Annotated in this window: 102 protein-coding genes, 1 tRNA gene and 1 pseudogene (1 of these 104 running past the window's edge); 71 read left to right on the top strand and 33 right to left on the bottom strand. The window is 72.4% G+C overall.

Going from position 1 to position 113858, the window contains the following annotated elements; genetic code table 11:
* The 5 genes in view from AOM00_RS08395 to AOM00_RS08375 are tightly spaced (at most 36 nt apart) and all read left to right on the top strand, a layout consistent with a single transcriptional unit that may run on beyond the window.
* Positions 1–322: the 3' portion of a YceD family protein gene (locus AOM00_RS08395; protein ID WP_369345429.1), read on the top strand. Its footprint begins 83 nt before the window's first position; only the last 322 of its 405 coding nucleotides appear in the window; the start codon falls outside the window, past its left edge; it ends in the stop codon at positions 320–322.
* A gap of 2 nt (positions 323–324) precedes the next feature.
* A complete protein-coding gene (gene rpmF / locus AOM00_RS08390) occupies positions 325–519 on the top strand; it encodes a 50S ribosomal protein L32 (RefSeq protein WP_062288819.1) in 195 nt (64 codons plus the stop codon).
* Between the two features lie 30 nt (positions 520–549).
* Positions 550–1248, top strand: a complete 699-nt coding sequence (gene rnc, locus AOM00_RS08385) for a ribonuclease III (RefSeq protein ID WP_062517366.1) — start codon at positions 550–552, stop codon at positions 1246–1248.
* Between the two features lie 36 nt (positions 1249–1284).
* Complete coding sequence (gene mutM, locus AOM00_RS08380) at positions 1285–2214, top strand: bifunctional DNA-formamidopyrimidine glycosylase/DNA-(apurinic or apyrimidinic site) lyase (protein ID WP_062517365.1); 930 nt, start codon at positions 1285–1287, stop codon at positions 2212–2214.
* Positions 2215–2235: 21 nt separating this feature from the next.
* Positions 2236–2853, top strand: a complete 618-nt coding sequence (locus AOM00_RS08375) for a response regulator (protein ID WP_062299823.1) — start codon at positions 2236–2238, stop codon at positions 2851–2853.
* Between the two features lie 109 nt (positions 2854–2962).
* Here AOM00_RS08375 and AOM00_RS08370 read toward each other — a convergent pair whose 3' ends face one another.
* From AOM00_RS08370 to AOM00_RS08350, 5 genes are read right to left on the bottom strand one after another with little or no spacing between them, the layout of a single operon-like run.
* Positions 2963–4558: a GAF domain-containing sensor histidine kinase gene (locus AOM00_RS08370; protein ID WP_169746830.1), complete on the bottom strand. Its 1596-nt coding sequence runs from the start codon at positions 4556–4558 to the stop codon at positions 2963–2965.
* A gap of 25 nt (positions 4559–4583) precedes the next feature.
* Complete coding sequence (gene cydC, locus AOM00_RS08365) at positions 4584–6239, bottom strand: thiol reductant ABC exporter subunit CydC (protein WP_062517363.1); 1656 nt, start codon at positions 6237–6239, stop codon at positions 4584–4586.
* Positions 6236–7828, bottom strand: a complete 1593-nt coding sequence (locus tag AOM00_RS08360; protein ID WP_062517362.1) for an ABC transporter ATP-binding protein/permease — start codon at positions 7826–7828, stop codon at positions 6236–6238. The genes cydC and AOM00_RS08360 overlap by 4 nt, the downstream gene beginning before the upstream one ends.
* On the bottom strand, positions 7829–8866 hold the full coding sequence (cydB, locus tag AOM00_RS08355) for a cytochrome d ubiquinol oxidase subunit II (protein WP_062517361.1): 1038 nt from the start codon (positions 8864–8866) through the stop codon (positions 7829–7831).
* 13 nt (positions 8867–8879) lie between these two features.
* Positions 8880–10352, bottom strand: a complete 1473-nt coding sequence (locus AOM00_RS08350) for a cytochrome ubiquinol oxidase subunit I (protein ID WP_062517360.1) — start codon at positions 10350–10352, stop codon at positions 8880–8882.
* A gap of 449 nt (positions 10353–10801) precedes the next feature.
* Here AOM00_RS08350 and AOM00_RS08345 point away from each other — a divergent pair.
* The 15 genes and pseudogenes from AOM00_RS08345 to AOM00_RS08280 form a co-directional block, all read left to right on the top strand.
* Positions 10802–13207, top strand: a pseudogene (locus AOM00_RS08345) (Rne/Rng family ribonuclease); the annotation flags it as partial.
* Positions 13208–13567: 360 nt separating this feature from the next.
* Positions 13568–13876, top strand: a complete 309-nt coding sequence (gene rplU, locus AOM00_RS08340; protein ID WP_062299802.1) for a 50S ribosomal protein L21 — start codon at positions 13568–13570, stop codon at positions 13874–13876.
* A 14-nt stretch (positions 13877–13890) separates the two neighbouring features.
* Entirely contained in the window at positions 13891–14142 is a 252-nt protein-coding gene (rpmA, locus tag AOM00_RS08335; RefSeq protein ID WP_062303964.1) for a 50S ribosomal protein L27, read from the top strand.
* Positions 14143–14272: 130 nt separating this feature from the next.
* Positions 14273–15799 carry a GTPase ObgE gene (gene obgE / locus AOM00_RS08330; protein WP_062517358.1) on the top strand — a complete coding sequence of 509 codons (1527 nt, stop codon included), beginning with the start codon at positions 14273–14275 and terminating at the stop codon, positions 15797–15799.
* A gap of 34 nt (positions 15800–15833) precedes the next feature.
* Positions 15834–16949, top strand: coding sequence for a glutamate 5-kinase (gene proB, locus AOM00_RS08325; RefSeq protein ID WP_062517357.1), 1116 nt, complete (start codon positions 15834–15836; stop codon positions 16947–16949).
* 185 nt (positions 16950–17134) lie between these two features.
* Complete coding sequence (locus tag AOM00_RS08320) at positions 17135–18418, top strand: glutamate-5-semialdehyde dehydrogenase (protein WP_062517356.1); 1284 nt, start codon at positions 17135–17137, stop codon at positions 18416–18418.
* A gap of 67 nt (positions 18419–18485) precedes the next feature.
* Positions 18486–18632 (top strand): hypothetical protein, encoded by a 147-nt coding sequence (locus tag AOM00_RS15610; protein WP_169746829.1) that lies wholly within the window; start codon positions 18486–18488, stop codon positions 18630–18632.
* Between the two features lies 1 nt (position 18633).
* The gene (nadD, locus tag AOM00_RS08315; RefSeq protein WP_062517355.1) at positions 18634–19230 is read left to right on the top strand and encodes a nicotinate-nucleotide adenylyltransferase; all 597 of its coding nucleotides are present in this window, start codon (positions 18634–18636) and stop codon (positions 19228–19230) included.
* A complete protein-coding gene (locus tag AOM00_RS15790) occupies positions 19223–20839 on the top strand; it encodes a hypothetical protein (protein WP_228373449.1) in 1617 nt (538 codons plus the stop codon). Before nadD ends, AOM00_RS15790 begins: the two co-directional genes overlap by 8 nt.
* Positions 20836–21198, top strand: a complete 363-nt coding sequence (gene rsfS, locus AOM00_RS08305) for a ribosome silencing factor (RefSeq protein WP_062517353.1) — start codon at positions 20836–20838, stop codon at positions 21196–21198. The genes AOM00_RS15790 and rsfS overlap by 4 nt, the downstream gene beginning before the upstream one ends.
* Complete coding sequence (locus AOM00_RS08300; protein WP_062517352.1) at positions 21195–21815, top strand: histidine phosphatase family protein; 621 nt, start codon at positions 21195–21197, stop codon at positions 21813–21815. The genes rsfS and AOM00_RS08300 overlap by 4 nt, the downstream gene beginning before the upstream one ends.
* Entirely contained in the window at positions 21812–22441 is a 630-nt protein-coding gene (locus AOM00_RS08295) for a histidine phosphatase family protein (protein WP_062517351.1), read from the top strand. Before AOM00_RS08300 ends, AOM00_RS08295 begins: the two co-directional genes overlap by 4 nt.
* A gap of 66 nt (positions 22442–22507) precedes the next feature.
* Positions 22508–22580: transfer RNA gene (locus AOM00_RS08290), tRNA-Ala, on the top strand.
* Between the two features lie 144 nt (positions 22581–22724).
* The gene (locus AOM00_RS08285) at positions 22725–23723 is read left to right on the top strand and encodes a DUF1648 domain-containing protein (protein WP_062517350.1); all 999 of its coding nucleotides are present in this window, start codon (positions 22725–22727) and stop codon (positions 23721–23723) included.
* Complete coding sequence (locus tag AOM00_RS08280; RefSeq protein ID WP_062517349.1) at positions 23707–24063, top strand: GntR family transcriptional regulator; 357 nt, start codon at positions 23707–23709, stop codon at positions 24061–24063. The genes AOM00_RS08285 and AOM00_RS08280 overlap by 17 nt, the downstream gene beginning before the upstream one ends.
* A 54-nt stretch (positions 24064–24117) precedes the next feature.
* On the opposite strand, the gene AOM00_RS08275 is transcribed toward AOM00_RS08280, so the two are convergent.
* Both AOM00_RS08275 and AOM00_RS08270 read right to left on the bottom strand, forming a co-directional pair.
* Entirely contained in the window at positions 24118–27267 is a 3150-nt protein-coding gene (locus AOM00_RS08275; protein ID WP_062517348.1) for a LamG-like jellyroll fold domain-containing protein, read from the bottom strand.
* A 214-nt stretch (positions 27268–27481) separates the two neighbouring features.
* Positions 27482–28315, bottom strand: coding sequence for an HAD hydrolase family protein (locus AOM00_RS08270; protein ID WP_062517347.1), 834 nt, complete (start codon positions 28313–28315; stop codon positions 27482–27484).
* A 184-nt stretch (positions 28316–28499) separates the two neighbouring features.
* Here AOM00_RS08270 and AOM00_RS08265 point away from each other — a divergent pair, with 184 nt between their 5' ends.
* The 6 genes from AOM00_RS08265 to AOM00_RS08240 all read left to right on the top strand — a co-directional run bounded on the left by AOM00_RS08265 (position 28500) and on the right by AOM00_RS08240 (position 39637).
* Positions 28500–29528 carry a LacI family DNA-binding transcriptional regulator gene (locus AOM00_RS08265; RefSeq protein WP_062517346.1) on the top strand — a complete coding sequence of 343 codons (1029 nt, stop codon included), beginning with the start codon at positions 28500–28502 and terminating at the stop codon, positions 29526–29528.
* Positions 29529–29569: 41 nt separating this feature from the next.
* The gene (locus AOM00_RS08260) at positions 29570–30835 is read left to right on the top strand and encodes a sugar ABC transporter substrate-binding protein (protein ID WP_062517345.1); all 1266 of its coding nucleotides are present in this window, start codon (positions 29570–29572) and stop codon (positions 30833–30835) included.
* A gap of 49 nt (positions 30836–30884) precedes the next feature.
* The gene (locus AOM00_RS08255; RefSeq protein WP_228373448.1) at positions 30885–31868 is read left to right on the top strand and encodes a carbohydrate ABC transporter permease; all 984 of its coding nucleotides are present in this window, start codon (positions 30885–30887) and stop codon (positions 31866–31868) included.
* Entirely contained in the window at positions 31865–32683 is an 819-nt protein-coding gene (locus AOM00_RS08250) for a carbohydrate ABC transporter permease (RefSeq protein ID WP_062517344.1), read from the top strand. Before AOM00_RS08255 ends, AOM00_RS08250 begins: the two co-directional genes overlap by 4 nt.
* Positions 32684–32686: 3 nt before the next feature.
* Positions 32687–34633, top strand: a complete 1947-nt coding sequence (locus AOM00_RS08245; protein ID WP_062517343.1) for a glycoside hydrolase family 127 protein — start codon at positions 32687–32689, stop codon at positions 34631–34633.
* A gap of 90 nt (positions 34634–34723) precedes the next feature.
* Complete coding sequence (locus AOM00_RS08240; protein ID WP_082096789.1) at positions 34724–39637, top strand: LamG-like jellyroll fold domain-containing protein; 4914 nt, start codon at positions 34724–34726, stop codon at positions 39635–39637.
* 58 nt (positions 39638–39695) lie between these two features.
* On the opposite strand, the gene AOM00_RS08235 is transcribed toward AOM00_RS08240, so the two are convergent.
* Complete coding sequence (locus tag AOM00_RS08235) at positions 39696–41162, bottom strand: glycoside hydrolase family 43 protein (protein WP_228373447.1); 1467 nt, start codon at positions 41160–41162, stop codon at positions 39696–39698.
* 216 nt (positions 41163–41378) lie between these two features.
* Positions 41379–43772 (bottom strand): LamG-like jellyroll fold domain-containing protein, encoded by a 2394-nt coding sequence (locus tag AOM00_RS08230; RefSeq protein WP_228373446.1) that lies wholly within the window; start codon positions 43770–43772, stop codon positions 41379–41381.
* A gap of 206 nt (positions 43773–43978) precedes the next feature.
* Here AOM00_RS08230 and AOM00_RS08225 point away from each other — a divergent pair, with 206 nt between their 5' ends.
* The 5 genes from AOM00_RS08225 to AOM00_RS08205 all read left to right on the top strand — a co-directional run bounded on the left by AOM00_RS08225 (position 43979) and on the right by AOM00_RS08205 (position 48688).
* Positions 43979–44962, top strand: a complete 984-nt coding sequence (locus AOM00_RS08225) for a zinc-binding alcohol dehydrogenase family protein (RefSeq protein ID WP_062517340.1) — start codon at positions 43979–43981, stop codon at positions 44960–44962.
* Between the two features lie 127 nt (positions 44963–45089).
* The gene (locus AOM00_RS08220; protein WP_062517339.1) at positions 45090–46790 is read left to right on the top strand and encodes an FAD-binding protein; all 1701 of its coding nucleotides are present in this window, start codon (positions 45090–45092) and stop codon (positions 46788–46790) included.
* Positions 46791–46857: 67 nt separating this feature from the next.
* Positions 46858–47622: an SGNH/GDSL hydrolase family protein gene (locus tag AOM00_RS08215; RefSeq protein ID WP_228373445.1), complete on the top strand. Its 765-nt coding sequence runs from the start codon at positions 46858–46860 to the stop codon at positions 47620–47622.
* A 23-nt stretch (positions 47623–47645) separates the two neighbouring features.
* Entirely contained in the window at positions 47646–48134 is a 489-nt protein-coding gene (locus tag AOM00_RS08210; RefSeq protein WP_062517338.1) for an NUDIX hydrolase, read from the top strand.
* A 65-nt stretch (positions 48135–48199) separates the two neighbouring features.
* Positions 48200–48688 (top strand): NUDIX hydrolase, encoded by a 489-nt coding sequence (locus AOM00_RS08205; RefSeq protein WP_062517337.1) that lies wholly within the window; start codon positions 48200–48202, stop codon positions 48686–48688.
* Between the two features lie 18 nt (positions 48689–48706).
* Here the strand turns inward: AOM00_RS08205 and AOM00_RS08200 are convergent, their stop codons facing one another.
* The gene (locus AOM00_RS08200; protein WP_062517336.1) at positions 48707–50188 is read right to left on the bottom strand and encodes a DHA2 family efflux MFS transporter permease subunit; all 1482 of its coding nucleotides are present in this window, start codon (positions 50186–50188) and stop codon (positions 48707–48709) included.
* Between the two features lie 109 nt (positions 50189–50297).
* Here AOM00_RS08200 and AOM00_RS08195 point away from each other — a divergent pair, with 109 nt between their 5' ends.
* The 6 genes from AOM00_RS08195 (at position 50298) to AOM00_RS08170 (ending at position 57787) form a co-directional block, all read left to right on the top strand.
* On the top strand, positions 50298–51299 hold the full coding sequence (locus AOM00_RS08195; RefSeq protein ID WP_062517335.1) for a class I SAM-dependent methyltransferase: 1002 nt from the start codon (positions 50298–50300) through the stop codon (positions 51297–51299).
* A gap of 48 nt (positions 51300–51347) precedes the next feature.
* Entirely contained in the window at positions 51348–52007 is a 660-nt protein-coding gene (locus AOM00_RS08190) for an NADPH-dependent F420 reductase (protein ID WP_062517334.1), read from the top strand.
* 2 nt (positions 52008–52009) lie between these two features.
* Positions 52010–53026, top strand: coding sequence for a glycerate kinase family protein (locus tag AOM00_RS08185; protein ID WP_062517333.1), 1017 nt, complete (start codon positions 52010–52012; stop codon positions 53024–53026).
* 53 nt (positions 53027–53079) lie between these two features.
* Positions 53080–54963 carry a family 43 glycosylhydrolase gene (locus tag AOM00_RS08180; RefSeq protein WP_062517332.1) on the top strand — a complete coding sequence of 628 codons (1884 nt, stop codon included), beginning with the start codon at positions 53080–53082 and terminating at the stop codon, positions 54961–54963.
* Positions 54960–56270, top strand: a complete 1311-nt coding sequence (locus tag AOM00_RS08175) for an Ig-like domain-containing protein (RefSeq protein ID WP_228373444.1) — start codon at positions 54960–54962, stop codon at positions 56268–56270. Before AOM00_RS08180 ends, AOM00_RS08175 begins: the two co-directional genes overlap by 4 nt.
* A gap of 383 nt (positions 56271–56653) precedes the next feature.
* A complete protein-coding gene (locus tag AOM00_RS08170; protein ID WP_169746828.1) occupies positions 56654–57787 on the top strand; it encodes an HNH endonuclease in 1134 nt (377 codons plus the stop codon).
* A 47-nt stretch (positions 57788–57834) separates the two neighbouring features.
* On the opposite strand, the gene AOM00_RS15445 is transcribed toward AOM00_RS08170, so the two are convergent.
* Genes AOM00_RS15445 through AOM00_RS08140 form a run of 6 tightly spaced genes read right to left on the bottom strand, consistent with a single transcriptional unit; the run spans position 57835 to position 61926 of the window.
* Positions 57835–58815 carry a pirin family protein gene (locus AOM00_RS15445; protein WP_169746827.1) on the bottom strand — a complete coding sequence of 327 codons (981 nt, stop codon included), beginning with the start codon at positions 58813–58815 and terminating at the stop codon, positions 57835–57837.
* The gene (locus AOM00_RS15440) at positions 58812–59108 is read right to left on the bottom strand and encodes a GNAT family N-acetyltransferase (RefSeq protein ID WP_156159094.1); all 297 of its coding nucleotides are present in this window, start codon (positions 59106–59108) and stop codon (positions 58812–58814) included. Before AOM00_RS15440 ends, AOM00_RS15445 begins: the two co-directional genes overlap by 4 nt.
* A complete protein-coding gene (locus AOM00_RS08155) occupies positions 59105–59479 on the bottom strand; it encodes a SpoIIAA family protein (protein ID WP_062517330.1) in 375 nt (124 codons plus the stop codon). Before AOM00_RS08155 ends, AOM00_RS15440 begins: the two co-directional genes overlap by 4 nt.
* A 46-nt stretch (positions 59480–59525) precedes the next feature.
* Positions 59526–60230: a CE1759 family FMN reductase gene (locus tag AOM00_RS08150; RefSeq protein ID WP_062517329.1), complete on the bottom strand. Its 705-nt coding sequence runs from the start codon at positions 60228–60230 to the stop codon at positions 59526–59528.
* Positions 60227–60730 carry a MarR family winged helix-turn-helix transcriptional regulator gene (locus AOM00_RS08145; RefSeq protein ID WP_062517328.1) on the bottom strand — a complete coding sequence of 168 codons (504 nt, stop codon included), beginning with the start codon at positions 60728–60730 and terminating at the stop codon, positions 60227–60229. Before AOM00_RS08145 ends, AOM00_RS08150 begins: the two co-directional genes overlap by 4 nt.
* Positions 60731–60738: 8 nt before the next feature.
* Positions 60739–61926 (bottom strand): CE1758 family FMN-dependent luciferase-like monooxygenase, encoded by a 1188-nt coding sequence (locus tag AOM00_RS08140; RefSeq protein ID WP_062517327.1) that lies wholly within the window; start codon positions 61924–61926, stop codon positions 60739–60741.
* A 143-nt stretch (positions 61927–62069) separates the two neighbouring features.
* On the opposite strand from AOM00_RS08140, the gene AOM00_RS08135 reads away from it, so the two are divergent.
* The 3 genes from AOM00_RS08135 (at position 62070) to AOM00_RS08125 (ending at position 64785) form a co-directional block, all read left to right on the top strand.
* Positions 62070–62714, top strand: coding sequence for an MBL fold metallo-hydrolase (locus AOM00_RS08135; protein ID WP_062517326.1), 645 nt, complete (start codon positions 62070–62072; stop codon positions 62712–62714).
* A gap of 83 nt (positions 62715–62797) precedes the next feature.
* Complete coding sequence (locus AOM00_RS08130; RefSeq protein WP_062517325.1) at positions 62798–63133, top strand: ArsR/SmtB family transcription factor; 336 nt, start codon at positions 62798–62800, stop codon at positions 63131–63133.
* Complete coding sequence (locus tag AOM00_RS08125; RefSeq protein ID WP_062517324.1) at positions 63130–64785, top strand: SulP family inorganic anion transporter; 1656 nt, start codon at positions 63130–63132, stop codon at positions 64783–64785. Before AOM00_RS08130 ends, AOM00_RS08125 begins: the two co-directional genes overlap by 4 nt.
* On the opposite strand, the gene AOM00_RS08120 is transcribed toward AOM00_RS08125, so the two are convergent.
* The 3 genes from AOM00_RS08120 to AOM00_RS08110 are packed head-to-tail and all read right to left on the bottom strand — an operon-like array spanning position 64755 to position 69022.
* Complete coding sequence (locus AOM00_RS08120; protein WP_062517323.1) at positions 64755–65519, bottom strand: fructosamine kinase family protein; 765 nt, start codon at positions 65517–65519, stop codon at positions 64755–64757. The two genes, AOM00_RS08125 and AOM00_RS08120, sit on opposite strands and share 31 nt — an antisense overlap.
* Before the next feature lie 25 nt (positions 65520–65544).
* Entirely contained in the window at positions 65545–66780 is a 1236-nt protein-coding gene (locus AOM00_RS08115) for an MFS transporter (protein ID WP_062517322.1), read from the bottom strand.
* 4 nt (positions 66781–66784) lie between these two features.
* Positions 66785–69022 (bottom strand): exo-beta-d-1,3/1,6-glucosidase, encoded by a 2238-nt coding sequence (locus tag AOM00_RS08110; RefSeq protein WP_062517321.1) that lies wholly within the window; start codon positions 69020–69022, stop codon positions 66785–66787.
* Positions 69023–69117: 95 nt separating this feature from the next.
* Here AOM00_RS08110 and AOM00_RS08105 point away from each other — a divergent pair, with 95 nt between their 5' ends.
* From AOM00_RS08105 to AOM00_RS08095, 3 genes are all read left to right on the top strand, one after another.
* Positions 69118–69696 carry a TetR/AcrR family transcriptional regulator gene (locus AOM00_RS08105; RefSeq protein WP_062517320.1) on the top strand — a complete coding sequence of 193 codons (579 nt, stop codon included), beginning with the start codon at positions 69118–69120 and terminating at the stop codon, positions 69694–69696.
* Positions 69697–69831: 135 nt separating this feature from the next.
* Positions 69832–70413 carry a hypothetical protein gene (locus AOM00_RS08100; RefSeq protein WP_062517319.1) on the top strand — a complete coding sequence of 194 codons (582 nt, stop codon included), beginning with the start codon at positions 69832–69834 and terminating at the stop codon, positions 70411–70413.
* Positions 70414–70645: 232 nt separating this feature from the next.
* The gene (locus AOM00_RS08095; protein WP_062517318.1) at positions 70646–71149 is read left to right on the top strand and encodes a hypothetical protein; all 504 of its coding nucleotides are present in this window, start codon (positions 70646–70648) and stop codon (positions 71147–71149) included.
* Positions 71150–71206: 57 nt separating this feature from the next.
* Here the strand turns inward: AOM00_RS08095 and AOM00_RS08090 are convergent, their stop codons facing one another.
* Genes AOM00_RS08090 through AOM00_RS08080 form a run of 3 tightly spaced genes read right to left on the bottom strand, consistent with a single transcriptional unit; the run spans position 71207 to position 74219 of the window.
* Complete coding sequence (locus AOM00_RS08090; protein WP_062517317.1) at positions 71207–71980, bottom strand: SGNH/GDSL hydrolase family protein; 774 nt, start codon at positions 71978–71980, stop codon at positions 71207–71209.
* Positions 71977–73101 (bottom strand): glycosyltransferase, encoded by a 1125-nt coding sequence (locus AOM00_RS08085; protein WP_082096785.1) that lies wholly within the window; start codon positions 73099–73101, stop codon positions 71977–71979. Before AOM00_RS08085 ends, AOM00_RS08090 begins: the two co-directional genes overlap by 4 nt.
* Positions 73098–74219: a glycosyltransferase family 4 protein gene (locus AOM00_RS08080; protein WP_062517316.1), complete on the bottom strand. Its 1122-nt coding sequence runs from the start codon at positions 74217–74219 to the stop codon at positions 73098–73100. Before AOM00_RS08080 ends, AOM00_RS08085 begins: the two co-directional genes overlap by 4 nt.
* Positions 74220–74333: 114 nt before the next feature.
* On the opposite strand from AOM00_RS08080, the gene AOM00_RS08075 reads away from it, so the two are divergent.
* The 21 genes from AOM00_RS08075 (at position 74334) to AOM00_RS07975 (ending at position 95689) form a co-directional block, all read left to right on the top strand.
* Entirely contained in the window at positions 74334–74933 is a 600-nt protein-coding gene (locus AOM00_RS08075; RefSeq protein WP_062517315.1) for a copper resistance CopC family protein, read from the top strand.
* 4 nt (positions 74934–74937) lie between these two features.
* Positions 74938–75609, top strand: coding sequence for a metal-dependent transcriptional regulator (locus AOM00_RS08070; RefSeq protein ID WP_062517314.1), 672 nt, complete (start codon positions 74938–74940; stop codon positions 75607–75609).
* Positions 75609–76823, top strand: coding sequence for an MFS transporter (locus AOM00_RS08065; RefSeq protein ID WP_062517313.1), 1215 nt, complete (start codon positions 75609–75611; stop codon positions 76821–76823). Before AOM00_RS08070 ends, AOM00_RS08065 begins: the two co-directional genes overlap by 1 nt.
* A 40-nt stretch (positions 76824–76863) precedes the next feature.
* Complete coding sequence (gene hemC, locus AOM00_RS08060; RefSeq protein WP_062517312.1) at positions 76864–77781, top strand: hydroxymethylbilane synthase; 918 nt, start codon at positions 76864–76866, stop codon at positions 77779–77781.
* Positions 77778–78554 (top strand): uroporphyrinogen-III synthase, encoded by a 777-nt coding sequence (locus tag AOM00_RS08055; RefSeq protein WP_062517311.1) that lies wholly within the window; start codon positions 77778–77780, stop codon positions 78552–78554. The genes hemC and AOM00_RS08055 overlap by 4 nt, the downstream gene beginning before the upstream one ends.
* An 11-nt stretch (positions 78555–78565) precedes the next feature.
* Positions 78566–79540 (top strand): porphobilinogen synthase, encoded by a 975-nt coding sequence (gene hemB, locus AOM00_RS08050; RefSeq protein ID WP_062517310.1) that lies wholly within the window; start codon positions 78566–78568, stop codon positions 79538–79540.
* A complete protein-coding gene (hemL, locus tag AOM00_RS08045) occupies positions 79541–80854 on the top strand; it encodes a glutamate-1-semialdehyde 2,1-aminomutase (protein ID WP_062517309.1) in 1314 nt (437 codons plus the stop codon). It abuts the gene before it with no gap.
* Between the two features lie 301 nt (positions 80855–81155).
* Positions 81156–82553: an MFS transporter gene (locus AOM00_RS08040; RefSeq protein WP_062517308.1), complete on the top strand. Its 1398-nt coding sequence runs from the start codon at positions 81156–81158 to the stop codon at positions 82551–82553.
* Between the two features lies 1 nt (position 82554).
* Entirely contained in the window at positions 82555–84753 is a 2199-nt protein-coding gene (locus AOM00_RS08035; RefSeq protein WP_062517307.1) for a molybdopterin oxidoreductase family protein, read from the top strand.
* Positions 84750–86225 carry an FAD-dependent oxidoreductase gene (locus AOM00_RS08030; protein ID WP_062517306.1) on the top strand — a complete coding sequence of 492 codons (1476 nt, stop codon included), beginning with the start codon at positions 84750–84752 and terminating at the stop codon, positions 86223–86225. Before AOM00_RS08035 ends, AOM00_RS08030 begins: the two co-directional genes overlap by 4 nt.
* Positions 86225–88795: a nitrite reductase large subunit NirB gene (gene nirB, locus AOM00_RS08025; protein WP_062517305.1), complete on the top strand. Its 2571-nt coding sequence runs from the start codon at positions 86225–86227 to the stop codon at positions 88793–88795. Before AOM00_RS08030 ends, nirB begins: the two co-directional genes overlap by 1 nt.
* Positions 88792–89175 carry a nitrite reductase small subunit NirD gene (gene nirD / locus AOM00_RS08020; RefSeq protein WP_062517304.1) on the top strand — a complete coding sequence of 128 codons (384 nt, stop codon included), beginning with the start codon at positions 88792–88794 and terminating at the stop codon, positions 89173–89175. Before nirB ends, nirD begins: the two co-directional genes overlap by 4 nt.
* Positions 89172–90398, top strand: coding sequence for a uroporphyrinogen-III C-methyltransferase (cobA, locus tag AOM00_RS08015; RefSeq protein WP_062517303.1), 1227 nt, complete (start codon positions 89172–89174; stop codon positions 90396–90398). Before nirD ends, cobA begins: the two co-directional genes overlap by 4 nt.
* Positions 90399–90410: 12 nt before the next feature.
* Complete coding sequence (locus tag AOM00_RS08010) at positions 90411–91526, top strand: uroporphyrinogen-III synthase (protein WP_369345427.1); 1116 nt, start codon at positions 90411–90413, stop codon at positions 91524–91526.
* Entirely contained in the window at positions 91523–92209 is a 687-nt protein-coding gene (locus tag AOM00_RS08005) for a sirohydrochlorin chelatase (protein WP_062517302.1), read from the top strand. Before AOM00_RS08010 ends, AOM00_RS08005 begins: the two co-directional genes overlap by 4 nt.
* Positions 92199–92921: a HesA/MoeB/ThiF family protein gene (locus AOM00_RS08000; protein ID WP_169746826.1), complete on the top strand. Its 723-nt coding sequence runs from the start codon at positions 92199–92201 to the stop codon at positions 92919–92921. Before AOM00_RS08005 ends, AOM00_RS08000 begins: the two co-directional genes overlap by 11 nt.
* The gene (locus AOM00_RS07995) at positions 92914–94101 is read left to right on the top strand and encodes a molybdopterin molybdotransferase MoeA (RefSeq protein ID WP_082096815.1); all 1188 of its coding nucleotides are present in this window, start codon (positions 92914–92916) and stop codon (positions 94099–94101) included. The genes AOM00_RS08000 and AOM00_RS07995 overlap by 8 nt, the downstream gene beginning before the upstream one ends.
* Positions 94098–94607 carry a cyclic pyranopterin monophosphate synthase MoaC gene (gene moaC, locus AOM00_RS07990; protein WP_062517299.1) on the top strand — a complete coding sequence of 170 codons (510 nt, stop codon included), beginning with the start codon at positions 94098–94100 and terminating at the stop codon, positions 94605–94607. Before AOM00_RS07995 ends, moaC begins: the two co-directional genes overlap by 4 nt.
* A gap of 7 nt (positions 94608–94614) precedes the next feature.
* Positions 94615–95202, top strand: a complete 588-nt coding sequence (locus AOM00_RS07985) for an NTP transferase domain-containing protein (protein WP_062517298.1) — start codon at positions 94615–94617, stop codon at positions 95200–95202.
* Positions 95199–95450 (top strand): DUF6457 domain-containing protein, encoded by a 252-nt coding sequence (locus AOM00_RS15705; protein ID WP_062517297.1) that lies wholly within the window; start codon positions 95199–95201, stop codon positions 95448–95450. Before AOM00_RS07985 ends, AOM00_RS15705 begins: the two co-directional genes overlap by 4 nt.
* Positions 95447–95689: a MoaD/ThiS family protein gene (locus AOM00_RS07975; protein ID WP_156159092.1), complete on the top strand. Its 243-nt coding sequence runs from the start codon at positions 95447–95449 to the stop codon at positions 95687–95689. Before AOM00_RS15705 ends, AOM00_RS07975 begins: the two co-directional genes overlap by 4 nt.
* A gap of 105 nt (positions 95690–95794) precedes the next feature.
* Here AOM00_RS07975 and AOM00_RS07970 read toward each other — a convergent pair whose 3' ends face one another.
* Complete coding sequence (locus AOM00_RS07970; RefSeq protein ID WP_062517296.1) at positions 95795–97114, bottom strand: HNH endonuclease signature motif containing protein; 1320 nt, start codon at positions 97112–97114, stop codon at positions 95795–95797.
* Between the two features lie 328 nt (positions 97115–97442).
* Here AOM00_RS07970 and AOM00_RS07965 point away from each other — a divergent pair, with 328 nt between their 5' ends.
* A complete protein-coding gene (locus tag AOM00_RS07965) occupies positions 97443–98060 on the top strand; it encodes a GyrI-like domain-containing protein (protein WP_062517295.1) in 618 nt (205 codons plus the stop codon).
* Positions 98061–98066: 6 nt separating this feature from the next.
* Here AOM00_RS07965 and moaA read toward each other — a convergent pair whose 3' ends face one another.
* The 8 genes from moaA to AOM00_RS07925 form a co-directional block, all read right to left on the bottom strand.
* A complete protein-coding gene (gene moaA / locus AOM00_RS07960) occupies positions 98067–99077 on the bottom strand; it encodes a GTP 3',8-cyclase MoaA (RefSeq protein WP_062517294.1) in 1011 nt (336 codons plus the stop codon).
* Entirely contained in the window at positions 99074–99493 is a 420-nt protein-coding gene (locus AOM00_RS07955; protein ID WP_062517293.1) for a molybdenum cofactor biosynthesis protein MoaE, read from the bottom strand. Before AOM00_RS07955 ends, moaA begins: the two co-directional genes overlap by 4 nt.
* Positions 99493–99990: a MogA/MoaB family molybdenum cofactor biosynthesis protein gene (locus AOM00_RS07950; protein ID WP_062517292.1), complete on the bottom strand. Its 498-nt coding sequence runs from the start codon at positions 99988–99990 to the stop codon at positions 99493–99495. The genes AOM00_RS07955 and AOM00_RS07950 overlap by 1 nt, the downstream gene beginning before the upstream one ends.
* 81 nt (positions 99991–100071) lie before the next feature.
* Positions 100072–101094 carry an ABC transporter ATP-binding protein gene (locus AOM00_RS07945; RefSeq protein WP_062517291.1) on the bottom strand — a complete coding sequence of 341 codons (1023 nt, stop codon included), beginning with the start codon at positions 101092–101094 and terminating at the stop codon, positions 100072–100074.
* Positions 101091–101870, bottom strand: coding sequence for an ABC transporter permease (locus AOM00_RS15435; protein WP_062517290.1), 780 nt, complete (start codon positions 101868–101870; stop codon positions 101091–101093). The genes AOM00_RS07945 and AOM00_RS15435 overlap by 4 nt, the downstream gene beginning before the upstream one ends.
* Positions 101867–102628: a molybdate ABC transporter substrate-binding protein gene (gene modA / locus AOM00_RS15430; RefSeq protein ID WP_062517289.1), complete on the bottom strand. Its 762-nt coding sequence runs from the start codon at positions 102626–102628 to the stop codon at positions 101867–101869. The genes AOM00_RS15435 and modA overlap by 4 nt, the downstream gene beginning before the upstream one ends.
* On the bottom strand, positions 102625–103026 hold the full coding sequence (locus AOM00_RS07930) for a TOBE domain-containing protein (protein ID WP_062517288.1): 402 nt from the start codon (positions 103024–103026) through the stop codon (positions 102625–102627). Before AOM00_RS07930 ends, modA begins: the two co-directional genes overlap by 4 nt.
* A gap of 40 nt (positions 103027–103066) precedes the next feature.
* Positions 103067–103600: a PH domain-containing protein gene (locus AOM00_RS07925; protein ID WP_062517287.1), complete on the bottom strand. Its 534-nt coding sequence runs from the start codon at positions 103598–103600 to the stop codon at positions 103067–103069.
* A gap of 103 nt (positions 103601–103703) precedes the next feature.
* On the opposite strand from AOM00_RS07925, the gene AOM00_RS07920 reads away from it, so the two are divergent.
* From AOM00_RS07920 to AOM00_RS07910, 3 genes are read left to right on the top strand one after another with little or no spacing between them, the layout of a single operon-like run.
* Positions 103704–105308 (top strand): circularly permuted type 2 ATP-grasp protein, encoded by a 1605-nt coding sequence (locus tag AOM00_RS07920; protein ID WP_062517286.1) that lies wholly within the window; start codon positions 103704–103706, stop codon positions 105306–105308.
* Positions 105302–106225, top strand: a complete 924-nt coding sequence (locus AOM00_RS07915) for an alpha-E domain-containing protein (RefSeq protein ID WP_062517285.1) — start codon at positions 105302–105304, stop codon at positions 106223–106225. The genes AOM00_RS07920 and AOM00_RS07915 overlap by 7 nt, the downstream gene beginning before the upstream one ends.
* Positions 106222–107058, top strand: a complete 837-nt coding sequence (locus tag AOM00_RS07910) for a transglutaminase family protein (protein ID WP_062517284.1) — start codon at positions 106222–106224, stop codon at positions 107056–107058. The genes AOM00_RS07915 and AOM00_RS07910 overlap by 4 nt, the downstream gene beginning before the upstream one ends.
* Positions 107059–107061: 3 nt before the next feature.
* Here AOM00_RS07910 and AOM00_RS07905 read toward each other — a convergent pair whose 3' ends face one another.
* Both AOM00_RS07905 and AOM00_RS07900 read right to left on the bottom strand, forming a co-directional pair.
* The gene (locus AOM00_RS07905; RefSeq protein WP_062517283.1) at positions 107062–108906 is read right to left on the bottom strand and encodes a D-alanyl-D-alanine carboxypeptidase family protein; all 1845 of its coding nucleotides are present in this window, start codon (positions 108904–108906) and stop codon (positions 107062–107064) included.
* A 96-nt stretch (positions 108907–109002) separates the two neighbouring features.
* Positions 109003–109782 (bottom strand): CAP domain-containing protein, encoded by a 780-nt coding sequence (locus AOM00_RS07900; protein ID WP_062517282.1) that lies wholly within the window; start codon positions 109780–109782, stop codon positions 109003–109005.
* A gap of 218 nt (positions 109783–110000) precedes the next feature.
* Here AOM00_RS07900 and leuS point away from each other — a divergent pair, with 218 nt between their 5' ends.
* The 3 genes from leuS to AOM00_RS07885 all read left to right on the top strand — a co-directional run.
* On the top strand, positions 110001–112502 hold the full coding sequence (gene leuS / locus AOM00_RS07895; RefSeq protein ID WP_062517281.1) for a leucine--tRNA ligase: 2502 nt from the start codon (positions 110001–110003) through the stop codon (positions 112500–112502).
* A 34-nt stretch (positions 112503–112536) separates the two neighbouring features.
* Positions 112537–113385: a DegV family protein gene (locus AOM00_RS07890; protein ID WP_062517280.1), complete on the top strand. Its 849-nt coding sequence runs from the start codon at positions 112537–112539 to the stop codon at positions 113383–113385.
* A 133-nt stretch (positions 113386–113518) separates the two neighbouring features.
* A partial coding sequence (locus AOM00_RS07885) for a hypothetical protein (RefSeq protein ID WP_439644919.1) occupies positions 113519–113858 on the top strand: 340 nt, incomplete at its 3' end.

Here is a 113858-nt window from a genome sequence, read left to right as displayed (position 1 = left end):
CGGACGATGCCTGGACGAGGTGCGGCAAGAGATTGCGGCGTCGGTCCAGGGACTGTTCGAGTACCCCGACTCGCGCACCGCGGGCGAGGACGAGGCTTCAGAGGACGTGTTCGAGTTCGATGGTGAGAACCTCGAGCTCGAGCAGGTGGTGAGGGACGCGGTGGTGACGAGCCTCCCGTTCACGCCGCTGTGTGACCCGGCTTGCCCGGGGCTGTGCGACCAGTGTGGCGCGCGGCTCGCGGACGACCCCGATCACGCGCACGAGGTGCTGGACCCGAGGTGGGCCGCACTCCAGAGTTTTACCGACGAGAAAGAGAGTTAGCCGTGGCTGTTCCGAAGCGCAAGATGTCGCGCAGCAACACGCGTGCACGTCGCTCGCAGTGGAAGACGACCGCTGCCGACCTTTCGACGTGCCCCCAGTGCAAGGCCGACAAGCTGCAGCACACCGCGTGCCCGTCGTGCGGTGCCTACAACGGGCGCCAGTACGTCGAGGCGCTGCGCACCGAGCACGCGGGCTGAGCCCCGCGCGCGGTGGCGTGACGCGAGCGTATGAGCATTCCAGGGCAGCAGTCAGCTGACGCCCTGATCAGCAGGTTGGGTGTCCTCGTGGACCCCGACCTGCTGGTGCTCGCGCTCACCCACCGTTCGTTCGCGTACGAGGCCGGCGGCCTCCCGACGAACGAGCGGCTGGAGTTCCTGGGCGACTCCGTCCTCGGGGTGGTCGTCACCGACCGCCTCTACCACGCCCACCCCGATCTGCCCGAGGGCGAGCTCGCGAAGATGCGAGCCGCATGCGTCTCGCAGCGTGCCCTCGCGGTCGTGGCCCGCGAGATCGGCCTGGGCCCGTGCATCCTGCTGGGCAAGGGCGAGCGCGCCACCGGCGGGAACGACAAGGACTCGATCCTCTGCGACGCCTTCGAGGCGATCCTGGGCGCGATCTACCTCACGCACGGCATCGACGTGACCCGTGAGGCCATCCTGCGCCTGCTGGGCCCCAGCCTCGAGGCCGCCGCCACGTCCGGCGTCGCGCTCGACTGGAAGACCTCCCTCCAGGAGGCCTGCGCCGAGCGAGGGCTCGGGAGCCCCGTCTACAGCGTCACGGGCGAGGGCCCGGACCACGCGCGCCGCTTCACCGCCACCGTCCTCATCGCGGGGGAGCCGAAGGGCTCCGGCACCGGCACCGCCAAGAAGCATGCCGAGCAGGACGCCGCCGCCGAGGCGTACGCGGCCATCACCACCGTCGACTGACGCGCACCGTCCAGCACCCTCCGCCTGAGCCGCACGATGCCTGAGCTTCCCGAGGTCGAGGTCGTCCGCCGGGGGCTCGCCTCGCTCGTCGCGGGGGCACGCGTCGCCGCCGTCGACATCTACCGCGACTCATGCGTGCGCCTCCTTCCGGGCGGCCCGGCAGAGTTCTCCGCGGAGGTCGTGGGCCTGACCCTGTCGCGCATCGTGCGCCGCGGGAAGTTCCTGTGGTGCGAGCTCGCACCCGAGCCCGGTGACGATGCGCCGCTCCTCGCGTTGTCGGCGCACCTGGGGATGTCGGGGCAGTTCCGCGTCCACACGGACGCGCCGCCGCCGCACCGTCATTGCCGCGCGCGGCTCACGCTCGCCGCGCCCGCGCTCGTGCTCGACTTCCTCGACCAGCGCACGTTCGGCTACCTGCATGTCGAGCCGCTCGTGCCCACGCCCGACGGCGGCCCCGGGGGCGAGGGCACGCCCCTGCCGCTGCTGCCGGCGTCCGTCGCGCACATCGGTCGCGATGCGCTCGACCCGGCGCTGGACGATGCCGCCGCCTCCCGCGCGCTCCGACGCGGGTCTCGCGGCATCAAGCAGGTGCTGCTCGACCAGACGGTGGTGAGCGGGATCGGCAACATCTACGCCGATGAGGCGCTGTGGCTCGCGCGCGTGCATCCCGAGCGGTCCGCGCACGCGGTCACGCCGGCGCAGTCCCGCGAGATCCTCGCCGCGGCCCGCGAGGTCATGGGCCGCGCGCTCGCGCAGGGCGGCACCAGCTTCGACGCCCTCTACGTCAACGTCAACGGGGAGTCGGGGTACTTCTCGCGCTCGCTCGAGGCGTATGGGAGGGCAGGGGAGCCCTGCTCGCGATGCGGGTCCCTGCTCCGCCGGGAGAGCATCGGCGGCCGGTCCACGCATTGGTGCGCGCGGTGCCAGCGCCGATGGTCTGCGCGTCGCTCAGGTCCTGGGTCCTAGGACCGCAGTATCATTTGCCCTATGTCTGACATCACGGTGCTGGTGCTCGACGACCACGAGGTCGTCCGACGCGGAATCTGCGACATCCTCGAGCGCGCCGACGGCATCGCCGTCGTCGCGGAGGCCTCGACCGTGGCGCAGGCCGTGCGCCGCGCCGAGGCGGTGCGTCCGCAGGTGATCCTCTCCGACCTCCGCCTCCCGGACGGGACGGGGCTCGACGTCATCAACCATGTGCGCGCGAAGCTGCCCGAGACCCACATCGTGGTGCTGACCTCGTACGACGACGACGAGGCACGTGCCGCCGCGCGCAACGCGGGCGCCGACGTGTTCCTCGCGAAGACGGCGGACTCGCACGAGGTCCTCAAGGCGGTGCGCGACGCCGCCTCGGGCCGCGAGCACGGACAGCACATCTCGGTCCACGAGGACGATGTGGTCGCTCGCCTCACCCCGATGGAGCGCCGCGTGCTCGACCTGGTCGGTGCGGGGCTCGCCAACCGCGAGATCGCGGAGAAGCTGGGCATCGCCGAGAAGACCGTGAAGAACCACGTCACGAGCGTGCTCGCGAAGATGGGCCTGCAGCGCCGTACGCAGGTGGTCGCGTGGGCCACCGCGAAGCGCGCGCACTCGTTCCGCGGCTAGCCTCCGGCATCACGCTCGTCCACACCGATCGAGCGCGGATCCACACGAACCCCCGGGGCTGATCATCCTGATGATCGGCCCCGGGGGTTCGGCGTCTGAAAGGTGCGGATCAGCGTCCGGCGGCCTCGACGTTCCACTCGGCCACGGTGCCGGGTCGTACCGCGCCCGGTCGGGACGGCGCGAGCGTGAAGGTGCCGTTGCGCCGCAGCGCGCGGTTGGCGAGGTTCGACGTGCCGGAGTGTCGGTTGGTGGCGCCGCCGGGTCCGATGCCGTCGTCGGAGACCGTGACGGAGACACGCCCGTCCGCACCCGACAGCGCCATGTAGACCTCGGAGGCCTCGGAGTGGCGCGCGACGTTGGACAGCAGCTCGCGGACCACCGCGACCACGTCGTCGGACAGCGACGGATCGCCCGCGATCGCGTGGGAGAGCTGCGCCCAGTCGACCTGCACGCGCGGGGCGAAGCCGAGCGAGTCCGTCCCCATCACGATCTCGCGCCGGATGCGCTCGGAGATGGGCTCGGACGTGCGGTGGCCGGCCAGGGAGCTCATGACGCCGCGGACCTCGCGCTGCGCGCGCTTGACGTGGTCGAGCGTGCGCAGCAGGCGCGCTGACAGCGAGCCCTCGACATCGGAGGCGATCGACTCGATCTGCATCGCGGTCGCGAAGAGCTCCTGCGACACGAAGTCGTGGAGGTCGTCCGCGAGGCGCTGCCGCTCCTCGAGGAGCGTGGTCATGTTCTTCACATGCGACAGCTCCGCGACGGACAGCGCCATGGCGGCCTGGGTCGCGAAGCGTTGCGCGATCTCGAGGTCCTCGAACGTGAACGACGGCATCCCCCGGTCGCGCCACAGCATGAGCAGGCCTACCGGCTTGTGCTCGGCGGACAGCGGCGCGTACATGGTGGGCCCGAACTCCTGCACGGCCTCGAGCACGATCGACCCCGGCGGCTCCGTCGCGATGACGCCCTCGCCCGAGCGGATCGCCTCGATCGCGCGCCCCTGCGCCGGCAGCTCGAGGCCCAGCAGATCCTGGGCGCGCGGGCCCGCGGTGATCTCCATGGTCCAGGTCTCGTCGACGCCGGGCAGCACCAGGGCGACGTTGACCGCCCCCGCGAGGTCCTTCGCGGACCGGACGATGGTCTCGAAGACCTCCTCGTCGCCCGGGTCCGCGAGCAGCGCCGTGGTGATGTCCTGCGACGCGGTGAGCCAGCGCTCGCGCGCAAGGGCCTTCTCGTACAGCACCGCGTTGTCGATCGCGACGGACGCGGCGGCCGCGAGGGCCTCGACCGCGGCCTCGTCCTCGGGGGTGAACTCGCCCGGCTTGCTCGCGAGGTAGAGGTAGCCGAACACGCTGCCGCGCACCCGGAGCGCGGTGCCCAGGAACGAGCCCATCGGCGGGTGGTGCTTGGGCATGCCCTGGAACGCGGGGTGCTGCATCAGGTCGGCGAGGACCAGGGTGCCCTCGTCGGGGATCTGGCCGAGCACACCGACGGCGTTCGGCGCACGCCTGATGTGCTCCCACACCCCCTCCGGCATGCCCTTGTAGTGGAAGTCCACGCTGATGCCCTCGTCGTCCAGCACGTTGATCGCCGCGAACTTCGCGCCCGTCTGGTCGACGAGCGCCGTGAGGAGCATGTCGAGCGTGTGATCGAGGTCGAGCTCGAGGTTGAGCGACACGATCGCATCGGTCATGGCGTCCGACAAGCGGGACTCCTTCTGGGGGGACGGGTCAGTCATCGAGGGTCACCACCGAATCCGCAAGGTCGAGGAGCGAGAGGTCGTGGGTGACGAGGACAACCGTACGGCCCTCGCCGCGCATCCGTGTCACCATCGCGCGCAGCGCGTCCGCGCCCGCGTCGTCCAGGTGCTCCGCCGGCTCGTCGATCAGCACCACGGGAGCAGGAACCAGGCTGGTCCGCGCGAGCAGGAGCCGACGGCGCTCGCCGCCCGACACGGTGCGCCCGCCGGCGCCGAGCTCGGTGCCGATGCCGTCGGGGAGGCTCCGGACCCATCCGTCGAGGCCGACGAGCGTGAGCGCGTCCCACGCCTCCGCCTCGTCCACGTCGCCACGGGCCACACGCAGGTTCTCGAGCACCGTGGTGCCGAACACGTGCGCATCCTCGGCGGTCATCGCGACCACGGAGCCCGTGAGCGCGGGGGAGGCGTCGGTGCCGCCGATCCGCACGGACCCGGCCGCCGGCGGAAGCGCGCCCGCGATGGTGGCGAGCATCGTCGTCTTGCCCACACCCGAGCGTCCCACGACGGCGAGGACCTCGCCTGGAGCGACCGTGGCGGTCACGGGCGGCGTCGGGGTCATACCCGGCCACGCGACGCTCAGCCCGTCGAGCGCGAGCGACGCGGCGTCCGGCGTGGAGGCCTCGGAGGTGGCCGACGCCTGCCCGGCGGCGTCCGCGTCGTCCGTGAGCTCCGCGAGACGGCGCGCCGCGGCCGCCGAGCGGAAGTACTGCTGCACCGCCGGCGGAACAGCGCCGACGGCCTCGAAGGCGGCCAGCGGGAGCAGCGCGACCACGGCTGCGAGCGGACCGTCGAGGTCGCCCGCGTGGACGGCCATGACGCCCATGGCGACCAGGGCCACGAGCGCGATACCCGAGAAGAGAGCCTGGGAGCCGGCGGCCCAGGCCGCGGGTCGCGCAGCGAGCTCGTGCGAGCGCTCGGACTCGACGTCGGCACGGGCGAGCGCCTCCGCGGCCTCGCCGCGGGTGCCCCAGACCCGATGCTCGGTCGCCCCGTCCATCGCGGACAGCGCCGCGGCGGAGACCTCCGCGCGAGCGCGCGTGCCTACGACGGCGGCGATGCGCGCCGAGCGCGCCGTGAGCACCGCGGGCACCGCGCCCGCGAGCACCAGGCATACCGCGAGCACCGCACCGGCGAGGGGCAGGATCGCGGCGACGATCCCGACGGAGATCGCGGACACCGTCACCGCGACCGCGACGGGGATGACGGCCCTCACGAGCACGTCCCCGATCGCGTCGAGGTCCGCGCCCATGCGGGCGACGATGTCACCGCGGCGGAGCCCGAGGATCCGGTGCGCATCGGACCCCGCGAGCCGGCTGTACGCGCGTTCGCGCAGGGTGACGACTCCTCGCAGCGCGGCGTCGTGGCTCGCGAGGCGCTCGAGGTAGCGGAACAGGCCCCGCGAGATGCCGAAGAAGCGCACGATGGTGGCCGCGAGGGCGATGTCGGCGGGGGACGGCATCTGAGCGGCCTTCGCGATGAGCCACGCGGCGACGGCAGCGAGCCCGACCGCGGAGCCCAACGCCATGGTGCCGGCGAGCACGGCGCGGACCACGGCCCAGCGGGACACGCCGGTCTCGCGGATCGCCTCGCGGAGCACGTCCAGGTCGGAGCGGGACGCGGCGCTCATGAGGGCGTCCCGGTCCGTGCGGCGGTGACCTCGACCACCGCGTCGGCCGCCGCGAGGACCTCGTCCTCGTGGGTCGCCACGATCACGGTCGCGCCCGCGTCGGCGAGCGCGCGCATGCGGGCGATGACGTCGCCGCGCGAGGCGCGGTCGAGGTGCGCGGTGGGCTCGTCGAGGAGCACCACGGGTCGGCCCGAGTCGAACGCGCGCGCGAGCGCCTCGCGCTGGCGCTGGCCGAGCGACAGGGTCCGTCCCGCGGGACCGAGGTCGGGACGCTGGGGCACCCACGCGAGATGGGCGAGCCACGAGGCCTCGTCGACGGCCTCCTGCGCCGTGAGGACCGGCACGCCTCCCACGGCCACCGCGCCGGCATCGGGCGTGAGGAGGCCGGTGAGCGCCAGCAGGGCGGTCGACTTGCCCTCGCCGTTGGGCCCGCGCAGCGCCGTGAGCGCGCCCGGCGCGGCGGAGAAGGAGAGGTCGGCGGGGGCGAGGCGGGCGCCGCCCGGCGTCGCGACCGACAGCCCGGCGACGTCGATCGCACGACCGCGCGGGTGGGGAGCGTCGCCGAGCGACGCGCGTGCCGGAGCGGCGTCCGGCTCGTCGAGAAGCGTGAACGCCGCGTCGGCGGCCGCGAGGCCGTCCGCGGACGCGTGGAAGTGCATGCCGACGTTGCGCAGCGGCAGGTACGCCTCGGGGGCGAGCACGAGCACCGCGAGCGCGGTCTCGATGCCGATGCCTCCGGCGACCAGCCGGAAGCCCATGGTCACCGCGACGATCGCGACGGCGAGGGTGGTGAGCAGCTCGAGCACCATGCCCGACAGGAACGCCACCCGGAGCGATCCCATGGTGGCGCGCCGCTGCGCGTCGCCGAGCTCGCGCACGCGCGCGGCCGGTCCATGCTCACGGCCGAGCGCCTTGAGCGTGGGGAGGCCCTCGATGAGATCCAGGGTGCGCGCGCCGAGGCGCTGCATCGCGGCGAGATGACGCGCGGAGCGCTCCTGCGTGACGAGCCCGACGAGGATCATGAAGATCGGCACGAGCGGCAGCGTGGCGACCACGATCACGGCGGACAGCCAGTCGAGGCCGAGGATCACCACGATCATCACGGGGGTCACCGTGAGCGCGAGCGCGAGCTGCGGCAGGTAGCGCACGAAGTACGGGAGGAGGTCGTCGAGCCCGCGGGTCACGAGCGTGGCGACCTGTGCGGTGCGCCCTCCGGTGTCCCAGCGTGGGCCCCGGGATGCGACATGCGCGACGACCCGCTCGCGCAGCTCCGAGATCACGCGCACGCCGGCGCGGTGCGCGAGGCGCTCCTGGAGCCAGGCGAGCGCGGTTCGGGTGAGCACGACGAGCGCCAGGAGGCTCAGCCCGGTCGCGAGGGTGCGGGCGCCCTCCGGCACCAGACGCCCCCACCAGTGCAGCCCGTCGTCCGTGAGGTCGGTGGGGGAGAGGACCGGCGCGAGCAGCCGCGCGACGAGCAGCGCCTGGGCGAGGATCAGCAGGGCCGTCAGAAAGCCCAAGCCCGCCGTCACGAGGATGTAACGGCGGGCCGGGCCGATCCGACGGATGAGCCTCGGATCGATGGGCTTCATCTAGGCGTTGGTCTTCCGCTTCGGGAAGAAGGTGAGCTCGTTGTGCTCGGGGATGTGCTCCATCGACAGGCGCTTGCGGAACACCCAGTAGGTCCACGCCTGGTAGGCCAGCACCACGGGCGTCATCACGACCGCGACCCAGGTCATCACCGTGAGCGTGTAGTCGGTCGACGACGCGTTGTCGACCGTGAGCGAGTTCGCCTCGTCGAGCGCCGGCATGACGTTGGGGAACATCGCGCCGAAGATCAGCACCACCGCGCCCACGATCGCGATCGCGTTGGACACGAACGCCCAGCCGAAGCGGCCCTTGACGGTCGAGAACCACGCACCCACCAGGGCGACCGCGGCGAGCGCGACGGCGGCCCAGGTCCACGTGTTGCGGGAGTACGCGAGCTGCGCCCACACGGCCCACACACCGGCCACCACGATCGCGACGAGCGACGCCTTGCGGGCGAACGCCTCCGAGCGCTCACGGATCTCGCCGTCGGTCTTGAGCGACAGGAAGATCGCGCCGTGGGACAGGAAGATCGCGAGCGTCACCAGGCCGCCGAGCAGGGCGAACGGGTTGAGCAGGTCGAAGAAGTTGCCCGCGTACTGGTGGTCGGCGTCGAGGTTGACACCGCGGACCAGGTTCGCGAACGCGACGCCCCACAGGATCGAGGGCACCCACGCGGATCCGATGATCACGTAGTCCCAGCGGGTGCGCCAGGTCTGGTCGTTGATCTTGCCGCGGTACTCGATCGCGACCGCGCGGACGATGAGCGCGACCAGGATGAGCAGCAGCGGCAGGTAGAAGCCGGAGAACAGGGTCGCGTACCACTCCGGGAAGGCGGCGAAGGTCGCGCCGCCAGCGGTGAGGAGCCACACCTCGTTGCCGTCCCACACGGGGCCGATGGTGTTGAGCACCACGCGGCGGCCCTTGTTGGATCGGCCGATGATCGGCATGAGCATGCCGACGCCGAAGTCGAAGCCCTCGAGGACCAGGTAGCCCGTCCACAGGACGGCGATCAGGATGAACCAGAACTCAGGAAGAGACATGAGCGGGGACTCCTCAGTACGCGAACGACAGCGGGGTCGCGTCGTCGTCGGATCGGACGGTGGGCTCCTCGACCCGCGGTGCGCCCTCGACGGCGTACCGCTGCATGAGGCGGAACCAGAACACGGCGAGCACGGCGTACACCACGGTGAACGTGATCATCGACGTGAGGATCTCGCCGGCGCTGACCGACGAGGAGACGCCGAACTGCGTCATGAGCATCACCTGGTCGGATCCGGTCGGGTTGGGCGCCACGACGAACGGCTGGCGCCCCATCTCCGTGAAGATCCAGCCGAAGCTGGCCGCGGCGAACGGCATCGGGAGCGACACGAGCGCGAGCGTGCTCATCCACTTGGGCAGCGCGGCGCCCTTCTTCCGGGTGAACCAGAAGATGCCCAGCGCGAGTGCGGCGGAGAACGCCGCGAGCCCGATCATGAGGCGGAACGACCAGTACGTCACCGCGAGGTTGGGCTGGTAGGTGATCTCCTCGCCGTCGGCGGTCGTCGCGCCGTAGCGCTCGGCGTACTGCTCCTGGAGCTCGTCGAGGCCCGTGACCTCCGCGTTCCAGTCGCCCGTGGCCATGTAGGACAGCAGGCCCGGGATGGTGATGATGTGGTTGACGGACTCGCAGTCGTCGCCCGCGAGGTTGCCGATCGTGAGGATCGAGAACGCGGCCGGCTGCTCCGACTCGCACAGGCCCTCGGCGGCGGCCATCTTGATGGGCTGCTGCTTGAACATCAGCTTCGCCTGCAGGTCGCCGGTGATGATGACCGCGATGCCCGACAGGATCATGACCAGCGCGCCGAAGCGCGCGGCCGTGCGGTACATCGGGAGGTCGGCGTGGTCCGCGTCCTGGCGCTGACGGCGGAACATCCAGTAGACGGCGATGCCGGCGACGAACGTGCCTGCCACCAGGAACGCCGTGGCGATCACGTGCGGGAACGCGACCAGCGTCGTGTTGTTCGTGAGCACGGCGCCGATGTCGGTCATCTCGGCGCGGCCCGTCTCGGGGTTGTACTCGGCGCCGACGGGGTGCTGCATCCACGAGTTGGCGGCGATGATGAAGTAGGCCGAGAGCGTCGAGCCGATCGCGAAGGCCCACACGGTGAGCAGATGCAGCTTCTTGGGCAGCCGGTCCCAGCCGAAGATCCACAGCCCCAGGAAGGTCGACTCGAGGAAGAACGCGAGCAGCGCCTCCATCGCGAGCGGGGCGCCGAACACGTCGCCGACGAAGCGCGAGTACTCGGACCAGCTCATGCCGAACTGGAACTCCTGGACGATGCCGGTGGCGATGCCCAGCGAGAAGTTGATGAGCAGCAGCTTCCCGTAGAACTTGGTCAGGCGCAGCCACTTCTCGTTGCCGGTGCGGACCCAGGCCGTCTGCATGATCGCGACGAGGACCGACAGTCCGATGGTGAGGGGCACCAGGACGAAGTGGTAGACCGTCGTGATGCCGAACTGCCAGCGCGCGAGTTCAAGCGCTTCCATGGGCGGGGACCTCCTTGGTTACTTAAGCAGAGAAACTAGTGCGCAGGGACCTTCGTCGCATCGGGACGATGGTCCCGCCCGTCCTGCCGACACCAGCATCGTCGCCTACGGCTCGCCTCGTGTCAGGGATCACGGCGTTGTGCCGAGCAGGAAATTGCGGCGCGCGGACCCGCGGATGCCCGGGATGCGAGCCGCCTGTGACACAATGGCGGGCAGGTCAGACGTCCAGCCACACCGGGCGTCAACCGCGCGACAGACGCAGCAAGGACGCAGCAGCCAGTCTCGACCGATCTCGCCGGCCTACAGGCCGCAGGTGGGAAATCGGGGATAGGCGCTCACCATCGCCGCTGTCCGCCGCGACCAGCAGACTTCCGTGGTCACCATCCGTGAGCCGCGAACGACGATGATGTCGAGACCGCGTGTGGGCGGTCTCGATTCGAGGTACCCGCGTGAGCGAGGAAAACACCACCCCCGAAAGCCCCGTGGCTGCGCCGCTGTTCCAGGCGCCGGAGCCCACCCGTTCGCGCCGAGCGTCGGCGCCCGCCGGACCGCCTGCCGCGGTGACGCCGCCCGCGGCGTCGCCGTTCTCGGCTCCCGAGCCCGCGGCGCCCGCCGCATCGGCCGGCGGTGACAGCGGCGAGGACAAGCCCAAGCGGAAGCGCTCGACCGCGAAGAAGAAGCCCAAGGCGGACAAGCCCGCCGAGGCCGAGGGCGAGCAGCCCACCGAGAAGCCCGAGGGCTCCGACAAGGCGGCGGACAAGCCCGCCGACAAGCCTGCGGCGAAGGCGTCCGAGAAGGCCGCCGACGCATCCGAGGCCCCGTCCCAGGGCGACGACGGCTCCGACGACGACTCCGAGGGCGCGGCGCGCCGTCGCCGTCGCCGTGGCGGTCGCGGCCGTGGCAAGAAGAAGCCCGGCGAGGGCGGCGAGGCCACCGAGGGCGGCGAGGACGCTTCCGTCGAGCCCGCCGAGTCCGACAAGGCCGCAGAGCAGGCCGAGGGCGACCAGGCCGACGCCCCGGGCGAGGGCGACGGCGAGGGTGAGGGCGGCTCGCGTCGCCGTCGCCGCCGCAGCCGCGGCTCGCGTTCCGGCTCGGGCTCCGGCTCCTCCGGGGGCTCCTCGTCCTCGAGCGACGACCAGCTCCAGGGCTCGACCCGTCTCCAGGCCAAGCGCCAGCGTCGTCGCGACTCCCGCGACGGCCAGCGCCGCCGGCCCGTGATCTCCGAGGCCGAGTTCCTCGCGCGTCGCGAGTCCGTCAAGCGCTCGATGGTGGTGCGCGAGAAGGACGGCCGCGTCCAGATCGCCGTGCTCGAGGACGATGTCCTGGTCGAGCACTACGTGTCCCACCAGGCGCAGCAGTCGATGGCGGGCAACGTCTACCTGGGCCGCATCCAGAACGTGCTGCCCGGTATGGAGGCCGCGTTCGTCGACATCGGCCGCGGCCGCAACGCCGTGCTCTACGCCGGCGAGGTCAACTGGGACGCCGCGGGCCTCGAGGGCAAGGCCAAGCGCATCGAGCTCGCGCTCAAGCCCGGCGACACGGTCATGGTGCAGGTCACCAAGGACCCGATCGGCCACAAGGGCGCCCGCGTCACTTCGCAGATCTCGCTCGCGGGCCGCTTCCTGGTCTACGTGCCCGGCGGCGGTGTCACCGGCATCTCCCGCAAGCTCCCCGACACCGAGCGCAACCGCCTCAAGAAGCTGCTGCGCGAGGTCATCCCGTCCGACGCGGGCGTGATCGTGCGCACCGCGGCCGAGGGCGCCTCGGAGGAGGAGCTCCGCGCGGACGTCGAGCGCCTCAAGCGCCAGTGGCAGACCATCCTCGACGAGTCGAAGCCCGGCACCAAGGCGCCGAAGCTGCTGCGCGGCGAGCCCGACATGGCCATCCGCGTGGTGCGCGACATCTTCAACGAGGACTTCGACTCGCTCACCATCCAGGGCGACGACACGTGGAACTCGCTGTCCATGTACGTCGGCCAGGTCGCGCCGGACCTCATGCCGCGCCTGCACAAGTTCACGGGCGACCGCGACGTGTTCGCGGAGTCCCGCATCGACGAGCAGCTCGCCAAGGGCATGGACCGCAAGGTCTGGCTGCCCTCGGGCGGCTCGCTGGTCATCGACCGCACCGAGGCGATGACGGTCATCGACGTCAACACGGGCAAGTTCGTCGGCAAGGGCGGCACGCTCGAGGAGACGATGACGCTCAACAACCTCGAGGCGGCCGAGGAGATCGTCCGCCAGCTGCGTCTGCGCGACATCGGCGGCATCATCGTCATCGACTTCGTCGACATGCTGCTCGAGGCCAACCGCGACCGTGTGCTGCGCCGCCTCATCGAATGCCTGGGCCGTGACCGCACCAAGCACCAGGTGGCCGAGGTCACCTCGCTGGGCCTGGTGCAGATGACGCGCAAGCGCGTGGGCCAGGGCCTGGTCGAGGCGTTCTCCGAGACCTGCGAGCACTGCAAGGGCCGCGGCTTCCTGGTCCACGGCGAGCCCGTGGCCGAGGCGAGCGAGAAGCAGCCCGAGGCGCGCCGTTCGCGCGGCTCGCGTGGCGGGCAGCAGAACAGGGGTCAGAGCCAGGGCCAGCAGGGCGGGCAGCAGCAGAAGCAGCCGCAGCCTGAGCCCAAGCAACCCGAGCCCGAGGTCCACCACGGTCCCGTGCAGGGGGAGACCCACGCGCTCGACGACCGCGAGGAGGCCCGTGCCGCCGTCAAGGCGACCCTCGCCTCGATCGCCGCGGCCGCCGAGAAGGCGCACCACCACGACGAGGTCGTGACGGACGCGGGCGACGCGGACAAGGTCATCGACGTGCCCATCGTGCTGCCTGAGCCCGACGTGCAGGAGGACGGCCGGTAGGCCCGTCCCGCTGCATCGTGAACGAGGCGCGTCCCGCGAGGGACGCGCCTCGTCGCATCTCCGGGCCCAGGAGCGCGGCGAGGCGCTTCCGGGGCCAGGCGGGCCCTGCGGGCCCGGTAGGATGGTCCCCGGACGTGCCGGCGACGGCATGTCGCAACGAGCTCCTCGGAGGCCGTCAACGCGGCCGGGGTGGCGACTCGCCGATCATGGCTCTCGGTTTGACCGAGCCGTGGTGAAGCGGGTACATTTGTACGTCGGCGCGCCGAGCGCTGAGGCCCTGCCTGCGCCCTCTGGGGAGCGGCTGCGGCAGGAAATCTGACCCCGTCTGGGGTTCATCAACGAGTTTCACGAGGAAAAATCATGGTGTACGCGATTGTGAAGGCCGGTGGCCGCCAGGAGAAGGTCTCCGTGGGCGACATCGTCGTGGTCGACCGTCTGAAGGCAGACGCCGGTTCGACCGTCGAGCTCGCTCCGGTGCTGCTCGTCGACGGTGACAAGGTCACCGCCGACGCGAAGGCGCTCTCCAAGGTGAAGGTGACCGCTGAGGTGGTGCGCGACGAGCGCGGCCCGAAGATCACCATCCTCAAGTACAAGAACAAGACTGGTTACCGCAAGCGCATTGGTCACCGCCAGGACCTCACGCGCCTCAAGGTCACCGGCATCAAGTAAGCGAGGAGACACTCATGGCACACAAGAAGGGCGCGAGCTCCTCGCGCAACGGTCGTGACTCGAACGCCCAGTACCTGGGCGTGAAGCGCTTCGGTGGTCAGGTCGTCAACGCCGGCGAGATCATCGTCCGCCAGCGTGGCACCCACTTCCACCCCGGCCTCAACGTCGGTCGTGGCAAGGATGACACCTTGTTCGCGCTGACCGCCGGTGCGGTGCAGTTCGGTCAGCGTCGTGGCCGCAAGGTCATCGACATCGTCGAGGCGTAAGCACTCGATCACAGAGCTTTACCAGTCAGGGGCGGCGCCGCGAGGCGACGCCCCTGACTCATATCTAGGCTGAGGACGATGCGGCGCCCGCTCGAGCGCGCACCGTCCGGCCACGTCTCAGGAGGCACCCATGGCATCGTTCGTCGACCGCGTGACGCTTCACGTCACGGCGGGCAACGGTGGCCACGGCGTCGCCTCCGTGCACCGCGAGAAGTTCAAGCCGCTCGGCGGCCCCGACGGCGGCAACGGCGGCCGCGGCGGCTCCGTCATCCTCGTGGTCGACCCGCAGGTCACCACGCTGCTCGACTATCACCACGCCCCGCACCGCACCGCGGAGAACGGCAAGCAGGGCGCCGGCGACATGCGCCACGGCGCGAACGCCGCCGACCTGCGCCTGGGCGTGCCGAGCGGCACCATCGTCAAGACCAAGGACGGCGAGGTCCTCGCGGACCTGGTCGGCGAAGGCGCCGAGCACGTGCTCGCGCAGGGCGGCCGCGGCGGCCTGGGCAACGCGGCCCTGGCCACGCAGAAGCGCAAGGCCCCCGGCTTCGCGCTGCTGGGCGAGCCGGGCGAGGAGGCGACCGCCGTCCTCGAGCTCAAGTCCATCGCCGACGTCGCGCTCGTGGGCTTCCCGAGCGCGGGCAAGTCGTCGATCATCGCCGCGATGAGCCGCGTGCGCCCCAAGATCGCGGACTACCCGTTCACCACGCTGGTGCCCAACCTGGGCGTCGTGGAGTCGGGCGGGACCAAGTACACGATCGCGGACGTGCCCGGCCTCATCGAGGGTGCCTCCGAGGGCAAGGGCCTGGGACACGACTTCCTGCGCCACATCGAGCGCTGCTCGGTGATCGCGCATGTGCTCGACACCGCGACCCTCGAGACCGAGCGCGACCCGCTGCGCGACCTCGACATCATCTCGAAGGAGCTGCGCGCGTACTCGGGCGACGAGGCGATCAGCGGCGTGCCGCTCGCCGAGCGTCCGCAGATCATCATCCTCAACAAGATCGACATCCCCGACGGCAAGGACCTCGCCGAGATCGTGCGGCCCGAGCTCGAGGAGCGCGGGATGCCCATCTTCGAGGTCAGCGCCGTGAGCCACGAGGGCCTACGCGAGCTGGGCTTCGCGCTCGCCGCGATGGTCGCCGAGGAGCGCGCGAAGGTGCCCGTCCTCGAGAAGGCGCCCATCGTCATCCGGCCCAAGGCCGTCGACGAGTCCGGCTTCACCGTCACGCATGTGCGCGACGGCGCCGAGGACTACTACCAGGTGCGCGGCGCCAAGGTCGAGCGCTGGGTCAAGCAGACCAACTTCGCCAACGACGAGGCCGTGGGCTACCTGGCCGACCGCCTCGCCAAGGCGGGCGTCGAGGAGCGGCTGTTCAAGGCGGGCGCGACCCCCGGCTGCGAGGTCGTCATCGGTCCGCGCCAGGGCGGCATCATGTTCGACTGGGAGCCGACCATGATGGCCGGCGCCGAGCTGCTGGGCCAGCGCGGCTCCGACCTTCGCATCGAGCAGCACGAGCGTCACCACCGTGCGACGCGTGCTGAGAAGCGCCAGGAGCACAAGGAGACCATGGACGCGCGCGCCGCGGCTCGCAAGGAGCTGTGGACCGAGCGCGACGCGGGCCACTGGACCGATCCGTCCCAGGACGACGAGTAGCCTTCTCGCAGGTATCCGTCCCCCGGGAGGTCACGTGAGCGAGGCGCGCACCGCTGTGGCGCAGGCACGGCGCATCGTCGTCAAGGTCGGGTCGTCGTCGCTCACCGGGCCGGGGGGACAGCTCGACGAGGCCCGCCTGGGCGCGCTGGTCGATGTGCTGGGCGAGGCCCGGGTCGGCGGCCGCGAGGTGCTGCTGGTGACCTCGGGCTCCATCGCGGCGGGAATCGGTCCGCTCGGGCTGAGCGCGCGGCCCACCAACCTCGAGCTGCAGCAGGCCGCGGCGTCGGTGGGACAGGGCAAGCTGGTGCACGCGTACACGGTCGCGTTCGCGCGATACGGGCTCACGGTCGGCCAGGTGCTGCTCACGGCGGATGACATGGTCCGCCGCGCGCACTACGGCAACGCCCGCCGCGCGCTCGAGTCGCTCCTTGCGCTCGGCGTGGTGCCCATCATCAACGAGAACGACACGGTCGCGACGGACGAGATCCGGTTCGGCGACAACGACCGCCTCGCGGCGCTGGTCGCGACGGCCGTCCGGGCCGACGCCTTGGTGCTGCTCACCGACGTGGACGCGCTCTACACGGCCGCGCCCGACAGTCCTGGGGCCAGCCGGATCTCGGAGGTGCGGGGCGCCGAGGACCTCCACGGGATCGACATCTCCCGTCGCGGCTCGGCGGTGGGCACCGGCGGCATGATCACCAAGATCGAGGCCGCGTCGCTCGCGACGGCGTCGGGCGTGCGGGTGGTCCTCGCCGGGGCGCACGATGCGGCACGCGCCGTCGCGGGGGAGGACGTGGGCACGCTGTTCCACCCCACGGGCAAGGCCGAGACCACGCGCCTCCAATGGCTCGCGGACGCCGCGAAGACCCGCGGAGGCATCGTCCTCGACGACGGCGCGGTGCGGGCGCTGCGCGGCCGTCAGGCGTCGCTGCTCGCGGCAGGCGTGGTGGAGATCCGGGGCGACTTCGAGGCGGGGGAGCCGGTGGACCTGATCGCGCTCGACGGCGCGCTGGTCGCGCGCGGCTTCGCCGGGTTCTCCTCCGACGAGGCCGACCGCATGAAGGGGCTCTCCACGGAGGCGCTCGGCGAGGTGCTGGGCGAGGCGTATGCGCGCGAGCTCATCCACATCGACCACCTCGTGGTGCTGTAGCCCGCTGACAGCCTTCCCCGACAGTTCCAACGGAACGTGTCCCGGGTTGACGGCGTGTCGGCCCCGTCGCGCTATGCAGCGCGGCGTGTCGCCGCGAGATCCGTTGCTGCTGTCAGGAGGGGGGAAGGGGGAAGGTGCCACCTCGCCCTGGGCAGGCACCTTCCGGGCTCCTACACTCGACAGACATGACCGAGACCGCGATCCCCACCGACATCGAGTCCGCCGTCCTCGAGGCCTGCCGCCGAGCGAAGCTCGCGTCCCGCGCGCTCGCGACGGCCACCACGACCGTCAAGAACGACGCCCTGCACGCGATGGCCGATGCGCTGGTCGCCCAGGCGGCACGCATCGTCGAGGCGAACGCCGAGGACCTCGAGCGGGGCCGCGCGAACGACATGAGCCCGGGTCTGCTCGACCGCCTTGCGCTCGACGAGGGCCGCATCGCCAAGATCGCGGAGGCGCTGCGCTACGTCGCGACGCTGCCCGACCCCGTGGGCGAGATCAAGCGCGGCTCGACGCTTCCCAACGGCATCCGCCTCATCCAGAAGGCCGTCCCGATGGGCGTGGTCGGCATGATCTACGAGGCGCGGCCCAACGTCACCGTCGACGCCGCGGGGCTGTCGCTCAAGTCCGGCAACGCGGCGGTGCTGCGCGGCGGCTCGGCGGCAGCGAGCTCCAACGAGGTCATCGTCGCCGTGCTCCAGGACGCTCTCGAGTCCGTGGGCCTGCCCCGCGACGCCGTGCAGTCGATCGACGCGTACGGGCGCCCCGGCGCGAAGGTGCTGATGAACGCGCGCGGGCTGGTCGATGTGCTGGTCCCGCGCGGCGGCCGCGACCTCATCCAGACCGTGGTCCGCGAGTCCACGGTGCCCGCGATCGAGACCGGCGAGGGCAACTGCCACGTCTACCTCGACGCCTCCGCGCCGCTCGAGCGCTCGCTCGCGATCGTGCTCAACTCCAAGACCCATCGCGTCGGCGTGTGCAACGCCGCGGAGACGCTGCTGGTCCACAAGGACTGCGCGGACAACCTGCCGGTGATCCTCGAGGCGCTCCACGAGGCGGGGGTCACCATCCATGCCGACGATGCCGCGGCGGACCTCGCACCGGCGAACGTGCCCACGGTGCCGGCGACCGAGGAGGACTGGGCGACCGAGTACCTGTCGCTCGACCTCGCGGTCAAGGTGGTCGACTCCATGGAGGAGGCGCTCCAGCACATCGCGCGCTACTCGACCGGTCACACCGAGGCGATCGTCACCAACGACATCGACGCCTCGCAGCGCTTCGTCGCGCACATCGACTCGGCCGCCGTCATGGTCAACGCCTCGACGCGCTTCACGGATGGCGGCGAGTTCGGGCTCGGGGCCGAGATCGGGATCTCGACCCAGAAGCTGCACGCGCGCGGCCCGATGGGCCTCGGCGAGCTCACCACGACCACCTGGGTCGCGTACGGCGAGGGCCACATCCGTCCCTGAGGTCACGATGCGCACCCAGGCTCACGCATCGGTGCCATAATCGCGGGAGACAACAGGAGGAGTCCCCATGATCACCGAGGCCGTCGAGACCACGTCGCACGTCGTCAACGAGCTGCCCATCCCGGCCGAGGCGATCGGCCTGCTCGCATTCACCGCGCTCATGGGGCTGCTGTTCGTGACGTACGCGTTCCGGAGCGTCGGCACGCGTCACTGACGTGAGCACGCCCCTCGCTCGCGTGGGCGTGCTGGGCGGCACGTTCGACCCGATCCACCACGGCCATCTCGCCGCGGCATCGGAGGTGTGCGCGCGGCTGGGCCTGGATCAGATCCTGCTGACCCCGGCGCACTCGCAGCCGTTCAAGCAGGGGTACGACACCGAGACGCCCGCGCACCGGCTCGCGATGTGCGAGCTCGCGGCCGCCGAGGACGACCGCTTCGCGGTGTCGCCCGTGGACATCGAGCGCGGCGGGGTGACCTACACCGTCGACACCCTGACGGACCTGCGGGAGCAGCGGCCCGATGCGGAGCTGTTCTTCATCACGGGGGCCGATGCGATCGCCAGGCTGCCGGAGTGGAGGGAGCCGGAACGGCTCCTCGAGCTGGCCACCTTCGTGGGCGTGACACGTCCAGGTCACTCTTTGGCTGAGGGCGACACGCCGCATATCCTGGTGGAGGCTCCCGCCCTGGCGATATCGTCTACCGATGTGCGTCGCCGGGTGAGGGCCGGGTTGCCGATCCGCTACCTTGTACCCCGATCCGTGGCCGACTACATCGCCGAGAACGGGCTCTACTACGGAGGACTTGATGACTGACCAGGGCAGGCCTTTGTCGCGCAGAGAGCGTCGCGAGGTCGAGGCCAGGAAGGCCGCCCCGGACCAGCCCACCACACCCATCCCCACCAACGTCGCCGGACCGGAGACGCACCCGGACGGCACGCCGCTCACGCGCAAGGAGCGTCGCGAGCTCGAGCGCGCGCAGCGCCCTCTCGAGACGTGGACGCGCGAGGAGGAGCTCATCGCGACGGGCCAGCTGCCCGCGATGACACCCGAGATGCTCGACGCGCAGGAGCTCATCGCGCGTCGCCGCGCGGCAGAGCCGGCACCTGAGCCGGAGCCCGAGGCCGTCGTCGAGCCCGAGGCTGTCGTCGAGGCCGAGCCCGAGCCGGAGGCTGTCGTCGAGCCCGAGCCCGAGCCCGAGCCGGAGCCGGAGGCTGTCGTCGAGCCGGAGCCGGAGCCCGAGCCGGAGCCCGAGGCTGTCGTCGAGCCGGAGCCCGAGTCCGAGCCCGAGCCTGAGCCAGTGCAGCTCGCGGCCCCGTGGGAGGGCTTCGCTGCCGAGGTCGCCGCGGCGCAGGAGCAGGCGCCTGTCGACGATGAGGCGGCTCAGCCCGCGCCGTTGGAGGAGCCGCTCCCCAGCGGCGCGATCGACGCGATCCCGGAGGAGTACCGCCACCTGTTCCCGCCCGGCTCGCTCCAGGCGCGACGCCTCGAGGAGCGTCAGCAGGGCGAGGCGGAGACCTTCACGGAGGAGCCCTCCGCCGAGCCTCTCGAGGACGAGGCCCGCGAGGACGAGCCGCACGGCGGCGAGTCGGCGGCCGCCCCTGCGGAGCCGGAGGAGGACCCGGCCGCGGAGATCCGCAGGCTGACCGCGCAGGCGATGGCCGGGATCAACGCGACCCAGCAGATCCACCGGGTGCACGCTGCCGACGAGGCGCCCGCGCCCGAGGCCGCGCACGCGCCGGTCGAGGAGCCGGTCGAGGACGCCGGTACCGAGGCGGTCGAGCCCGAGCCCGAGACTGAGTCTGAGGCCCGCTCCGAGGAGCCCGCCGGCCTCGATCCGTTCTGGGCGCCGCCCGCCCAGGGCCCGGACACGCAGGCCACCGAGGTGCTCGACCCGGCCGAGGTCTACGCGCTCGCGGCGCAGGAGGACATCACCCCCGGCTACGGCGAGACCGTCGCGGCACCGACCACGCCCGAGCAGCCCGCTGCGCCCGTCGAGGCTCAGCCGGAGCCCGCGCTGGCGACCCCGACCGGCGGAGCCGCCATCGTGCCGGCGGGCCTGCGCCCGGTGGCCCCCGCCGCCGCCTCGGCTCCCACGGTGTGGGACTCGCACCCGCTCGCTCAGGCGCAGCCCCGCGAGGTCGCGGACTACGCGCCGTCGGAGGACATCCCGGTCCCCGACTTCACCAAGATCATGCACGGGTACGCGGGTTCGGCGACCTCCGCCGGCACCGCGCCGTCGGGCCACGTGGGCGACGCCGCGCGCGAGACGGACACCACGGCGGCCGAGTTCCTGCGCCGTCCGATGCCCGAGGACACCGAGGAGGGGGCGCACCACTTCGCGTGGGCGCACCTCGCGGTGATCGGTGCGGTCGCCTTCCTGCTCGGTGTGCTCGTGTGGCACCTCACGGGGAACGCCGGATGACGGCCACGGAGAGGGCGCTCGAGCTGGTCCGTGCCGCCGCGCACGCCGCCGACGCGAAGAAGGCCGAGGACATCGTCGCGCTCGACGTGTCGGCGCATCTGCCGCTCGCGGACGCGTTCGTCATCGCATCGGCGTCCAACGAGCGTCAGGTGGTCGCGGTGGCCGAGGCCGTCGAGGAGGCGCTGCACGGGCTCGGCGCGAAGGCCGCGCGGCGCGAGGGCATCCGCGAAGGGCGCTGGGCGCTGCTCGACTTCAACGACGTGATCGTGCATGTCATGCACGACGAGGAGCGCGGGTACTACGAGCTCGAGCGGCTCTGGAAGGACTGCCCGGTCATCGACCTCGGGCTGGGGGAGTGACGCGGCTGTTCCTGGTCCGCCACGGCCAGACCGACTGGAACCGCGAGGGCAGGCTCCAGGGGTCCACGGACATCCCGCTCAACTCGACGGGCCGCGCGCAGGCGCACGCCGCCGCATCATCCCTGTGGCCGGAGCTCGCCGACGATGCCGTGGTCGTGTCCTCGCACCTCGACCGCGCGGCGGAGACCGCACGGATCATCGTGGGTGACCGCCCGGTCGCGCTTCACCGGGACGCGCGTCTCGCAGAACGGCGCTACGGACCGTGGGAGGGCCTCCTGGGGCACGAGCGCGCCGAGCGCTACCCCGACGAGGACGCGGCCTGGCGCGCCGGCTTCGAGCCGGATTTCGACGGGTACGAGAGCCACGCCGAGGTGGCGGCGCGCATGGTCGCCGCGGTCGACGACTGGACCGCGAGCGTGGCGGGGGACCTTGTCCTGGTCGCGCACGGCTCCTCGGGACGCATGCTGCTCCTCGCGCTGCTCGGGTTGCCCTTCGAGGGGCGCACGCTCGGCAGCCTTCACAACGCGGCATGGTCGCGGCTGGTCCCCGCCGCCGCCGGCGGATGGTCCCTCGAGGCGCACAACGTGGGTGCGCCCGCACCGGGGAGGTCGCTGTGACCGTCCTCGTGCTCATGCGCCACGGCCGTACCGGCTTCAACGCCGAGGGCCGCCTCCAGGGGTCGCTCGACGTGCCTCTCGGGGACGAGGGCCGCGCCGATGCCAGGGCCGCCGCTCAGGCGCTCGCGCGCGAGTACGGGATCCCCGACCGCATCGTGTGCTCGCCCTTGCTGCGCGCGGCTGACACCGCGGCGGAGCTGTCCGCGGTCACGGGGGTGCCCGCGAAGCCCGACGCGCGCCTCACGCAGCGCTCCTACGGCGCGTGGGAGGGCCTCACCTGGGACGAGGTGCGTGCACGGTGGCCCGAGGGCTATGAGCGGCGCATGCGAGGGCTCGACCCGGACATCGAGGGCTGGGGCGGAGCCGCCGAGGTCGCGGAGCGGGTGGCGGAGGGCCTCATCGCGGCGTGCGAGGGTGCGCGCATGGCGGTCGTGGTGAGCCACGGCTCGGCGATCATGCTCGGCTCGCTCGCGCTGCTCGGCCTCGACGTGCATTCCCAGGTGCTCGGCAAGCTGCCGCACGCGCACTGGAATGTGCTCGAGGGCGGTCCCGGCCGATGGTCCATGGTCCGCTACGGCCACTCCGCAGCATCGTCCCTGGCAGAACGCCTGCCTGAGGCCGATTAACACTTGACGCAGAATCTGGGCTAATATCTTTCTTGCTCTCAGGAGCACGGAATCCGCAAGGATGACGGGGCTGTGGCGCAGCTGGTAGCGCACCTGCATGGCATGCAGGGGGTCAGGGGTTCGAGTCCCCTCAGCTCCACGAAGTGTTGAGACAGCACTTGATCGAAAGGCCGCCCTTCGGGGCGGCCTTTCGTGTTTCCCGACCGGGATGATGGCCCGGGGGCCGCGCCGACGTGACTCGTAAGTGTTATAGTTCCTCTATAACAACTAATGAGGAGCGGTGATGGCGGAGAAGGATGGCGCGTACGGCAGGGCGGCGGCGGTCGGCGTCGTCGCGCCCGCCGTCCTGTCGGTGGGTGCGCTCGCGGCGATCGTGGCGATGATCGGCGACCTGCCCGATCCGGTGGCGACCCACTGGAGCGGCAGCGGACCCGACGGCTTCTCCTCGCCGGAGCTTGTGCTGGTGATGACGGGAGCGGTCGGCGGAGCGCTGCCGATCGCGCTCGGGGTGTCGGTGCTCGGATCGATCCGCCGCGGGGAGCGTGGCTTCGTGCTCCGCCTCCTGCCCTCGGTGGCGCTGGGCCTCTCGACTCTCATGGGCGTGCTCATGGTGGGCTCGATCGCGATGCAGCGAGGGCTCCCGGACGCGGCCGATGCGCCGTCGATCCTCCCGGTCCTCGCCTGGGGGCTGGGCGCGGCGCTCGTCGCGGGTGCCACGGGTTGGCTGGTGCAGCCGCGGCACGAGGCCACGGCACCGGCCGCCGCACCCGCGCGGCCCCTCGCGCTCGCGCCGGGGGAGCGCGCCGTGTGGGTGGGGCGCTCGGAGATGCGGCCCGCCGCGCTTGCCGCGATCATCGGTGGTGTCGCCGTGGCGACGCTGGCGGCGCTGGCGAACTGGGTGGTGGGCGACACGGCGGTCGCGATCGTCGTGACGTGCGTGGCGCTGCTGCTCGCCGTGCTCGCGGCGTCGCTCACGGTCTTCCACGTGCGCGTCGATGCCTCCGGGCTGACCGTACGGTCCGCCGCGCGGCTCGTGCGGATGCGCGTGCCGGCGGAGGACGTGGCGTCGGCCTCGGCGATCGAGGTCTCGGGGCTGTCGCAGTTCGGCGGGTACGGCATCCGCCACATCCCGGGGGCGACGGCGGTGGTGTTGCGATCGGGGTCCGCGCTCGAGGTGACGCGCGGCTCGGGCCGGCGCTTCGTGGTCACGCTCGACGACGCCGCCACCGCCGCCAGCGTGCTCGCCGCCGTCGCGGAGGACGCTCATGCTGCTCAGGATTGATCCCGACTCGAGCGCCGCGCTCTACGACCAGATCGCGGGCTCGGTGCGTCGCGAGGTGGCTGCGGGCAGGCTCGCCGCGGGCGAGCGGCTGCCGTCCGCCCGGGACGTCGCCGAGGCGCTCGACGTCAACCTCCACACGGTGCTCAAGGCCTATCAGCTGCTGCGCGACGAGGGCCTGGTGGAGATGCGCCGCGGCCGGGGCGCGGTGGTCTCCGCGCGGGCCGACGCCTTCGCGGAGCTGCGTGCGGAGGCGGCGGCGCTCGTCGCGCGCGCCCGCACGCTCGGGGTGGGTGCCGATGCGCTCGCCGCGCTCGTGAGGACGGCCGCGGAGGAGGCTTGACAGGACCGGGGGCCCCGCATCGTGCGATGCGGGGCCCCCGGCGCTCCCATGGTGCTACTGGACGGGGGCGGACTTCGCCGACCTCCTCGACACCGCGGCGTAGCCGTCCTTGGTCGCGGTGACCTTGACCCAGATGCGCTTTCCCGTCATGGCCTTGGTGACCGTGAGGGTCCTGCCGGTCGCACCCTTGACGACCTCGCCTCCCACGCGCCACTCGTAGGACTTGGCCGCGCCCTTGGGCCAGCCGGCGGTCGCCGCGGCGACCGTCCTGCCCACGATGGGTGCGCGCACCACCTCGACGGTGCCGGCGGTCATGGTGCCCGCCGAGACCACGACGCCCTTGGACGCCTTCGATGCCGACGTGAAGCCGTCCAGCGTCGCCGTCACCTTGACCGAGACCTTCTGTCCCAGCGCGGCGGCGGTGGGCCTCCACGACGGGTCGGTGGCCCCCTCGACCGCCTTGCCGGCGATGCGCCACTGGTACGACAGCGTCGCGTTCTCGGGCCAGTCGGCCGTCGCGGCGGTCAGCCGGGAGCCGACCTTCGCCGTGCCGGTGATCTCGACCGTGCCCGCCTCGAGGACTCCCGGGACGACCTCGACCTCGTCGGACGTGGCGGTGGCCGACGCGTGGCCGGCCATGGACGCCGTGACGGCGACCGACACGGGCTGTCCGGCCAGCGAGGGGACGAACGTCGCGTCCGTGGCGCCGTCGACGGCCACGCCGTCCACCAGCCACTGGTACGAGAGGCTCGCGCCTTCGCGCCAGCCCGCCGTGGACGCCGTGAGCGTCTGCCCGACCTGCGCCGTGCCGGTCACCTCGACCGTGCCTGCCGCGAGCGGGTCCTCGAGGTCCGCGACCTGCTCCGCGGTGAGCACCGAGGTCCACATCGCGAGCTGGTCGATGTCGCCCTGGTACGGGGTGTCCCACCAGTTCACGCCGAGCGTGAAGACGGCCGAAGGGCTGGTGAGGACGTCGTTGAACGCCGTGTTGGCGCCGACATCCTCACCGTCCACGTACAGGGTCACGGTGCCCTCGTCGACGGTGAACGCGACATGCGTCCATTCGTCGACGGGGATCAGCTGGTCGGTGACGCCGTCGTACCAGCTGCCGTTGTCGTTCGACCACAGCATGGTCCCGCCGTTCCAGCCCAGCGGCACCACGGACAGGAACTCCGTGCCCGAGCTGGCGGCGAAGAACGCGGTCGTGAAGGAGGTGAGCGCCTCGGGGCGCAGCCACATCGACACCGAGTAGGTGTCGCCCTGGATGAGGCCGCTTCCGAGCTCCACGCCAGACGCGCCGTCGAGGTGGAGCGCGGAGCCCTCCACGCCGTCGGGGACGTAGCTGACGGAGCCGCCCGTGGTGCCGATGAGGCTGCCCGTGACGGTGGGGGTCGCGAACGCGCCGTCGTTGTCGTCGAGGGAGTCCTCGAACGACCATGTGGCGAGGGGGAGGGCGTCCGGGCGTGCCAGGACCACCACGGTGAACGTGAGCGTCTGGGAGGCCTCGCCGTTCGTGACCACCGCCGTCAGGGTGACCGTCGCATCGTCCTCGCCCGCGCCGGGACGCGTGACCGTGCCGTCGGCGGCGAGGTGCGCCTCGTCCGTGGAGGACCAGGTGATGGTGGTGCCGCCGGTGCCCGTGGTGGGCAGCGTGAGGCGCGACACCACGGCCGAGGTGTCCCCGAGGTCGAGGTCGGCGACGACTGCCGCCACCGCGTCGGCGCCCGCGATGTCGAGCGCGGGGCGCGCCCACAGGGTCTCGCCCGTCGCGACCGTCGCGGTGAGCGTGGTCTCCCACTGCTCGCGGTCGGGGTCCCATGCGGGGGCGGCGAGGCCGACGAAGTCGCCGGCGCCGGTGGAGAGGGTGACGTCGTTGTCGCCCGCCAGCTCCCAGGTGCCCGTGAGGGCGCCCGAGACGGAGCCGTCGGATGCGAGCGTGACGGCGACGGGCGTGTTGACGTCCGCCTCGATGGTGTCGTCCGACAGGATGACCTGCCACTCGCCCTCGAGGTCCTCGGCCGCGACGGGCTCGAGCGTCTCCCCCGCGTAGCGGAACGGGGCGAGCACGGGCCAGCCGTCCTCGTTCATGTACATCTGCTGCACGCGGACGTGGTGGGTCTCACCCGTGCTCGGGAAGCGGGAGTGGAAGACCAGGAAGGACTCGCCCGTGTCCGGGTCGTCGTACCAGGAGTTGTGGCCGGGGGAGACGTAGCCGGTGCCGTCGCCGGTGCCCGGGTCGCCGACCTCGCGCTCCCACAGGTGGCCGTCGAGGAGCTGCGTGCCGAAGTCCGCGATCGAGACGTCGTCGAACAGGGTGCCCTCGGCGCCCTTCGCCTCCGCCATGAGGTTGCCCTCGGCGTCGACGTACGGGCCGTCGGGGCTCGCCGAGCGCGAGACGCGGACCTCGTAGCCGCCGTCGGCGCCGAGGCCGCCGAACGACGTGAAGAGGTAGTAGTAGCCCGTCTCCTCGTCGTAGCGGATGGTCGCGCCCTCGATGCGGGCGTGGTTGCCGCCGAGCAGGTGCGTGCCCCAGCCCTGGTCGGCGAGGGGCAGGCCCGTCTCCGGATCGAGCTCGAGGATGAAGATGCCGCCGGAGTACGAGCCGTAGACCAGCCAGAGGTTGCCGTCGGCGTCGTAGAACGCGTCGGGATCGACGGCGTTGGGCTCCTGGGTCGCGTCGTAGGTGATGCCCAGCTCGGCCTTCTCCTCGTCGGTCCACCCGGACTTCAGGAAGACCTCGACGTTGGTGTACGGGCCGTCGACCGAGTCGGATACCGCGAGCCCCATGGCCGAGCGCGGCGAGCTCCCCTCGCAGGCGTTGTAGTAGAGGTAGTACCTGCCGTCGGCGAGCTGGATGACGTCCGAGGCCCACAGGGTGGAGGTCTCGGCCCACGCGAAGGTCTCCGCGAGCTCGGTGTAGATGTCCTCGAACAGCGGGTTGTCCGCGTCCTGGCTCAGGTCGACCGAGTTCTGGGTCCAGTTCATGAGGTCGGTCGTGTACGCCGAGGCGCCGTGCGATCCGAAGACCCAGATGTCGTCCCCTGAGGTGACGATCGACGGGTCGTGCACCGTCACGTCGGTGAACGTGGGGGCAGGGTCGCCGGTGTTCGCCGAGGCGGCCGATCCGGTGAAGGCGATGCCGGCGATGCCGGCGAGGCAGGTGGCGCCGGCGACGATGCGCCGATGCGGTTGTGGACGAGCCACGGGATCTCCTGTTCTTCGTTGAGCAGTGAAGGAGGCGCCGCGACGGCATCGTCGCGACATCTCGCGGAGGACGTTACATCGATGTAAACCACCAGGTCAACGGCGTGGCGGGGGAAACTGTCCGGCCGGGCGGCATCAAGCCCCGCGAATGCCGCGATCGCCTCGCGCGGCGTGGGTCGCGCGAGGGGCCAAGGTCCTGCCCGGCTCCGGCGCGCTACAGGAGCCCGAGCTCCGCGAAGGCCTTCGCAAGGCCGGACTGCCGCGGCCCGGCGGCGGTGCGGTCGGCGACGGCGAGCGCCGCATCGTCCCCGCCCTCGATCGCCACGCCGATGCCCGCGTACTCGAGCATCTCGACGTCGTTGAGACCGTCGCCGAAGGCGATCACGTGCTCGCGGGCGAGGCCCAGCCGCTCGACCACCGCGGCGACGCCGACCGCCTTGTGGACATGCGCGAGGAAGATCTCTCCCGCGCCCGGCCCGAGATCAGGGATCGAGCTGGGGATCACGGCCACCTCGGGGCCGATGGCGTCGGCGATCGCGCCGACGGGGACCTCTGCGTGGAACGTGGTGATCTTGCCGAACGACACGCCGGCGAGGTCCTCGGTGCGCGTGATCGCGGCCGTGAGGTCGCGCCGTCCCGCGCCCTCCTCGCCGCGCTGGGGCAGGTGGGTCGCCATCGCGTCCACCGTGGCCGGGTGCGCGTGGGTCGCGTGCGGCCCCTCGAGCAGGAACAGCGCTCCGGCATCGGCGAGCACGCGGAGGGCGCGCGCGGAGAGGTCCCCGGGGAAACGCGTGTCCAGCAGGACCTCACCGTCGACGACCGCGTAGGCGCCGGCGCCGGCCACGTACCCGTCGAAGCCGGCGGCGATGATGCGGTCTGTCAGCAGCGACACGGGCCGCCCGGTGCACAGCAGCACCAGGTGCCCCGCGGCGCGCGCGGCGCGCACGGCGTCGGCGTGCGCCTCCGGGACGATGCCGTGGTGGGCGTAGGTGCCGTCGACGTCGAGGAAGATCGCGCGGCGGGACGATGCGGGGGCGGGGGAGGTCACGCCCCTCACCCTAGGCGGCGGCGACGCCTGCACCCCGGCATTGGGCGCGAACATCACGATTCGGTCACGGGCCGGATCGACCATTGCGTTGTCGAACCGGTTCGCTATATCGTCGGTCGCATCGAGTCGAACCGGTTCGATACAGGTGTCCGACACTCGTTCAACGGAGAAGGAGTCAGCGTCGATGGTGACCATCGGAGACGTGGCGAAGGCTGCGGGCGTATCTCGCAGCACCGCGTCCTACGCTCTCAGTGGCAAGCGGACCATCTCGCCTGCGGTGGTGCAGCGTGTGCTCGACGCGGTCGAGGAGCTGGGATTCACCCCGAATGCCGGTGCACGTGCGCTTGCGACGTCCCAGACGCACGTGATCGGGCTTCTCGCTCGGTTCCTCTCCGACGAGTTCGCGCCCGCGATGCTGCAGTACATCCTCGGTGTCACCAACCGAGCCGGCGAGCTGGGCTACGACACGTTGCTCGTGTCCGAGGAGGACGGTGTCAACGCGCTCAAGCGGCTCTCGACCTCGCGCATGGTGGACGGCTTCGTCCTCCTCAACGTCGCGGAGCACGACGACCGGCTCCAGTTCCTCAGGGACGCGGCCCAGCCGGGTGCGACCGTCGGGCTGCCGGGGCAGTGCGACGGCATCGACGTCTTCGACCTCGACTTCGTCGCGAGCGGCCGCATCATGGTCGACGCGCTGGCCGACATGGGCCACCGCGAGATGATCCTCGTGTCGCAGCCGCAGCACGTCGTCGAGCGCGGGGGCGCCTATGTGTGGCGTCTCGCGGACGGAGCCCAGGCGCGGGCGGACGAGCGCGGCGTCGTGCTCCACCGCTACTTCGGCTCGTCGACCCAGCCCGAGATCGGGAAGGACCTGCACCGGTACCTCGACACCCATCCTGGCGCGACGGGGCTGCTGCTCAACAACGAGGCCGCGGCGGCCGCGCTGCCGTCGGTCCTCACGTCCCGCGGGCTCGCCAGCCCCACCGACATCTCCGTGCTCGGTCGCTACTCGGACGACTTCGCACGGACCTTCTCTCTTCCGTTCTCGGCGGTCGACAGCGCCGCGGACGAGTTGGGGCGGCGGGCTGTGGAGCAGCTCGTCGCTCGAATCGAGGGCGACCCGGCGGTGGCCGCACCTCATCTTGTCGAGCTGATCTCACCCACCATCCACGACCGCGGATCCATCGCACCACCCCCAGCCTCGCGGGGCTGACCCCACCGACCCGTCCCCGGGTTCACGTTCAAGGAGGAACGATGAGCAACACCAGCACCAAGGCCGCCGTCGCGTTCGCGACCGCGGCGATCGCAGCGGGCGCCCTCGCCGGCTGCTCGTCCGACACCGCTCCCGGCGCGTCGGACACCCCGACGGGCGCGGGCTCGGATGCCCCGGCAGCCGGCGGCACCTTCACCCTGTGGGACCCGTACCCGGACCGCGACGACCAGAGCACCTGGGCGCAGGCGATCAACGCGTGCGCCGACGAGCTCGGCATCACCATCGAGCGCAACTCGGGCAACACGGGTGACACCGTGAAGGACCTCACCACCGCGGCCTCGAACCTGCCCGACATCGCCATGGTCGACAACCCGAAGGTGTCGACCCTCGCCGATGCCGGCCTGCTCACCACGGCCGCGGAGAACGGCCTTGATACGTCGAGCATCCAGGAGAACATCCTGACCGCCGGCGAGATCGACGGCGAGGTGTACGGCGTGCCCGTCGGAGCGAACACGCTGGGGCTGTACTACAACCCGACGGTCCTCGAGGACGCCGGTGTCGAAATCGCGTCCGTGACGGACTGGGAGTCGCTCACCGCGGCGATCCAGCAGGTGGTCGACGCCGGACACAAGGGCATCACGTTCTCGGCGGTCGGCACGGAGGAGGGCTCCTTCCAGTTCCTGCCCTGGTTCTGGGGCTCCGACGCGGATCTCACCGCGCTCGACTCCGAGCAGTCGGTCGCGGCACTCACGCTGTGGACGGACTGGGTCGCGGACGGGCTCGCGCCCCAGTCCGTGCTCACCAACACGCAGGGGACCTCGTGGGACGAGTTCCTCACGGGCGACTTCGGCTTCGCCGAGAACGGCTCGTGGTTCCAGGGCGCGGCCGACGAGAACGGGTACGAGGTGATCCAGATCCCGGCGATGGACGGCGGTGCCGCACCGGCGCCCACGGGAGGCGAGTTCATGACGCTGCCGATCCAGGAGGACGAGTCGCGCTACGCAACGTCCGCGCAGATCGTCGAGTGTCTCGCGAACGGCGACTCGGGTGCGACCGCGCTCGGCTACGTCGCGCCGACTGCCGAGGGCGCCTCCGCGCAGGCCGCGGCGGACACCGCCGGCGCCAACGAGTTCTGGGTCCAGGCGGTGGCGGACGCGAAGCCCCGCACCGCCGACAACCTGGGCATCAAGTACCCGATCATCTCGGAGCAGCTCTACACCGCGATCCAGGTCGCGCTGAGCGGCGGCTCGTCGCCCGAGGATGCGCTCGCGACCGCGCAGTCGGAGGCCGCGTCCAAGCTGGGCTGAGCCGTGACCCACGGCCCGGTCCCGCACATCCCCCTAGTGGAGGTCCTCGATGACCATGTCGGCGACACGAACCCCCGCGTCTGCTGACCGTCCTCGCGACGGCGAGGGGGCGGCTCCGGCCGTCCCCTCGCCGGGCGAGCGGCGCCGCGCCGCGCGGCGCCAGCAGCTCGTGGCGTGGCTGTTCCTCACCCCCGTCACGCTGTACCTCGTCCTGTTCTACGCGCTGCCGCTGTGGCGCAACGTCGACCTGAGCCTGCGCGACTACACGCTGCGCTCGTTCATCACGGGCGGCGCCGAGTTCGTGGGGCTCGACAACTACCGCGAGATCTTCACCGATCCCACCTTCCCGACCGCGCTGTGGAACACCGTCCTGTTCACCGGGCTCTCGCTTGTGTTCCAGTACTCCATCGGGCTCGCGCTCGCGGTCTTCTTCTTCCGCCGATTCCCGCTGGCGGCGACGCTGCGCGCTCTCTTCCTGGTGCCCTGGCTCCTGCCGCTGCTCGTGTCCTCGTCAGTCTGGGCCTGGATGCTCAACTCCGACTCGGGCGTCGTCAACTCCTTCCTGCAGACGCTTGGCCTCGACCCTGTCTTCTGGCTCACCTCGCCAGACTGGTCGCTCGTGTCGGTCATCCTCACCAACATCTGGATCGGCATCCCGTTCAACCTGGTGCTGCTCTACGCGGGTCTGCAGGCGATCCCGGGAGAGGTCTACGAGGCGGCCGCGCTCGACGGCGCCGGCCGCTGGTCGATCTTCTGGCACATCACGTTCCCGCTGCTGCGCCCGGTCAGCGCCATCACGCTGCTGCTGGGCCTGGTCTACACGCTCAAGGTGTTCGACATCATCTGGGTCATGACGCGCGGGGGGCCGGGCGACTCGTCGACCACCCTCGCGATCTGGTCGTACCGCCTCGGCTTCGGAGGGGGCTCGCCCGAGCTCAGCCTCGCGGCGGCCGTGGCGAACGTGCTCATCCTCATCGCGTTCGTGTTCGGGCTGTTCTACATCCGTGCCCAGAGGAAGGCGCTCCGCTCATGACCCGGTCACGCCGCGCCGTCACCACCGTGATCGCGCTGATCCTCACGGCCATCATGCTGTTCCCGCTCTACTGGATGATCAACGTCTCCCTCACGCCGCCGCACCTGCTGAGGAAGGACCCGCCCAACCTGGTCCCGATCGACGCGACCTTCGCCGGCTACGACAAGGTCATCCACGAGCAGCTGCCCTACCTGGGGACGAGCCTCCTCATCGGTCTGGGCACCGTGGCCCTCACGCTCGTGGTGGCCGCGCCGGCCGGGTTCGCTCTCGCGAAGCTGTTCCCGAGGGGCGGGAGCACCCTGAACTTCATCCTGCTGGTCGCGCAGATGATCCCCGGGATCATCATGGCGATGGGGTTCTACCTGGTCTTCAACGAATGGGGTCTGCTGGACACGATCCCAGGCCTCATCATCGCCGACTCGACCCTGGCGGTGCCGTTCGGTGTGCTGATCTTCACCGCGTTCATGATGGGGATCCCGAACGAGCTGATCCAGGCCGCGCGGATCGACGGCGCGAACGCGTGGCGGACGTTCAGGTCCGTGGTGATCCCTGTCTCGCGCAACTCGGTGGTCACCGTGGCGCTCTTCGCCTTCCTCTGGTCCTGGTCCGACTTCCTGTTCGCCTCGTCGCTCAACCGTGGAGGGGACCTCCAGCCGGTGACGATCGGCATCTTCCGCTATCTGGGCAACAACACCCAGGACTGGAACGCGATCATGGCGACCGCGGTGGTCGCGTCCGTCCCGGCCGCGTTCCTCCTGGTGTTCGCCCAGCGGTACGTCGCCGCGGGGGTCACCGCCGGAGCGGTGAAGGACTGACGCGTGGACCAGAGGAGCGACGGCGGCGCAGCCGCACCTGTCCGGCCGAGCGGCGTCTCGCGCAGGGGAGCCGGGCTTCGGGAGGTCGTCTGGGGCGCGGATGGGTTCTGGGGCAGGCGCCAGGCGGTGAATGCCGCCGCGACGTTCGCGCACTGTGCCGACTGGATGGAGCGCCTGGGCTGGCTCGAGAACTTCGACCGGGTCGCGCGCGGCGACGTCACCGATGAGCGCGCGGGCTGGGAGTTCGCGGACTCGGAGGTCTACAAGCTGCTCGAGGGCATCGCCTGGGAGCTGGGACGCAGGGACGATGCGAGGCTCGCCGCCGCGTACGGCTCCCTTGTCGCGCGCGTCGTCGCCGCGCAGGACGAGGACGGCTACCTGGGGACGGCGTTCGGGCATCCGGGGCTGCCGCCGCGGTACTCCGACCTGTCGATGGGCCACGAGCTCTACAACATGGGCCACCTCATGCAGGCCGCGGTCGCCCGCCTGCGGACCTTCGGCGAGGATGCCCTCGTGGCGGCCGCGCGCCGAGCCGCCGAGCATGTGTGCCGCGAGTTCGCGCCCGGGGCGCGCGAGGGCATCTGCGGCCATCCCGAGATCGAGCTCGGCCTCGCGGAGCTGGGCCGTGCGACGGGGGAGCGGCGCTACCTCGACCAGGCGCGCGTGTTCGTCGAGCGCCGCGGGCGGGGAACCCTGCCGGTCCGACCGCTGCTGTCGGACGAGTACTTCCAGGACGACGTACCCGTGCGCGAGGCCACCGTGCTCCGCGGCCACGCGGTGCGTGCGCTCTACCTCGCGGCGGGCGCGGTCGACGTCGCGGTCGAGACCGGCGACCGCGAGCTCCTCGCGGCGCTCGAGGGCCAGTGGGCCACCACCGTCGAGCGGCGCACGTACATCACGGGCGGCATGGGGTCGCGGCATCAGGACGAGGGTTTCGGCGAGGACTGGGAGCTGCCGCCCGACCGCGCCTACTGCGAGACCTGCGCAGGCATCGGGTCCGTGATGCTGTCGTGGCGGCTCCTGCTCGCGTCGGGCGAGGTCCGGTACGCCGACCTCATGGAGAGGACGCTCTACAACGTGGTGGCCGCGGCCGCCGATCAGGGCGGCACGCACTTCTTCTATGCGAACCCGCTCCACGTCAGGGTCGCGGGTGCCGAGCACGCCGGCGAGGGGGTGAACCACCGCGCCGAGGGAGGCGTGCGCGCGCAGTGGTTCGACGTGTCCTGCTGCCCGACCAACGTGGCACGCACGTTCGCGGCGCTGCACACGTACGCCGCGATGGTCGAGGACGACGTCCTGACCCTGCTGCTGTACTCGCCCGGTTCCGTCGACCTCGCGCTGCCGTCGGGACGGATGCGGCTCGAGGTGGCGACGCGCTACCCGGACGACGGTCGCATCGAGGTCTCGGTGGTCGAGGCGCCGCGGGAGCCCGTGGCGTTGCGGCTGCGGGTCCCGGCGTGGTCGCACGCGGCGGCCGTCACGGACGTGTCGGGCACGCGCACCGAGGCGGCGCCGGGCTGGTGGGAGGCGCGCCGCACGTGGGCGGCCGGGGACGTCGTGGTGCTCGACCTCGACCTGGACCCGCGCATCGTCTGGCCCGACCCTCGCATCGACGCGATGCGCGGCACCGTCGCGGTCGAGCGAGGCCCGCTCGTGCTGTGCCTCGAGTCGACCGATCTTCCTGCGGGGGTGGCGCTCGAGGATGTGCGCATCGACGCGACCGGTGCGCCCCGCGCGGCGGGGGATGGGGCCGTCATCGCAGCCACGCGCCGTCGCGAGCCCGCGGTCGCCCCTGCGGCGCCCCCGTTCGCGTCCCGCCGGCCGACGGACCCGGCTTCCGGGGCCAGCTTCGATCTCCCGTTGGTGCCCTACCACCGCTGGGGTGAACGCGCGCCGTCGCAGATGCGCGTGATGCTCCCCGCCGTCTGGGAGGTCGCCTCGCCCCGATAGACCTCGCACCCGCATCTCGCTGGCGGGTGCGTCGAGCCGGCGTCCCTCAGCCGTCGGTGTCCCTGAAGAGTCACAGAGAGGTGCTCGACGATGCGAGAGCTCACACGGCAAGGCCCTGCATGGGCACGATGGACGGCGGTGGCGTCCGCGCTGACGCTCGGTGCGGCGGGGGTCGCGACGGCAGCGCCGGCCGCGGCGGTCGACGTACCGGCCCCCGACCTGCACTACACGATGGACGATGTCGCGGGAGGGACGGTCCCGGACTCGTCGGTGAACGGCTGGGACGGCGTGATCGTCGGCTCGACCTCGCTCACCGACGGCCCCGACGGAGGCTCGGCGCTCGCGCTCAGCGGCGGCACGGTGACCATCCCCGGAGGCCCTCTCACGGGCGCGACGGACCTCACGGTGTCGGTCCGCGCGCGCTGGGACGAGCCCGGGGACTGGCAGTGGCTGTTCGGCCTCGGCACGGACACCACGCGCTACCTGTTCACCACGCCTCGTGCCGGTACCACGCAGGTGATGCGCAGCGCCGTCACCGTCGGCGGGCCCGGCGTCGAGGCGATCGTCGACTTCCCTGCGGCGATGACGACGGGGGAGTGGAGCACCGTCACCGTGGTGCTCGACACCGAGGCGGACCGCCTCACCACGTACCTCGACGGCGTGACCGTCGCCTCCGCGTCGACCGAGATCACCGCAGGCGAGCTCGTCGACGCGGCCGCCGCATCGTCCGGCTCGATCGGCGGCTCGTTCTACAACGACCCGACCTTCAAGGGCGCGGTCGACGACCTTCAGCTGTTCCGCACCGCGCTCGACGGCGAGCAGGTGGCCGCGCTCGTGGGCGTGGAGTACGTCCCGCCGGAGCCCGAGCCGGAGCCGGCCCCCGCCGTCGACGAGACGGCTCCCGACCTGCACTGGACCATGGACGACGTGGCCGGCGGCGTGGTCGCGGACATGTCCGGCAACGGCTGGGACGGCACGCTGTCCGGGGCGGCCGAGCCCTCGGAGGGACTCGACGGTGCGGCGCTCGACCTCACCGGCGGCTACGTCACGTTCCCGCGCGGCGTGATCGACGGCAGCGCGGACCTCACCGTCGCGGCGCGCGTGCGCTGGGACGGCACCCACGACTGGGGCTGGCTCTTCGGGGTCGGGACCACGTTCTCGAGGTACCTCTACGCGATCCCGCGCACCGGTGAGGCGTTCGGCGGGGCGCTGCGCACGGGGATCACGGTCGGCGGCGACGCCGCCGAGGCGCAGGTGCTCGCGACGGAGCCCCTCGCGACGGACGAGTGGAGCACCGTCACGGTCACGCTCGACACCGCCGCGGACCTCATGACCACGTACGTCGACGGCGTAGCTGTCGGCAGCGCGAGCACCACCATCACCGCGGACGACCTGCTCGACCCGGGCAGCGACACCGGCGGCTACCTGGGCGGCTCGGTATTCTGGTGGGACCCCACCTTCGACGGCGAGGTCGACGACTTCCGCATCTACCGTGGCGCGCTCACGGCAGCTCAGGTGGAGTCGCTCGAGCCGGGCGCGCTCGCGGCGCCCGACCTGCTCTACACGATGGCCGACGTCGCCGACGGCATCGTTCCCGACTCCTCGGGCAACAACCTCGACGGCACCATCTCCGGCTCGACCGGCATCGTCGACGGGATCGAAGGCGACGCGCTTGACCTCACCGGCGGCGCGGTGACCGTGCCTCGCGACATCCTCGACGGAGCGACCGACCTCACCGTCTCGTCGCGTCTGCGGTGGGACGGCGGCGCGGCCTGGCAGTGGCTGTACGGGCTGGGCACCAGCACCACTCGGTATGTGTTCTGGACGCCGTCGAACTCGGACGGCAACATGCGCACCGCCATCACCACCGGTGGCGGGGGCTCCGCCGAGGACCAGATCACGGGCGTCGGCGCGCTGCGCACCGGGGAGTGGGCGACGGTCACGACCACGCTCGACACCACGGCGGGCGTCATGACCACGTACCTCGACGGTGTCGCGCTCGCGTCCGTGGCCACCGACATCACCGCGGGAGAGCTGTTGAGCGCGACCGCGGCGAACGCGGGTCGCATCGGGGGATCGTTCTATCCCGATCCCGCCTTCGACGGCGCGATCGACGAGTTCCGCGTCTACCGCGCGGCGCTCACGCCCGAGGAGGTCGCCTCGCTGGTCACCGGGGACATCCCGACGCTCGAGGCGCTCGCGGAGGACGCGTTCTCCGTCCGCACGCTCGTGGGCGAGGCCCCCGCGCTCCCGGCCGCCGCATCGGCGTCCTTCTCCGATGGGTACGACCGCGACGTCGCGATCACGTGGGACGAGGTCCCCGCGGCCGCGTACGCCGCCGAGGGCACCTTCACCGTGTCGGGGGACGCGGGCGGCTACCCCGTCACCGCGGAGGTCACCGTGCACCGCGGCCAGATCACCATCGACGCCGGAACGACCACAGGCGACTTCATGGGCGGCGCATCGGGCGTCCTCTACGGCCTGTACGGGGACGGCATGCCCACGGAGAACCTCATCGAGGGCATGAGCATCCGGACCGTCTCGACCAAGGCGCAGGACGGAGCGCAGCAGCCCGGAGCCGACGCGCTCGAGGTGCTGCCGACGTTGGCGGAGACCACCGGCGGCGACGTGTACCTCCGCATCACCGACTGGTATCGCGGGTTCCCCTACGAGTGGCCGGGCGACACCCCCGAGGAGAAGCTCGAGTCCTACCGCGGGGTGCTGGCGGACCAGCTCGAGATGATCGCGCAGATCCCCGCGGGCCAGCGCGCCCACCTGGTGATCGAACCGTTCAACGAGCCCGAGGGGAACATGTTCGGCACCGGTCAGTGGAGCCTCGACGGCACGTCGTGGCTCAGCGACCCGACGGACTACTTCGCCGCCTGGGACGAGTCCTACCGCACCATCAAGGCGGCGTTCCCCGACCTGAGGGTTGCGGGACCGGGCACGTCGGTGCTGTTCACGCAGATGCAGGGGTTCCTCGACCACGTGGTCGCCGAGGACACGGTCCCGGACATCATCACGTGGCACGAGCTGTCTCACCCGCAGGCGATCCGCGACTCGGTGGAGAGGTTCCGGGGCTGGGAGGCGGCCGCGTTCGCGGGTACCCCCTATGCGGGCACCGAGCTGCCGATCAACATCAACGAGTACGCGTTCAACTACCACACGTCGGTTCCCGGCCAGATGATCCAGTGGATCTCCGCGATCGAGGACTCCAAGGTCGACGCGCAGATCGCGTTCTGGAACATCGACGGCAACCTCTCCGACTCCGCGGTGCAGACGAACCGCGGCAACGGGCAGTGGTGGCTCTACCACGAGTACGCGCAGATGACGGGGCAGACGCTCGAGGTCAGCCCGCCGTGGCCGGGCGACAACTACACGCTCCAGGGCGTGGCCGCGCTCGACGCCGGCAAGAAGCAGCTGCGGGCGATCATCGGCGGGGCCGATGGCGCCGCTCCGGTGGACCTGGTCAACCTGCCTGCGAGCTTCACGGGCAAGGTGCGCGTCTGGGTCCGTGAGATCGCGTGGACCGGTCAGATCGGCGACTCGGCGCAGCCCGAGACGCTCGCCGAGATGGTGCTGCCCGTGGTCGACGGCAAGGTCTCGTTCGAGTTCGGCGAGGGCGCGCTGCCCGCGCTGAAGGAGTCCTCGGCCTACGAGATCATCGTGACGCCTCAGGGTTCCGCGGCCGCGGGCTCCGCGTCTCCGGAATGGTCGGCCTCATACGAGGCCGAGGACGCCGCGCACACGGGCTCCGGCTACAGCGTCAACGGTCCCGAGGGCACGCCTGCGCGCGTCGACCTGTTCTACACGTCGGGGGCGTACAACGTGGGCGGCCTGCGGACCGGCTCCGACGTCGCGCTCGACTTCACCGTCGACGTGCCCGAGGACGGGGCGTACGACCTCTCGGTCTTCGCCAACAGCCTCAACACCTATGGGCTGGTCGCGGAGCAGGGGCCCACCAACGTGTTCGTCACGGTCGACGGCGCCGACGAGCAGGAGCTGTTCCTCACGCTCGGCTACAAGTGGGTGGTGTGGGACCACACCGACACCACGGTCGATCTCACCGCGGGCGAGCACAGGCTGACCCTCGCCGCTCAGAGCCTCGACGGCTCAGGCGCGACGCAGGGCGACGCCATCGTCGACCGCATCACGCTCACCCGCGCGGCGGGCGACGATGCGGTGGACGCCTACGAGGCCGAGCTCGCGGACACGTCCGTGACGCCGAAGTACCGGGGCGGGGTCTCCGGGTCCGGTGCCGTGCAGCTGAAGTCCGGCGAGACGGCGACCTTCTGGGTCTACGGCGACGTCGACGGCGAGCACACGCTGTCGCTCGACACGAGCGGCGTGGCGAAGGGCTCCGTGACGGTCAACGGCGAGCAGGTCATGAACCTGCGGACCTCGACCTCGGCCGCGGTGCATCTCATGGGCGGCGTCAACAAGGTCGTCGTCACGGGGCCGGCGACGGTCGACCGCCTGCTCGTGGGCGCCTCGTCGGGGCATCTCGGTGCGGTCGCGTACCAGGCCGAGGGCGCGACCCTCGCGGGCGATGCCCATGTGGTCGATCTCTCGCTGGCCGAGGGCGGTCAGGCCGTGGACGGCATCGGCGGCGAACCCGGGAACGTCAGCACGTTGACCTTCTCCGTCGACGCCACCGAGCCGGGACCCCATGCGGTGGTGGTGCGCTTCTCCAACCCGGAGCAGGTGCCGGCGACGCACTACAACCCCAACCCGATGGCGCGTCGCGCGCTCATCTCGGTGAACGGGGGTGAGGCGGAGTCGGTGCTGTTCGTGCCGACGTTCCACGAGAACAGCTTCTGGGAGCGGACGCTGGTCCTCGACCTCGTCGCGGGGGAGAACACCATCACGTTCGCCTCCGAGGAGCAGCCCAACTTCGACGGAGCCACCTACGCCGAGGACGACTGGCCGGGCATCCCTCTGCGAGCCGACACCGCGCCGATCATCGATCGGATCACGGTGTCGCGCCTCACCGACAGGGGGTAGCCCCCCGGACATGCCAGGGGCCGGGCACGTACCGTGCCCGGCCCCTGTGCCGCGTCCGTCAAGCCGCGTCGACGTCCTGGCGGCCCCACAGGGGCACGCCCTGCCCGGAGGTCACGGTGAGCCCCCACGTCCACGCCTCGGCGGTCGGGTTCCACACGGGGGCGAGCACGCCCGTGTAGGTCGCGTCTCCGGTGGTGAGCGTGAGGTCCTGGTCGCCGGACAGCTCCCACGAGCCCTCGAGCGCGCCCGCGACGGTGCCGTCCTCGGCGAGCGTCACCTCGACGGAGGTGGGGACCAGCGGCGAGATCACCTTGTCGAAGGTCACCACCTGGTAGGTGCCCGCCGCATCGTCCTCGCTGACCGCGACGAGGCTCTCGCCGGCGTACCGCTCGGGCGACAGCACGGGCCAGCCGTCGGCGTTCATGTACAGCTGGTGCACGCGGACGTTGTGCATCTCCTCGGTGCCGACGAAGCGCGAGTGGAAGATGAGGAACGACTCGCCGGTCTCCGGGTCGTCGTACCAGGTGTTGTGGCCGGGGGAGACGTAGCCGGCGTCGCCGCCCATGCCCGGGCCGTCGGCCCATTCGTAGCCGCCGATCACCTTGACGCCGTACGGCTCGATCGAGGCGTCGTCGAACACGGTCCCGGGAGCGCCCGCGACGGTCGACATGTCGTTGCCCTCGGCGTCGACGTACGGGCCATCGGGGCTCTCGGAGCGCGCGACGCGCAGCTCGTAGCCGCCCGAGGCGTCCAGGCCGCCGAACGAGAGGAACAGGTAGTAGTAGCCCGTCTCCTCGTCGAAGCGGATGTTCGGAGCCTCGATGCGGGAGTGGTTGCCGCCGATGAGGTGGGTGCCGTAGCCCTGGCCGTCGACGGGCAGCCCCGTCGCCTCGTCCATCTCGAGGATGAAGATGCCGCCCGAGTACGAGCCGTAGACCATCCACAGGTTCCCGTCCTCGTCGTAGAACGCGTCCGGGTCGACGGTGTTGGGGTGGATCGTGGCGTCGTAGATCTCGCCCGCGTTCTCGGACTCCTCGTCCCACATCCCGGACTTGAGGAGGATCTCCTGGTTGACATACGGGCCGTCGACGTCGTCGGCGATCGCGAGTCCCAGCGCGGAGCGGGCAGAGCTGCCCTCGCAGGCGTTGTAGTACAGCGCGTAGCGGCCGTCGGGCAGCTCGATCACGTCGGCGGCCCACAGGGTGTCGGACTGGGCCCACGCGAAGGTCTCTGCCAGCTCGGTGCGGATGTCCTCGAACAGGCCCGCGGCATCGGCGTCGCCCACGCTCATGCTGTTCTGCGTCCAGCTCATGAGGTCGGTCGTGTAGGCCGAGGCGGCGTGCGAGCCGAACACCCAGACCTGGTCGTCCGAGGTCACCACGGACGGGTCGTGGACGGTGACCTCGGTGAAGGTGGGCGCCGCGAGCTCGGGCAGGCCGCCCGCGGACGATGCGCTGCAGGCGGTGAGCGTGAGGGTGGCGGCGGCGAGGGTGGCGGCCGCCGCGGCGGCGCGGGTGGGGTTCACGGAAGGGCTCCTGTGCATCGTCGGACAGTTCGCTCGGCGGGGGACCTCGCTGAGGGTCCCGCGACCTTACATCGTTGTAAAAGTGCGCGTCAAACGAGCGCGGTTGCCGCGGTCCGGGCATGGGGCAGCGGGGGCGCCGGGGGGATCGGCGCCCCCGCTGTCGGGGGTGAGGAGACGGGGCCGGGGCGGGGTCCGCGGTCTCCCCGGACAAGGAGGTCAGGCCGTGGCGAGGTCTGCGATCTCCTCAGGGCTCAAGGCGGACGTCCACATCGCGAGCTGGTCGATGTCGCCCTGGAACGGGGTGTCCCACCAGTTGACGCCGAGCGCGAACAGCGCGGTCGGGCTGGTGAGCACGTCGTTGAAGGCGCTGCTCGCACCCACGTCGACGCCGTCGATGTACAGCGTCACCTCGCCGGCGTCGACGGCGAAGGCGACGTGCGTCCACTCGTCGAGCGGGAGCAGCTGCCCGGTGAAGCCGTCGTACCAGGTGCCGTTGTTGTTGGACCACAGCATCGTCTCGCCGTTCCAGCCCTGCGGCACCACGCTGAGGAACTGCGTGCCCGAGCTCGCCGCGAAGAACGCGGTGGTGTACGGCGTGAGCGCCGAGGGCCGCAGCCACAGCGACACGGTGTAGGTGTCGCCCTGGATGAGGCCGTCCGGGAGCCGGACGCCCGTCGCGCCGTCGAGGTGCAGCGCGGATCCGCTGACGCCGTCGGCCACGTAGGAGACCGTGCCGCCCGTGTTGTCGATGCGCTCGCCGGTGACGGTCGGCGTGGCGAGCGCGCCGGCGTCGTCGGCGAGCGTGCCCTCGAACGACCACGCTCCCACCTGCACCGGGGCCGGGCGCGCCTTCACCACCACGGTGAAGGCGACGGTCGTGGCGACCTTGCCGTTCCGGATGGTCGCCGTCAGGGTGACCATCGCATCGTCCGCGCCCACGCCGGGTCGGGTCACGTCGCCCGTGGTGGAGACGTGGGCCGGGTCCGAGCTCTCCCAGGTGATCGTGGTGCCGCTCGTGCCCGTGGTGGGCAGGTCGAGGTCGGCGACCACCGCGGAGGTATCGCCGAGGTCGAGGTCCGCCGCGACCGCGGCGACCGCGTCCTTGGGCTTGAGGACCACCACCTGGCGGCCCCACAGCGAGTCGCCGGTGGAGTCCTGCACCGTCAGCCCGACGCTCCAGGTCTCGCGCTGGTCGTCCCACACGGGGGTGAAGACGCCGGTGTAGGTACCCGCGGACGTGCGCAGCGTGGCCGCGTTGTCGCGGCCCAGCCGCCACGTGCCCGTGAGGTCGCCGGTGACGCGGCCGTTCGGCGCGAGCGTGACGTCGACGGGCAGGGCGGGTGCGGCGCTGATGGCGGTGTCGAAGTCGACGATCTGCCAGGTGCCCGCGACGTCGTTGGCCTTGAGCCGGCCGTCCGCCGCCCCGGCGTAGCGGAACGGGGCGACCACGGGCCACCCGTCCGCGTTCATGAACATCTCGTTGACCCGCACGTGGTGGACCTCGCCGGTGCCCGGGAAGCGCGAGTGCAGGACGATGTACGAGCCGCCCGTGTCGGGGTCGTCGTACCAGGACGTGTGGCCGGGGGAGACGTAGCCGGTGCCCGTGCCTGTGCCGGGATCGCCCACCTCGCGCGTGAAGAGGTAGCCGTCCATGATCTTGACGCCGTAGTCCTGGATCGAGACGTCGTCGAACAGCGTGCCCTCCGCGCCCTTGACGGTCGACATGTCGTGACCGTTGGCGTCCACGTACGGGCCGTCGGGGTTCTCGGAGCGCGCGACCCGGACCTCGTAGCCGCCGTCGGCGCCCAGTCCTCCGTAGGACAGGAAGAGGTAGTAGTACCCGGTCTCCTCGTCGTAGCGGATCGTGGGTGCCTCGATGCGAGCGTGGTTGCCGCCCACCAGGTGGGTGCCGTAGCCCTGGTCGGGAAGCGGCAGCCCGGTGTCGGGGTCCAGCTGAAGGATGAAGATGCCGCCGGAGTAGGAGCCGTAGACCATCCACAGGTCTCCCTCGGCGTCGTAGAACGCGTCGGGGTCGACCGTGTTGGGGTGGACCGTCGCGTCGTAGATCTCGCCCGGGTTCTCGGACTCCTGATCCCACATCCCGGACTTGAGGATGATGCCCAGGTCCTCGTACGGCCCGTCGACGTCGTCGGACACCGCGACGCCGAGGGCCGAGCGCGGGGAGTCGCCCTTGCAGGCGTTGTAGTACATGTAGTACCTGCCGTCGGCGAGCTGGATCACGTCCGCCGCCCACAGGGTGCTGGTCTGGGCCCAGGCGAACGTCTCCGCGAGCTCCGAGTAGATGTCCTCGAACAACGGGTTGTCGGGGTCCTGGCTCAGGTCGATCGAGTTCTGGGTCCAGTTCATGAGGTCGCTCGTGTACGCCGAGGCCCCGTGGGAGCCGAAGACCCAGACCTGGTCGCCCGAGGTCACCACCGAGGGGTCGTGGACCGTCGCGTCGGTGAAGGTCGGCGCCGGTGCCTCATGAGGATGCGGCTTGGGCGACCCTGTCGAGGCGGTGCCGGCCGTCCATGCGGGTGCGGCGATCGCGAGGCTCGCGGTCGCCGCGACCGTCCCGATCGCGAGACGTGCGCTGCGGCTGATGGTCACGTCATCTCCTGTTCATCGTTGGACAGAGAAGGGTGCGGGGATCTGCATCGATCCCGCCGCTGGCGACCTTACAACGATGTAACGGCGTCCGCAATGGGTAGTTTGCGCGCATCCTCCGGTGCTCGCGGCGCCTGGCGCTGCTCTGTGTGCACCCTTGCGCGGGCACCTCCATGCGCCCGGTGCTTCACTGGACTGGGAGGTGCGGGATGGACGCCTGGAAGGTGCGCGACGGCGCGCTCCACCGTGAGGCCGCGCCCGATCCGGTGCCCGCTCCGGACGAGCTCCTGGTGCGCGTCGAGGCGTGCGGCGTGTGCCGCACCGACCTTCACGTGATCGACGGTGACCTGCCTGTGCGTCGTCCGGGTGTGGTGCCCGGTCATCAGGTGGTGGGCACGGTCGTCGGGGCCGGTGACGCGGTGCGCTCGACGGGCTTCGGTGATCGCGTCGGCGTCGCGTGGCTGCATCGCACCTGCGGGACGTGCCGCTGGTGCAGGTCGGGCCGCGAGAACCTGTGCCCGGACGCGGGCTTCACCGGGTGGGACCACGACGGCGGCTATGCCGAGCTGGTCGCAGTGCCCGAGGCCTACTCGTATCCGCTGCCGAACGATGACGAGGCGCTCGCGCTCGCGCCGCTCCTGTGCGCGGGCATCATCGGCTACCGGGCGCTGCGGCGTGCCCAGCTTCCTCCGGGAGGGGTGCTGGGGATCTACGGCTTCGGCTCGAGCGCCTCGATCACGGCGCAGCTCGCCAAGACGGCCGGCGCGACCGTGTTCGCGATCACGCGCGGCGACCGCAACCAGGCGCTCGCGCGCGAGCTCGAGGTGGACTTCGTCGGAGGTGAGGACGCCGTGCCTCCCGAGATGCTCGACTCGGCGATCGTGTTCGCGCCCGTCGGCGCGATCCTCACGCAGGCGCTCGATGCGACGGCGCGCGGCGGGACGGTGGTGAGCGCGGGCATCCACATGTCGCCCATCCCGGAGATCGACTACGACCGCTCGCTCTTCTACGAGCGCGACCTCCGCTCCGTCACGGCCAACACCCGGGCCGACGGCGCCGAGTTCCTGGCGCTCGCGCGCAACCTGCGGCTCGCGCCGGCGGTCAGCGCCTACGGCTTCGACGGCGTCGCCGACGCGCTCGCGGACCTCCGCTCGGGCAGGGCTCGGGGCTCGCTCGTCATCCAGGCGGGCTGATCCGGCGCCTCGGGCCGCACATGTGCTGCGTCTCGCGGATCCGCCCTGTAACCGGACAGGGATGTCCGGTAGGCTCGGGCGCCAGAACCGGACAGCGCTGTCCGGTCTGGACCCGAAGGGAAGACTCATGGCCGGATGGGACGAGGAGGTCGACCTCCTGGTGGTCGGCACGGGAGCGGCGGCGATGTCCGCCGCCATCGCTGCGGCGGATGCGGGGCTCGACGTGCTCGTGGTCGAGGGCTCCGACAAGTGGGGCGGCTCGACCGCGATGAGCGGGGGCGGCTGCTGGCTCCCCACGCACCCGGGCATGAAGAAGATCGGTGTCGCGGACTCCGAGGAGAAGGTGCTGACGTACCTCGACGCGTGCGTGGGCACGCCCGAGGAGGTGGGTCCTGCATCGTCCCTTGCGCGCCGCGAGGCGTTCGTGCGCACGGCACCGGTGGTGCACTCGTGGCTCGAGGGTCACGGGCTCGAGTGGAAGACGGCGAAGGCCTACCCCGACTACTACCCGGACCTGCCCGGCGGCATCGCCGGCGGCCGTACCGTCGAGCCGGCGCCGTTCGACGTGAAGAAGCTGGGCGACTGGTACGGCCATGCGCGCGAGACCCTGCCGCCCGGCCTGCCCCTGTTCGCCGGGGACACCTATCTGCTCGCGCGGTCGTGGTCGACGTTCTCCGGCATGATCGGCGGCGCGAGGCTGGTGTTCCGCGCCCTGGGTGGCGCGGTGACGGCGCGCAAGCTCTCGGGTCTGGGCATGTCGCTCGCGGCGAGGCTCATGTACATCGCGAAGGTGCAGCAGGGCACGGAGGTCCGCCTCTCGACGCCGCTCGTCGACCTCGTGGTCGAAGGCGGCGCGTGCGTCGGCGCCGTGGTCGCGGGACCCGAGGGCGAGAGGCGGATCCGTACGCGTCGCGGCGTGCACCTGGGCGCGGGCGGCTTCGACCACAACGCCGCGTGGCGCGCGGAGTACCAGGGACTCTCCGACGAGCAGTCCTCCGGGAACCCCGCGAACACGGGCGGCGCGATCGAGATCGGGATGCGCCACGGCGCGGACGTCGCGCTCATGGACGATGCATGGTGGGGCCCCTCGGTCGCCCCGACCAGCAAGGGCGGGCCCACCTTCATCGTCTCCGAGCGGTCGATGCCGTTCTCGATCGTCGTGGACCAGGAGGGCTCGCGCTACGTGAACGAGTCCACCAGCTACGTCGACTTCGGCCACGCGATGATCGAGCGGGGGCTCGAGCGGACCAACCACAGCTGGATGATCCTCGACGTGCGTCATCGCCGCCGCTATCTCAACAACGCGTTCCTCATGGGGTCCAAGACGTTCTTCGAGGAAGGCGTCGCGGTCAAGGCCGACACCCTCGAGGAGCTCGCCGAGAAGATGGGCGTGGACAAGGCGACGTTCAAGACGACCATCCAGCGGTTCAACTCCTTCGCGCGCGACGGCGTGGACAAGGACTTCGGGCGCGGTCACGACGCCTACGACACCTACTACGGCGACCCGACCCACGGCCCGAACCCGAACCTCGGCGAGATCGCGCGCGGACCCTTCGTCGCGATCAAGATCGTGCTCGGCGACCTGGGGACCAAGGGCGGGCTCCTCACCGATGAGCACGCACGGGTGCTGTCCACGGAGGGGGAGGTCATCGACGGCCTCTACGCCGCCGGCAACACCTCCGCGGCGGTCTGCGGTCGCACGTACCCCGGTGCCGGCTCGACGCTCGGTCCCGCGCTCGTGTTCGGCTACCTCGCGGGCATGCACGCGGCGACCCGGGAGGACGAGGCGCCGGCACCCGAGCCTCTGCCCGACGCCGCGGTGGCCTAGCCGCCCAGGCCTCGCCGACGCCTGGTCCGCGCCCGTGCATGGGTGCGGAGCAGGCGCGCTAGGGTCGATGTCCGTGAGATATGTGGCGATCGGGGACAGCTTCACCGAGGGCGTGGGGGACCCGCAGCCGGACGGCACGATGCGCGGCTGGGCGGACCTCGTCGCGATCGGCCTCGCGGCGGCGCACGGGAGCGTCGAGTACGCGAACCTCGCGATCCGCGGGCGTCTGCTCGAGCCGATCGCGACCGAGCAGTGCGATGCCGCGCTCGCCCTCGAGCCCCGTCCGGACGTCATGACCTTCAACGGCAGCGGCAACGACATGATGCGGCCCGGCTGGGACCTCGCGCGCGTCGACGCCTTGACGCGCCGCGTCGTGGACCGCACGGGCGAGGCGGGTGTGCGCCTGGTGATCCTGTCGGGACCCGACCCGACGGAGCGCCTGCCGCGTGGGCGCACCTTCTCGGAGCGGGCCGATCCGCTCATGGAGCTCATCGACGACATCGCGGCGACGCACGACCACGTGACGTTCGTCGACAACTACCGCGATCCCGAGATGCGCCGCGCCGGGTACTGGGACGAGGACCGCCTCCACCTCAACCCGCTGGGGCACTCCCGCGTCGCGGCGCGCGTGCTCGCATCGCTGGGTGTCGAGACGGATCTGCCGCTCGCGCCGGCCGGCGATCCCGGACGGCCGGGCATGCTCGAGCAGTCGCGCTACCTCGGGCGCTACGTGCTGCCGTGGATCGGGCGCCGTCTCACAGGCCGCTCGTCGGGTGACGGTCGCGTGCCCAAGCAACCCGCGTGGGCCACGATCGAGGCGCCGACCGCGTGACGTGCGCCCGGTAGCGTGACGTCATGGCGACCCCTGAGTTCATCCTCGAGCTGCGCGACAAGATCGGCACCGACCTCCTGTGGCTCCCCGGCGTCACCGCGGTGGTGCTGAGGCCGTCTCCCGGCCGGCCCGGCGAGCGGCAGGTGCTGCTGGTCCGCCGCGCGGACAACGGCCAGTGGACCCCGGTGACGGGGATCATCGATCCCGGGGAGGAGCCCGCCGCGGCCGGAGCGCGCGAGTGCCTCGAGGAGGCCGATGTGGTCGCCGAGCCCGAGGCGCTCGTGTGGGTCCACGCGCTTCCCGAGATGACCTATGAGAACGGCGACCGCTCGCAGTACCTCGACCTGACCTTCCGCTTCCGCTACGTCAGCGGCGAGCCGCACCCGGCGGACGGCGAGAACCTGGAGGCGGCGTGGTTCGAGCTCGACGCGCTTCCGCAGATGTCGCCCGAGATGGCCGCACGCGTCGCCGCGGGGATCGCGCCGGGCGACGTGGCCCGCTGGGCCTTCTGAGCCGTCCGCGGGGCGGTGGAGCATCCGCCCTGGTCGGTCCCGATGCGTCGCGGTAGCGTGGCCGCATGGCGACCCCGGGCTTCATCCTCGCGTTGCGCGAGCGGGTCGGCTCCCATCCGCTGTGGCTGATGAGCGCATCCGCGGTGGTCCTGCGGGAGTCGCCCGGACGCCCCGGCGTGCGGCAGGTGCTGCTCGCGCATCGTCCCGACTTCGACGTGTGGGCCGCCGTGGGCGGGATCATCGACCCCGGCGAGGAGCCGGCGGTCGCGGCGGCGCGCGAGTGCCTCGAGGAGACCGGCGTGGTCGCGGAGCCCGAGGCGCTCGCCTGGGTGCACGCGCAGGCGCCCGCGACGTATCCCAACGGCGACCGCGTCCAGTTCCTGGACCTCACGTTCCGGTTCAGGTACGTGAGCGGGGACCCTCACCCCGCGGACGGCGAGAACTCGCAGGTCGCGTGGTTCGACGAGGACGCCCTTCCGCCGCTGTCGCGCGAGATGCAGGGCCGCGTGGGCACGGTCCTCGCGGGAAGGGATGTCACGCGCTTCGAGCGCTGATCCGGCCCGCCGCGGAGCTCAGTGGCCCGCGTGCTCGGGCCCTGGCGAGTCGACGGGGCGCTGGATGAAGCATGCGGCGACCACGGCCCCCGAGGCGAGGATCGCGGCGATCAGGTAGGCCGCGCGGATCCCGGTGGCCTGCGCGGCGGCCTCGGCGGCTCCGGCGGCCTCCTGCGACGCCGCGACCGCCGCCATGGTCGAGACGAACAGCGCGGTGCCCGCGGCCCCGGCCACCTGCTGGATGGTGGACACGGTCGCGGACCCGTAGGCGTACAGGTGCGGGGGGAGCGAGCCCAGGCTCGCCGCGAACAGCGGGGTGAACATGAGGGCGAGCCCCGCGCTCAGCGCGACGTGGCACGCGAGCAGCGCCCACCACGGCGTCGCCTCCGAGAGCAGGAACGACAGCGTCCACAGCACCCCTGCCACCAGCGCGGCGCCGGGGATCAGCAGCGGCCGGGGGCCGATGCGGTCCACGGCGCGTCCCACCGCAGGCGCGCACAGGCCCATGAGCAGCCCGCCCGGGAGCAGGAGCAGCCCGCTCTGCAGCACGGAGAGCCCGAGCACGCCCTGCATGAACAGCGGCAGCAGGATGATCATCCCGAACAGGGACATCATCAGGATGACGAACATCACGATCGACACCGCGAACGTGGGGACCTTGAAGGTGCGCAGGTCGAGCAGGGCGTCGTCGATCCGCTGGAGGACGATCTGCCGCCACACGAACAGCCCGAGGACCGCGACGCCGACGGCGAGCGCCCCGTAGGCGGAGGTGCTCGCGCCGCCCTCGCCCGCCTCGCCGATGCGGCTGAGGCCGAGCACGAGGCCCCCGAAGCCGAGGGCCGCGAGCACCACCGACAGGACGTCGAGGGGCGCATCCGACGGCTCGGTGACGTTCCGCATGAGGCGCCACCCGAGCACCAGCACCGTCGCGGCGATCGGCAGGACGAACACGAACATGAAGCGCCACGGCAGCACGCTGAGGATGAGGCCCGACATGGTGGGGCCGATCGCCGGCGCGACCGCGATCACCACGGAGATCGAGCCCATGCGCCGTCCGCGCGTCGCGGGCGGCTCGAGCTGCATCACGGTGGTGATGAGGAGCGGCAGCATGATGGCGGTGCCCGACGCCTGCACCACGCGCGCGACGAGCAGCACCTCGAAGCCCGGCGCGAGCGCGGCGATGAGCGTGCCGCCGACGAACAGGGACATCGCGCTGAGGAAGATGGGCCGCGTGTGGAACCTGCGCAGCAGGAAGCCCGTGACCGGGATCACCACCGACATGGTGAGCAGGAACGCGGTGGTGAGCCACTGCGCGGCGACGGCGGTGATGCCGAGGTCCTCCATGAGGTGGGGGATCGCGACGCCCATCACCGTCTCGTTGAGGATCACCACGAACGCGGCGACGATCAGCACCCAGATCACCGCCGTGTTCCGGCGTACGATCTCAGGGTCGGGTGCGTCCACCGCACGGTCCTCGCGGGTCACCAGCTCGTCGGTCATCACGCCATTGTGCGACGGGGGTCCGACATCGCGGCAGCCCCCGCTTCAGGGGGCGGCCCTGCCCCTCGCCTTGCCGAACCCCCGCGCGCGCCATAACATCGTCATGCCGATGTCGACGGTGCACCCCGTCGACACGCTCTTCCTGGGGGACCGCCGGCCGGCGGGGGATGCGGAGGTTCTGATGGTGCACACGGCTGAGGGGGCCGCGCAGCGCTTCGTGAGACGCGACGTGCGGGTGAATGGGGCCGCGCTCGATCCGTCAGGGCTGAGGGTCCTGCGATTGGCGGTCGGGGACGAATCCGACGCCGGGCCGCAGGATGCCGATGCGCATCCCTCGCCGGTCCACACCCCGGCGTTCCGGGAGTGGTCCGCGCGGCTGGGGACCGCCGCGGCGATGCCGAACATCTACATGCCCGCCGCCCCGCGGCTCTCGAGCCGCACCAAGGGCGATGCGATCTTCAGCGGCTCTCCCGTGGATGCGCTCACGCGCCGCTACCTCACGCTCGTGCGAGACGCGAGGGCCCTGCGGGCGCGGGCGCGCGTGGTGCAGTGGCTCGCGGTGCGTACGTCGATCGACGTCGCCCGGACGGTCCGCTGGACCAGCCTCGCGTGCGGGCCCGCGCTTCCCGTGATCGGCGCGCTCGCAGAGGCGCGCGAGGCGGGAGCGGAGGTCGAGGCCACCTTCATCGACACGTGCAGCGACTCGCTCGACGTCACCCGGCGGTTCGTGCGGACGCAGGGCCTCGATCCCGAGCGCCACAGGTTCCTGTCGAGGGTCGATGCGCTCGCGGAGGCCGCGCCGCCCGTGGCCGAGGGCTCGCAGGACTTCGTCGAGGCGCTCGACCTGCTGGTCGACCGCACCCCGGCCGAGTCCGCGCGCGCTCTCGGGCGCGCGTTCTCGCTGGTCCGACCGGGTGGGGCGCTCGCGTTCTCCGCGATGCTCGCGGACAGGCCCGAGCCCGACCCGCGGGCCGCGTGGCCGGTCGCCCCGCGGTGGACGCTCGCGGAGCTCGCCAGCCTGATCGTGGAGTCGGGGGCGCTCGTGGCCGATGCCATGGCGTACCTCACGGACGACGGCGTCTACGCCGTGGTGGAGATCGAGCGCCTGTAGCGGGGGCGCGGCAGGCGGCCGTCGGCCGCCCCCGGTAGCCTCCAAGGCGTGGACGATGCGCGGGACGACGACCAGGTCGCGGCGCCGCGCACGGTAGGGATCCTCGGCGCGGGGCGGGTCGGCGCGGTGCTTGCGCGGCTCGCGCGCGACGCCGGGATCGAGGTCCGTACCGCATCGTCCGGCGACGACCCGGCGGCGGCGTGCGGGGCCGACGTGGTGATCCTCGCGATCCCGCTCGGGCGCTACCGGACGCTGCCCGCGTCGCTGCTCGAGGGCCGCCTGGTGGTCGACGCCATGAACTACTGGTGGGAGCTCGACGGGGCGCGGCCCGACCTCGACGACCCGCGGACCTCGACGTCGGAGACCGTCGCCGCGTTCCTCGACGGCGCGCGCGTGGTGAAGGCCTTCAACCATGCGAGCGTCTGGGAGCTCGAGAACCTCGCGCACCCGGTCGGGCATCCCGACCGCCGCGGCCTCGCCGTCGCGGGCGACGACGCCGGGGACAGGAGGGTGGTCGCGGCGCTCGTGGGCGCGATGGGCTTCGACCCCGTCGACGCGGGCTCCCTGGCGAGCGGCGTGATGTTCGAGCCGCCGACGGACATCTTCGGCTCGGATGCGACGGCGGAGGAGCTGCGTGAGATGCTCGCCCGCTTCCCGCGCTCGCAGCGCGGGCGGGTGGTCGCGCGCGCCCGCGGCGAGGCGGGTTGACGATGCGCGTGGTGGTCGCGCCGGACTCGTTCAAGGGGACGTGTCCGGCCGCGCGCGTGGCGGCGGCGATCGCGCGCGGATGGCGTGCCGAGCGCCCCGGCGACGAGGTGGTCGAGATCCCGCAGGCCGACGGCGGCGAGGGGACCATCGCGGCGATCCGCGGGGCCAGGTCCGGTGCGGTCATGCGCTCATGCGGGCCCGTCACCGGGCCGGCGGGCGCCCCTGTCCCGGGGCGGTGGCTCGACCTGGGCGACGGGACCGCGCTGTGCGAGCTCGCTGCGGTCTCGGGGATGGGGCTCATGCCGCGGCTCGATCCGCGCGGAGCGACGTCGCGCGGCCTGGGAGAGGTGATGGCGCACGCGCTCGATGCGGGCGCGACGCGCCTGGTGGTCGCTCTCGGGGGCTCGGCATCGACGGACGGCGGGCTGCCCGTCCTCGAGTCGTTGGGTGACCGGACGCCTCCGTCGGGCGGCGCGACGGTGCTGTGCGATGTCCGCGCACCGTTGCTGGGGCCGACGGGTGCCGCGGCGGTCTTCGCGCCGCAGAAGGGCGCGTCGCCATCCGATGTCGCCTTCCTCGAAGGAAGGCTCGAGGCGGTCGCCGCGCGGCTCGGCGTGGACCCCCGCACGCCGGGCGCGGGCGCCGCGGGTGGCGCGGGCTACGCGTTGCACGCGTGGGGCGCGAGGCTGGTCGAGGGAGCGCCCGAGGTGGCGCGGCTGACGGGCCTCGACGAGGGCGCGGCGGCCGCGGATCTGGTGATCACGGGGGAGGGGCGGTTCGACGCGCAGTCCCGCCTGGGCAAGGTCGCCGGCCATGCGCTCGCGGCCTTCCCGCGCGTCGCGGTGGTCGCGGGCGAGCTGGCCGTCGACCCGGGCGTGCCGTCGGTCTCGCTCGCGGCGCTCGCGGGCGCACGCGAGGCCGCGCTCGCCGAGCCCGAGCGTTGGCTCGAGGCCGCGGGGAGGGCGGTCGCGGAGGCCCGGGGAAGGCGCGGTCCCGGCCCTTTTGTGCCGCGTAGGTAAACGATGTAAATTTCTGGTCTGCCCCCCGCAGCCCGACTCGAAGGAGAGCGCCAGTGACCGACTCGACGGAGCGCCGCGTCCGCGCCTACCACCGCACGCCCACCACCGCCGCGGAGGCGAACAACGAGGACGTCGCGCTCAGCATGCACCTCGCGCTCGAGGGCCCCGACGGCGTCGTCCCGCTGTTCGACGACTACGGCATCTTCTTCCCGCTGGTCTCCGAGGTCCCCGGCCCTGCCGGCACCACCGAGGAGATCATGCGGTCGCTCGTCGACCCGCACCTGTTCCGCACGCGTGACGGCGGCTTCGGCGTGGTCGCCACGCGGGTGGCGCGCGGCGGCGCTGCCGACGGCACCGAGCGCTCGAGCGTCCTCGTCGCGACCTCGCCGGACCTGCTCGCCTACACCGAGCTCGGCCTGCTCGACCTGGGCGTGACCGACGGCGTGCATCGTCCGGCCGCCCTCTACGACGCCGAGAACGGCACCTACCTGGTGTCCTGGACGGACGATGCGGGCGAGGCCCGGCATGCGGCCGTCGCCGATCTCGCCGACGGCGCGTCGGTGAGCCCGGCGCAGGCCGGCGCGGTGCCGGGGCTCGAGCATGGCGCGCCCGTGGACGTGTCCGCCGCGGAGGCCCGCGCCCTCGAGGTCCGCTTCGGCCCCATCGTCAACACGGGTGCGCGCCCGCTGCCGGCGGTCGAGGTCGCGGTCGGGGCCCCGCTGCCGGTGGGCGCCCTGCCCGCGCGCCTCGAGCTCGACTACAGCGACGGCTCGACCGGCTCGCTGGCGATCGGGTGGGATGCGGAGGCGCTCGCCTCGATCGATACGTCGGTGCCGGGCTCGCATGCGGTGACCGGTCGGGTGCGCCAGGAGGTCTACCCGACGCCCTTCGCCGACGAGCGCGCCGACCCGAGCGTCTACCGGTTCGACTTCAACGGCGTGCAGAAGTTCCTCATGATCGCGACCAAGGACCTCCACATGGACCCGGTCAACAACGCGGGAGAGCCGGTGGGGATGCCGATCCGCATGGCCGACCGCATCGAGGACCTCTCCGACGAGGCGCTCGAGGCCGGTCGCGTGACCGAGGTGGACCTGCTGGTCCACGGCTCGCTCGACGCGGACGGCAACCCCATGACCGGCTGCTTCTGGGCGCCCGAGATCCACATGATCGACGGCACCCTGTCGATCCTCTTCATGCCCTCCTACGGCGACCCGACGGACATGTGGTCGGGCCGCGCGAGCATCGTCCAGCTGCGCAAGGACGGGGCCGGGAACCACCTCGACCCGACCGTGCCGGAGCACTGGACCGCGGCGCGCCACGTGGTCTGCGCCGACGGCTCGGCGCTCAACAAGATCCAGGGCATCTCGCTCGACATGACCTACTTCCAGGACTCCGGGCGGCATTACTACGCCTGGCAGATGCTGGGATCGGTGTTCATCGCGACCATGGACCCCGCCGACCCGACGCGGATCGCCTCGGAGCCTGTGCGCATCGTCGCCCCCGAGTACGCGTGGGACAACTTCATCGCCGAGGGCCCGAACGTGCTCGTGCGCGACGGCCGGCTGTGGATGCTCTACTCGGGATCCACGGTGGGCGACAGCTACACCACCGGGCTGGTCACGGCGACCGCGGGCGAGGGCGTCGACCTCACCGATCCCGCCGCCTGGACGCGCCTGAACTACCCGATCCAGAAGTCGGGGCCGTTCAACGGCGAGATGCAGCTGGGCACGGGACACGGCATGTGGTCCGAGGACCAGGACGGCAACCTGCTGTACGTGTTCCACGCGCGCACCGACCACAAGGGGCTCACCGGTCGCGACATGTTCGTGCGCCGCGTCCACTTCGCCGCGGACGGCATGCCCGTGCTCGACATGGAGACGGACGAGGAGCTGCTGCCCGAGCTGCGCGAGGTCGCGGTCACCGTGGTCGTGTCATGACGGAGCAGCCCTACGGGTACCTCATGGTCCACTTCCTCGAGGACCCCGAGGGCTACGCCGAGAAGATCTACCTGGACCTCTCCGACGGCGACGACCCCGAACGCTGGGTCCCGCTCAACGGCGGGGCGCCTGTGCTCGCCTCGCACCTGGGCACCACCGGCGTGCGCGACCCGCACCTCACGGTGAACCCGCAGACCGGGGTCTACTACATCCTCGGCACCGACCTGCGGGTCTTCGGCGGGGACGACGCGGGCTGGGCAGGCTGGTCCCACGGGTACTCGACGCGCATGAACGTGTGGGAGTCGCGCGACCTGATCACGTGGTCGCCGCTGCGCCAGATCGACGTCGCGCGCGACGCGTCCGGGGCCGTGGGTGAGGGAACGCCCGACATGGGCATGATGTGGGCCGCGGAGACCACGTTCGTGCCCGACTTCCACGGCGCGGGTCAGGGCGCGTTCGTCGTGTACTGGACCTCGACCGTCGGCGGCCACCAGGTGATCCTCTGGGGTTCCACCACGGACTTCACGCAGTCCACGTGGGCCTTCGGGGGCGTGCTCCTGGATCAGGGCGAGGACACCATCGACACCACGATGATCCAGCATGGCCGCCGGACCTACCGCGTCACCAAGTCCAACGGCGCCACGCGCCGTGGCCTGTTCATGGAGGTCACCGACGCCGAGCGGTGGTGGGAGCTGGGTGCCGTCTGGCGCGAGGTCCAGACCCGCATCGGGGAGGGCTACGCCGCCGGGCATGGCGTCGAGGGCCCCACGATGTTCAAGGCGCACGGCAAGGACCGCTGGTACCTCTACGTCGACGTCATCCCCTCCGTCGGGTACCGGCCCATGGTCTCGACGGACCTCGACGCGGACGAGCCCTGGGCGCCGCTCGACAGCCCGCGCTTCTCGCTGCGCGCCGCGACCAAGCACGGTGGGGTCCTGGGCCTCACGCGGACCCAGCACGACGCCCTGCGTCGCGCCGATGCGGCCGGGCCCGTGCGTACGGACCTCGGCGTGGTGGCGGCTCCGGTGGGCACCTCCGTCGAGGCGCTCGACGTTGCGCTCCCCGCGTACGCCGAGGCGCGGCTGCACGGCGGCGGCACCGCATCGTTCCCCGTGGTGTGGGACCTGACGGACCTCGACACCTCCGAGCCCGGCGACCACGGCGTGCGCGGCACGCTTGCAGGGACGCTCGGCGCGAACCTCAACGCCTGGACCGGCAAGGCCGGCTCGACGGCATGGGACGCGGAGGAGAAGGTGCCGTACAGCCGTACCGCTCTCCAGGTGGGCGCGCAGATCGAGGTCGGCTGAGCGTCGCGCCGAGGCGGGTCGGTGCGGTTCCTCCACGTGGGGTGACGAGGGTTTCCAAGGGAGCGCGAGCGTGTCCTGGCGGCGATCGCCCGCGGCGTTGCGGATCGGCCGCGAGGGCGCGGTGATGGCGACCCCGGACGCCCAGCCGATGTCCCCAGGTCTTGATCCCGTTTGAGTTATCCACCCTGGTAGATCTGTGGAAACTGGCGGGAGTCGATGTCGGACCCCTGTGCTGAGATCGTCGTATGGCGTTCACTACGGCTCGGCTGGTCACCGCGGTTGCGGTGCTGCGCGAGTTCGAGGGTCGGGACCTGTCGGCGTTGACGGTGGACGAGCTCACGCGGTTCACGGCCGCATCGGCTGCGGTCTACCGTCAGGCGGGTGTGATCGTCGCGGCGGGCGCCGCTGCGCAGCTCGATCGGACGCGGGGAACGCGTGGGGAGCCGACGCCGCGCGAGCTCGCGGGGCAGCGCCGTGACACGGCGCAGTTGCTCGGTGTCGATGAGCGCAGCGCGCAACAGCTGATCGCCGCCGGCGGGGAACCTGGCCGTGCGAAGCATCCGCTGGCGCGGGAGGCGTTCCATCAGGGGCGCATCGGTGCACCTGCGGTCGAGGTCCTCGAGCACTGCCTGGATACGCTGGGCGAGGCGCCTGCCGGTCTTGAGTCGCGGCTGGTCGCCAAGGCCGAGCGCCTGACGCTTCGTGAGCTCCGCCGCGCGTGCGAGCAGGCCATCGCGCTGCATCGCCGGGAGGTCCTGGAGGAGAAGGAACGCCGTCACCGCGACCAGCGTGAGCTGGTCATCGGTCGCGACGCGGACGGCATGGTCACGCTCCGCGCACGGCTGGACGCCGCCTCCGCCGCGCCCGTGGTGGCGCTGCTGGATGCGCAGGTGCGTGACGCGTTCCAACGCCGACGCGACGACGTGGTGGTCGCCGACGCAGACACTCGTACCGCGGGGCAGATCCGCGCCGACGCTCTGGTCATGCTCGCGCAGCACTGCCTGGGCTGTGACGAGCCCGGCAGCGGGGTGCGCACCGAGGTGGTGGTGAGGTTGGACTACGACACCCTCCGCTCGGGGATCGGGGTGGGTTCGTGCGACTCGCTCACGGGGCCCATCAGCGGTGGCACGGCGCGCATCATGGCTGTCGACGCAGGCATGCTGCCCGTCGTGCTCGGCGGAGAGAGCCTCCCGCTCGACTGGGGGCGCAGGAAGCGGCTCTTCACGCCAGCGCAGCGCAAAGCGATCGTCGAACGCGACGGAGGCTGCGCGTGGTGTCTGGCCCCGCCGACCTGGTGCGTCGTCCACCATGTGGAGTTCTGGTCGGACGGCGGTCGCACGGACATCGACAACGGCGTGCTTCTTTGCACGGGATGCCATGTCCGGCTCCACACCGGCGAGTGGGAGCTCGAGCTGCGCGACGGACACCCGTGGCTGATCCCACCCGCCGCCGTCGACCACACCCGCACCCCCATCCGCGGTGGCACCGCACGCCTCGACCCACAGGCCATCGCATGACCAGGGAAGAGCTCCGCCCCCGGACCGTACTCGGGCAGCGGCGGGGATCAGCTCCCGCGCGTCCGGGGCTTGAGCCTCACCTCGGGCATCGGTGGCGCGGGGATGCGCACGTCGCCGTGACCGGGGACGGTGCCGAAGCGGCCGTCGTCCCCGTTCCACGAATGCCATGCCTCGACGATCTCGTCGTGGTCGCGCCCCACGAAGTTCCACCACATCACCAGGTCGTCGGGAAAGGGCTCCCCTCCGAGCACCATGACAGTGCCACCCAGGCGAGAACGCAGCGTCACCGCGCCGCGATCCGTGCCCAGGTAGAGGATTCCGCCCGCCGGCGCGGTCGCGAGGATGCCCGATGCATCGAGCACGTCGACATCGCCTGCCAGCGGCACGATGCCGTGCTCCCAGCGGGGATCGAGCGGCAGCTCCGCCTCGGTGTCCGTGTCGAGGGTGACCTGGGCGCCCACGATGGGCGTGTGCGCGGTGGCGGGAGAGGTGACCCCATCCAGGGTCCCGAGGATCACGGTGGCGGACGCGCCGTCGCCGAGCATGAGCGCGGGGAGCCTCGCGTGCGACTCGAACCCCGGCGGCCCGTGGCGCGCGTCCTCCGGCAGCGCGACCCACAGCTGGAGCGCATCGAGCTCGATGGCGTCCTCCCCAAGCGAGTACTCGGAGTGGGAGACTCCGTGCCCCGCGGTCATGAGGTTCAGCGCGCCAGGCCGCAGCACCGCATCGGATCCGAGCGAGTCGCGGTGACGGATCTCCCCGGCGAGCGGCCAGGTCACCGTCTGCAGGCCCATGTGGGGGTGGGGCTCGACCCGCATGGTGGCGAGTTGCGGCCCGAACCGGTCCAGGAAGCACCACGCGCCGATGGTCGTGAGCCCGCGTTGGGGGAGCGAGCGGCGCACGCTCATCGCGCGCAGCCCGCCCAAGGGGACGTCGCGCGGCTCGAGCACGCGCGCGACGGGTCCGGGTCGGGTGCCCGCACCGGGGCACAGCACCTCGGCGACGGGGCCGGCGTCGAGGCGCGTCACGCCTCCTCCGGCCAATCCACCGTGGCGCCTGGGAGGGTGTGCCGGCGCAGGTACGCCGCCATGAACGGGCAGACGGGGACGATCACCTCGCCCCGAGCCGCGGCGTCCGCGAGGGCGTCGCGAGCGAGCACGGAGCCGAGCCCTCGTCCCTCGTATGCGCTCGCGACCTCGGTGTGCGTGAACACGATCCGCCCCGAGCGCCACCGGAACTCCGCGACCCCGGCCAGGGCGCCGTCGACCAGGAGCTCGTACCGGCCCCGATCCTCGACCCGGAGCACCTCGACGGCGGTCACGCGGCCATGCCGCTCGCCCAGCCGATCGCCTCCTCCTCCGACGAGGCGGGGAAGATCCGCACCTCGCCGGGGAACAGGAAGGCGAGGAGGTGGACCACCTCGGCGAGCACGCCATGATCCGTCACGAGCGCGAGGCGGCCCCACGCGTCGTGCGGGATCCTCTCGAGCCGCACGTCCTCCCACATCGCGCCCAACGAGTAGCGGTCGAACTCCGAGCCGAGCACGTAGACGAGGTTGACGGGCGGCCCCGCAGCGACCGCCCGCTCGAGGCCCGGGTCCAGCACCGCGCGGTAGTCCTCGGCGCTGACGAGTCCTACGGCGCGGAATCCGATGGTGTGCTCGGGCATCCCCGGCAGATCGTGAAGCGGCATGCCCCCATCCTGCGCCCGGAGGAGCCCGTCTGCCAGGGGAGAGGCCTCAGCCCTTGCGCGGATCGAACGGATCGTCGTCGGTGCTCGGGCGCAGCGTGCCGCCGGTCGCGAGCCGCATGAGGTCCGAGTCGAGGTCGATCTCGAGCTCCGTGCCACCCGCCGAGCCGTAGGTGTGCTGGTAGGCGCCCCACGCATCGTCCCTCACGGCGCGCGCGAAGCCGGACTCCATGAGCAGCACCAGCTCGCGGGCGGCGCGGTCGATGCGGGTGCCGAAGCCCGTGTCCGTCCAGTCCTCGGTCGAGGCGAACAGGCTGGTGGGCACCGGGAGCGCGCGGAGGTAGGCGAACAGCGCGCGCATCTCCTCGTCGACCACGAGCGCATGGCGCGCCGTCCCGGCGGTCGCGGCCAGGATGACGGGCTTGCCGATGAGCAGGTCGTTGTCGAGCACCTGGAAGAAGCTGGTGAACAGCCCCGACGCGCCGGCCTTGTAGACGGGCGCGGCGGCCACGATCGCGTCGGCGGCGCCGAGGGCGTCGACGGCACGGGTGAAGCGGGGGCCGAGCAGCTGGCTCGACAGCGCCGCCGGGAGCTCGGGGAGAAGCTCGCGCAGGTCGACCGTGGTGACGGTCACGGCGTGGCCGCGCTCCTTCGCGAGGGCGGTGACGCGCTGCGTGGCGCGGTCGGCGAGCAGGCGGGTCGAGGACGGGTCGGAGACGCCGGCGCTCACCACCACGAGGCGGAAGTCGGTCATGTCAGATCCCCTTCGGGGTCGGTCGCAAGCTTGAGGGAGAGGGATTCGAGGAGCGCGAGCTCCTCGTCGGTGAGACGGGAGGTGAGGGCCGCGGCGACCGAGGCGCCGTGCGCGCGCCCGATGCGGCGCTGGAGCGTGCGGCCCTCGTCGGTGAGCGTGAGGTTCGCCGCCCGCTTGTCGAGGGGGTCAGCGCATCGAGCCACGAGCCCGCGTTCGACCAGGCGGTCGACCAGCCGCGACAGCCCCGGCTGGCTCAGCAGCACGTGGCCGCCGAGATCGCCGAGCCGCTGCGGGGTCTCGCACTTGGAGAGCGTGTAGAGCACGTCGTACTCGCGCATCGTGAGGCCGTGCCAGACGTCCTCCGCCGCGAAGCCGCGTATGAGGACGCCGTGGGCCGCAAGGGCGGCCTCCCATGCATCGTTCGCGAGGCGTGTGCGGCCTCGCGGCGAACGCTGCGACGATGCGCGGGGTGCCGTCCGTGCGGAGGGTGCGGTGGGCATCGTCCCTCCTAGAGGGTCGGGTACTCCGCGGCGGCGGCCTCGGAGTCCTGGTAGGGCGAGCCGCCCGTGACGTTGTCGCCGCGGTTGGCGTTGGGGCGCGGCTGGCGCGGGGCCTGGTCGCCGTACTTGGCCTTGACCAGGTCGGCGTGCGACGGCGGGTTCGCCGGGGCCTCGGGGTCGCGACGCGCCTCGAGCTCCTCGCGCAGGACCGGCACCACGTGCTCGCCCAGCAGGTCGAGCTGCCTGAGCACCATGTCGACGGGCAGGCCGGCGTGGTCGACGAGGAACAGCTGGCGCTGGTAGTCGCCGAAGGCGTCGCGGAAGGTCAGGGTCTTGTCGATGACCTCCTGCGGGCTGCCGACGCTCAGCGGCGTCATCTCCTCGAAGTCCTCCATGCGCGGGCCGTTGCCGTACACGGGTGCCTCGTCGAAGTAGGGGCGGAACTGGTCGTGCGCCTCCTGGCTGTTCTTCGCGATGAAGGCCTGACCGCCGAGCCCGACGACCGCCTGCTTGCGGGTGCCGTGGCCGTAGTGCTCGAAGCGCTGGCGGTAGAAGGTGATGAGGCGCTTGTAGTGCTCCTTGGGCCAGAAGATGTTGTTCGCGAAGTAGCCGTTGCCGTAGAACGCGGCCTGCTCGGCGATCTCGGGGGTGCGGATCGAGCCGTGCCAGACGAACGGCGGGACGTCGTCCAGGGGGCGCGGGGTCGAGGTGAAGCCCTGCAGCGGGGTGCGGAACTGACCCTCCCAGTCGACCACGTCCTCGCGCCACAGGCGGTGGAGCAGGTTGTAGTTCTCGAGCGCGAGCGGGAGCCCCTGGCGGATGTCCTGGCCGAACCAGGGGTAGACGGGCGCGGTGTTGCCGCGGCCGAGCATGAGGTCCATGCGGCCCTTCGCGAGGTGCTGGAGCATCGCGTACTCCTCGGCCAGGCGCACCGGGTCGTTGGTGGTGATGAGCGTGGTGCTCGTGGTCACCGTGAGCGTCGTGGTGAGCGCCGCGATGTGGGCGAGCAGCGTCGTGGGAGACGAGCTGAAGAACGGCGGGTTGTGGTGCTCGCCGATCGCGAAGACGTCCAGCCCCACCTCCTCGGCGTGCACGGCGATCTTGACGATGTTCTCGATGCGCTCCGCCTCGGAGGGCGTGTGGCCCGAGACCGGGTCGCGGGTGATGTCCGAGACGGACATGATGCCGAACTGCATGGTGTGCCTCCCTGTGGGGCTGTCGCCGCCGGGCCCGGGACGGGTGTCCCGGCCGATGACGCCAATTATATGCGTACGCATGTAACTAACGCGAGCGTCGCCGTTTCATTCCCGCGGGACGATGCGCATGGTTGGGTGGAGGCATGCGCCTCACCAAGCACGCCCACGCCTGTGTGGAGATCTCCGCCGGGGGCGGACACCTGCTGATCGACCCCGGCGTCTACACGCCGAACGCGGCGGAGCTCATCGTGGCCACCGACGCGGTGCTCCTCACGCACGAGCACCCCGATCATGTCCACGCGGACGCGATCCGGGGCGCGCTCGGGGTGCGCCCCGAGCTGCATGTCTACGGTCCGGACGCCGTGGTGGGGCGCTGGGCCGAGGCGCTCCCCGCGCAGGTCACGGTGGTCGCCCCGGGCGACGCGTTCGAGGCCGGCGGGCTGGCGGTGACGGTCCACGGTGGCGCCCATGCGGTGATCCACCCGGACCTGGCGAGGTTCGTCAACGTCGGGTTCCTGGTGGGCGGCAGGATCTTCCATCCGGGCGACTCCTACGAGGCGCCCGGCGTCGAGGTCGAGGTGCTGCTCGTCCCGGTGAGCGGGCCTTGGGCCAAGCTCGGGGAGGCCGCCGACTTCGTGCGCGCGGTGGCCCCGGCGCGCGCGGTCCAGATCCACGACGCGATGCTCTCGGAGATCGGCGTCGCGTCGGCGACGCGGTTCCTCGGCGCGGGGGCCCTGGTGCCGCTCGATGTCGAGCATCTCGAGCCGGGGGAGTCCATCGAGGTCTGACGGCGGCTCACTTGGTGGCATGATGAAGTCATCAAGTCGAGGATTCGCGAGCGTGGGTCCCGAGCCCGGCTGAGGGGGCGACGATGGACACAGGCAGACCGCTCAACGAGGTCAAGGCGGATCTGTTCAAGGGCCTCGCGCATCCGTTGCGCATCCGGGTGCTCGAGCTGCTCGACGAGGGCGAGGAGCGCGCCGTCGCGGAGCTGCTCGAGCGGACGGGCCTCGAGGCCTCGCACCTGTCCCAGCACCTGCGCGTGCTGCGCGGCTACGGGCTGGTCACCGCGGAGCGACGCGCAAGCTCGGTCTACTACCGGCTCGCCCACCCCTCGGTGAGCGGCCTGCTCGCGGCGGCGCGCATCGTCCTCGCGGACGTGCTGCGTCCGCGCGAGCCGCTCGACGAGCAGGAGGCCGCACGATGATCGGCGGTCGTGCGGGCGCGCTCCTGCCCCGCCGCGCGGACTACGCGGGCCTGCGCGGCTCGTGGCGCGGCGACCTGCTCTCGGGGCTGAGCGTGGGCGTGGTCGCGCTGCCGCTCGCGCTCGGGTTCGGGGTGACGTCCGGTGCCGGTGCGGAGGCGGGGATCGTCACCGCGATCATCGCGGGCTTGGTGGCGGCGGTCCTCGGCGGCTCGCATGTCCAGGTCTCGGGGCCCACCGGGGCGATGGTCGTGGTCCTCGCGCCCATCCTGGCGAGGGAGGGCGCGGGCGCCCTCGCGCTCGTCACGGTGATGGCCGGCGTGCTGGTGATCGCCGCGGGCGTCGCCGGCCTGGGCCGCCTGGTCGGGCTCATCCCGTGGCCCGTGATCGAGGGTTTCACGCTCGGGATCGCGGTCATCATCCTCCTCCAGCAGGTCCCCGCGGCCGTGGGGAGCACCGAGGGCGCACACGGCGCCAAGGCGCTCCCCGCCGCGCTCACGGCGCTCGTCCACCTCGACGGCGCGGCGGCGTGGCGCTCGCTCGCGCTGGTCGCGCTCGTGGTCGCGGTGATGGTGGCCTGGCCCAGGGTCACGCGCGCGGTCCCCGGCACGATCATCGCCATCGTCGCGGCGACGCTCGCCACCGTCGCGCTGGGCTGGAGCGTGCCCACCATCGGCGCGCTCCCCGCAGGGCTGCCCGCACCGGCGCTGCCGGCGTGGGACCTCGACGCGCTCCAGCGGCTCGCGATGCCCGCCGTGGCGATCGCGGCGCTCGCGGCGATCGAGTCCCTGCTGTCGGCGCGCGTGGCGGCCTCGTATGCGGACGTGGGCGGCTACGACGCGGACAGGGAGCTGGTGGGGCAGGGGCTCGCCTCGATCGCCTCCGGGATCTTCGGCGGCATGCCCGCGACGGGAGCCATCGCACGCACCGCAGTCAACGTCCGGTCGGGCGGGCGCACGCGCCTCGCGGCGGCCGCTCATGCGATCGTGCTCCTCGCCGTGGTGCTCGTCGCGTCGACCCTGGTGGAGAGGATCCCGCTCGCGGCGCTCGCGGGCGTGCTCATGGTGACGGCGGTGACCATGGTGCGACCCGCGCTGGTGCGGGCGGTGATGAGGGCGTCGCGGCAGGACGCCGTCCTCTTCGTGCTCACCGCGGTCGTCACGGTGAGCGTGGACCTCATCTACGCGATCGCCCTCGGCGTCGCGGCGGCCGCGCTGTTCGCGCTCAGGACCGTCGCGCTGGCCGCCGGCGTGCACCGCGAGGAGCTGCCCCGCGACGCCGCGCTCGGGGACGAGCGGATCGCGCTGCTGCGCCTCGACGGCGCCCTCTTCTTCGGGGCCGCCGACCGCGTGCTCGAACGCGTCGGGCGCGTGCATGGGGTCGAGGTGGTGATCCTGCGCATGTCTCAGATCCGGATGCTCGACTCGACCGGCGCGCAGATCCTGGGGGAGATGGTGACCGCGCTCGAGCGTCGCGGCGTCACCGTGCTGGTCAAGGGGGTGCAGCGCCGGCACCTTCCGCTGCTTCAGCACACCGGCGCGCTCGACGCGCTCGCGGACACCGACCACCTGGTCGACGATCTGGACGAGGCGGTGGCGAAGGCGCGTGCGGTCGTGGCCGCGGCCTATGACGGATCGAGCCGCAGCACCGCCTGAGCGGCGTCGGTCAGCGCGACGCCGTAGCCGCGTCCGTGGCCCGCGGCGTGGACCGCGAGCGGATGGAGCTGGTGGAGCGGAACCCGTGCTCGCCATCCCGGCGCGAGCGGCGCCGCCTCGAGGTACCCGGCCAGCGCATCGTCCAGGAAGGGCAGCCCGAACAGCGCGAGCATCGCGAGGTCGGTCTCGGGATGCCCGCCGTGCGCGGCGGGGTCGATGAGCACCACGCCGTCGGGGGAGAAGAGGACGTTGCCGGCCCACAGGTCGCCGTGGATCCGGGCGGGAGGGGCGCCGTCGTCGAAGGCGCCGCTCGCGACGAGGTCGCACGCGCGGTGCACGATGCGGGCCTCGTCCTCGTCGAGGAGGCCGGCGGCGAGCGCGGGGGCCAGGAACGGGCGCACGCGGGCCTCGGCGTAGAAGGCGCCCCAGCTCTCGTGCGTGAGCGCCGGCATCTCGCGGCTGCCGATGAAGAGCGGCCCGTCCCAGGCGTCGGGGCGTGCGCCGAAGGCCGGTGCCCCTGCGGCGTGGGTGCGCGCGAGATCGCGGCCGAACTCCCTGGCCGCGCCCGCGCTCGGGGACGCGTGCGCGACGCGCTCGAGGACGATGCGGCCGGGCGCCACGTCGATCACCGCGACGGTACGCGCGCCGCCCGCCGCGGCGAGCCAGCGCAGCCCCGCCGCCTCGGCCTCGAAGAAGCCGGGCGGCGCGGCGCGGTCGGACTTGGTGTGGTGCATCAGGGCCCAGTGTCCCGAACCAGGCTCAGGGGGCGGGGGACGCGGGCTCCTTGCGCGTCGCCATCGAGCCCGCCAGCAGCACGATGAGCACGCCAAACACTGGCACCAGCGTGAGGCCCGCCCGCAGCGACGACTGATCCGCGATCCAGCCCACCAGCGGCGGGGAGAGCAGGAAGGCGAGGCGCAGCAGCCACGACAGGATGGTGAGCCCGGTGCCGGGGCGCAGCCCCGGGAGCTCGTCGGCCGCGTGCATCGCGCCGGGGATGAGCGTCGCGACGCCGAAGCCCGCCGCGCCGAATCCCAGGATGGTGCCCCACGGCGACGGGAAGGCGAGCGCGAGACCCATGCCGACCGCGACGAGCGCACCGCCGGCACGGGCCACCGCCCGCTGCCCCCAGCGGTCGACCATCCCGTCGCCCAGGAGGCGCCCGATGAACTGGCAGCCCTGCATGGCGACGAACGCCAAGGCCGCAAGCCCCGCGCCCGCGAGGAGCTCGTCGGACATGTAGGAGGCGGACCACGTCGACGCCGCGTCCTCGGCCCAGCCGCCGCCGATCGCGATCACCGTGAGGGCGAGCAGGACGCCCCAGGTGCGGAGCGGGATCCGCCGCAGCGGCGTGTGCTGCGGCACGGCGGCCTCGCCCGCGGCGTGCTCGACCTCCGACTCGGTGGGGGCGTCCTTCCTGAGCAGCAGCGGGGATGCGGCGACGTTCATCGCGATCACGATCGCGAGCGTCGCCGCGAACTGCCACGGCACCGCGATCCCGAGCCCCGCGCACGCGCCTCCGATGAGGCCGCCGGTGACCGCCCCGATGGACCACAGCGCGTGGAAGGAGTTGAGGATCGAGCGCTTGTAGAGACGTTGGACCTCGAGGCCGTGCGCGTTCTGCGCGACGTCCACCCAGGCATCGGTGACGCCGACCAGGAACAGCGCGGCTCCGAACGTCCAGACGCCCGGCGCGAGCCCGGCGGCGAGCATCGCGCTCGCGCTCACGGCCATGGTGACGGTCGCGACGCGTCCCGAGCCGAACCGCCGGATCATCGCGGCGGCGAGCAGCCCGAGCGCGAGCGCGCCGATCGACCACATGGCCATCGCGACGCCGAGCGTCCCGTACGAGATCCCGAGCCCCGCCCTGATCTCGGGCACGCGCGGGGCGAAGCCGCCCAGCACGATGCCGTTGGTGAAGAAGATCAGCGAGACGCCCAGGCGGGCGCGTCGGAGGTGGCGCGCGACGGGAGCCGCTCCCGGGGGGACGGTCATGGCCTCACGCTACCGAGAAGTCTGCGGACAGCAGGTCGGACAGCCGTGACGACGGTCCGACCAGCACCTGGAAGGCGCCCGGCTCGACCACGCGCTCGCCTCGAGCGGTCACGATGCTGCAGTCCGCGACCGGGATCCGCACCGTCGCCTCGACGGACTCGCCGGGGGCGACCTGGACCTGGGTCACGCCCTTGAGCTCGCGGTCGGCCCACGTCGCGGAGGTGATGACGTCGCGCACGTAGGCCTGCACCGTCTCGAGCACCGGGCGGTCGCCCGTGTTGGTCACGGTGACGGTCGCCTCGACGGCGTCCTCGAGCCCGACGGCCGGGGCGGCGACGCGCAGGTCGGAGTACGCGACGCTCGAGTACGACAGACCGTCGCCGAACACCCAGCGCGGCTCCTGCGTGAGGTCCGCGTAGCGGTAGCCGTGCTGCGCGTCGATCTGGTTGTAGAACGTGGGCTGCTGGCCCACGTGCCGCGGCCACGAGATCGGGAGGCGTCCGCTCGGCTCGATCCGCCCGAGCAGGAGCTCGGCGAGCGCGGTCCCGCCGGCCATGCCAGGGTTGGCCGCCCAGATCACGGCCGCGGCGCGGTCCGCCGACGGCGGGAGCACATGCGGCTTGGACGCGAGCACCACGAGCACCACCGGGGTGCCGGTCTCGACGAGCGCGTCGAGCAGCGCGACCTGGCCGCCGAGCAGGTCGAGGGTGGCGGTCGACTTGCCCTCGCCCACCAGCTCGATGCGGTCGCCCAGGACCGCGACCACCGCATCGGCGCCTTGGGCGGCGGCCACCGCCTCGGCGATCATCGCCTCGTCGGGCTCGACGGGGAAGGCGATGTGCGGGCGCGGCTGGCCGTCCGGGAAGAACGCGCCCTTGGGGTCCGGGCCCGTGGTGATGATCTCCGCGCCCTTGGCGTACGTGACCTCGGATCCCGCGGGTGCGAGCGCGCGCACACCGTCGAGCACCGTGGAGATCATCTCGCGCGGGTGGCCCTCCATGAGCCAGTCCGCCTGGCCGGAGGCGCCGGCCCAGTCGCCGAGCGTCCAGTCCGCGTCGTCCGCGTTCGGGCCGACCACGGCGAGGCGCAGCGGTCGGTCGGCGGGAAGCGGGAGCGTGCCGTCGTTCTCGAGCAGCACGAGCGACCGGCGGGCCACGTCCAGGTTGAGCGCACGATGCGCGGGCTGGGCGACCACCTCGCGCTGGCGCTCGGGGTCGGGCAGGCGCGGGTCCTCGAACAGGCCCAGGTCGAACTTGAGCGTGAGGATGCGCGACACGGCCTCGTCGATGCGCGACTCCTGGAGGAGCCCCTGGGCGACCGCATCCTGCGCTCCCTGGAAGAAGGCGGGCGTGGTCATGATCATGTCGTTGCCCGCGTTCACCGCCGCGGCGGCGGCGTGCGCGTAGTCCGGGAACAGGCGCTGCTCGCGGACCAGGTTGCCCACGTTGTCCCAGTCGGTGATGAGGGTGCCGTCGTAGCCCCACTCGTCGCGCAGCACGTCCTTGAGCAGCCATTCGTTGATGGTGATCGGCACCCCGTCGGTGGACTGGTATCCGAGCATGAACGTGCCGCAGCCGGCGCGCGCCATGCGCTCGAACGGCGGGAGGTACCACGAGCGCAGCTTGCGCCGCGAGATGTCGGCCTCGGAGGCGTCGCGTCCGCCCTGGGTCTCGGAGTACCCGGCGAAGTGCTTGGCGGTCGCGAGGATGGCCGTGCGGTCCGAGAGCCCGTCGCCCTGGTAGCCGCGGACCATCGCGGCCCCGAGCTCGCCCAGCAGGTAGGGGTCCTCGCCGAAGGTCTCGGACACGCGGCCCCACCGCAGGTCGCGTGCGATGCACAGCACGGGGGAGAAGGTCCAGTGGATGCCGGTCGCCGCGACCTCGACGGCGGTGGCGCGGGCGACGCGCTCGAGGAGGTCGGGGTCGAACGTCGCGGCCATGCCGAGCTGCGTCGGGTAGATCTCCGCGCCCCTGAAGAACGAGTGGCCGTGGATGCAGTCCTCGCCGATCAGCAGCGGGATGCGCAGTCGGGTCTCCTCGACCAGGGAGTGCGCGAGCGCGAGGCGCTCGGGGGAGGCGTGCAGGATCGAGCCGACGTGGAGCTCCTCGATGAGGTGGGGGACGCCGTCGTACGTGTGCATCTGGATCATCTGCCCGACCTTCTCGGGCAGCGTCATGCGGCCCAGCAGATCGGCGACGCGCTCGGGGGTGGGGAGCGTGGGGTCGAGGTAGGGAGCGGTCACTGCGGTTCCTTTCGCACGGCTGCGGGCGGGGCTGTCCCGAGATTTCTACCACATGGTAAAATGTGGTGTCGAAACGATGCAAGTGGAGGGCGTGCATGGTGACCAGGGAGCTGTCGGATCGGGGCGCCGAGACGCGTGCCCTCATCCTCGACACCGCGCTTGCGGCCTTCGCCGAGGGCGGCTACCGCGGCACCTCGGTGCGTGAGATCGCATCGCGGTGCGGCCTCACGCATCCCGCGTTGCTCTACCACTTCCCGCGCAAGCCCGACCTGCTCATGGCGGTGCTCACGCGTCGCGACGAGGCGGACGGCGGCGAGGGCTTCGAGGAGCTCGGGCCGCGCGCGATGCTCGACCATCTGGTGGCCACGGCGCGGCTCAACGCGACGCAGCGCGGCGTGGTCGAGCTCTACGCGACGCTGTCGACGGAGGCCTCGAGCCCCGACCATCCGGCGCGCGCCTACTTCCAGGCGCGCTACGCAGCGCTCGTGGGCAACCTCGGGCGCGCCTACCGTGCGCTCGCGGAGGAGGGCGCGCTCGCGCCGGGGGTCGATCCGGAGGCCGCGCCGCGCCAGCTCGTGGCGCTCATGGACGGCCTGCAGGTGCAATGGCTGCTCGATCCCACGGTCGACATGGCCGGCGTGCTCGAGGCGCACGTGCGTGCCCAGTTGACATGACAGCGAAGTTCTCGGTTGATATGTCACCGATCGGGACCGAGGTCCCTACCGAGCTGTAAGTCGCGCTCCTAGGTTCGTACCAGGCGCTACCCCGGCGCCGAGAGCCTTCAAGGCTCGCGACAAAGGAGAATGACAATGGCAGTCAACTCGCAGGTCGCGGAGACCTCCTCGACCACCCGCAGCGCCTTCGGCTGGCGCATGCTCAGCGTGACCCGCATCGCGCTCGGCTTCTACTTCCTCTGGGCCTTCATCGACAAGCTGCTCGGACTCGGCTTCTCGACCTGCCGCACCGTCGCGGAGGACGGCTCGTTCACCATCGACGCGTTCTGCGAGAAGGCATGGATCGGCGGCGGTCACGTCACCGAGGGCTACCTGGTCTACGGCGGCAACGTCAACAGCCCGTTCCACGACTTCTTCGTCGACCTCGGCGCCCAGCGCTGGACCGACGTGATCTTCATGCTGGGCCTGCTGGGCGTGGGCCTCGCGCTCATGCTGGGCATCGGCACCAAGGTCGCCGCCTACTCCGGCGGCCTCATGCTCCTGTTCATGTACATGACCCAGATGTGGCCCGCCACCAACCCCATCCTCGACGAGCACCTCATCTACATCGTCGCGATCCTCGGCATCGTGTACGTCGAGCTGGAGCACCAGCCGATCGGGCTCGGCAAGTGGTGGAGGAGCCTGTCCTTCGTCAAGCAGAACACCTGGCTGGTCTGACCACCACGGCAGTTCTCACGGGGTCCCGCGCCACGGCGCGGGGCCCCGTTTTCGTTGCGTTCCAGCACGAACGCAGGCAAACGGGGGTAGCGTGGACGAAGCGGACAAGGGAGCCCGCCGATACGAACCGCATTCGCATCTCACCCGGGAGGCAGTGATGGAAACGACCGAACCGACGACAGCAACCAGCAGCTCGACCAGCCGAAGCGGGTTCGGCTGGGCCATGTTGAGCGTGACGCGTATCGCGCTCGGCTTCTACTTCCTCTGGGCCTTCCTGGACAAGCTCCTCGGCCTCGGGTTCTCGACGTGCCGCACCACCGCGGAGGACGGCTCGTTCACCATCGACGCCATGTGCGACAGCGCGTGGGTCAACGGCGGCCACGTCACCGAGGGCTACCTGGTCTACGCGGGCAACGTCAACAGCCCGTTCCACGACTTCTTCGTCGACCTGGGCGGTCAGCGGTGGACCGACTGGCCGTTCATGCTGGGCCTGCTGGGCGTGGGCCTCGCGCTCATGCTGGGCATCGGCACCAAGGTCGCCGCCTGGGCGGGCGGCCTCATGCTGCTGTTCATGTACATGACCCAGATGCCGGTGTCGACCAACCCGGTCCTGGATGAGCACCTCATCTACATCCTGACCATCTTCGCCGTGGTGTGGGTCGAGCTCGAGCACCAGACCATCGGCCTCGGACGATGGTGGCGCGGGCTCGTGGGGAGCAACACCTGGCTGGTCTAGCAGGCTGGACGCACGAGGGGCGGGGCCGCGCGGCCCCGCCCCTGGTGCGCCCGCACCTCACGCGTCCGCGGGACGCCTTGCCGCGCGCCGCTCGTCACGCAGCTCGCGCGCGACCACCATCGTGACCTGAGGGATGAGGTCCCGGCTGCGCTTGACGGCCCACGGCACGCCGTTGACGGCGAGCCATGCGGCCACGGCGGCGCGGCCCGGCGGCGCGGGCGGCGCGGGCACCGCCCCGCACGGCCCCCAGTCCCGGGCGAGCAGCGAGGCCGCCTCCCGCGCCAGGGCGCGATGGCCGAGCGGCGAGGGGTGGATCCGGTCGATGTGCCATGCGCGCCGACCGAGCGACGCGAGCAGGGTGGCGCCGTCGATCACCTCGACATCCGTGAGCGCGACGGCGCGCGCGATCGCGGCGTTCGCCTCGCCGACGCGTCTCGCCATGGCCTCGGCCACCCGGCGCGGAGCCAGGTCGAACAGCCCGATGCGGTCGAGCGACACCGTGACGATGCGTCGTCCGGGCCGTGCGAGCCGGTCGATCGCGGCGCGCAGCGCACGCTCGACGTCGACCGGGGAGAAGTCCCCCCGCAGCACATCGTTGCCGCCGACCGTGAGCAGCACCGCATCGGGCCGCGCGGCGAGCGCGAGCGGCACCTGGTGCTCGAGCATCTCCCGCGCGCGCACGCCGTTGGCCGCGAGGTTGAGGAAGGCCGAGGCCTCCAGCGCCGCCGCAGTGTGGGCCGCCCAGCCGACCTCGCCCCAGGTGCGCTGGACGCCGTCCCCGACCCCGAGCGTGATCGAGTCGCCGAGCGCGACGATGCGCGGGCCGGTCATCGCGCCCCCGTCAGCGTCCGTGCATGGATCTCGCGCATGCGGGACACCGTGCTCGACCACGGGAGCTGCACGGCTCGCGCGCGGGCGTCGAGCCGCCGCTCGCGCCCGTCGCGCGCGAGCAATGTCTCGATCGCGTCCGCGAAGGCGCCCGGCGTGCCTTCCGCGGCGAGCCCCGCGTCGCCGACCACCTCGGGCAGCGCGGAGGCGGCGTTCACCACGGTCGGGGTGCCCGAGGCGAGCGCCTCGAGCGCCGCGAGCCCGAAGGTCTCGATCGGTCCCGGCGCGAGCACCGCATCGGCGGAGGCGAGCAGGGAGGCGAAGCGGTCCCGGTCGTCCACGAACCCCAGGGCCTCGACGGGGAGGTTCGCGGCCATGCGGCGCATGCGCCCCTCGAGCGGTCCGCTCCCCGCGACCACCAGGCGCACGGGTCGACCGCGCCGGGCCAGCTCGCGCACCGCGTCGATCGCGAGGTCGGGGCGCTTCTCGCGGGACAGGCGCGAGGCCATGACCAGCAGCGGGACGTCGTCGGGCGCATGGCGGCGGCGCGTGGCGGCGTCCGCATGGCGCGGATGGAAGCGGTCGAGGTCGACCCCGAGCGGCACCGTCTCGACGCGCGCGCCCACCGCCGCGAGCTCCGCGCCCGCATAGGCCGTGGTGGCGACCACCGTGTCGAACCGGCGCGCGATCCATCGCGAGTGCGCCTCGGTGAGGCGTGCGACCGACCCCGCCGCGCGTCCCCGCAGCGCGGTGTCGAGGACTCCGCTCACACGCTCGTGCGCGAGGAACGCGGTGGCGGTCCCGCGCTCGCGGGCCCAGGGCCCGAGGTGCGCGAGCGTGGTGCGGTCGGACACCTCGAGCACGTCGGGGGAGAAGGCCGAGAGCAGGTCCATGACGGCGCCCAGCCTGGTGATGACGCGGTAGCCGCCGCTGTGCGGCAGCACGGGGCTGTGAAGCGTCACGACGCTGCCATGAGGGGTCTCGGCGACCGAGTCGGAGCCTCCCGGCACCACGAGCAGGACCTCGTCGCCGGCGCCGACGTAGCCGCGGCCCAAGGCCTGCAGCGCGGTCCGCAGGCCGCCGGAGCGCGGACCGTAGAAGTTGGCGAGCTGCGCGATCCTCATCGCCGTACCGCCCGCGCCGCGATCGCGCCCTCGTAGTGGCGCGTGAGCGCCGCGCACACGCGCGGCCATGTACGGCCCTCGACCGAGATCCGCGCGTGGGCGCCCTGGAGCGCGCGCAGGTCCTCGAACGCGACCAGCTCGGCGACCGCGGCCTCGAGCTCGTCGAGCCGACCAGGGGCGTACAGGTAGCCGTTCGCGCCGTGATCGATGAGGTCGATGGGCCCGCCGCGCCGGGGCGCGACCACGGGCACGCCGGAGGCGAGCGCCTCCTGCACCGACTGCCCGAAGGTCTCCAGCTCGCCCGGGTGGACCATGACGTCGAGGCTCGCGACGGCGCGCGCGAGCTCGCCGCCGCCCAGGAAGCCGGCGAACTCCGCGCGTGGCATCGCGCGACGCAGCCGCGCGCCCTCGGGGCCCTCGCCGATCACCACGAGCCGTACGCCGTCCATGCGCGCGACCCCCGCGAGGTCGCCCACGCGCTTCTCCGGTGCGAGCCGGCCCACGTACCCCACGACGACCTCGCCGCGCGGCGCCCATCGGGCGCGCAGCGCGTCGTCACGGTGCGCGGGATCGAACCGCACGGTGTCGACCCCTCGCGGCCACAGCCCGAGCCGCTCGACCCCGAGCGCCTCGAGTTGCCCCATGGCCGCCGTCGAGGGCGCGAGCGTGACGTCCGCCGCGCCGTGGATGTGGCGCACCCGCGTCCACAGCAGAGGCTCGCCCCACGGCATCCCGTATGCGGCCGCGTAGGACGGCACGTCGGTCTGGTAGATCGCCACGGTAGGGATCCCCAGGTCCGCGGCGGCGCGCACCGCGGCCCAGCCGAGCACGAAGGGCGAGGCGAGGTGCACCACGTCGGGCGCGAGGTCGCCGAGGAGGCGCGTGAGCCGACGCACGCTCGACAACGCGACGCGCACGTCCCGGTAGCCGGGCCAGCCGACGGCTGGGACATGGACGATGCGCGCCCCCGCGACCGTGTCCGGGGCACCGGGGGCCTCGGGGGCGATGACGACCGCCTCGTCGCCGCGGGCGGCGAGGTGATCGAGCACCCGCAGCAGCGAATGCGTGACGCCGTTCGTGTGCGGCAGGAACGACTCTGCGACCAGCGCGACCTTCACATGCGTCAGTGTTCGGGGCTCAGGCGAACCGGCGGTTGCGTCGCGCTTGATGTCGCGTGACGGTCGGATGACGGTTGCGTGAAGGCTCCTGGGCCTTCGTGGGAGGATCGGGGCATGCCCCGCACGATCCCCGCGTCTCTGGCCGCCCTGGTGGCGGCCCTCGCCGCCGCCGTCATCGTCGCGGCCCCGGCCTCGGCCCACACGGCGCTCGTCGCGTCCTCTCCCGAGGAGGGCGAGACCGTCACCGAGCTCGCCGAGGTCTCGCTCGAGTTCACCGAGCAGCTGCTCGACATCGGCAACGAGCTCGCGATCGTGGCGCCCGACGGGACCCGGACCGCGCTGGAGATCGCCGAGCCCGTCACCGAGGTCATCAGCGCGCCGGTGCCGGACGATGCGCTCGCGGCGGGGGAGAACATCCTCGCCTTCCGCGTCGTGTCGGCCGACGGCCACCCCATCGAGGGCGAGGTGACGTTCACGTACGCGCCGCCCGAGGCGGCCGCCACGGCGGAGCCGACGGCATCCGTGTCCCCGAGCCCGTCCGCGTCCGCCGAGGCGTCCGCGGTGTCCGGCCCCGTGATCACCACCAGCCCGAGCCCGCATGTGACGGTGTACGAGGAGGTGGGCCCCAACCCGGCGGTGTACGTGATCATCGGCGTGGTCGCAGCCGGGGCCATCGCGCTGTCGATCGCGCTGCGCCAGCGCCGGCAGGACTGACGCGATGGCCGAGGCACCGCTGACCGCGACGGCGCAGGACTACGTCAAGATCGTGTGGAGCGCGACCGAGTGGTCCGACGCGCCGGTCACCACCAAGGCGCTCGCGGAGCGCCTCGGGGTGTCCGCTCCCACGGTGTCCGAGAACGTCCGCAAGCTCGTCGCGGCGGGCCTGCTCGACCACGAGCCCTACGGCGCGATCACGTTGACCGCGGAGGGGGAGCGGCGCGCGCTCGACATGGTGCGCCGTCACCGGTTGATCGAGACGTTCCTGGTGACCCAGCTGGGCTACGGCTGGGACGAGGTGCATGACGAGGCCGAGGTGCTCGAGCACGCGTGCTCCTCACGGATGATCGACGCGATCGACTCGCTGCTGGGCCACCCCACGCGCGACCCCCATGGCGACCCCATCCCGTCCGCGACCGGCCGAATCGTCACGCTGGACGGGACCAACCTGACGGATGCCGTCCCGGGTGCCTGGACGGTCGCACGCCTGTCCGACGCCGACCCGGCCGTCCTCAGGGACCTCGCGTCCCTAGGATTGACCGTGGACGCCTCGATCCGGGTGCATGGCCCCGATCCGTCCGGCGGGATCCTCGTGGAGACCGACGAGGCGGCCCGCATCGTCGTCCCGCCCTCCACCGCCTCGGCGGTGTGGCTCGTCACGCAAGGCTCCTGATGACCGCTCTGCCCCCGGCCTCCGAGGCCGGTGCACCGCGCTGGCTCCTGCCGCGCTCCGCCCATGCCGCGCATCCCGCGCTCGTCCTCGCCGGCTTCGTGATCGCCGGCTTCGGGATCAGCCTCTCGCAGGGAGGCGCGGCCGGTGTCATCCAGGACCAGGTGAGCGACCTGGGCACCACGGTCGACATGATCGGCTGGACCATCGTCGCGTACGCGCTCGGCGTGGTGATCGGCGCCCCGCTCATCATGGTGGGGCTCGCGGCCTGGAACCGGCGGCACCTGCTCCTCACGATGTCCGCGATCTTCGTGGTGACGTCCGCGCTCACGGCGCTCGCGCCGACGGTGGAGACGCTGTTCGCGGCGCGCCTGCTCGCCGGCCTCCCGCATGGAGCGCTGCTGGGCAGCGCCTCCTACGTCGGGGTGCTCGCGCTCGGCGTGGAGAAGCGCGGCAAGGTCATCGCGACCATCATGTACGGGCTCACGGCCGCGGCCGTGGTCGGCATCCCCGCGATGCAGTGGATCTCGGTCCAGGCCGGCTGGCGCGTCGCGTTCTGGGTGGTGGCGGCCGTCGGGCTGACAGGCCTCGCGCTCATGTGGGCGTTCGTGCCGTCCGTGCCAGGCACGCAGGGCGCGGGCTTCCGCACCGAGCTCGCGGCGCTGCGCGGGCGCATCCTGTGGACCGCGATCCTCACGGTCACGGTCGGGTTCGCGGGCCTCGGCGCCGTGCAGTCGTACATGGTGCCGCTGCTCGAGGACACCAACGGCTTCGCGCCGCGCACGGTCACGGTGGTGCTCGCGCTGTTCGGGCTCGGCATGACGGCCGGCGCCTACGTGGGCGGCCGGCTCACCGACCGCTCGGTGCTGCTCACCTCGCGCGTGGGCATCATCGGGGTCGCGGCGACGCTGCTGGTGCTGGGGCTCGTGGGAGAGCTCGGCTGGCCCGTGATCGTCGCACTCGTGCTGCTCGGGCTGTTCATCCAGACCTTCTCGCAGGCGGCGCAGGCGCACCTCATGGATGCGACCCACACGTCGCCCTCGCTCGGAGCGGCGATCTCGCACGCGGCGCTCAACGCGGCCACGGTCGTGGGCACGGGCCTGGGTGCGGTCGTGATCGGCGCGGGCTGGGGCTATGTCGCCCCCGCGTGGATCGCCTTGGCGCTCTCGCTCGTCGCGATCGTGCTCGTGTTCGTCGGGCCGGGCTACCGCCGCTGAGGGTTCGGGGTCCCGTCACCGCTTCGTTACCCTGGGTGGCATGAATCTCCGCCTGGGCACCCGTGGATCCGCGCTCGCGACGGCACAGTCCGGGCAGTTCGCCGACGCGGTGGTCGCGGCGGCCGCGGCCGCGGGCTCCGAGGCGACCGTCGAGCTGGTGAAGGTGACCACCAAGGGCGACGTGGACCGAGGCTCGCTGGTGGGGCTGTCCCAGACGGGGGTGTTCGTCACGGCGCTTCGCGAGGCGCTGCTCGCCGGGGAGTGCGACTTCATCGTCCACTCGCTCAAGGACGTCCCGACCCAGCCCTACTCCGGCCTCGAGGTGGTCGCGATCCCCGAGCGCGAGGACCCCCGGGACGTGCTGTGCACCGACGGGCGCACGCTCGAGGAGCTGCCCGCGGGCGCGGCGATCGGGACCGGCTCGCCGCGGCGTGGGTCGCAGCTGCTGGCGATGCGCCCCGACCTCGACATCCGCCCGCTGCGCGGGAACGTCGACACCCGGCTCGGCCACATCGGCGACGATCTCGACGGCGTCCTCCTCGCGGCCGCGGGCCTCAACCGCCTGGGCCGCTCCGACGACGCGACCGCTCCGCTCGCGGTCACAGACATGGTCCCGGCTCCCGGGCAGGGCGCGCTCGCGGTCGAGATCCGGGAGGACGCGCCCGAGGAGCTCCGCAGCCTCCTCGCGACGCTCGACCACGCCGAGACGCGGGCGTGCGTGACCGCGGAGCGCGAGGCGCTCCGCGTGCTCGATGCGGGATGCGCCGCCCCGGTCGCGGCGCATGCGACGGTGCGGCGCGGGCGCCTCACCCTCCACACGCGCGTGATCTCGACCGACGGCACGCTCGCGCTCAACGAGCGCAACATGGGCGTGGTGGCCGAGGCGGCGTCGATCGGCCGCTCGAGCGGCTTCTCGCTCCTGGGCCGCGGCGCCGAGCGCCTCATGGGCCGCGCATGACCCTCGCCGGGCGGCGCCTGCTGGTGCCGGTGACCGCCGAGCGGACCGCCTTCGCGGACGAGCTCGCCGCCGAGGGCGCGAGGGTGACCTCGGTCGCGTTCATCGCGATCGGTGGTCCCGAGGACCAGAGAGCGCTCGAGACCGCGACCCTCGCGTGGCTCGACGGCCGCTACGACTGGATGGCGGTGACGAGCCGCAACGCGGTGCTCGCGATGGACCGCATCGCACGCTCGCACGGCCGCTCGCTCGGCGAGCCGCAGCCCGGCGCGCGCGTCGCCACGGTGGGCGAGGCCACACGCGGCGTGTGCGCGTCCGTCGGGCTCGCGATCGACCTGGTGCCGACCGGGCGCCACGATGCGCGCGGCATCGTCGCCGAGATGCCGGACGGCCCGGGGCGGGTCCTCGCGCCGCTGGGCAACCTCGCCTCGCCGGTGCTCCGGCGAGGCCTCGAGCGCAAGGGATGGAGCGTCGAGACGGTCGAGGCGTACCGGACCGTCGACGGCCCCGGGCCGGACGATGCGACGGTCGCCGCCGTCGCGGCCGGAGCGATCGACGCGGTGCTGCTGACCTCGGGATCCGTGGCGGAGCGGTTCTCGGCGGCCTGCCCCGAGATCGCGCCCGGGACGCTGATCATCGCGATCGGGCGCACCACGGAGGCGGGGGCGCGTGCGGCGGGACTCACGGTGGACGCCGTGGCCCAGACGCCCACCTACGCTGGAATCAGGGCCGCGCTCGACGCGGCGCTCGCCGCTGCCGACACGACCGACGCCTGAGGGAGAACTGCATGACCTCCTACCGCCCCCGACGCCTGCGCACCACCCCGGCGATGCGCCGCCTGGTCCGCGAGGTGCGCCCGCATGCCGCGGAGCTTGTGTGGCCCGTCTTCATCCACGAGGACCTCACGGAGGCGCGCCCCATCACGTCGCTCCCGGGCATCTCGCAGCACCCGCTCGCCGCGGTGCCCGCGCTGGTCGAGTCCGCGGTCGAGGCCGGGATCGGCGGCCTCATGCTGTTCGCGATCCCGTCGGTGCGCGACGCCGAGGGCTCGGGCGCCGTCTCGCCGGACGGGATCCTCAACCGCGCCATCCGCGCCGCGGCGGACGCGGCGGGGGACAGGCTGGTCATCATGGCGGACCTGTGCCTCGACGAGTTCACGGATCACGGCCACTGCGGCGTGCTGTCCTCGGACGGCAGGGTCGACAACGACGCGACGCTCGCGATCTACGCCGAGATGGGGCTCGCCCAGGCACGGGCCGGCGCCCACGTGCTGGGCCTCAGCGGCATGATGGACCACCAGGTGGCCGTGGTGCGCGATGCGCTCGAGGCGGAGGGCCTCACCGACGTCTCGCTGCTCGCCTACGCCGGCAAGTACGCCTCGGCCTTCTACGGCCCGTTCCGCGAGGCCGTCGACAGCCAGCTCCAGGGCGACCGCCGGACCTACCAGATCGACCCGGCGAACGGCAGGCAGGGCCTCCACGAGGCCGAGCTCGACGAGCTCGAGGGCGCCGACATCGTCATGGTGAAGCCGGCCCTGCCGTACCTCGACGTGGTGGCCGAGGTCGCCGCGCAGTCGCGCGTGCCCGTCGCCGCGTACCACGTCTCGGGCGAGTACGCCCAGATCGAGGCGGCGGCCGCGAACGGCTGGCTGGACCGCCGTGCCTCGCATCTCGAGGCCCTCACCTCGATGCGCCGTGCCGGCGCGGACATCATCGTCACCTACGCGGCGCTCGAGCTCGCCGCCTGGCTCAAGGAGAACTAAGTGTCGCAGTACTCGGAGCGCGCCCGCGCGATCCTGCCCGGGGGCGTCAACTCGCCCGTGCGCGCCTGGAACGGCGTCGGGGGAGAGCCCGTGCCGATCGCGGAGGCCCACGGCAGCCGCATCGTCGACGCGGACGGCCGCGAGATGATCGACCTGGTTGCGTCGTGGGGCCCCGCGATCCTGGGCCACGCGAGGCCCGAGGTGGTCGCGGCCGTCCAGGCCGCCGCTGCCAAGGGGCTCAGCTTCGGGGCGACCACCGAGGCCGAGGTCGAGCTCGCGGAGATCATCCGCGACCGGTACGCGCCCGCCGAGCGCGTGCGGCTCGTCTCCACCGGCACCGAGGCGACGATGACCGCGATCCGCCTCGCGCGCGCCGCGACCGGACGCCAGAAGTTCATCAAGTTCGCGGGCTGCTACCACGGCCACTCGGACGCCCTCCTCGTCGCCGCGGGCTCGGGGCTCGCGACGGCGGGCGTCCCGGACTCCGCCGGCGTCACGCCCGGTGCCGCGCAGGACACCATCGTGCTGCCGTACGGCGACGAGGCGGCGCTCACCGACGCGTTCGCCGAGCACGGCGCCGAGATCGCCGCCGTGATCACCGAGGCCGCTCCCGCGAACATGGGCGTGATCGCGCCGCCCGCGGGCTTCAACCGGCTCATCGCCTCGCTGTGCCGCAACGAGGGCGCCGTGATGATCCTCGACGAGGTGCTCACGGGCTTCCGCGCGGGACCCGCCGGCTACTGGGGCGTCGAGCGCGACCACGACGTCGCGCAGGGACTCGAGGCGTGGAGCCCCGATCTCGTGACGTTCGGCAAGGTCATCGGCGGCGGGCTGCCCGTGGCGGCGCTCGGCGGACGGCGCGACCTCATGGAGCAGCTCGCTCCGCTCGGCCCCGTGTACCAGGCGGGCACGCTGTCGGGGAACCCCGTCGCGGTGGCCGCGGGCCTCGCGACGATGCGCCTGCTCACCGACGAGGTCCACGCGCGCGTCGCCGACGTGGCCGCATCGCTGGTGGACGGCGTCTCGAAGGCGCTGACCGAGCGGGGCGTCACCCATGCGGTGGGTCGCGCAGGGACGCTGTTCTCGATCTTCCTGGGCCTCGAGGAGGCGCCGACCACGTTCGAGGAGGTCTCGCGCCAGGACACCGAGGCGTTCGCGCGCCTGTTCCACGCGCTGCGCCGCGAGGGCGTCGCGCTCCCGCCGAGCGCCTACGAGGCCTGGTTCGTGTCCGCCGCGCACACCGCGCACGACGTCCGCCACATCGTCTCGACGGTGGCGCACTGGGCCGATGGCGAGGTCGCGGCGCGAGCCTGAGCCCCGATGGCGGAGCCGCCGGGCCCGCCCCATGTTTCGTCGTTTCCGGCTCCTCACGGCGCGGATGGCCGCGCCGTGAGGAGCATGGAGCGGCATCGTCCCTGGTAGACCGCGGTGCTTGCAGCGTCGATCCGGGGCTGTGAGCGACCTCACCGTGCTCCCGGCAGCCGTGTGAGGAAGAGTTCCCCCAGGTTTCACACGGCGCGCGTCCGGGTGAAACCTTCCCTCCCTAGCGTCTGAAGGGTCCGATTCCCCAACGGGGCGCCCGCCCCGGTCGGACCTCAGTCCCCAGGGAGGGGCCATGACCATCTCCGACAAGACCGCTGTCGAGGCCGTCGAGCCCGGCGTCATCGGCAAGGGCCGATGGATCGAGCGCTGGGAGCCCGAGAACGACCTGTTCTGGGAGGCCCGCGGCAAGGCCATCGCGTTCCGCAACCTCGTGTTCTCCATCGTCGCCGAGCACATCGGGTTCTCGGTGTGGCTGCTGTGGTCGATCGTCGTCGTCCGGATGTACGGCACGTTCGACGACTCGGGCGCGCTGGTGACCGCCGGCGCGAACGGCTGGGCGCTCACCGCGAGCCAGGGCTTCACGCTCCTCGCGGTCGCCTCGGGCGTCGGCGCGTTCCTGCGCATCCCGTACACCTTCGCGGTGCCGATCTTCGGCGGCCGCAACTGGACCGTCATCTCGGCGCTGCTGCTCCTCATCCCGACGCTCGGCCTCGCCTGGGTGGTCCAGTACCCGGACACCTCGTTCGGCGTGCTCGTCGCGATCGCCGCCACCGCCGGCTTCGGCGGCGGCAACTTCGCCTCCTCGATGTCCAACATCTCGTTCTTCTACCCGGACAAGGAGAAGGGGTGGGCGCTCGGGCTCAACGCCGCGGGCGGCAATATCGGCGTCGCGGTCGCGCAGAAGCTCGTGCCGCTCGTCATCGGCATCGGCGCGCTCGGGCTCTCCGCTGCGGGCCTCGTCTACGTGCCGCTCTCGGTCGCCGCCGCCATCCTCGCGTTCCTCTTCATGGACAACCTCCGCGAGGCGAAGGCCGACCCCAAGCCGACCGCGGCCTCGCTCCAGCACGGCCACACGTGGCTGATGGCGTTCCTCTACATCGGTACCTTCGGCTCGTTCATCGGCTACTCGGCGGCGTTCCCCACGCTGCTGACGGTGGTGTTCGAGCGCGCGGACATCGCGCTCAGCTGGGGCTTCCTCGGCGCCCTCATCGGCTCGCTGTCCCGCCCGTACGGCGGCAGGCTCGCGGACCGGGTCGGCGGCGCGATCATCACCGTCGGCGCGTTCGTGGTGATGGCGATCGCGGGCGTCACCGCCGTGATCGGGGTGCAGCACCACTCGCTCGCGCTGTTCTTCGTGAGCTTCATGGTGCTGTTCGCGGCCACCGGCATCGGCAACGGCTCGACCTACCGCATGATCCCGTCCATCTTCGGGCGCCTCCAGAAGTCCAAGGGCGAGGACACGGACCAGAGCCGCCTCGACTTCAAGCGTCAGGCGGCGGGCGCCGTGGGGATCATCTCCGCGGTCGGCGCCTTCGGAGGATTCGCGATCCCGTTCATCTACAAGATCGCCAAGGAGCAGACGGGCACCATCGTCCCCGCCCTGCAGGTCTACGTGGTGGTGTTCCTGGTGATGGCGGCCCTCACGTGGGTGTTCTACCTGCGCAAGGGCGCCGCGATGAGGAACGTCTGACATGACGGCCCCCCAGCCGGCCACGGCGGCGGCGGCACCCCACGCCGCCGCCGTGGCCACCCACTGCCCCTACTGCGCCCTCCAGTGCGCGCAGACCCTCACCTCGACCCCGGGAGAGCGCCTGCCGCTCGCGGTCGCCGGCCGCGAGTTCCCCACCAACCGGGGCGGCCTGTGCCAGAAGGGCTGGACGTCCGCCGAGGTCCTGCGGGCCTCCGACCGGATCACCACCCCGATGCTGCGCATCGCCGGTGGCGGGTTCCGCGAGGCCTCCTGGGACGAGGCCCTCGACCTGGTCGCGGACCGTGTCGCGGCGCTCCAGGCGGAGTCGGGGGACGATGCGGTGGCGGTGTTCGGCGGGGGAGGCCTCACCAACGAGAAGGCGTACGCGCTCGGCAAGTTCGCGCGGCTCGCGCTGCGGACCCGGCTCATCGACTACAACGGCCGCTTCTGCATGTCCTCCGCGGCGGCGGCCTCGAACCGGGCGCTCGGGATGGACCGCGGGCTCGCGTTCCCGCTCGCGGACCTGGGCGGCGCCGATGCGGTCCTGATCCTCGGGTCGAACATGGGCGTCACCATGCCGCCGTTCGTCCAGCACCTCGCGGGCGTGCGCTCCCGCGGCGGGCTCGTCGTGGTCGACCCCCGCGAGACCGTGACCGCCAAGCTGACGGCGGACGGGGCAGGCATCCACCTCGCCCCGGTCCCCGGATCCGACATGGTGGTGCTGCTGTCGCTGCTGCACATCGTGCTCGCGGAGGGGCTCCAGGATGCCCGCTATCTCGCGTCGCGGGTGGAGGGCCTCGACGAGGTCCGTCGCTCCGTGGCGTCGTGGTGGCCCGAGCGCGCCGAGGCCGTCACCGGCATCCCCGCGGACACGCTCCGCGAGGTCGCCCGCCTCCTGGCGGCCGCATCCCCCTCGCGCGGTGGCCGGGGCGCGTACATCCTCACCGGCCGCGGGGTCGAGCAGATGGCGCAGGGCACGGACTGCGTCAACGCCGCGATCAACCTCGCGCTCGCGCTCGGGCTCATCGGGCGGGAGGGCTCGGGCTACGGGCCCGTGACGGGCCAGGGCAACGGCCAGGGCGGTCGCGAGCACGGTCAGAAGTCCGACCAGCTGCCCGGCTACCGCATGATCAGCGATCCCGCCGCACGCGCGCACGTCGCGTCGGTGTGGGGCGTCGACCCCGCGGTGATCCCCGGTCCCGGCGTCCCCGCGGTCCAGCTGCTGTCGTCGCTGGGCACGCCGGGCGGCCCGCGCGCGCTCCTGGTGCACGGCAGCAACGTGGTGGTGAGCGCGCCGAACGCGACGGCCGTGGAGCAGCGGCTGCGGGCGCTCGACCTGCTGGTCGTCTGCGACCTGGTGCCGTCGGAGACCGCGCTGCTCGCCGACGTCATCCTGCCCGTCACGCAGTGGGCGGAGGAGGACGGCACCATGACCAACCTCGAGGGCCGCATCATCCGACGCAGGGCCGCCGTGGCAGCGCCGGGCGAGGCCCGCAGCGAGCTGTGGATCCTCCGCGAGCTCGCGGCGAGGCTCGGTTGCGACGCGCTGTTCAGCGAGGACGCCGAGACGATGTTCGACGAGATGGCGCGTGCCTCCGCCGGCGGCAAGGCCGACTACAGCGGCATCACCTACGCCCGCCTCGATGCCGGCGAGGAGCTGTTCTGGCCCTGCCCCGCATCGTCCGCAGGAGAGGAGCCGCACCCGGGCACGCCGCGGCCCTTCCTCGAGGCATTCCCCACGCCGTCCGGCCGGGCGCGCATGATCGCGGTCGCGCATCGGGGTCCGGACGACGACGTGCGGCCCGACGCGACCACGTACCTGGTGACCGGGCGCGTGCTGCAGCACTACCAGTCCGGCGCGCAGACCCGCCGCGTCAGGGAGCTGGTGCAGGCCCAGCCGGAGCCGTTCGTCGAGATGCATCCGCTGCTCGCCGAGCGTTACGGCCTGACCGAAGGCGCGGTCGCGTTCCTCGCGAGCGCCCGCGGCGAGGCGATGGCGCGGGTGCACCTCACCACCGACATCCGCACGGACACGGTCTTCATGCCGTTCCACTGGGCCGGCGCCGGCAGCGCGAACCGCCTCACCAACGACGCGACCGATCCGACGTCGTCGATGCCGGAGTTCAAGGTCACGGCCGTCGAGATCCGCGCGGCGCACCAGCTGCGCCCCGCCCCGGAGCTGGAAGGAGCGACGCGATGAGGATCGTCGTCATCGGTCACGGGATGGTGGGCTCGCGCTTCGCGCAGGACGCCGCCTCCCGCATCCCCGACGCGCATGTCACGGTGCTCGGCCGTGAGCCGCATGCCCCGTACAACCGCGTGCTCCTGTCGAGCGTCGTCGCCGGGAAGGCGGCGGCCGACGGCATCGCCCTCGACGCTCCCGCGCACGAGCGGATCGACGTCCTGCAGGGTGTCGCGGCCGCCGCGATCGACCGGGAGCGACGCATCGTGACCGCGTCCGACGGCTCGCTCCACCGCTACGACAAGCTGGTCCTCGCGACCGGCTCCGCGGCGCGCATCCCGCAGATCCAGCACGTCGCGACGCCGGACGGCCTGGTCGCCGGCGTGAGCGTCCTCAAGGACCTCGACGACGCGCAGGGGATCCTCGACGCCCTCCCCAAGGCCCGCCGCGCGGTGGTCCTGGGGGCCGGCGTCCTCGGGCTCGAGGTCGCGACCGGGCTCGCGGCGCGCGGCATCGCCGTCACGCTCGTGCATCACGCCGAGCGGCTCATGGAGCGTCAGCTGGGCAGCGCCGCCTCCGCGGTGGCGGCGGGATCGCTCGGGCGGCTCGGCATCACCGTGATCACCACCACCTCGGTGACCCGGGTGCTCGAGCGGCGCGGCCGCGTCTCCGGCGTGGTGCTCGGCACCGGCGCCGAGGTGCTGACCGACATGCTCGTGATGTGCGCGGGGACCATCCCGGAGACCACGCTCGCGCGGCGCGCGGGCCTCCCGTGCGAGCGGGGCGTGCTGGTCGGCGAGGACCTCGCGTCGCCCGAGGACCCGCACGTGTGCGCGATCGGCGACTGCGCGCAGCCGCCGGAAGGCGGCAGCGGGCTCGTGGCGCAGGGCTGGGACCAGTCCACGCGCCTCGTCGACCTGTGGGCAGGCGCGCGCACCGCGCGCCCCCGCACCGAGGACGCCGACACGACCAACGTGGTCCGCGTCAAGGCGACGGGGCTCGAGGTGGTGACGATGGGCCTGTCCGGCAAGTTCGAGCACGGCGAACGCGAGCTGCGCGCGGTCCGTATCTCGGATCCCGCGGTGGGACGCTTCGTCGAGGTCGTGGTCTCGCATGGGCTGCTGGTGGGCGCGACCGTCGTGGGCGACAAGACGACGGCGACCGAGCTCCAGGCGCTCTACACGCGGATGCTGCCGGTGCCGGCGGACCCCGCCCACCTCATCGTCCGTCCGATCCCGGGCGCCGCGGCCACGCGCCGCTCCGTCGCGGACATGGACGACGACGACACCGTCTGCCAGTGCAACGGGGTCTCGAAAGGACGCATCTGCGCCGCGATCGCGGACGGCTGCGCGTCCCCGGAGGACGTGTCGCGCGCGACCCGCGCGTCGACCGGATGCGGCGACTGCAAGCCGCAGGTGAAGGAGCTGCTCGAGGCGCACGCCGCGAGCGAGGACAAGGCGCCGGTCCTGACCGGCGCAGGGGAGGCATGATGACCACCGAGCACATCGTCGTGGTGGGCGGCGGCATGGTCGCCCACCGGTTCACCGAGGCGCTGCGCGAGCGCGACACCGAGGGACGCTTCAGCGTCGAGGTGCTCGCCGAGGAGCCGCGTGCGCCGTACGACCGCGTGGCGCTCACGAGCTACTTCTCCGGCAGGGCGCCCGAGGAGCTGCAGCTGGGCGACCCTGCGTTGTGGCAGGACCCGCTGGTCATCCTGCACCGCGACACCCGTGCGACCGCGGTGGACCGCGAGCGTCGCATCGTCACCGTGGACGGCGGCCGCGAGGTCGCCTACGACCACCTGGTGCTCGCGACGGGCTCGTACGCGTGGGCGCCGCCCACGCCGGGTGCGGACCTCCCCGGGGTCTTCATGTACCGGACGGTCGACGATGTCGCAGCCCTGCGCGGCTGGGTCGAGGAGCGCCGCGCCGCGCTCGGCCGGCCGGTGCGGGGCGCGGTGATCGGCGGCGGGCTGCTCGGGCTCGAGGCGGCGGGCGCGCTGCAGAGCCTGGGCGCGGTCAGCACCGTCGTCCAGTTCGGCGACCGGCTCATGAACCTCCAGGTCGACGAGGGCGGCGGCGAGGCGCTCAAGCGGCTCATCGAGCGGATGGGCGTCACGGTGCGCTGCAACACCGCCACCAAGGAGATCCGCGCGGGCAAGGACGGGCACGTCGGCAGCCTGGTGTTCGGCGACGGCGGCGAGCAGCTGGTCGACGTGGTGGTCTTCGCGACCGGTGTCCGGCCCCGCGACGAGCTCGCGGCGGCAGCAGGGCTCGAGCTCGGCGCCCGCGGCGGCGTGGTGGTCGACGACGCGTGCCTCACGGCGGACCCCGCCGTGAGCGCGATCGGCGAGGTCGCGTGCATCCAGGGATCGTGCCTGGGCCTCATCGCCCCGGGCAACACCATGGCGGAGATCGCGGTCGACCGTCTGCTCGGAGGCGGGTCCACGTTCCCCGGGGCCGACATGGCGACCAAGCTCAAGCTTCTCGGTGTCGACGTCGCGTCCTTCGGCGACGCCTTCGCGACCACCCCCGGCGCGCTCGAGATGGTCTACGCGGACCCCGTCAACGGCGTCTACAAGAAGCTGGTCCTCACGGACGACGCGACCACGCTGCTGGGCGGCGTCCTGGTGGGCGACGCCAGCGCCTACGCCTCGCTGCGCCCCATGGTCGGCGCCGCCCTGCCGGGCGACCCCGCCGCGTGGATCCTCCCCGAGGGCTCCGTCGAGAAGGGCGAGATCGAGCTGCCGGACGATGCGGGCGTGTGCTCGTGCAACAACGTGTCGGCAGGCTCGATCCGCGGCGCCGTCAACGACCACGACTGCCACGACCTCGGCGCGGTGAAGGCGTGCACCAAGGCGGGCACCTCGTGCGGGTCGTGCCTCCCGCTGGTGAAGAAGATCATGTCGACCGAGCTCGAGAAGGCCGGCATCGAGGTGTCGAACGCGCTGTGCGAGCACTTCGCGCTGTCCCGCGCGCAGCTGTTCAACGCGATCAAGGTGGCCGAGGTCACCACGTTCTCCGAGGTCATCGAGCGCTTCGGGACCGGCCGGGGCTGCGACATCTGCAAGCCCACCGTCGGGTCGATCCTCGCGAGCCTGTACAACGAGCACGTGCTCGCGGGCGACCGCGCGGCGCTCCAGGACACCAACGACCGCGTCATGGCGAACATGCAGAAGGACGGCACCTACTCGGTGGTGCCGCGCGTGCCGGGCGGTGAGATCCTGCCCGAGCACCTCATCCTCATCGGGCAGATCGCGCAGGACTTCGGGCTGTACACCAAGATCACGGGCGGCCAGCGGATCGACATGTTCGGCGCCCGCCTCGAGCAGCTGCCCGCGATCTGGAAGCGGCTCGTGGACGCCGGGATGGAGTCGGGCCACGCGTACGGCAAGTCGCTGCGCACCGTGAAGTCCTGCGTGGGATCGACGTGGTGCCGCTACGGCGTGCAGGACTCGGTCGGGATGGCGATCGCGCTCGAGCTGCGCTACCGCGGGCTGCGGAGCCCGCACAAGCTCAAGCTGGGCGTCTCGGGCTGCGCGCGCGAGTGCGCCGAGGCGCGCGGCAAGGACGTCGGCGTGATCGCCACGGACAAGGGCTGGAACGTCTACGTGGGCGGCAACGGCGGCTTCACCCCGGTCCACGCGCAGCTCCTGGTGGAGGACGTCCCCGACGACGAGGTGTTCCGCGTGATCGACCGCTACCTCATGTACTACATCCGCACCGCGGACCGGCTTCAGCGCACGGCCCCGTGGCAGCAGGAGCACGAGGGCGGCCTCGACCGCATCCGCGAGATCGTGGTCGAGGACTCGCTGGGCCTGGGCGAGGAGCTCGACGCGCACATGGCGCGTCACATCGACTGCTACGAGGACGAGTGGAAGGCCGTGCTCAACGACCCGGTGCGCCTCCAGCAGTTCACCAGCTTCGTCAACGCCCCCGACCAGCCCGACCCGACCCTCGCCTATGTCGAGCAGCGCGGTCAGCGCCGCCCGGCGACCGCCACGGAGCGTGCCGACGGCGCGGTCCTCATCGCCCCCTCGACCCTGGAGGTCCGGTCATGACCGCCATCCCCGCCACCGCATCGTCCACCCGCACCGTGGTGTGCGAGTACGCGAGGCTCACCCCCGAGCTCGGCGTCGCCGCGCTGCTCGGCGACGTCCAGGTCGCGATCTTCCGGCTCGGGGACGGAAGCGTCCACGCGGTGCAGAACCTCGACCCGTTCTCGGGCGCCTCCGTGATGTCGCGCGGCATCACCGGCTCGCGCGGGGACGTGCCGACCATCGCGTCCCCGATCTACAAGCAGGTCTTCTCGCTCCTCGACGGGACATGCCTGGTCACCATGGACAAGGAGCCGAAGCCGGGGCTGCAGCCGAACTTGGAGGTCTACGCGGTTACCGTCGACAATGGCCAGGTGATCATCGACCTGGCAGGCCGCGAGTGACGGCTCTCTTCGGCATCGACCTCAAGGGCCGGCGCGTGCTCGTCGCAGGCGGCGGGCATGTGGCATCGCGGCGGGTGAAGCGCTTCCTCGCCGAAGGCGCCGAGGTGCTCGTGGTCGCCCCGGAGGCGTCCGACGACATCGCCCGGCATGCGCAGCACGGCGACCTCGTGTGGCATGCGCGCGCGGTCGAGGAGGGCGACGTCGAAGGCGCGTGGTTCGTCCTCGCCGCCACCGACGTGCCCGCGGTCAACGACGCGGTCGCGGCGTGGGCCGAGCGTCGGCGCGTCTTCTGCATCGACGCCTCGGACGCTGCGCGCGGGACGGCGCGCCAAGCGGCGGTGTCGCGCCACGGCGAGCTCGCCGTGGGCGTGATCTCCACCGACAAGCCGGACCCGCGGCGCATCCGCGCCGTCCGCGACGCCATCGCCGCTCAGATCGACGCCGGCGAGGTGGACCTGCGGCGGCGACGCTCCGCGGCCGGACGGGTCATCCTGGTCGGCGCCGGACCGGGTGACCCCGGGCTCATCACGGTCCGCGGACGCCAGGCGCTCGCGGAGGCCGATGTGGTGGTCACCGATCGGCTGGGCACCACCGAGCTGCTGGTGACGGTGCCGTACGACGTCGAGGTGGTCAACGTGGGCAAGTCCCCGGACCGGCATCCCGTCCCGCAGGACGAGATCAACCGGATCCTGGTCTCGCATGCCCAGGCGGGCCGCACGGTGGTGCGCCTCAAGGGCGGCGACCCGTTCGTGCTGGGGCGCGGCGGCGAGGAGGTGCACGCATGCCTCGAGGCCGGCGTCCCCGTCGAGGTGGTCCCCGGCGTGACGTCGGCGCTGTCGGTGCCGGGCCGCGTGGGGATCCCCGTGACGCAGCGCGGGCTGTCCACCGCGGTGCTGGTGACATCGGGGCACGCGGGCGCGGATGCGACCTCGGTCGCGGCGATGACGCATGGGACCACCGTGGTGGTGCTCATGGGCGTCGCGGCCCTTCCCGACATCGTCGCCGCTGGTCTGTCCGGGGGTGCGGACCCGTCCACGCCGGTCGCGATCGTCGAGTCGGGGACCACCGCGGAGGAGCGCGTCACGTACGGGACCCTTGCGGACATCGTTCTTATCGCGGGTGAAACAGGGGTGAAACCTCCCGCCGTTATCGTCATCGGAAACGTGGCGAGGCCGGATCTCCTGGCCTCGCAGGTCGCCGCGACGCCGCAGCGACGCGAGTGACGGGGAGGCCGCATGTCGATGGTGGGAGAGCCGCTGTCGGGATGCGTGATGGTCATCACCGCGGACCGCCGCAAGCGCGAGCTCGCGTCGGCGCTCGAGCGCCGCGGGGCGATCGTGCGGCATGCGCCCGCGCTCAGCACCATCCCGCATCTCGATGACGCGCGCCTGATCGCGGACACGCGCGCGCTCATCGCGTCGCCGCCGGACATCGTGGTCGCGACCACGGGCATCGGCTTCCGCGGCTGGATCGAGGCCGCGGATGCGGCCGGGCTGGTCGACGACCTCTTCGACGCGATCAAGGACGCGCGCTTCATCGCCCGCGGGCCCAAGGCTCGCGGAGCCATCCAGCAGGCGGGCTTCGAGGCGGACTGGGTGGCCGAGTCCGAGACCGCGGTCGAGCTGCGCGACTACCTGCTCGCGGAGGGCGTGTCCGGGCTGCGCGTCGCCGTCCAGCACCACGGCAACGGCTCGGACGGCCTGGACCAGGCGTTCGCCGATGCCGGTGCCCAGGTCCAGAGCCTGCTGGTCTACGGCTGGGGCGCCCCGCTCAACCCCGCGCTGCACGAGGAATGGATCGACCAGGCCGCCGCGGGCGGCGTCGACGCGGTGCTGTTCACGTCCGCCCCTGGCGCGGAGTCGTGGCTCGCGACGGCGCGGTCCCGCGGAGCGCTCGACGCGATCTCGGAGCGTGCGGCCTGCGGCGAGCTGATGATCGCCGCGGTCGGACCGGTCACGGCAGGCCCCCTCGAGGCGGCAGGGCTCGCGGTGCATCACCCGGACCGGTGGCGTCTGGGCGCCTTGGTGCGGCTGCTGGTGCAGGACTTCACGGAGTCGGCGGTGGGAGTGCCGACCCCCGACGGCCCGCTGGTGATGCGCGCCACCTCCGCCGTGCTCGGCGGACGGGTGCTGCCGCTCACGCCGACGGGGCTGGAGATCCTGCGTGCGCTCGCGCACGCCAAGGGGAACGTGCTCACGCGTGAGCAGCTCGCCGCGGTCCTCCCGGGGCCTCAGGCGGGTCCGCACGCGGTCGAGGCGGCGATCAACAGGCTGAGGGAGAACTCGGGGGCACCCATGCTGGTGAGAACTGTGGTGAAGCGGGGTTACGCGTTGGCGGTGAGCGCCGCATGAGCGTGCTCATCGCGTGCGCGCACGGCACCAAGGACCCTGACGGGCAGGCGACCATCCTGCGCGTGGTCGAGGACGTCCGCGCGGCGCTCCCCGGGCATGACGTCCGCGACGCCTACGTCGATGTCCATGGGCCCTACTGCAAGGACGTGGTCGCCGGGGTGTCGCCGGGGGCGGACACCTCCGCGGTCGTGGTCCCGCTGCTGCTGGCCGGCGGCTACCACGTCTATCACGACATCGCGGAGGCGGTCGGGGGTCGCGACGACGTGGTCTCGGCGACCGCGCTGGGACCCGACGCCCGGCTCATCGACATCGTGCTCGAGCGCATCCATGAGGCGGGCGTCCCGGAGACGGCGACGCTCGTGCTGGCAGCCGCAGGCTCCTCCGACCCGCGCAGCGAGGCGGACACGGCCACGGCCGCGGAGATGCTCCGCGCCCGGTGGGGCGGTCCTGTGCGCATCGGCTATGCGGCGGGGATCCATCCCACGGTGGCCGATGCGGTGACCGAGGCGCGCGAGTACGGCGAGGACGGCGTGGTGGCGGTCGCATCGTTCCTCCTTGCACCGGGGTTCTTCCAGAAGCGGCTGACGGAGGCCGGCGCCGACTACGTCACGGCGCCGCTCGCGCCCCACCCTCGCCTCGTGGAGATCGTGCTCGACCGGTACCGTGACGCGGGTGGAAGCTGACGCGTACGTGCGGCAACGCGCCCTGCCGGGCTTCGGGGCCGCAGGGCAGGACGCGCTCGCGGCGGCGCGCGTCGCCGTGGTCGGTGCGGGAGGGCTCGGGTGCCCGGCCGCGCTGTACCTCGCGGCCGCCGGTGTCGGCTCGCTCACGCTGATCGACTCGGACCGGGTCTCGGTGACCAACCTGCATCGGCAGGTGCTGTTCGGGCCGGGGGACGTGGGCCGGCCCAAGGTCGCGGCGGCCTCCGAGGCGCTCGCGCGGGTGGCTCCGGCGGTGGACGTGACCGGGATCGATGCCCGGCTCGACGCGGCCACCGCGCCGTCCGTTCTTGCCGGCCATGATCTGGTGCTCGACTGCACCGACACGTGGCCGTCCCGGCTCGCTGTCGCAGATGCGTGCGCAGGGCTCAGGGTCCCGCTGGTGTGGGGTGCCGTGCAGGGCTGGTTCGGGCAGGTCACGGTGTTCGCCGGCGGCGCGACGCTGCGCGACATCTTCCCCACGGAGCCCGCGCCCGACTTCGGGTTGTGCGACGCGGGGGGAGTGCTGGGGCCGCTGTGCGGGCAGGTCGGCGCGGCGATGGCGTCGCAGGCGATCGTGGCGCTCACGGGGACGGGCAGAGGCCTGAGCGGGACGCTCCAGGTGGTGGACGCGCGCGACGGCGCATGGCGGTCGCTGCCGGTCGGTGCGTCCTCGCGGGGCGGGGCGCATGCGTAGCGCGGCGGAGCACCTCGCGCAGGTGCTGGCGCTGGTGCGCGAGCCGGGCTTCGAGGCGGTGCCGTTGGCCGGTGCGCTCGGGCGCATGCTCGCGGACCATGTGGTCGCGGCCGGCGCGATCCCGCCCTTCGACAACTCCGCGATGGACGGATATGCGGTCCGTGCGGTGGACGTCGCCTCCGCCTCCGAGTCCGCACCGGTGGGGCTCGAGGTGGTGGGGGAGTCGGCTGCGGGGCATCCGTACCCGGGCACGGTCGGGCCCGGGACGGCGGTACGGATCATGACGGGCGCCCCGGTGCCCGCGGGTGCCGATGCCGTCATCCCGCAGGAGCGCGTCGCGGCCACCGCGACGTCCGTGCTGGTGGACGCGCCCCCGGCGCTCGGCGCGCACATCCGTCGCCAAGGCGAGGACGCGGAGCCCGGGTCGCTCGTGGTGCCCGCCGGGGTCGAGCTGCGCCCGCGGCACCTGGCGGCGGCCGCATCGTGCGGCGTCGCGCAGGTGCTGGTGACGCGACGGCCGCGTGTGGCCTTCCTGGTGACCGGCGATGAGCTGGTCGCCCCGGGCGGGGCGCTGGGGCCCGGCCAGATCTTCGAGTCGAACGCGACGTACCTGGCGGCGGCGCTCGCCTCGCTGGGCGCCGAGCCCGTCGACCTGGGCACCGTGGGCGATTCGGGTACGGACGTGCTCGCGGCGGTCTCGGGCGCCGACGCGGACCTGGTGATCACCACCGGCGGCGCGAGCGTCGGCGATCACGATCCTGTGAAGGAGGGCCTCGCATCGGCGGGGGTCTCGTTCCTCACGGTCGCGATCCAGCCCGGGAAGCCGCAGGGGCTCGGGCGCATCGGGGGAGTGCCCGTGGTGTGCCTGCCGGGCAACCCGGTCGCGGTCGCGGTGTGCGTCGAGGTGTTCGTCGCGCCCGCGGTCAGGGCCATGCTCGGGGCGTCCGAGCCCGCGTGGGAGCCGATGCGCGCGCTCGAGGCGTGGCGCTGCCCGCCCGGTCGCGAGCAGGTGATGCCGGTGGTCCTCGACGCGGGCGGAGTGAGGCCGGCGACGTCGGGCGGGTCGGGCTCGCATCTGGTGGCGCGCCTCGCGGTCGCCGACGGGCTCGCGCGCGTGAGGGCCGATGCCGATGCTGTCGAGGCGGGCGATATCGTCGCCTTCAGGAGGTTCACCGTATGACTGTCCCCACCCCGCCCGACGGTGCCGCGTCGGCATCGTTCACCCACCTCGACGCGCGCGGCGAGGTCCGCATGGTCGACGTCACGCACAAGCAGCCGACGGTGCGCAGCGCCACCGTCTCCGGCTTCGTGGCGTGCGCCCCGCATGTGGTGGCGGCGCTGCGCGACGGCACGGTGCCCAAGGGCGACGCGCTGGCGCTGGCACGGATCGCCGGCATCGCGGCGGCCAAGCGCACGCCCGAGCTGCTGCCGCTCGCGCACGTGATCGGCGTCCACGGAGCGGTGGTCGAGGTGTCCGTCGAGGACGAGGGCGTGCGCATCGTCGCCACCGTCTCCACCGCTGACCGGACGGGTGTCGAGATGGAGGCGTTCACTGCGGTGTCGGTCTCGGCGCTCAACATCGTCGACATGGTCAAGGCGCTCGACAAGGGCACGACCATCCGCGACATCCGGCTCATCGCCAAAGAGGGCGGCAAGTCGGGTCCGTGGCGCCGAGCCGAGGGCTGAGATCGCCATGACGCCCTCCGCGGCTGCCGGGCGCTGGGACGCGGTGATCGTCGCCGGCGGGCGCGGCTCGCGTCTGGGCGGCGAGTCGAAGCCGGACCTGGTGGTCGGCGGACAGGCGCTGCTCGACCGTGCCCTGGCCGCCGTCGACGGCGCCGATGCGGTCGTGGTGGTGGGCGGCCCGCGGCGAGAGGTCGCGCGGTGGACGGTCGAGGAACCGCCGGGAGCGGGGCCGGCGGCAGCGCTCGCGGCGGGGCTGGCCGAGCTCGCCCGGGATCGCCAGCCGGCAGCACTCACGGTGGTGCTCGGGGTCGACACGCCACGCGCGGGGGAGGCGGTGCCGCTGGTGGTGGGGGCCGCCGATGCGTCGAGCGGCGCCGGCGCGTGGATCGTCGACGCCGAGGGCGTGCCGCAGTACCTCCTTGCGGCCTATCCCACCGAGGCGCTTGCGGGCCGTTGCGGCGGCGAGACGGCGGGGATGTCCCTGCGTAGGCTGGTCGCGGGTCTGCGGATGCGCGAGGTCGACGATGCCGGCGGGCTGGCCAAGGATCTTGATACCTGGGAAGACGCGCAGTTCTGGAAGGAGCGGCTGGGATGACGGAGAGCAACCTCGAGCGTTGGGTGGCCGCGCTCGTCGACGAGCTGGGGCTCGAGCTCGGTGCGGTGGATGTGCAGGCGCTTCTCGATGTGGCGCGTGACGCGGCGCATTCGGTGGTGCGGCCGGCCGCGCCCTTGTCGACCTTCCTGGTCGGGTACGCGGCGGGCCTGCGTGCGGCGGCAGGGGACGACCTCGCGCCCGAGTGCGCCAAGGTGTCCGCGCTCGCGGCATCCTGGGTGGCCGAGTGATCGCGGTCCGGCTCTTCGCCGCGGCAGCGGAGGCGTGCGGTGCCGAGGAGCTCGCGCTGGACGCGGTCCAAGCAGGGTCGGCTGGTTCCCTTCGGGCGACCTTGGCGGGGCACGGCCCCGAGGCGCCGCGGGTGATCGCCCAGTGTGCGCTGCTCCGTGCGGGGGAGAGGCTCGAGGACGATGCGGCGCTCGCCTCGGGCGACCTTGTGGACGTCCTGCCGCCCTTCGCCGGGGGCTGAGCCGCGCCCTTCGCCGGGGGCTGAGCGCCACCCTTCGCTCTCGCCTGTCCGCGGGCGTGCCGCGGCGGCGCCCGCCTGTGGGGTGGGCGCGGTGGGGCGTGGCGGCTAGTGGGGTGGGCTTGCGGTGGTGGGTGTGCGTGGGGGTAGGTCGACCTGGAGGGCGGTTTTGCCGCCTCGTCTGGGGGTGCGTTGCGGGTCGATGCTTGCGGGTGGGGTGAACCAGACCTCGGTGGGGGTGGCGTGGACTTGCCAGCCGTCGTCGTGGATGCGGTGGTGACATCTCGTGCACAAGAGCACCCCGTTGGACAGGTCGGAGGGGCCGCCGTGGGACCAGTGGCGGATGTGGTGGGCGTCGCACCACGACACCGGGGCGTGGCAGAACGCACAACCACCGTCACGCTCGGCCAGCGCCATCCTCTGTGCGGGGGTGAAGAACCGCTTCGCGTAGCCCACATCGAGTGCTTGCGACCCGGTGCCCAGGACCACCGGCAGGATCTGCATGTCGACGGCCAGGCGGCGGACCTCGCCGGGGCCCAGGGGCACGCCGACCGCATCGCACGAGCCCAGCCCGACGCCGGTACGCAGCGCCTCGAGGTCGATACGCACCACCACCGTGGTCGACACCCCTGAGCCGGGTTCGGTGCAGCGCATCCCATGCCGGGCCAGGTCCACGAGCGCGTCGATGCGCATCCGTCCCGCCTCACCCGGATCCGCAGGCCCCAGCCCCTCCTCACGACGCTTGGCGAAACCGGCCGACACCTGCGCATCCAGCCAGGACTTGATCACCGCACCCGAGGCGGCATCGAGCCGACCCGACAGGTTCACCATCCCATCGGAGTCCTCACGCAGGTTCAGATACCGCTCCCGACGCTGCCGCCTCTGCCTGGCTTCGAGAAGGCCCACGTCCCAGCGGGCCTTCACATCCACGCACACCTTTCCCAGGTCGGCGAGCGGCAACCGTCGTGCTTTGGCCAGCAGCCGTGCCTCGACGTCCGCGCCGACATCCTCCATCGCTTCCAGCGTGTCCGTCACCAGTGCGGCCTGCGCCGTCGAGATCTCGCCCGCCCGCAACGCCGCCGCGACCAGCGCCCACCGGGTCGCCCCGCCATCGTCGGCAAGCATGGCGCCCGCGGTGATGAGGTCGCGTGCCTGCTTCGGGGTGCCGCCGTGGGCATCTGCGACCATCGCCACCGCGTTCCGGTGGCCGTGGCGGCGTGCCATGCCGCCTCCGGCGGTGTCGCTCAGCCGTGCGATCTGACCGGCCAGGACCGCGCCGCGCAGATCCACCTGCCGGCGGATCTGCGCCACCAGTCCATGGCGGAGCGCGAGCTCGCGCTCGTCCCAGCCCTCCCGCGCCACGGCTTCGGCCGGCACCAGCGCGTCCAGCGCCGCCACCACCGTGTCCATGACCTCGGAGATCTCCATACCTGCAAGTCAACCACCCGGGTCTGACACTGGGGCCCGGATATCCACCCTGGTAAACGGGGAAAAACTCGCGGTTCTCTGGGCTGGGGACATCGCTACCCTGGGCCTTGGGCCTTGGGCCTTGGGCCTTGGGCCTTGGGCCTTGGGCCCTGGGCCCTGCGGCCTGCGGCCTGCGGCCCGCGGCCCGCGGCCGGCCGCTCAGCCTCTCGTGGCCGTCGAGCTCCTCGCTGTCGCGCGCCGGGCGCATCGTCCCAGGCGAGGCGTCGTCCTTCCGGAAGGGTCGGCTGTCCCGAGCGCAACCGCGGACGTCCGTGGCAGAGTCGTACGTATGCCCGACAAGGTCGACCTCAAGAAGACGCTCGACTCCTACCGGGCCAAGCGCGACGTGATCCGCGAGCTCACCGTGGAGCGCACTCGCTACCTCATGGTCGACGGCCACGGCGACCCGAACACGTCGGACGCCTTCTCGCGGGCGATCGAGGCGATCTTCCCCGTCGCCTACAAGGCGAAGTTCGCATCCAAGCAGGAGCTGGGCCGCGACTACGTCGTGATGCCCCTCGAGGGCCTGTGGAGCGCACCCGACATGACCGCGTTCACCTCGCGCCGCGACAAGTCCGCGTGGGATTGGACGCTCATGATCCTCCAGCCCGACTGGGTGGACGATGCGCTGATCGAGCGGGCGATCACGGCGGCGGGGGCGAAGGACGCCCCGGCGCGCCTCGACGATGTCCGCGTCGAGGCGCTCGAGGAGGGGCGCTGCCTGCAGACGCTCCACCTCGGCTCGTTCGACGATGAGGGCCCGGTCCTGGAGCGCATGCACGCGCAGATCGCCGACCAGGGGCTCGCCATGGCCGGCCGGCACCACGAGATCTACCTCAGCGACTTCCGCAAGGTGGCACCCGAGAGGCTCCGCACGATCCTCCGCCAGCCGGTTGCGCCGGCGTAGCCGCGCTCAGCCCCCGATCGCGCTCATGGGCCGGGAGGGCTGCACGAAGGAAGGGTCGTCGATCCCGTGGCCCGGCTTCTTGAGCGCGACGCACGCCTGCATCGCGGACGCGAGCCGCGCATCGTCCGCCCCGTCGCGCAGCAGCGACCGCAGGTCGGACTCGTCGTGCGCGAAGAGGCAGTTGCGGAACTGTCCGTCGGCGGTGAGCCGCACGCGGTCGCACCTGTCGCAGAACGCGCGCGTCACCGAGGCGATGACGCCGACCGTCGCGGAGGTCCCGGCGATGCGGAACAGCGAGGCAGGCGCCGCGCCGTCATGCCCAAGCGGCTCGAGGGCGTAGCGCGCGGACACCGCGGCGAGGATCTCCTCGCCCGTCACCATCTCCTCGCGGCGCCACGTGTGGCCCCCGTCGAGGGGCATGTGCTCGATGAAGCGCATCTCGAGGCCTCGCTCCACGGCGAACGAGACCAGATCCGCGATCTCGTCGTCGTTGACCCCGCGCATGATCAGCGCGTTGAGCTTCACGGGCGCGAAGCCCACCGCCCGTGCGGCCTCGATCCCGGCCAGGGTGTCGGCGAGCCGGTCGCGGCGGGTGAGCTCGAGGAAGCGCCCGCGCTGGAGCGTGTCGAGCGAGATGTTGACGCGGTCGAGCCCGGCATCGCGCAGCGGGGCGGCGAGCGCGGGCAGCCGCAGCGCGTTCGTGGTGAGCGAGAGGTCCAACGGCCCGTCCGGCGTGGCGATCGACGCGAGCGCGGCCACCACGTCGACCACATCGGGCCGCAGCAGCGGCTCGCCTCCGGTGAGGCGCACCTCGCGCACGCCCAGCGAGACGGCGACGCGCGCGAGCCGCACCAGCTCGTCCGTCGAGAGCAGGGTCTGCGAGGCGAGCCACGGCACGCCGTCGGCCGGCATGCAGTAGGTGCAGCGCAGCGAGCACCTGTCGGTGAGCGAGATCCTCAGGTCGCGATGCACGCGCCCGAAGCGGTCGACCAGGCCCGGGGCCGCGGGCGCGGTCATGCGATCCCCACCCACGTGTGCGACCCGTCGGCGAGGACCTCGCGCTTCCACACCGGGACCTCCGCCTTGACGCGTTCGACCGCGTCCCGGCAGGCCGCGAAGGCCTCGGCACGATGCGCGGAGGCGGCCGCCGCGACGATCGCGGGCTCTCCCACGCCCAGGAGGCCCACGCGGTGCGTGAGCGCGAGCACGGCCCCGTGCGCAGCCTCCACCTCGGCGACGATGCGGGCAAGCACCGCGGCCGCGTCGGGATGCGCCGAGTACTCGAGCGCCACCACCTCGCCCTCGACCGAGGGGTCATGGTCGCGCACCAGCCCGACGAAGGTCGTGACGGCGCCGCGCGCCGGACCCGAGACGGCCGCGACGTGGGCGTCGAGCGAGAGCGGGTCGCCGGACACCGCGGCGATCGCGGGCATCAGTGGTCGCCCCCGTCGAGCTGCGCCACGGCGTGTGCGATGAGCCCAGGCAGCACCGCGAGCGCCGACTCGACCGCGCGGACGGAGCCGGGCAGGTTGATCACCAGCGCCGCGGGGGACCCCGTGGTGACGCCGGCGAGCCCGCGCGACAGCGCGACCGCGGGCGTGAGATGCGCGTCGCGCTGCCGCAGCAGCTCGGGGATCCCGGGGAGCTGCCGTCCCAGCAGGGCGCCGGTGGCCTCGGGGGTGACGTCGCGCGGCCCGATCCCGGTCCCGCCGGTGGTGAGCACCACGCGGGCGCCGGCGGAGACGGCGCCCGCCAGCGCGTGCCGGATCTCCTCGATCTGGTCGGGTACCAGGGACCTCATGACCTCGGCCCCGGCGGCCGCGAGGCGGTCAGCGAGCACGGGTCCGGTCGCGTCGTCCCGCGCGCCCGCAGCGGAGCGGTCGGACACGGTGATGACGGCGATGCTCACGCCGGCGAGGACGGGGGACATGCCGTCAGTGTACGAACCCGCTGTTTCGTCGCGATTGCGTCGCCCTGACACGTGCAGGTCCGGCGGAGTGAGCGCTTGCTCTCACAAGGCGTACGCGGGCAGCCCGCGCGGCACCCCGCACCAGATCCGCGTCCCCACCGCGAGCGTGGCCGCGAAGGCCGGGTCGACGTCCGCGGAGACCACGGCGCCGTGCGCGCGCACGTGGTCGCCGCGCGGCTCGAGCGTGACCACGTCCTCCATCACCCACGCATGCTCGCCGGCGCGCGCGGGCGAGTCGAGCGCGACCGGGATCGCCGCGGGATGCACCGCGATCGCCGCGCGCGATCCGGCGCCCGGACCTCCTGCGACGGGCACACTCGACCCGCCGTCGAGCGCGAGGCGTCCGCCGCGCATCGTGCCCTCGATCAGCACCCGACCTGCCATGCGCGCCGCGAAGCGTGTGCGCGGTCGCGCCAGCACGTCCGCGGCGGTCCCGTGCTCGACCACGCGGCCCGACTCCATCACGGCCACATCGTCCGCGAGCGTGTGGGCGTCGAGGGCGTCGTGCGTGGTGAGGACCGTGGTGACGTCCGCCAGGAGGGTGCGCAGGAGCGCACGGATGGACGATGCGGCCTCGACGTCGAGCCCCGCGAACGGCTCGTCGAGCAGCAGCACCCGCGGATCGGCGGCGAGCGCGCGGGCGATCGCGACGCGTCGCGCCTGACCGCCCGACAGCTCGCCCGGCCGACGTTCCGCGAGGTCCTCGCAGCCCACCCGCGCGAGCTGCTCGCGGGCGATCGCGATCGCGTCGCCCCGCCCGGCCGACCGCGGCCCGAACGCGACGTTGTCGAGCACGCTCATGGGGAACAGCGCATCGTCCTGCGACAGCAGCACCATGCCGCGCCGGCGGGCCGGCACCGCGGCGCGCCGCCGCGGCCCGGCGAGCTCCCGCCCATCGAGCGTGACGCTCGCGCGGTCGGGTCGGGTGACGTCGGCGAGCGCCTCGAGCACGGTCGACTTCCCGGCTCCGTTGGGCCCGAGCACCGCGAGCGTGCGGCCCGCGCCCACCGACACGGTCGCATCGACGCCCCTCGCGAGCACGGTGACGCGGGCCTCGAGCCTCATCGGAGGCCTCGCGTGGCCGCGGGCCGGTACGCGATCGCGACCACCGCGACCGCGACCACGAGCAGCACGAGCGACAAGGCCACGGCGGCATCCGGATCGGTCTCGCGCGCGAGGTAGATCTCGAGCGGCGCGGTCCTTGTCACGCCCGCGAGAGAGCCGGCGAACGTGAGCGTCGCCCCGAACTCCCCGAGGGCGCGGGCGAAGGCGAGCACCGCGCCGGTCGCGAGGGCGGGGCCCAGCGCCGGCAGCGTGATCCTCGCGAGGATCCGCGTGCGCGACGCGCCCAGCGTCGCGGCGATGGCCTCGCGCCTCTCGCCGTGCGCGGCGAGCGCGGACTCGATCGACACCACCATGAACGGCATCGCCACGAACGTCTGGGCGAGCACCACCGCCGCCGTCGTGTACGCCACGGAGATACCGGCGTCCTCCAGCGGCGCCCCGATGAGCCCGCGACGCCCGAACGCGTAGAGGAGCGCGAGGCCGCCGACCACGGGCGGCAGCACCAGCGGCGCGAGCAGCACGGCGCGCAGCCCGGCGCGGACGCGGCCGTGCACCGCTCGCAGCGCGAAGCCGAGCGGCACCCCCAGCACGATGACGAGCAGGGTCGACGCGACCGCGGTGCGCAGGCTCAGCGCGAGGGCCTCGAGCGACTCCGGTGCCGTGATGAGCGTCCACAGCTCGCCCCAGCTCGCGCGCGCCATGAGCCCCACCAGCGGCGCGGCGACCAGGAGGGCCCCGAGCAGCGCGAGCGGCACCAGCCAGCGAGGCCCGCTCACGGCGTCCCGAACCCTGCGTCGGAGAGCGCCTTGCGCGCCGCCTGCGCGGACAGGTGGTCGACGAAGGCCGCAGCGAGCTCGGGCTCCGCCGCGCCCGCCATCGCGGCGGCGGGGTAGCGGTTGACCACGGCCTCGGCACCCTCGATCGGCACGGCCTCGACGCCCTCGGCCCGCGCGACGTCGGTGACGTAGACGATGCCCGCGTCGGCCTGGCCGGACGCGACCTTGCCCAGGACATCGGTGACGCTCGCCTCCTCCGAGGCGGGGGAGAGCGTCACGCCGGCGCGCGCGGCGACGGTCGCGGTCGCCGCGCCGCACGGCACCTGGGGCGCGCAGATCACGGAGACGATGCCTGGCGCGGCGAACGAGGCGAGATCCTCGATCCCCATCGGGTCGCCCTCGGGCACCACGATCGTGAGCGTGTTGGTCGCGAAGACCGCGGGCGTCCCGGCGACCAGGTCCGCGACCTTGTCCATGTTCGCCTCGTCGGCGGAGGCGAACACGTCCGCCGGCGCCCCCTCGAGGATCTGTGCCGCGAGGTCCGAGGACCCGGCGTAGGAGGTGACCACGTCGACGCCGGGATGCTCGTTCTCGAAGTCGGCCGCGATGGGCTCGAGCACATCCGCGAGCGAGGCGGCGGCGAGCACGGTGAGGGTGCGGTCGCCGGCGGCGGCGTCCGTCTCGGGGGCGCATGCGGCGAGCGACAGCGCGCATGCCGCGGCCAACGCGGCGGAGGCGGCGGAGGCGAGCCCCCTCATGCGCGTGCCGTGGGGGTCTCGACGATGACCGTGGTGGCCTTGACCACGGCCGTCGCCACCGAGCCGGGCTCGAGGCCCAGCTCGCGCGCGGCCTCGGCGCTCATGAGCGACACCACGCGGTGCCTGCCGCACTGGAGGTCCACCTGCGCCATCACCCCGTCGACGAGCACGCGCGTGACGATCCCGGTGAAGCGGTTGCGCGCCGAGCGGACGACGTCGGTCGGGTCGTCGGGTGCGCTCGCGCGCGCCGCGTAGGCGGCCACGTCCACGCCGTCGACCACGGTGCGGCCCGCATCGTCCCGCGAGGTGGGGACCTGCTCGGCCTCGATCCAACGGCGGATGGTGTCGTCGCTGACGCCGACGAGCGCGGCGGCCTCGGAGATACGCAGATGCGGCATGTGGCCGAGGCTAACGCCGCAGATGCGGCGCGACAAGGGATCAGGCGGTGCGGGTGCCCCGGGGCTCGTCATCGCCGTCGAGCTCGTCGAGCAGCTCGTGGTACAGCAGCGCATGGACCTTCTCGACGTCCGGGATGTCGTCGAACTCGAGGGGGTCGTCGGACGCCGACTCGATGATGAGCGTGCCGGTGCGGAACATGCGGTCGATCAGGCCGTGGCGGAACTGCACCGTGTTGACGCGTGCGAGCGGGATGTCGATCCCGGACTTGGTGAGCACCCCCGTGCGGAAGATGACCCGACGGTCCGTGATGACGAAGTGCGTGGTGGACCAGCGGATGAAAGGTGCCGCCGCGAACCAGCCGATGAGGACGGCCGCGATCACGCCCGCCGCGACGCCGATGCTCGTCTCCGCGAGGTCCGCGTAGTCGACCGATGCGACCCACCACCAGGCGAGGCCGATCACCGCGATCCCGACGATCGCGGACAGCACGGCGCCGATGAGCGCCTTCCAGTGGGGGCGGGCGTCGACGACGATCTCCTCGTCGGGGGCCAGCAGGTTGCGCGGGTAGGCCATGGCGCGAACGTAGCAGGCGCGGGGGCGTCCGCGACAGAGCCGTGATCGCGACCGGACACGTGTCCGTGACCCTTGGGAAACATGCCCTCGCTATGGTGACGTTATGACCGCCGATCAGCACACACCGTGGACCGGCTACCAGCCGGTTCAGGCGTGGGACGAGGCCGTCGATCTCGACGGCAAGGTGCGCGACCCCTACCGGCGCGTGTACACCGAGATCGACCGCATGTCGGGCGACGACCTCTACTCGAGGGCGGAGGCGCTCGCGTCGACCTACCTCGCGCAGGGCGTCACGTTCGACCATGCGGGCGAGGAGCGGCCCTTCCCTCTCGACATCGTCCCGCGCGTGGTCGGTGGCGAGGAGTGGGACATCATCTCCCCGGGTGTCGCGCAGCGCGTGCGGACGCTCGAGGCCTTCCTCGCGGATGTGTACGGCTCGCAGCACTGCGTCAACGACGGCCTGGTGCCGCGTCGTCTCATCGCGACCTCGCAGTACTTCTACCGCTCGGCCGCCGGCATCGACCCGGCGAACGGGGTGCGGGCCCACGTGTCCGGCATCGACCTGGTGCGCGATCAGCACGGCATCTGGCGCGTGCTCGAGGACAACGTGCGTGTGCCGTCCGGCGTGAGCTACGTCCTGTCGAACCGTCGCGCGATGTCGCAGATGTTCCCCGACATGTTCGGTGCGATGGGCGTGCGGCCCGTGCTCGAGTACTCGCAGCGCCTGCGCGCCGCCTTGACACGATGCGCGCCCGGGGACATCGACGACCCCACCATCGTGGTGCTCACGCCGGGCGTGTTCAACAGCGCGTACTACGAGCACTCGCTGCTCGCGCGGACCATGGGCGTCGAGCTCGTCGAGGGCCGCGACCTGGAGACCCACAACGGGCGCGTCTACATGCGCACCACCGCGGGACGCCGGCGCGTCGACGTCATCTACCGCCGCGTCGACGACGACTACCTGGACCCGGTGGCCTTCCGCCCCGACTCCGCGCTGGGGGCGCCCGGTCTGGTCCACGCGGCTCGCCTGGGCAACGTCACCATCGCGAACGCGATCGGCAACGGCGTGGCGGACGACAAGCTGATCTACACCTACATGCCCGAGCTCACGCGCTACTACCTGGGGGAGGACCCGATCCTGCCCAACGTGGACACGTGGCGTCTCGAGGAGGAGGAGGCCCGCGAGGAGGTCATGGACCGCCTCGACGAGCTGGTGGTGAAGCCGGTCGACGGCGCGGGAGGCAAGGGGGTCATCATCGGGCCCAAGGCCTCGCGCTCCGAGCTCGACGAGGCCCGTGCCCGCATCCTCGAGGACCCCCGCGGCTGGATCGCGCAGCCCGTCGTCCAGCTCAGCACGGTGCCGACGCTGACCGACGACGGCCTCGAGCCGCGCCACGTGGACCTGCGTCCCTTCGCGATCAACGACGGCGACGACGTCTGGGTGCTGCCCGGCGGCCTCACCCGCGTCGCCCTCGCGCGCGGCCAGCTCATCGTCAACTCGTCGCAGGGCGGCGGCTCCAAGGACACGTGGGTGCTCGGCGGCGAACGCCAGCGCGGCCGCTCCACGCCGCCCCCCGAGTCCCGCGTCGAGCTCGGCGGCATCGCCGCCGTGCCGCAGGCCGCGCACCCCGACGACATCGAGCACGGCCAGCAGCAGCAACAGCAGCAGCAGCAGGGCGAGCCCCGGCAGGGAGGGACGGCATGCTGAGCCGCATCGCGGAGTCGCTGTTCTGGATCGGCCGCTACGTCGAGCGTGCGGACAACACCGCGCGCCTGCTCGACGTGCACCTCAACGTGCTGCTCGAGGACCCGTGGGTCGACGAGCCGAGCGCGAACGGCTCGCTGCTGTCGGTGATGAACTGCGAGTTCGAGACGCCGGTGTCGCGACGCGACGTCCTGCAGACCCTCGCGTTCGACCCCGAGCAGTCCTCGTCGATCGCGTGGACGCTCGGAGCGGCGCGCGAGAACGCACGCCGGGCGCGTGAGGTGATCTCCACCGAGGTGTGGGAGTCGCTCAACATGACGCGCAACCAGCTCCCGCGGTGGACCTCCGCGGCTCGCCCGCACGAGTTCTTCGTGTGGGTGCGCGAGCGCGCGGCGGTGGTGTGGGGCCTGCACTCGGCCACCACGTCGCGCGACGACGCCTGGCACTTCATGGAGCTGGGGCGCTCGCTCGAGCGCGCGGACATGATCGCCCGCCTTCTCATGACGCGGCACTTCGAGGGCACCACGGGCCCCAACTGGACCACCCTGCTGCGCTCGTGCAGCGCGCACGAGGCGTACCTGCGCACGGTCCGCGCGCTGGTGACCGAGGAGCGCGCCGCGGAGTTCCTCCTGGTGGATCGCCTGTTCCCGCGCTCGATCGCGTACAACCTCCAGAAGGCGGAGGACACCCTGGGCCGCATCGAGGGCGCCTCGAACTCGCGGGCGCTCTCCGACCGCGCGCGGCTCGCGCTCGGTCGCGCGCGCACCAACCTCGAGTACCGCGATGTGAGGGACGTCCTCGACGACCTCCCGGGGCAGATGCGCGAGGTGCAGAGCGCCTGCGCGACCGCCTCGGACCTCATCCGTGACCGCTACTTCCTGCCGGCGTCGACCGTGCTGTGGAACCAGGAGGCGCTGTGAGCACCCTGCGTGTCGAGCATCGGACCGCGTTCACCTACGCGAGCCCGATCGTCTCCTCCTACAACGAGGCGCGCCTCACGCCTGCGTGGCTCCCGCGCCAGCGCGTGCTCGAGTCCCGCGTCGAGGTCTCGCCCGTGACGTGGCGCTCGTCCTACCGCGACTACTGGGAGGCGACGGTCAACGTCTTCGAGGTGCTCCAGCCGCATGAGGAGCTCACCGTGGTCGGCTCGAGCCTGGTCGAGGTCGCGAGCGTGCCCGCGCGCGAGGAGCGCGCGACGTGGGACACCCTCACGGGCCCGCGCTTCCAGGACCTCCTGAGCGAGTACCTGGGCCTCAGCGACGTCACCGAACCCACCGAGGAGCTGGCGGAGTTCGCACGCGAGGCGGCCGGGCGTGATCAGCCGGATGCCACCGCGCGCGCGATCTGCGACCACGTCTACGACCAGATGAAGTACGTGCCCGGCGCGACCACCGTCCACACCCCGGCGCGCGACGCGTGGGCGGCGCGGTCGGGCGTGTGCCAGGACTTCGCGCACCTCGCGATCGGCGCGCTGCGTACGGTCGGGATCCCTGCGCGTTACGTCTCGGGCTACCTGCACCCCAAGCGCGACGCGGAGATCGGCGAGACCGTCTCGGGAGAGTCGCACGCATGGGTCGAGTGGTGGACCGGCGACTGGTACGGATTCGACCCCACCAACGACCGCGAGGTGGGCGACCACCACGTGATCGTCGCGCGCGCGAGGGAGTACACGGACGTGCCCCCGCTCACGGGCGTGGTCGCGGGGTCGACCACGGCGCTGGACGTGACGGTCAAGGTCACCCAGGTCGAGTAGCCGCTACGCGTCGTCGCCGTGCTCGGCGGCGCTCTCCAGGTGCTCGAGGTGCCAGGGCTCGGGCTTCGCGCCGCCGGGGCCCGCCCACGCGGGGAGGTGCCATCCGTACGCGGGCGCCTGCGAGACGAGCCACGCGTAGGCCGCGCCGCCGTAGCCGCCCGGCAGGCCGGACTCGTCGAGGTCGATCGCCTCGCCCCATCCGTGGTTCGACGTGCCAGGTGTCGCGGCGAGCCGCCCCTTGCTCGCGCGGGCCGCGTACTGGCCCGCGAGGTCGCGGTACCCGGACCCGACGGGCACGTGGATGCCGAACCGCTCGTGGAACGCGTCGTCGAGGCGCCCGAGATCGGCGGCCGCGCCGCACTCGAGCAGGACGGCGCCCTTCCAGGGCAGCGCGCACAGCGCCGAGGCCGGGATCTCTCCGTTCGCGTAGACCTCCGAGAGGGTTGCGGCGGTGGTGCCCGTGGTCGCGAGGTCAGGAGCCACGGAGGTGTCGCGCGCGAGGTAGTCGAGAGAGGCCCACAGCGGGTCGCCGTCGTCGAGGACCTGCACCCATCCGTCGCCCGTGACCGCGCCCGTGGTCTCCAGCTCGTCGTCCTGCGAGGCCCACGAGACCACCTGGGCCTCGAGCGACGGCCCGGCGCGCAGGTTGAGGGTGTCCGCGCCGTCGACCACCACCGTGACGGGGGTGACCAGCCGAGTGCCGTCGCCCGGCCCCGAGAAGGTCACGCCGGCCTCGACCGCGCGGTGGAGCATCGCCGCCACCGCGCCCTTGGTGAGGGGCTCGTCCGCGCGGAACTCGCGGCCCTCGGCACCGTCCCAGCCGACGGCGGCGACGCGGCTCGCGAGCCAGGCCGCGGCATCGTCCAGGCGGGTGCCGGCCTCGACGTCGACGTATGGGTCCGCGTGGCCTCCCTTCGGCAGCCCCGCGAAGCGATGCAGCATGCGCGCCGCCGCCCCGCGCGTCAGGGGCTCGTCCGGATGGAACTCCCGGGTGCCGTCCTCAGTCGAGCCGGACGCGATGCCCTGCGCCGCGACCCACGCGATCTCCGCCGCATGCTCCGTGTCCTGGGCCTGCGCATCCGTGAACACGCTCACCGCCGGCACGCCGTCGGCAGGCGATCCGGCAAGGCGGTAGAGGTAGGCCGCGAACTCGCCTCGCGTCAGCGTCGCGTCGGGATCGAACGCGACCTCGCCCGCATCGTCCGGGGCGCCCGTCGCGATCCCCTCACGTCCCAGCCACGCGATGTCCGCGGCGAAGGCCGAGTAGTCCGCCGCGCCCAGGGTGCCCGAGACGTCGGAGAATCGCGTCGGCTTCAGCGGTGCGGGACCCGTGGCCATGAGCACGTCGGCGGTCGGGTCGTACGGGGTGAGCGACGGCTCCGAGGCCGCGACGCTCGGCGCCGTGCCGGACGGCGCCGTGGGCGTCTCCGCGGGTGCGGGATCGGGCGTCGGCGCCGGATCCGGCGCGGTCGAGGCCCGCGGCTCGGGCGAGGCCTGCGGCGAGGCGTCGGGCGAGGGCTCGGCGTCGGGGGAGGGGGCCGGCGCCCCGGTCGCGGTCGGCTGGGATGTCGGCTTCGGGGTGGCGGCCGGCTCGGGCTCGGGCGCCGCGGTCTGCTCGGGCTCGGTCGTGGGCTCGGGCGCGGCGGTCTCCTCGGCGGTCTCCTCGGCCGCCGTGTCCTCCACACCCGTCGCCGCTCCCGCCGACTCCTGGGTCGGCGAGGGGCCAGGCGAGGCGTCCGCGGCCGAGGCCGGTGCCCCCGTCGTCGTCGCGAGCGCGAGACCGAGCGCTGCGGTACCGAGGCCGAGGGTGACGCGGCGAGCGAGACCCTCGGGACGAGCGGGCTCCATCGGCGGCCTCCCTCCGCGGTTGGCGACTCCTCGTCCATGGTGCCACGGGCACCCGGACACGTCGCGGGGGAGAGGAGGGGAGCGCGCCGACGCGGGTCAGCTCACCAGCTTGGTGCCGCTCTTGCGCCGCTGGTCCATGAACCCCGACTTCTTGGCGGTGATCCGCACCCGGATCTTGTGGCCCTTGTCCGCCTTGGTGACCTTGTACGTCGCGGAAGTCGCCCCGTCGATCTTCTGGCCGTCGCGGAGCCACTGGTAGCGGAACGAGGTCGGTCGCGGCGACCACTTCCATGCGCGGGTCTTGGCCGTCAGGATCTTGCCCGGCGCGGCGGTGCCCTGAATCCAGGGGCTCGGCGAGGACTTGTAGGTGCCGTCGTACTTGGCGAAGTTCTGGGTGGCCCACACGCAGTCGCGGCTCGAGTCGTAGACGATGCCCACGCCGAGGTCCGAGTAGTTGCCGCTGATGTTGGCCTCATGCCCCGCGGACTTGAGCCAGGCGGTCATGACGGTCGACGCGTTCGCCTTCGCGCCCCCGTAGCCGCACGCCATGCCCACGTTCTCACCCGAGCGCACGGTCTGGCCGGGGATCTCGGTCGCGAAGCTCGGGTTGTGCGCGAGCGTCCGCGTGGACTTCATGTGCTGGCTCCAGTCCTCCGACACCGTCGCGATCCGCGTGCGCACGGCGAGGGGCTTGAGCCCTTGCTCGGTGCGGTGCGCGTTGGTCTTGTCGATGACGAGCTGCAGCGGGTCGGTGGCGGCGTCGGCCGGTCCGGCGGGGACCACGGCCGTCGCCGCGAAGGCGATGGCGGTCGCGAGGGCGAGGAGCCCCGCGAGGGCGAGGGGTCGGCGGGCGGGGACGGGGGTGACGGGTCGCATCGGGGGTCCTCCTGCGGTGCGGCGGGCACGGTTTCCCCGCGTAGGGGAGATATCGGCACATTTCTCCCATGGATCAAGCCCTGAGTGGGGGGAACGTGATCCACGTCACACTGCGGGCCCCGGCGCGTCCCGGCGACGCGGACGCGGACCTGGTGCCCCCGTAGGCCGTCAGGGGCGGCGCGCACCTGTCGCGCATCGTCGCTCGGTAGAATCCTCGGGTGACCGAGACGTTTGAGACCGAGGCTGCCCGCTACGACTTCCGATCCATCGAGGACCGGTGGCTCCCCGTGTGGGAGGAGCGCCAGCCCTTCCGTTCGGGTCGTGAGGACGATGCGCGCCCCACCAAGTACGTGCTCGACATGTTCCCGTACCCCTCCGGCGACCTTCACATGGGTCACGCCGAGGCGTATGCGCTGGGCGACGTCATCTCCCGCCACTGGGTGCAGAAGGGCTTCAACGTCCTCCACCCGATCGGCTGGGACTCGTTCGGCCTGCCTGCGGAGAACGCCGCGATCAAGCGTGGCGTGGACCCGGCCGGCTGGACCGAGGACAACATCGCCCAGCAGCTCACCTCGATGAAGCGCTACGCGTGCTCCTTCGACTGGGACCGCGTGCTGATGACGCACCGCCCCGAGTACTACCGCTGGAACCAGTGGATCTTCACGCGCATGTTCGAGCGCGGTCTCGCGTACCGCAAGCACTCCAACGTCAACTGGTGCCCCAAGGACCAGACCGTGCTCGCGAACGAGCAGGTGGTGGGCGGCCTGTGCGAGCGTTGCGACACCCCGGTCACCAAGAAGAAGCTCAACCAGTGGTACTTCAAGGTCACGGAGTACGCGGACGAGCTGCTCGACGGCCTCGAGACCCTGCGCGGCTCCTGGCCGTCGAAGGTGATCGCGATGCAGCGCAACTGGATCGGCCGCTCCTCGGGCGCCGACGTGTCCTTCACCATCGAGGGCCGCGAGCAGCCCATCGACATCTACACCACCCGGCCCGACACCCTGTACGGTGCGACCTTCATGGTGGTCGCGGCCGACTCCGACCTGGCCGCCGAGCTCGCCGAGGGCGCGGACGCCGCCACCCAGGAGGCCTTCGCCGCCTACGTCGAGAAGGTCAAGGGCGAGAACGAGATCGACCGCCTCGCGACCGACCGCCCCAAGACCGGCGTGTTCCTGCAGCGCTACGGCATCAACCCCGTCAACGGCGAGCGCCTGCCCATCTGGGCCTCCGACTACGTGCTCGCGGACTACGGCCACGGCGCGATCATGGCCGTGCCCGCGCACGACCAGCGCGACCTCGACTTCGCCCGCGCGATGGACCTCCCCGTGCGTGTGGTCCTGGACTGCGTGGACGATGCGGGGGAGCCCTTCGGCGACCCGGTCGAGACCGGCATCGCCGCCACGGGCGACGGCACGCTCGTCAACTCGGGCTCGCTCGACGGCCTCGCGAAGACCGAGGCGATCGCCGCCATCGTCGCGGAGCTGTCCGCGGCCGGCACCGGCGACGCGGCGACCAACTACCGCCTGCGCGACTGGCTCATCTCCCGCCAGCGCTACTGGGGCACCCCGATCCCGATCATCCACTGCGAGACGTGCGGCGAGGTCCCCGTCCCCGACGACCAGCTGCCCGTCACGCTGCCCGCCGCCGAGGGGCTGGACCTCAAGCCCAAGGGCCAGTCGCCCCTCGCAGCGGCGACGGACTGGGTCAACACGACGTGCCCGTCGTGCGGCGGCGCGGCCCTGCGCGACACCGACACGATGGACACCTTCGTGGACTCGTCGTGGTACTTCCTGCGCTACCTCGACCCGGCCAAGACCGACGGCCCGTTCGATGTGCTCGACGCGAAGCGCTGGGCGCCCGTCGACCAGTACGTCGGCGGCGTCACCCACGCGATCCTTCACCTCCTGTACTCGCGCTTCTTCACCAAGGCGCTGCGGGACATGGGGATGCTCGACTTCGGCGAGCCGTTCTCCGCGCTGCTCAACCAGGGCATGGTGCAGATGGACGGCTCCGCGATGTCGAAGTCGCGCGGCAACCTGGTGCGCCTGTCCGAGCAGCTCGACGAGTTCGGCGTCGACGCGGTGCGCCTCACCATGGCCTTCGCCGGCCCGCCGGAGGACGACATCGACTGGGCGGACGTCTCGCCCGCGGGTTCGGCCAAGTTCCTCGCCCGCGCGTGGCGCCTCGCCCGCGACGTCGAGTCGGAGCCGGGCGTCGACCCCGCCGCCGGCGACCAGGCGCTCCGCGCGATCACGCACCGCACGCTGCATGACGCTCAGGAGCTGGTCGAGGGCTTCAAGTTCAACGTGGTCGTCGCCCGCACCATGGAGCTGGTGAACGCCACCCGCAAGGTGATCGACTCGGGCGCCGGCGCGTCCGACCCTGCGGTCCGTGAGGCCGCCGAGGTCGTGTCGATCCTGCTGAGCCTCTTCGCGCCCTACGCGGCGGAGGACATGTGGTCGATGCTCGGCCACGAGGACGTCGCGCTGGCGACGTACCCGAAGGTCGAGGAGTCGCTGCTGGTCGAGGAGACCGTCACGTGCATCGTCCAGGTCATGGGCAAGGTGCGCGACCGCCTCGAGGTGCCCCCGGGCATCGGCCAGGACGAGCTGCGCGAGCTCGCGCTCGCGTCCGACGGCGCGAAGCGTGCCATCGGCGACGCGGGGATCCGCACGGTCATCGTCAAGGCGCCGCGCCTGGTCAACATCGTCACGGCGTGACCGCGGCGAGGTGCGGCCTCGCTAAGGTGACGCCATGACCGTCGCCGTCATCGCCGACTCCGCGGCATCCCTGCCGCCCGCGCTCGCCGCGCGGTGGGGGATCGCCGTGGTCCCGCTCCAGGTGGTCGTCGGCGACGACTCCTGGGCCGAGGGCGTCGGCATCGGGCACGACGACGTGGTGGCGCGCCTCCGCGCGGGCGAGGACCTCACCACGTCGCAGCCCACGGCGGCCGCCTTCGACGAGGCGATCGCCGCGGCGGTCGCGGACGGCGCCGAGGGCATCGTCCTGCTGACCCTCGCGGGCACGCTGTCAGGGACGGCGCAGGCGGCACGCGCCGCCGCCGAGCGGTCGCGGGTCCGCGTCGAGGTCGTCGATACCCGCACCGTCGCGATGGCGATGGGGTTCGCGGCGATCGCCGCGGCGCAGGCCGCGCTCGCGGGAGGCTCGGTGGCTCGTGTCGCCGATGCCGCCCGGACCGCGGCCGCGACGGCACGCTGCGTGTTCTCGGTCGAGTCGCTCGACCACCTGCGTCGGGGTGGGCGCATCGGCCCCGCGGTCGCCGCGGTGGGGAGGGTGCTCGGCATCCGGCCCGTGCTCGAGGTGGTCGACGGCGAGGTGATCGTCGCATCGCGTGCGCGCAGCCTCGCCCGCGCGCGCGCCGCGCTGCACGCCACCGTCGACGAGGCGGTGGCGCGCTGCTCGCGTCCCGCGGTCGCCGTCATGGGCGTGGGTGCGGACGATGCGGCGGTCGCGATGGCACGCGAGATCGAGGCGCGCCATCCTCAGGTCGCGCCCGTCGTGCTGGGGCAGGTGAGCGCGGTGCTCGCCGCGCATGCGGGGCCCGGCACGCTCTCCGCGGTCGTCTCCGACCTGCCCGGCTGATCCTCCGCCTCCGTGGCGCCGAGGCCGGTGCTCGCGTGCGAGGCGATGTGCCCATGCCGCCCGCGGCGCGATGCGCTCCCCAGGCCGCCGGTCCTCCCCGCTGGCGGGGCGCACCGGTGCCTAGCGTGCCCGCATGGAGCCCTCGCCCGCCGCCCGCGCCTCGTCACCCGAGGACGTGCCCGCGCCGGCGTCCGACGATGTGCGCGCACGGTGGTCCGAGGGCGTGCGCCGGGCGGCGGCGACCGCCTACGCCTCGAGCCACGGTGCGGAGCCGCCCGAGCCGCACCCGACGCGCTGGCGGCTCGATGCCCGCACCGCGGCGACGGCCGCGGCGGTGCTCGCGCTGCTCGGCGCCCTGGCGTGGTGGGGGCTGCGCGGCGCCGAGGTGACGGCGCTCGTGGCGACGGCGTCGCCCGCCGCGGCCGCCTCCCCGGCGGCCGCCACGGGGGTCGCCGCCACGGCTCAGGCGCCGC

Origin of the sequence: Demequina gelatinilytica (genome assembly GCF_000971115.1) — a bacterium.
In the GTDB taxonomy this organism is placed as follows: Bacteria; Actinomycetota; Actinomycetes; order Actinomycetales; family Demequinaceae; genus Demequina; species Demequina gelatinilytica.
Note: the sequence above shows the minus strand (reverse complement) of the source record. Positions and strands in the feature narration are given on the sequence as shown.

What these genes read in the sequence shown, in the direction of transcription:
- rnc (WP_062517366.1), top strand. Translation starts at nt 550, where the DNA reads ATGAGCATTCCAGGGCAGCAGTCAGCTGACGCCCTGATCAGCAGGTTG.
- mutM (WP_062517365.1), top strand. Translation starts at nt 1,285, where the DNA reads ATGCCTGAGCTTCCCGAGGTCGAGGTCGTCCGCCGGGGGCTCGCCTCG.
- AOM00_RS08375 (WP_062299823.1), top strand. Translation starts at nt 2,236, where the DNA reads ATGTCTGACATCACGGTGCTGGTGCTCGACGACCACGAGGTCGTCCGA.
- cydC (WP_062517363.1), bottom strand. Translation starts at nt 6,239, where the DNA reads ATGAGCGCCGCGTCCCGCTCCGACCTGGACGTGCTCCGCGAGGCGATC.
- AOM00_RS08360 (WP_062517362.1), bottom strand. Translation starts at nt 7,828, where the DNA reads ATGAAGCCCATCGATCCGAGGCTCATCCGTCGGATCGGCCCGGCCCGC.
- cydB (WP_062517361.1), bottom strand. Translation starts at nt 8,866, where the DNA reads ATGTCTCTTCCTGAGTTCTGGTTCATCCTGATCGCCGTCCTGTGGACG.
- AOM00_RS08350 (WP_062517360.1), bottom strand. Translation starts at nt 10,352, where the DNA reads ATGGAAGCGCTTGAACTCGCGCGCTGGCAGTTCGGCATCACGACGGTC.
- rplU (WP_062299802.1), top strand. Translation starts at nt 13,568, where the DNA reads ATGGTGTACGCGATTGTGAAGGCCGGTGGCCGCCAGGAGAAGGTCTCC.
- rpmA (WP_062303964.1), top strand. Translation starts at nt 13,891, where the DNA reads ATGGCACACAAGAAGGGCGCGAGCTCCTCGCGCAACGGTCGTGACTCG.
- obgE (WP_062517358.1), top strand. Translation starts at nt 14,273, where the DNA reads ATGGCATCGTTCGTCGACCGCGTGACGCTTCACGTCACGGCGGGCAAC.
- AOM00_RS08320 (WP_062517356.1), top strand. Translation starts at nt 17,135, where the DNA reads ATGACCGAGACCGCGATCCCCACCGACATCGAGTCCGCCGTCCTCGAG.
- AOM00_RS15610 (WP_169746829.1), top strand. Translation starts at nt 18,486, where the DNA reads ATGATCACCGAGGCCGTCGAGACCACGTCGCACGTCGTCAACGAGCTG.
- AOM00_RS15790 (WP_228373449.1), top strand. Translation starts at nt 19,223, where the DNA reads ATGACTGACCAGGGCAGGCCTTTGTCGCGCAGAGAGCGTCGCGAGGTC.
- rsfS (WP_062517353.1), top strand. Translation starts at nt 20,836, where the DNA reads ATGACGGCCACGGAGAGGGCGCTCGAGCTGGTCCGTGCCGCCGCGCAC.
- AOM00_RS08285 (WP_062517350.1), top strand. Translation starts at nt 22,725, where the DNA reads ATGGCGGAGAAGGATGGCGCGTACGGCAGGGCGGCGGCGGTCGGCGTC.
- AOM00_RS08280 (WP_062517349.1), top strand. Translation starts at nt 23,707, where the DNA reads ATGCTGCTCAGGATTGATCCCGACTCGAGCGCCGCGCTCTACGACCAG.
- AOM00_RS08265 (WP_062517346.1), top strand. Translation starts at nt 28,500, where the DNA reads ATGGTGACCATCGGAGACGTGGCGAAGGCTGCGGGCGTATCTCGCAGC.
- AOM00_RS08260 (WP_062517345.1), top strand. Translation starts at nt 29,570, where the DNA reads ATGAGCAACACCAGCACCAAGGCCGCCGTCGCGTTCGCGACCGCGGCG.
- AOM00_RS08255 (WP_228373448.1), top strand. Translation starts at nt 30,885, where the DNA reads ATGACCATGTCGGCGACACGAACCCCCGCGTCTGCTGACCGTCCTCGC.
- AOM00_RS08250 (WP_062517344.1), top strand. Translation starts at nt 31,865, where the DNA reads ATGACCCGGTCACGCCGCGCCGTCACCACCGTGATCGCGCTGATCCTC.
- AOM00_RS08240 (WP_082096789.1), top strand. Translation starts at nt 34,724, where the DNA reads ATGCGAGAGCTCACACGGCAAGGCCCTGCATGGGCACGATGGACGGCG.
- AOM00_RS08225 (WP_062517340.1), top strand. Translation starts at nt 43,979, where the DNA reads ATGGACGCCTGGAAGGTGCGCGACGGCGCGCTCCACCGTGAGGCCGCG.
- AOM00_RS08220 (WP_062517339.1), top strand. Translation starts at nt 45,090, where the DNA reads ATGGCCGGATGGGACGAGGAGGTCGACCTCCTGGTGGTCGGCACGGGA.
- AOM00_RS08215 (WP_228373445.1), top strand. Translation starts at nt 46,858, where the DNA reads ATGTCCGTGAGATATGTGGCGATCGGGGACAGCTTCACCGAGGGCGTG.
- AOM00_RS08210 (WP_062517338.1), top strand. Translation starts at nt 47,646, where the DNA reads ATGGCGACCCCTGAGTTCATCCTCGAGCTGCGCGACAAGATCGGCACC.
- AOM00_RS08205 (WP_062517337.1), top strand. Translation starts at nt 48,200, where the DNA reads ATGGCGACCCCGGGCTTCATCCTCGCGTTGCGCGAGCGGGTCGGCTCC.
- AOM00_RS08200 (WP_062517336.1), bottom strand. Translation starts at nt 50,188, where the DNA reads ATGACCGACGAGCTGGTGACCCGCGAGGACCGTGCGGTGGACGCACCC.
- AOM00_RS08195 (WP_062517335.1), top strand. Translation starts at nt 50,298, where the DNA reads ATGTCGACGGTGCACCCCGTCGACACGCTCTTCCTGGGGGACCGCCGG.
- AOM00_RS08185 (WP_062517333.1), top strand. Translation starts at nt 52,010, where the DNA reads ATGCGCGTGGTGGTCGCGCCGGACTCGTTCAAGGGGACGTGTCCGGCC.
- AOM00_RS08175 (WP_228373444.1), top strand. Translation starts at nt 54,960, where the DNA reads ATGACGGAGCAGCCCTACGGGTACCTCATGGTCCACTTCCTCGAGGAC.
- AOM00_RS08155 (WP_062517330.1), bottom strand. Translation starts at nt 59,479, where the DNA reads ATGCCGCTTCACGATCTGCCGGGGATGCCCGAGCACACCATCGGATTC.
- AOM00_RS08150 (WP_062517329.1), bottom strand. Translation starts at nt 60,230, where the DNA reads ATGACCGACTTCCGCCTCGTGGTGGTGAGCGCCGGCGTCTCCGACCCG.
- AOM00_RS08145 (WP_062517328.1), bottom strand. Translation starts at nt 60,730, where the DNA reads ATGCCCACCGCACCCTCCGCACGGACGGCACCCCGCGCATCGTCGCAG.
- AOM00_RS08140 (WP_062517327.1), bottom strand. Translation starts at nt 61,926, where the DNA reads ATGCAGTTCGGCATCATGTCCGTCTCGGACATCACCCGCGACCCGGTC.
- AOM00_RS08135 (WP_062517326.1), top strand. Translation starts at nt 62,070, where the DNA reads ATGCGCCTCACCAAGCACGCCCACGCCTGTGTGGAGATCTCCGCCGGG.
- AOM00_RS08130 (WP_062517325.1), top strand. Translation starts at nt 62,798, where the DNA reads ATGGACACAGGCAGACCGCTCAACGAGGTCAAGGCGGATCTGTTCAAG.
- AOM00_RS08125 (WP_062517324.1), top strand. Translation starts at nt 63,130, where the DNA reads ATGATCGGCGGTCGTGCGGGCGCGCTCCTGCCCCGCCGCGCGGACTAC.
- AOM00_RS08120 (WP_062517323.1), bottom strand. Translation starts at nt 65,519, where the DNA reads ATGCACCACACCAAGTCCGACCGCGCCGCGCCGCCCGGCTTCTTCGAG.
- AOM00_RS08115 (WP_062517322.1), bottom strand. Translation starts at nt 66,780, where the DNA reads ATGACCGTCCCCCCGGGAGCGGCTCCCGTCGCGCGCCACCTCCGACGC.
- AOM00_RS08105 (WP_062517320.1), top strand. Translation starts at nt 69,118, where the DNA reads ATGGTGACCAGGGAGCTGTCGGATCGGGGCGCCGAGACGCGTGCCCTC.
- AOM00_RS08100 (WP_062517319.1), top strand. Translation starts at nt 69,832, where the DNA reads ATGGCAGTCAACTCGCAGGTCGCGGAGACCTCCTCGACCACCCGCAGC.
- AOM00_RS08090 (WP_062517317.1), bottom strand. Translation starts at nt 71,980, where the DNA reads ATGACCGGCCCGCGCATCGTCGCGCTCGGCGACTCGATCACGCTCGGG.
- AOM00_RS08085 (WP_082096785.1), bottom strand. Translation starts at nt 73,101, where the DNA reads ATGAGGATCGCGCAGCTCGCCAACTTCTACGGTCCGCGCTCCGGCGGC.
- AOM00_RS08075 (WP_062517315.1), top strand. Translation starts at nt 74,334, where the DNA reads ATGCCCCGCACGATCCCCGCGTCTCTGGCCGCCCTGGTGGCGGCCCTC.
- AOM00_RS08070 (WP_062517314.1), top strand. Translation starts at nt 74,938, where the DNA reads ATGGCCGAGGCACCGCTGACCGCGACGGCGCAGGACTACGTCAAGATC.
- AOM00_RS08065 (WP_062517313.1), top strand. Translation starts at nt 75,609, where the DNA reads ATGACCGCTCTGCCCCCGGCCTCCGAGGCCGGTGCACCGCGCTGGCTC.
- hemC (WP_062517312.1), top strand. Translation starts at nt 76,864, where the DNA reads ATGAATCTCCGCCTGGGCACCCGTGGATCCGCGCTCGCGACGGCACAG.
- AOM00_RS08055 (WP_062517311.1), top strand. Translation starts at nt 77,778, where the DNA reads ATGACCCTCGCCGGGCGGCGCCTGCTGGTGCCGGTGACCGCCGAGCGG.
- hemB (WP_062517310.1), top strand. Translation starts at nt 78,566, where the DNA reads ATGACCTCCTACCGCCCCCGACGCCTGCGCACCACCCCGGCGATGCGC.
- AOM00_RS08040 (WP_062517308.1), top strand. Translation starts at nt 81,156, where the DNA reads ATGACCATCTCCGACAAGACCGCTGTCGAGGCCGTCGAGCCCGGCGTC.
- AOM00_RS08035 (WP_062517307.1), top strand. Translation starts at nt 82,555, where the DNA reads ATGACGGCCCCCCAGCCGGCCACGGCGGCGGCGGCACCCCACGCCGCC.
- AOM00_RS08030 (WP_062517306.1), top strand. Translation starts at nt 84,750, where the DNA reads ATGAGGATCGTCGTCATCGGTCACGGGATGGTGGGCTCGCGCTTCGCG.
- nirB (WP_062517305.1), top strand. Translation starts at nt 86,225, where the DNA reads ATGACCACCGAGCACATCGTCGTGGTGGGCGGCGGCATGGTCGCCCAC.
- nirD (WP_062517304.1), top strand. Translation starts at nt 88,792, where the DNA reads ATGACCGCCATCCCCGCCACCGCATCGTCCACCCGCACCGTGGTGTGC.
- AOM00_RS08010 (WP_369345427.1), top strand. Translation starts at nt 90,411, where the DNA reads ATGTCGATGGTGGGAGAGCCGCTGTCGGGATGCGTGATGGTCATCACC.
- AOM00_RS08005 (WP_062517302.1), top strand. Translation starts at nt 91,523, where the DNA reads ATGAGCGTGCTCATCGCGTGCGCGCACGGCACCAAGGACCCTGACGGG.
- AOM00_RS07995 (WP_082096815.1), top strand. Translation starts at nt 92,914, where the DNA reads ATGCGTAGCGCGGCGGAGCACCTCGCGCAGGTGCTGGCGCTGGTGCGC.
- moaC (WP_062517299.1), top strand. Translation starts at nt 94,098, where the DNA reads ATGACTGTCCCCACCCCGCCCGACGGTGCCGCGTCGGCATCGTTCACC.
- AOM00_RS07985 (WP_062517298.1), top strand. Translation starts at nt 94,615, where the DNA reads ATGACGCCCTCCGCGGCTGCCGGGCGCTGGGACGCGGTGATCGTCGCC.
- AOM00_RS15705 (WP_062517297.1), top strand. Translation starts at nt 95,199, where the DNA reads ATGACGGAGAGCAACCTCGAGCGTTGGGTGGCCGCGCTCGTCGACGAG.
- AOM00_RS07970 (WP_062517296.1), bottom strand. Translation starts at nt 97,114, where the DNA reads ATGGAGATCTCCGAGGTCATGGACACGGTGGTGGCGGCGCTGGACGCG.
- AOM00_RS07965 (WP_062517295.1), top strand. Translation starts at nt 97,443, where the DNA reads ATGCCCGACAAGGTCGACCTCAAGAAGACGCTCGACTCCTACCGGGCC.
- moaA (WP_062517294.1), bottom strand. Translation starts at nt 99,077, where the DNA reads ATGACCGCGCCCGCGGCCCCGGGCCTGGTCGACCGCTTCGGGCGCGTG.
- AOM00_RS07955 (WP_062517293.1), bottom strand. Translation starts at nt 99,493, where the DNA reads ATGCCCGCGATCGCCGCGGTGTCCGGCGACCCGCTCTCGCTCGACGCC.
- AOM00_RS07950 (WP_062517292.1), bottom strand. Translation starts at nt 99,990, where the DNA reads ATGTCCCCCGTCCTCGCCGGCGTGAGCATCGCCGTCATCACCGTGTCC.
- AOM00_RS07945 (WP_062517291.1), bottom strand. Translation starts at nt 101,094, where the DNA reads ATGAGGCTCGAGGCCCGCGTCACCGTGCTCGCGAGGGGCGTCGATGCG.
- modA (WP_062517289.1), bottom strand. Translation starts at nt 102,628, where the DNA reads ATGAGGGGGCTCGCCTCCGCCGCCTCCGCCGCGTTGGCCGCGGCATGC.
- AOM00_RS07930 (WP_062517288.1), bottom strand. Translation starts at nt 103,026, where the DNA reads ATGCCGCATCTGCGTATCTCCGAGGCCGCCGCGCTCGTCGGCGTCAGC.
- AOM00_RS07925 (WP_062517287.1), bottom strand. Translation starts at nt 103,600, where the DNA reads ATGGCCTACCCGCGCAACCTGCTGGCCCCCGACGAGGAGATCGTCGTC.
- AOM00_RS07920 (WP_062517286.1), top strand. Translation starts at nt 103,704, where the DNA reads ATGACCGCCGATCAGCACACACCGTGGACCGGCTACCAGCCGGTTCAG.
- AOM00_RS07915 (WP_062517285.1), top strand. Translation starts at nt 105,302, where the DNA reads ATGCTGAGCCGCATCGCGGAGTCGCTGTTCTGGATCGGCCGCTACGTC.
- AOM00_RS07905 (WP_062517283.1), bottom strand. Translation starts at nt 108,906, where the DNA reads ATGGAGCCCGCTCGTCCCGAGGGTCTCGCTCGCCGCGTCACCCTCGGC.
- AOM00_RS07900 (WP_062517282.1), bottom strand. Translation starts at nt 109,782, where the DNA reads ATGCGACCCGTCACCCCCGTCCCCGCCCGCCGACCCCTCGCCCTCGCG.
- AOM00_RS07890 (WP_062517280.1), top strand. Translation starts at nt 112,537, where the DNA reads ATGACCGTCGCCGTCATCGCCGACTCCGCGGCATCCCTGCCGCCCGCG.